This window comes from Trichocoleus sp. DQ-A1 (assembly GCF_039961955.1).
GTDB lineage: Bacteria > Cyanobacteriota > Cyanobacteriia > Cyanobacteriales > FACHB-T130 > FACHB-T130.
The window spans coordinates 115,344-230,686 of record NZ_JAMPKE010000002.1 but is presented as its reverse complement, the minus strand read 5'-3'; the positions used below and the strand labels follow the sequence as shown (position 1 = coordinate 230,686).

Sequence of the window (115,343 nt, the reverse complement as noted above, 5' to 3'; positions counted from 1 at the left end):
CGCCGCTAATCTTGACGTGCCCTTGCAAGGAAGCTCTACCCCAAATGTGCAAAACGGACTTGTCTTCTTCGGGCAGAGAGTAAGTATCGGTCAGGCTGAGAGGGGGGTTAATAGGTCTGTCCTCCAAATTTCACGGAATAGGGTGGCTTTTTTTTAAATTTGGTTTTGATTCTACAGGAAAGATTTTAAATGTCTAGATTAGCAATCCCGCTTCATTGTCAGTCGATGAAGCATTGTACCTTGTATCGGTTCACTTTTCCGGATAAAAGGTATTGACAAATTCTAGGGTTTGTTGCAAGATAGTAAATCGGTGGTATAAATCCAGACGTCAGCGGAACTGGCGGAATTGGCAGACGCGCTAGATTCAGGTTCTAGTGTTCGCAAGGACTTCCGGGTTCAAGTCCCGGGTTCCGCATTTTTAGGACTGAGGTATCAGGACTGAGGACTGAGTAGAAAAAAGTGGCGATCGAGATAGGGTAATCAGACGCTAATAAAGAATTTCGTCACTTAGTAACACTCAGAACTCAATCCTTTGCCAGATTGGGAAAAAGTTCTTTCTTGCCTTTTGACACTTTCTCAGTCCTACAGTCCTCAGTCCTCAGTCCTAATTCTTGTTGATGTTGACGAGTCTCCAGAATCCTCTGGTCAAGCAAATTCGTAAGTTACACCGCTCGAAAGAACGGCGGGAGCAGCAAATATTTTTGTTGGAAGGGACGCATTTGCTAGAGGAAGCTTGTGCGGCTGATTATCCGTTAGAAACCGTATGCTTTACGCCCCAATGGCAGGAGCGTCACCAGCAACTGTGGGAAGAAGCTTGTAATCGATGTCAAAGGGCTGAAGTGGTGAGCGAGGAAGTTCTGAAAGCGATCGCTACCACGATTCAACCCGATGGTGTCATCGCTACGGCACCCCGGATGAGCCGCCAGGTGTCCCCATTGCCAGTTACGGGTTTGGGGCTAATTTTGGAAACCGTGCAAGATCCGGGCAACCTCGGCACGATGATTCGTACTGCCGCCGCTGCGGGTGCGGATTGGTTGTGTGTCAGTGAAGATAGTGTGGATCTGGACAATCCAAAGGTGCTGCGAGCCTCTGCTGGACAATGGTTTCGGCTACCGATGCGGATCAGTTCTGATTTGATCGCAGATATCTCTCAGTGTCGGGAACGAGGAATGCAAGTCGTGGCAACTGTGCCTAGTGCGACTTTAACCTACTGGGAGGTAGACTTACGTCGTCCCACGCTGATTTTGATGGGCAATGAAGGTGCTGGATTGTCTTCAGAGTTAGTTTCACTGGCACAGGTGCAAGTGACCATCCCCCTGAGTCCAGGAGTCGAGTCGCTAAACGTGGCTGTAGCAGCTGCTTTGATGTTGTACGAAGTAAAGCGTCAGAATGGCAGAAGTTAGGAAGTAGCCGCTAATCAGTAGTTATGGGTCAACAATGGTTAGTGTTTTTTTCGCTTTTCCCAACCAATTACTCGCTATCCGTTCCCCGATGATTTAGTCTTTTTCTGCATATATTCCTCAATGTCAGCAGCGGCTTGTTCCAGCTCATCTGCTTCAGTCAATTCTTTTTGATGATTACCGCTGTCCGACTCTGACTGGGATCGAGCCGTCTGATTGTCCGGCAATTCCAATAAATCCTGCAATTGCTCAAGCGATTCGCTAAACGCTTTATCGGCGGCGCGACGATGGTCTTGGTCACTCTGATTCATTACGCTGGTTCCACAAACACTGCTTTTGATGGCAGGGCACCCTAGTAATTGACAGCGATCGCTCAATTCGAGCGATCGCTGGATTTCTTTTAGTTTCTAAGATATAACACGCCGCTGAAGGGATGACTCATTCGTAATTTTTTTAGAGAAAATTGTAAGGAGAACAACTTGCACTCTTTCACTCCACAACCGATTGGGGACTTGCGCTCACCGTTGGTCAAGCTGAAAATGAGGAGGGCATCGTCGTCTAGGGGAGAGTAACGTGACTCAAGGATTTGATTACGATTTAGTGATTATTGGAGCCGGTGTCGGCGGACATGGCGCTGCCCTACACGCCGTTTCCTGCGGTCTCAAAACCGCCATTGTGGAAGCAGCCGATATGGGCGGCACCTGCGTGAATCGGGGCTGCATTCCTTCTAAAGCTTTGTTGGCAGCATCCGGTCGAGTGCGAGAGTTACGCAATGCCCACCATCTGAAATCGCTGGGGATTCAAGTTGCAGGCGTTGAGTTTGACCGACAAGCAATCGCAGACCATGCGAACAACCTTGTCTCCAAGCTTCGCGGCGATTTGACAAACAGTTTGAAACGGCTGGACGTTGAAATTCTCCAAGGTCGGGGGAAAATTGCGGGACCGCAAAAAGTCACCATCAGCACGGGTTCGGGTGAAAAAACCGTTACGGCAAAAGACATTATCATTGCCTCTGGGTCAATTCCTTGGGTTCCACCAGGAATTGAAATTGATGGCAAAACTGTTTTTACCAGCGATGACGGCGTGAGATTGGAGTCGCTACCTTCCTGGATTGCGATTATTGGCAGCGGTTACATTGGTCTAGAATTTTCAGATGTTTACACCGCATTAGGCGCTGAAGTCACCATGATTGAAGCGTTACCCCAGCTGATGCCTGGGTTTGACCGGGACATTGCCACGATTGCCGAAAGAGTGCTGATTAAGCCGCGTGACATTGAAACGAAAGTAGGCACGTTGGCGAAGAGTGTTAAACCGGGTTCTCCCGTGGTCATTGAGCTAGCCGACGCCAAAACGAAAGAAGTTGTGGACGTGCTAGAAGTAGACGCTTGCTTGGTTGCTACAGGTCGCATTCCGGATACTAAGGACTTGGGGCTGGATGCTATCGGCGTTGAGACAAATAGAGGCTTTATCCCCGTCGATGACCGGATGGCAGTCTTGTCAAGTGGCGAACCCGTGCCCCACCTGTGGGCAATTGGAGATGCGACGGGCAAGATGCAGCTGGCTCATGCGGCGTCGGCTCAAGGCGTTGTGGCGGTAGAGAATATCTGCGGGCGTCACCGTTTGATCGATTATCACAGCATCCCCGCCGCCGCCTTTACTCACCCAGAAATTAGCTTTGTCGGCAAGACGGAACTGGCGGCGAAAGAAATGGGGAAAGAGGAGGGATTTGAAGTTGCAGTGGCGAAGAGTTATTTCAAAGGAAACTCGAAAGCGATCGCAGAAGGGGAAGCCGACGGGATGGCAAAAGTCATCTACCGCAAAGATACAGGCGAAGTGCTGGGCGTCCACATCATCGGAATGCATGCAGCGGATTTGATTCACGAAGCCGCAAACGCGATCGCTCAACGCAATTCTGTCCAGACTCTGGCATATTTTGTCCACGCACATCCTACCCTCTCAGAAGTATTGGATGAAGCTTACAAACGGGCTGTAGGTTCTCATTAGGGAGAAGAGTCATTCGTGATTTGTCATTCGTCGATTGCTGGTGACGAATGACGAATCACCGTTGACAAATGACCCCTACTAAGCCCCCATTCCCCATGAATAATTGTGCCAAACTAGGAAATATGCAAATTCGCCGCCGTCCCCCAAATCCATCGATTGCCATCAGCACTTTACGCTATCAGGTTGCCGTACCTGATGCCAAACCCCGCCACATTCTGGAGGAAATTGTCTGGCAAAAAGAAACGGAAGTTGACCAGATGCGAGAACGCCTGCCCTTAGTGGAGTTGCGGCGTCAAGTGCAGTCTGCACCTGCACCTCGTGATTTTATCGGTGCTTTGCGGCAAGGGAAGACAAAACCTGCCTTGATTGCAGAAGTCAAAAAGGCTTCTCCCAGTAAAGGTGTGATTCGGGAAGATTTTGACCCAGTGGCGATCGCGACTGCTTACCAGCAAGGAGGAGCCAGCTGTTTATCAGTCTTGACCGATCGAAAATTTTTTCAAGGGAGTTTTGAAAATCTGACGGCTGTTCGCGCTGCCGTAGACTTGCCCGTTTTATGTAAGGATTTCCTAATCTATCCTTACCAAATTTATCTCGCCCGACGCCACGGAGCCGATGCCGTTCTCTTGATTGCAGCAATTCTGAGCGATCAAGACCTCCAATACTTTGTCAAAATTACCAATGCTTTGGGGATGACACCGCTGATTGAAGTGCATACTCTAGCAGAATTAGACCGAGTATTCTCCTTAGAAGGCGTTAGGCTAGTTGGTATAAATAATCGCAATCTGGAAGATTTTTCCGTAGACTTACAAACAACCTGCCAGATTTTAGCGGCGCGAGGTAGCGAGTTGCGCGATCGGGCGATCGCTGTCGTTAGCGAATCGGGTCTGCACACGCCATCTGACCTTCGCTTGGTTGTGCAAGCGGGTGCTGATGCGGTCCTGATTGGTGAGTCCTTGGTGAAACAGTCCGACCCTGCTGTTGGCATCGCCAAGCTGTTTTCCTAGAATGAAAACCCTTTTGCAGGATAAAGGAGGGAGGAGGAAGGATGAAAGATTGAATAAAGAACTTTTTCATTCCCCCTTCCGCCTCATCCTTGCCCAATATCTTGACCCCTATAGGTAAATTAGGTTTCATGGAGCCAATTCCTCTTCCCTCTCGTATCCACTACGAATTACTCCTGCAAGTGTTGGAACGCCACACCTCGTTCGCCGTTAGTCAAAAACCGGCAGTGCGGGAGCAAGTTCACCAGCTGATTAGTACTCTTCGCAAAGCAATGGCTCAACAGAAGCAACTCGAACAAACTTGCGAACGAGCAAATTTACCAATTGATTACCGTTGGTCTCTGAATAACATTGCCTTCGATCAACCACCTTCGCCAGATATTGTCACCGGACACCGAGAACCCAAGGTATAAAAGGTATTGAGATTAGAAAGGGTGTGGGGCGAAGCCAGAGTTGTTAAATACCTGAATTCTGTGCCTAGATGCTGGCACTGATGCTTCGTCCTCAATACAGAAAAATCGCCGGAAAGCCCTAAAATTAGGGTCAATGCTTTCTACTTACTTAAGTGATAAACAGTGATAAACGCTCCGAGAACTGCTAACTGCTAACTCATCACTCGGAAATGCGAGATGGCTGTTGGATGCTCCAAGACCGTTATTGACTTCTGGGAGGTTCGGAGTGACTGAACCAGATTCAGCCGATCGTTTTTGGTTAAATTCAAAGGAAGCTTCAGCAGACGCAGAGGCAACGGATGCTCTTGCTACTCCACAGCCTCACCCCAGCGAATTACCCTCGTTAGAAGACTCACAAGGGCAATCCTGTGAACTGGAGCCTCCAGAACCGCTGGAATTGGCGCGATCGCCCTCGCAAGAACAGCAGCAGTTAGCTCGCATTCATCAGTTGGAGCAGGCGTTGGAGGAATCCCAGGCTTGTGTCAGTGAGTTGAGGCTCCAACTAAGCGAGCAACATCTTTTAGAAACTCAGCTAGCATCGACAGAGGAAGCCGCGAATCTTCAACAGCGGGCGCTCGATCAATTCAAGCAACAGCTTTTCGAGCAGCAGCAAGCGCTAGAGAATCATCAATCGCAAGCGGTTCTCAAAGACGAAACGGTTCAAGAATTGTTAGCGACGATTGAAACTTTAGCTGAGGCGCAGCAAGGGGAATTAGGACGTTTGCGAAGGCAGCTAGCTCAGAGCCGTCAGACTAGCCAAAACAGTCAAACGCTGCTGGAACAAGAGCTAGCGAACCGGCAAACAGCCTTAGAAGCCCAGCAACAACGAGTGCAGGAGCTAGAATTTCAAATTCTGGAAGCTCGAACTGTAATAAGGCGTTTGGAGGTGCAGGCGCTAGAGCAGGAGCAGCAAATGCAGGCGCTTTACCGTAGATGTAGCGATCGCGCTACAGTTATCAATCAGCTAGAAGATCAACTCCAAGAAGCCAACGAAACTTTGGAAGAACAGCAACAACTGTTGGCAAACCTTTCCGAGACTGAAGACTTGGTTGGTGAACAGGATGCAACCATTCAAGCTCTCCACGGACAGATTAAAGACCTAGAAAACCAGCTAGACAAGCAAGCTAAAATTCAGGCTCGATTACAACAAGCTTGCCACGACTTGGCAGAGTCGCGCGATCGCTATCAAGCCCAGACAACCGAATTAGAAACTCACACCGCGACCCTGCAAGAGCAAATTCTCATGCAAGCCCAGCAAGCAAATGAGTACGAAGCCGCCATCCAGTACTGGAAAGACCGTTGCAATGCTAGCCTTCGTAGCGCTCAAAAACTAAAGGATTTCTTGCAACGAGTGCTAGCAGATAGCCCTGAGGATCTGGAAGAACTGCTGATGGCAATAGAACCCCCAACTGTGGCTGAGATTCCTCAGCCAATCAACCGAACTCCTTTATCATCTCCTCAACCCAACAAACATTTACAGGTAGACCTTCCCGCTTTTTTAAGAAAAATCCCACCGGAGAAATTAGAGTAAAGATTTAGCTTTTTGTCAATCTTTCAGTAGTCATTAAGCCCTTACTTGTAAGTACTAGCTCGTAAATAGACTGTAAACCGATTACCCACTACTGACTATCGATTACTCAATTACTCCGAAAAGCTAAAAAGCTGATTGCTAATTGGTGAATGGATTGGAAAAGATATGCGATTCTGGAGTATGCGCTCTTCAAGTTTAAGGACAGATCGATGGACGATAAGTTAATGTTGATGATTCCCGGCCCGACACCCGTGCCGGAACAGGTATTACTCGCCTTAGCCAAGCATCCATTTGGGCACCGCAGCAGTGAATTTAGCAAACTGATGGCTGAGGTGACGCAAAACCTGAAATGGTTGCACCAAACCGAGAATGACGTGCTGATGTTAACTGCCAGTGGCACGGGGGCGATGGAAGCTGGCATCATTAACTTCCTGAGTCCAGGCGATCGCGTTTTGGTTGGCTGCAATGGCAAATTTGGCGATCGCTGGGCAGAACTTAGCCAAGCTTTTGGTCTGAATGTTGATACGGTAAAAGCTGAGTGGGGTCAAGCCCTCGACCCAGAACAATTCCGGGAAAAACTTGAAGCCGATATAGATAAACAAATCAAAGCGGTCATTGTCACCCATAGCGAGACATCCACTGGCGTTCTCAACGACCTGGAAACGATCAATCGTCACGTCAAAGGCCACGGTGAAGCTTTAATGATCGTTGACGCTGTTACCAGCTTGGGAGCGGTGAATCTGCCGATTGATGAATGGGGCATTGATGTGGTGGGGTCTGGCTCCCAAAAAGGTTACATGATTCCCCCAGGACTCGCGTTTGTCTCTGTCAGCCCGAAAGCTTGGGAAGCTTACAAAACGGCTAAGTTGCCCCGCTACTACTTGGATTTGGGCAAGTACCGCAAAGATGCCGCCAAAAACACGACTCCCTTTACCCCTCCGGTGAACTTATTTGTGGGGCTGCACGTTGCCCTGAAAATGATGAAAGCTGAGGGTTTGGAGTCGATTTTTGCCCGTCACCAACGGCTGATGACGGCGACCCGCGAGGCGATGAATGCGCTCTCGTTGCCGCTGTTTGCGCCTGAAGGTGCAGGCAGTCCGGCGATTACCGCTGTGGCACCGACTGGGGTGGATTCCGAGCAAATCCGTAGCGTGATGAAAAAGCGGTTCGACATTGTCCTGGCTGGCGGACAAGACCATCTCAAAGGAAAAATCTTCCGGATTGGTCACTTGGGTTTTGTGAGCGATCGCGATATTCTCGCTGCCGTTGCCGCTTTGGAAGCGACACTACGAGAAGTCGGATACGAAGGCTTTACTCCTGGTGCCGGTGTTGCTGCTGCCGCTAGGATATTTAGCACCCACTAGAGCTGTCTTTTGGGGGTTTGGGTTGCAGGCATTTTATATTGCAGTCTTATTTGAGTGGTGAGATGCCAGCGGTTTAGATCCCGGAATTCTTAGAGAAGTCCGGGATCTCGCCTTTAGTCCGATCTGATTTGTCAGTCAGCCCATCGCGATCGCGCTTTCTCTAACCCAAACGCTCGCATTCTGATTATTATTGGAGTCGGTGCGAATTCAGGGGATGGGGATTCGGTATCATTAGTAAAGATTGTTACCTTTTAACTTGGCGATCTCTCCATGCAAAAAACCAAGTTGATCAGTCAACTTCTTGTTGGCGGGCTGCTGTCCTTTGTCTTGCCGACTCTGGGCAATCAAGCTGTACAGGCACGGCGTACGGTCTCTCTACCAGAGACTAAATGCGTGAGTACTGGCCCTGGTCGTTGGCGTCCCTATAAGTCAGATGTCGCTGTGGGTAGAGCCGTCTACACCAGCCGTCTCAGTCTGGCTCCAGGCAATGCTTTTGTGTCGATGACCTGTAGAATCATGCCGGAGGGTTATGACACTTACTTCCAAACTCTGAATTTGGAATATGGAATGCGGGATAACGACAGCGGTAGTCCTCCCACCACGGTCAATATTTATTTAGATGGACAGCGTAAGCATTCTCGCACGATTGCTCCTGGGCAGAAAGATTCCATGTCATTTGATGTTACTAATGTCAATAATGTGGCGATAGAAACGATCTGTTCTAACAGGTCGCAATATTGCGGTCGCGTTTATTTCTTCCAAGCGGCGCTGGTGCCTTTCCCTCCACCTCCCGATGAGAGCAAGTAGGGAAATGTGCCCGATTTGAGCGGAAAGCGATCGCTTAGCACTTATCTGAGTGTCGTCACAAGGAAGGCTCAGTTGCCGGACTCTCCGTGGGGCTAGGGCTTTCACTCGGACTCTGAATCGGGCTAGGGCTTTCAGTGGGACTAGGACTCTCGGTGGGGCTTTCGCTGGGGCTGGGAGACGGTGTTTGTTCGTTCTGTTTTTGCTCGGCTTGTGCAGCTAATTGGCGTAACCGATCTTGCCAATACCGGATTTGGGGAAGTCCAGGGTCGTTTGCAGCGGCAATTACATCTTGCCACCGACCTTGCTCGAAAGCTCTTTGGGAATCCCGATATATCCCTTGTGCAACTGACCAGTTCAAAGACCACTCTTGCAGCGCTTCCCGCGCTTGTCCGTAAGCAGAACTGTTAGCGGGAATGGATCTAACGAGAGCGATCGCGCCGTCGAAATCTCCCGCTTGAAATTTTTCCGTCGCTTGGGCGATGATCTCCCGTCCCCGATCGACGGCAGGTTTCGGTTTTTCAGGAGAAGGTTTGGAAGTCGTTGTTGGAGTGGGCTGGGGAGCCGTCGAGGCAGATGAGCCACAATCGATATATTTTCTAAATACCCATCCCTTGAGCGGCGAACTAATCGGCACCCACCCATTTTGTGCAGTACCAGTAACAGATAAAATCGTGCCTTGTTTGACGCTGCCTACTACCCTAGCGTTAGGGCTAGAACGTACATTTAATGGCCCATCCGAAACCTTGCAAGTCTCTTGTACTTTGTCTACCACTTCATTCGGATTGCTCTTAGACTCGCCATCAGTCTTTTGTTGCCATTGGGGATAAATAGCGAAGAAGGCCCCTACGCCAAAAACCAGACCAGTCACAACGACCCCCATCGCTAGAGGAAATTTATTAGACGAGGGAGCAACGACAGGAGGATTGTACTCTTGACTAATTGGTTTTGGAGTAGGTTGGGGGCTGGGTTGGGGAGGAACGACTGGAAGAGTTTTCTGTTCAGACGGTGGGGTTGGCGGCGGTGGGGGAGCGGGTGTGTACCCGATGGGTGGATATCCAACCCCCACAGCTTGCTGTCCACCCCCATAGGCTAGCTGTTGCAATTCCTGTAGTGCTTCCGTCGCTGACTGATAGCGGTCTTTGAAGTGGTAGCGGGTCATTTTTGTTAAAAAACCTGCTAACCCTGGACTGACCGCCACTAGATGCTGCCAGAGAATCTCGCCTGTCTGGGGATCTTCGTGCAATTGTAGCGGCATCAATCCCGTCAGTGCCTGGATGCCAATCATACCCAAAGCATAAATATCGCTATTGGGGCGGGGTCTGCCTTGCGCTTGTTCGGTTGGCATATAGCCGGGAGTGCCAATAGCAACGGTGGCACTGGCTTGTGCTTGATTGATGAGTGTTTGAGTTCGCAGTAGCTTGACTGCGCCAAAGTCAACTAAAACTAGCTTGCTATCTGAGTTGCGTCGGATTAAGTTGTCTGGTTTGATGTCGCGGTGGATGACGCCGTTGTAGTGGACAAATTCCAAAACGCTCAAGACTTGTTGCAGCATCTGGATGACTTGACCTTCTTCCCAACGATAACTGGGTGAGAGTTCGGCGCTGAGGGGATGCCCATCGATGAACTCTTGTACCAAGTAAAATTCTTGGTTTTCTTCAAAGTTGGCTAATAATCTAGGAATTTGGTCGTGATTTCCCAGTTGTTCTAGAGTTTCGGCTTCGCTAGTGAATAACCGTCTAGCCGTTTCCAAAAAATGAGGGTCGCTACTAGCAGGCTTGAGGTGCTTGACAACACAAGTTGGGGCACCAGGACGGCGGGTGTCTTTGGCGATGTAGGTTTTTCCGAATCCACCGGCCCCCAAGGCTTGGACAACTTGGTAACGCTGGTCTAATAAACGCCCGATCATGGTGCGACCTGCCGAAAAAAGAATGTACGCTCAATATTAATACCACTCGGATAAACCCAACGAATCCGCAGAGTTTGTCAAAGATTTCACTAATTTTTTCAGATTGGGGTGTGAAGGGTTCAGGAAGCTTGCCTGTAAACACCGATAATTCACTGCTGATTTCCACCCAGAGAAGTAGCTAAATTTTGCGGAGGGATTGCGATCATTGTGAATATTGAGCCTCAAGCGGAGCTTTTATCAGGCTTCAGATAGAATTTTAGGGTATTATTTTCATTTGCTAAAAAATATTCATTGGAAGTGGTCGAAATATCGGCGATGGCGACGAAAGGCACAGCAGGAGTTAGGCGTGCAGCGAGAGGGGCTGTTGGAAGAATCTACGATGGATTTGAACTACATCGTGTTGATTATTGGTTCCTGCGCGATCGCTACTTTGGGATTGTTAACTAACAGTGCGGCTGTCATTATTGGTGCGATGATCGTTGCCCCGTTGATGTTCCCCATTCGCGGATTAGCCTTTGCCGCTTTAGAAGGCGACGTGATTCTGTTTCGCAAAGGGTTGGTTGCGGTCGTCGTGGGGACGTGTCTGGCGATTGTTTTAGCGATGCTTCTGGGTTCCTTTGTCGGACTCCCAGAATTTGGCAGCGAAGTGCTGTCTCGCTCTAGACCGACTCTACTCGATTTGGGAATTGCTGTGGTCGCTGGAGGCATTAGTGGCTTTGCGAAAGTGCAGCCCAAAATTTCTGGGACTTTGGCGGGGACTGCGATCGCTGTGGCACTGATGCCTCCCGTTTGTGTCATTGGTTTGGGGCTTGCCCAAGCGAATTGGTCGCTGAGTCTGGGTGCAGCGCTGCTGTACATGACGAACTTGCTGGGGATTACCCTTGCCTGTATGCTGACTTTTTTATTGTCCGGCTACACCCCTCTAGCGAAAGCGAGGAAAGCCCTAAGTTGGACGCTTGCCTTGACGGCGATTCTCTTGATTCCTTTAGGGATCAGTTTTGTAGAATTACTCCGGCAAGCCCGACTAGAAGCAAGTTTGAAGCAGGCGCTACTGAAGAATACGATTACTTTTCAGCGAGTAGAACTGGTTAAAACTGAGTCCAACTGGTTAACAAACCCCCCTAAAGTTTATCTTACTGTTCGCGCTGAGCAAGTTTTAACTCCTAAACAAGTGCGATTGTTGGAAGAATTTGTTGCCAAAAAGATGGGTCAACCTTTTACCTTGATTTTTCAAGTTAGTCAAGTCGAAACGGTACAGCGAGAAGCTCCAGCCTCGTCACCATCTTTACCTAAACCTTAAGTTTTTTCTATCACATTTTTTTCAATTTTATAAGATAAAAATGATGCCAAAGTTCACAAATATTACGAGTTGGGAGCAAGCTGAATTGCTCATGCAACCAGCTTTTATCCGAATCATCGACCAGATTCGCAAACAGCTAGACCAATCAAGCTGGAAGGGAACTTACCAAGATGTGTTGATTTGGCCTGAGGGGACGCCGGAGGAAACTAAAACCACTTTTACGTTATTAAGAGAACAGCTTGCATCTGCTTCTCCAGAGGAAGCTGCGGAGATAGAACAAGCATTGGTAGCAATGCCTAATCCCTATCCTGGTTATCTACTTTGTTTGAAGCATCAAGACCAGCAAGTTACTGTTGATTTGTGGGAACTTTGTTATCAAGTCTGTTTTCGCAATTACACGCAAGCGATCGCTCACCCAGAAAATCAGGAAATTGAGATTGATACTAGCTTAATTGAAGAGGACACTGGCGATGTAGATTGGAACCTCTTGGACGCTAAAGCGCGACAGCTAGTAGAGAAGGTGTTTGCGGACTTACCAGCTAGTTAAAAAGTCCGCAAGTTAAAAGATGAGGGGAGGGCGCGATCGCTTTTTCTTCAAGCGGCAGTTTCGTCGGGCAGATTATCTATACTAATTGCGATCGCGTCTCCGTATTCGCTCAAGTCAGCCCAAACAGGCGAAAAGTAGCGGTTATGGAGGTTGATAACCTTTTTAACATCGGTGATAACTTCTAACTCATCAAGACCTTTTTCAGCTTTCCGCCACGCAGTTTGGGTGAAGTTAGCGCTACCTTTGAAAGCAAGTAAGCCATCAATCACGACTAATTTTTGATGAGGTAATTCATCCCATCTGTGATTTGAAGCGCAAACAGTTTTTATTTCCAGATTTGGTGCTTCGTTTTTATACCATTCTAATTCAGGTAATAGCCAAGCTTGATCGGGAGGTAGAGAGACAATTCCTCGTATTTCAACCCGCTGTGCTGCCATTTTCAGAAAGCCCAGAAATTGATGGCTAATCCCCCAACTGGTGATATGGACAAAACACTGTGCTTTGTTTAATGCTTGTAACAAGCCTTTAAGCGGTGGATAGTCCGGACTGTACATTACATTACTTGCTATCGTTGCCAGATGCTTGCAGTGTTCAATGGGATCTTTCATCTCAATATAAAGACCTTGATTCCGGAAATACGATTGCAATTTCTCAATTTGGAAGTTGCTGCAAGTAACATACTGAACCTGGCAAACTGGGCAGTAAATCTGCCGCTTCTGGTTCCGCTGCATTCCGGGCAAGATAGCAAGGCATTTTTGGCAATGTGCCTGTGGTTTCTGAAATGTTAGAAGGCTTATGATATCAAAGCTGGAGGGAACGAAAACAATGTTTTTAATAGCTTCTGGGGTCATCTTGATTGTCATGTGTACTAAGTAATTGAGTCCAGTATGCAAATTCGACTAAGGCTAATCCAGCGAAGTCTAAGCAGTTAAACTATGAATTTAAAGTTTTCTGATACGCTGCTTTGGGAAAGGCAGTGATGGCAGGCTTTTTAATCTTCAAGAAGCTTCAATTGCTGAAATATGCTAAGTAGCTTAAGATCAGTGGGAATTCCTTATCTTCCCGAAAGTGACCCTAAACATCCGCATCGGGAAATTAAGCTACGTTAACTATTGCCTCTACAAATGCCAAAACGTAATCGTGGTTACATCCTCACTCCTAAAGGAGCGAAAAAGCTCAATGAGGCGAAGCGAGAGCGGGAAACTCAGCATGGTGAGCGGTGTACTCAGGAAAAAATGCGAGACCTGACCCGTACTTTTAAAGAGGATGGTTTAGACACTGGCACTATTAGGAAAATATTGAAAGGTGAAAAAGGAGTTGATAAGGAGTCTATTCGCTGTCTCTTTAGTGCTTTCAGCATGCAACTAGATGATGACGACTTGGAACAAGTAAAGCAAAATGATGTACCTAACTTAATCTCATCAAGCATGAAGGAGAATGAAACAGGGGAGGCTCTAATGTTGTTGGCTACCAGTATGCTAGAAAAACTGGGTTTCAATAAATTGTTTAAGATGACTGGTTCATTGCAAAACAGAGGCTATCGATTCCATGCTCCTTATGACGGAGATAAACGCCATCAACTAATTTTATTCCAACACGAAGATAGTTTAAGTCTTTGTATTCCTCATTACATATTAGAACCATATTTACTAATACTAAAATATTGGATAGATAGTAAAGTTTTAGAAGAAGCTGAGGAGGTTATAGCAGGAAAGTTTTTGGTCTTGCCTTCTAAAAAGGATGTTTTTTTAGAGTTATTACACCCTAACTATTGGAACCTTTTAGAAGTGGAAGGTCATACAATAGGTACTTTTTATCTGAATGAAGTCGAAACTTGGCTCTATGGTGATGACCATTACGATAAAGTTTTACCGAGCATTATTTTAGATGAGTTTTGCCCGGAAAACCTGAGTAATAGCGACACTTATCTAATACTTAATGAAAATAAACTTTTTCCCTACACATGGCAGATGTGTATTCGTTCAAGTGAAGTTTTACAAGAAGTTATAATTTATTTTGGTAAGCTTTTGATAAATGCTGCTTGGGATCAAATGCCTTTTTAGAAAAAAAGATACCCATTAAATCACGTTATAAAAAACCTTAACTATGAGTGGATTACAAACAAAAATATCGACAAATACTTGGGTTGTAGCCAGTTGGGATGAATATATCCATGCGATTGAAGACCCGCAACTAGAACAAGCGAAAGGCTATTACCACAATGGACAATTGAGGATAGAAATGTCACCTATCGGCTCTGACCACGCCAGCGATCACACTATTATTATCTTTGCTGCTAACCTGTTTGCTACCCTCAAAGGCATTCCTATAAATGGACGGGATAACTGTACATTCAGAAAAACAGGCGTTCAAGAAAGTCAACCAGATGTGTCTTATTATATTGGTGAAAATGCTGATGTAATCCCTTGGGGAACCTCAATCATTGACTTAGACCAATATCCAGCGCCAGATTTAGTAATTGAAATTGCTAATACTTCACTATCTGATGATATCGGGCAAAAACGGCTACTATACGAAGATTTAGGAGTGGCAGAATATTGGGTGGTAGATGTTGCGAATATCAGAATTATTGCTTTTACCATCACCTCTGCTGGGGGAAGTCAAAGAATTACTGAGTCTCAGGTGTTGCCAGGATTAGCAATTTCAGTGCTAGTGGAAGCTTTACAGCGCAGTCGTCAAGAAAATCAAAGCTTAGTTGGTGCTTGGTTATTATCCCAATTTCAGCAGTAACTATTGCCTGATGTCCTTACTCAGAGCAATTCGCACTGTATGTTAGCTTCAGATTGAGTACGAGATTGAAGCCGATTAGTCTTATTTGATAAGATTTTTAAGTCCGAGAATCTAGCAGAAATGCTAGGTAAAAATTGAAACGATTAGCAACAATCACCATGCCTACATCTGCAATTGACGGCAATTTTGACGACAAAAGTGCAGCAGCTATCCAAGCGGCGCGGGAGGGGGTTGCTGTATGCGATCGCTCTCATTGGGGACGGATTCAAGTTTCCGAAGGCGATCGCATCCGATTTTTGCACAACCAGAGTACAAACGACTTTCAGCGACTCAAGCCAGGACAAGGCTGCGATACGGTTTTTGTCACATCAACGGCGCGAACGATTGACTTAGCCACCGCTTATGTGATGGAAGATGCAGTGCTGCTGCTGGTTTCACCCAATCGGCGCGAGAAGCTGATGAAATGGCTAGACCAATACATTTTTTTCGCTGACAAGGTGCAATTAACCGATGTAACTGATAATACTGCTACCTTCAGCTTGATTGGGTCAGGGAGTGATGCCCTATTAGAACAGTTGGGTGCGGGTGTCATGATTGGGCAACCGGATGGTTCTCATCAGCAATTGACGGTGGGGGATATCGAGGTGCGGGTAGCTGTGGGCAGCGGTTTGGCAACGCCGGGATACACGCTGATTCTCTCTGCTGCTGATAAGGAAACGCTGTGGAATACTTTAGCGCAAGCTGGGGCAGTGCCGATGAGCGATCGCGTCTGGGACCATCTGCGAATCGAACAAGGACGCCCCGCACCTGACCTTGAACTCACTGAAGATTACAATCCTCTAGAGGCAGGGTTGTGGCAAACCATCTCCTTTGAAAAAGGCTGCTACATCGGACAGGAGACAATTGCCCGTTTAAACACTTATAAAGGGGTCAAACAACACCTTTGGGGCGTCCGACTCAACACACCCGCCCAACCAGGAAGTGTAATTAGCGTTGGAGAGGAAAAAGTCGGCAAACTTACCAGCTATACCGAAACCGACCAAGGTTCCTTTGGACTCGGCTACGTCCGCACCAAAGCCGGTGGTGAAGGGCTGAAAGTACAAGTAGGAGAAAGCGAGGGTGAACTCGTCGCGGTGCCATTCGTGACACACGACTACGTTTAGGGGCAATACGCTACGAACGCTGGTGAAATTTGCCATAAAGCATTGCTGCAACAGGTTTTCCGCCCCGCAAATGTCGTTCTATCACTGTTGGCACTTCATCGGGATGGACGTGGTTGTACCAAACCTCTTCTGGCATCACCAATACCATCGGACCGTTGCCACATTGTCCTAAACATTGGCTCCCTGTTACAGTGACGTCGGGAACTTCAGACGCCTGGAAAGCTGCCAAAACTTTAGCTGCACCCTGCTTGCGGCAGCTGCGGTTTTGGCAGATCAAAATACTTTTAGAGCAAGACAAGGTAAAGGTTAGAAAAATTTCCGCTCCTTTGGGTAAGAAGCCGAAGCCTACAATTCTAGGGTAGCTCAGGCAGATTCCCACCCAGGGCAAGGCAATTGCACGAGACAACGATGCTAGGTTAGCGGCAATTTCGGTAGAGTAAGCGATCGCGCTGTAGTTTGCTAAACAGACAATTTTAAAAAATCAACTTTTCTAATCATTACTGTTTTGCTAAATGCCAGAGAGTAGTCTTCGTAATGTAAACAGGATCTATCTGCTGTTCCCACTCATATACTTTCTTTATCTGGTAGCTTGGTTCTCGATCGAGAACAGCCTTCAAAGCCTTTTTAGAATCCACAAATACATCACTGAAATCATTAGCAATAGAATTTATAGGTAACTTGCTGTCAATCTCTTCACCTGGTTTAATAACAGGTTGATTAGAAACTGACTGAAGTTTAACTTTGGGATCGAACAGGTAAGTCAAGGAAAAAGGAGGTAAGTTGTACCAGATATAAAGTGGATAATTAGCCTGGTTAACAATCTGAGCGATTTCTTTATAGTGACAACTGTTATATTTATTCCACCATTCTTGTGCTTGAGAACTGACTGCGCTGGATAAAACTCCTCCCGAAATGATGACGACTGTAGCAATTTGCCATAGCCACCGCTGCCAGTTTTTAGCAGAAAATGAGGATATTTTAGCAGCAAGTAGGTAGGCAATTGCGATTTCTATTGCTAAGTAACAAGGGATAAGATAACGAGCAACAGCAGAGCGTCTTCCTCCAGAGATTAAATCTGGTAGTGTCAATGCGATCGCAGTAACTCCAAGCATCGTCAAGATAAACAACCAAACGTGCTTTTCAGTCCGGCGGCAAAGAAAGTAAATTGCATAAATTACTAAAATCAACGACAGAAAAATTGCAATATATAATCCAAAATTTCTATATTTAAAACTGTAATTAAAATCCACAAAAATACGACTAAGATTTAAAATCCACGTTCTTACTAAAGATTGTATCGGAAAAGTCGATCGCATCCACTCGGTTGCTTCATCGACTGTTGACAAATTAGCAAGAGCAATCAGAAGCCAAGGTATAAAAAGTAAGATAGCTGTTAAAGATGCTAGCAGATAGGAGATAAATGTTTTACTTGCTCGAAACTTTTCTAGCGAAAATACATAGACTCCATGACTAATGGCAGTCAACAGTAAAAATAAATGAGAATAAAGACCTAAAATTAAGGTTGCTGCATACATAGCCCAAGCGGATTTTGTTTTTACTCGCATCGCTCTTAGAAGCGATGCACTAGATATTAAAATTGCTACAGTCCACAGGCTATACTGACGAGCTTCCTGAGCATATAAGATATGAAATGGTGAAATAGCTACCAGCGCGGTTGCCATCCATCCCACCAGAGGCAATTCAAATAATTCTACACATAGCCAATAAATACAAGGAAACGCAAGCAGACTAATCAAAGCAGGTAGGCTTCTCATCACTGCCACCGAGTTTCCCCACAACTGTGCCCAAAACCGAGCTAACAAAAAATAGAGTGGTGGATGTTCAGCAGTTGCTGCTAAAGAATTAATCATATCAGTTAAATCTTTTTCAGTATTAGGGCGCTGATATTTCTGCAAATCCTTTACAGGGATTGCACCAGTGCTAGAAGCTTCCTGCTTAACTTCTTCTAAGGTATAACCTGAAATCCGACGTGAAGTGCTACTTTCATCGCCCCAATAAACTTTTTTTTCAAGGTTAGCAAATCGAAAGAAAAGACCTATGGTTAATAAAATTGCGATAAAAAATCGTACCTCTTTTGAATAAAACCTGTGGCTCGATTCCTGTATTTTCATCATGAGGTTAGTCCGTCCATTTCAGTCCCTAAATATTTAACCTACCCAAAAATAAGGTCTCTTTTACTGGAGAAGATGAACCTCAGCAACTTGAGTTTCTAAAACTGTACTATGAGCTTGTGTTAAATCTGGATTTCTATAAACATTAAAAACTGGAAAAAGGTTATCAGTACGTTGTACCATATAGGACTTTGGATAAATTAGGTAGTTCCCTGCTTGACAAAAAGTTTTAACAATATTGAAATTCTTTTTAGTGATATATTGATCGATATATTTATAGGGCTGGTACATTGACATCCAACCGACAGGTTTCGGATCAAATGTACAGATTGTTGAGTTTGCAGGTAATTGACTTAAAATCTGAGTAATGTCCGAAGTAGATACCAGTCTATTTTGGCTATATTTGCTGGTTAAATACTGATAGTCATAACTCGCATTAATCAAGATTGATAGAGCTATACCTGCAATTAAAAAAGCACTTAAAGATTTATCTGCTTTCTTAGATAAATCTAAGTAAGCTAAACTCAAGACAGCCAAAACTATTGGAGAGATTAAAATTAAAAGTTTGTAATGAATGTAATAAATTCCTTGATAATTTGAAGCAGCATATAGATAAATAGACCAAGTAAATGCTAAAAAAGCAAAAATAGTTTTGTTCCCTTTAAACTTGGCTATTGCTACCGTTAAAACCACTGTTAAGAAAATAATAGAAGTTAAAATATAAAACCAACCTTCTCCAGTAAAATAGGCTTGTTGTCCTAATTCAACATAATTAAATACCAGCCTACCAATCTTACTTAAGATATTAGAATTAGCTTCTTGATTAGAGCTAGTTAAAGTAGCGATAATTTGTTTGGTATTCAACCAACCGCGACTAAGTTCTCCTTTCCAATAAGGAAACAAAGCTACAAATGCTGCTAAAACGGACAAGATAGGCAGTAAAAACCTAATAGGAGTTCTGCGGTTTTTTGAGATGAATAAAATAGAGCTGGCAATAAAAACTACTGGCATTACAAAAAGAGTTGTGGAATGCAAGCTAATTAATATGGCTAAAACAATCCCATAAAGTATCCAGGAGAAGCATTGAGGAACTAGAGAAAATCTAGCTTCCAACTGGTATTTATAGAGTAAAGTAAAACAAAGCAGAAAAAATATAATAGGGCTGGGGTTCCACTGGAACGTACTTATAAAAATTTCTCCGAAGATTAGACTGTACCAAAAACCTGCTAAGCCTGCCAGAAGAAGGCGTTTTGAAAATTCAACATTTTCTAATAGTTCATAAACTAAATAAATTAAAAGCGGAATAGAGAAAAAAGAGAATAATGCATTAGGTACAGCTGTAAAAACTGGATCTGAGCCAAATATAGTAAAAGGAAAAACTAGATAATAATAAAGAGGCGGTAGATGATATCCTCCGACAGAGGCAGAAGGGCCTAATATAGGCCAATTTCCTTGCCACATCTTCATGTAGATTTCAGCATCTCTGGCCTGATCGTAATAAAAAAAAGTGGTATATCTGAGAACACTGAATAGGCGTATAAAAAATCCAAAAACTAAGGATAATACGATTAAAGTATATGCAGTAATGTTGGCTGGATTCTTCTTAAGATTGAACACTGGTTTAACCCTATTCCTTAAAAAAGTTATTCTTTCTTTTTGTCACTAAAATTAATTTAATCTGCCATTTTGCTAGTATCTTCCAGATTAAAAATGTTCCGAATAGATAAGTACATCATCAACAATAAAAAGGCAACTGAAGTCGCTACTAAATACCAAGGAACACCGATAAACACAAGAGAGTTAGGCCAGAGATTTACAGTATGACTACCGTAAGCTTCTATGCCTGAATTTAAATACCATAAATTTTGGTTTTGAATTCCTGGAGAATGAGTAGCAATTTTAAAGGAATTGAGAAGATTTCTCGCTGCACTCTTCAACATATCCAATGACTGGCTATTTGAGAACTTCCAGACATAGGCTACTTCATCTTTTCTAGCGAATTCTAGTCTCCAGTACCAATGTGAAAGAATTGATGAAAATGAGAGAATGAACCCAAAACCAGCTAGAAAAATTGCTGAGAGCTTCAACGAGGTTCTTTGTAAAACATATTCCATATTGGTTGCAAAGGGCAAAAAGAGAATGGGCAGGATGGTCACTAGATAACGGGGTCCCCATCCTCCGCCACCATACCAACTCCTTAATCTTGCATGCAGTAGAAACCAAGCTATCGTCAGTACCAATATATATAAAGCTTCTTTTTTATGCTCCTTAAAGAATTTTCTAAATAGAACAACAGATAGGATTAATAAAGGGGCATATATAAATATGCTTTTTCCAGGACTCAGCAAAAGACCTGTCAATCCTATAAAGATATTTCCATCCAACGCATTGTTACCCAAATATTTGGCGTCTGTTTGAACCGGGGAAAGGTAGAAAAATCCAGTTCTTAGATGGTTGTACCATGATTGCCATACTAAAAAAGGGAAGATTATCAGTAATGCAGTGGCAACATTCTTTGCTCGGCTGATCAAAGATAGTCTGCTAATAAGTACTACATAACCAAGTGAAGCTACTATAGCTAAAATCATGGAAATTCTAGTAATTAAAGAAAAACCCAAACAAATAAAAGCTAGTATTAAATACTGATTTTTTTTGTTGTTTCTAAAATTTAATAACAGCAGAAAAGATGTAGTCAATAATGTAGAACAGAGAACTCCATCAAAGGATTCTCTGGTATAAGTCCAAAAATAAGTGCTGACGGCTAGGCATAAGGTTGCGATAAAGCTGGGTAAGATAGCTTGACCAAACTGAAACCGCAAGATACCGAAAAAAGCAGTGACTGTGAGTGCAGAATAAAACCCAGGCTGAAATGAACGTATAAATTCCTTCGTTATAGATATAACTTTTACCGTAGTGAAAGGAGCTAAAATCCTTTCTAAAATTACATTAATAAAGGCGGTAGGTAGAAAAAATATTGTATTTCCAATTTCTTGGGAAGCATAGGTTCTCCCATTGGGTGCTATTGAAAAAATTCCCTCTTGTGGAGTATCAAAACCTAGTTTCCCAGTGGTAACAATATGTTCTGCAAGTTTATAGTGGAAGGAGCCTTCGGCATAATCAAATCCGCAATTACTCAAGATAAAGAGTATCCAGAAAAAAATAAATATACTTAAATAAGCTTTAACTTTTTGCTTATTCTTGCTATCAGGCTTCCAAAAGTTTAATTTAAGCATTTTAAATGTGTAAAAATAGCGCCAGATGTCAAGTTAGAACGAAAAAAGACAAAGCCAATGCGACTGAAAAAACGCAAACTTTAAATACTAAGTTTTATCCGGCCAATCGACTAGAGAAAGTTTGAATGATAAGTGTTTTAAACTTGTCACAGCAAACTTTTTCTTTGACGAGCCTCACTGATATTGTTCGGGATTCTGTGAGCAGGATTGCTGCCAAGCGGGCTTCTTCTCGACATTCTGAGGTTGACCGGGTGGCACGGTTCTCTCGTTCATAAAGTCAATTTCAAAGTTATCTAGTTGTTTTGAACCTTGGTGCCGAGCGTTCCAGTCGCGGCAGAGGTATTGTCCATAGTAGGGATAAAGCTTTTTGCCGATGGTGCGATTGAGGTTTATGAAATAGGTGCGCCATTGCATATTTTGATAGAGGGCGTTTCGACTCTTCCGACTCGGCTTTTCCCAACTTACAGGCTCCCCATCTCTCAAAACATTAACTTCAGTTCCATCTTTCAGCTTGCCAGGGATTACGTGCCAACCATCATCTCTGGGGGGAGCGGGGGCAAAAATACTCCAAGATTGATCTACCCTCAAAATCCGGCTAATCCAGTCAATCGAATTTAAGGCTTTTCGATTGAATTTTTCAGGAGAAAAACTTCTGAAGTTCCAGATAGTGACATAAGCTAGCAAGAGTAACGTCACTATATTCATCGGTCGCGAAGAACGTACTTCAAGGGGACGGAACTTGAAAGGTTTGGTAAAGTTACCAGCAGCCTTGCGGTTAGATGCAATTGTCTCGTAAAATTTCGTTCCTACAGACATTACGGGTCCCCATTTGAGAAGGGGAACCAGTGGCTTAAATATTGGGGATAAACTACAAACGTAAGCGATCGCTTCCCACTTAAAATGCCTGTTTCCTTGCCAATCCACCACTACCCAAGAATTTTTCGCTTGCATATCTGCAAAAATCGAGGGATCGTCCTGAGCTAAGAGCAGTGGCGTCTGTGCAGGCAATATCAGGAAAGTGCGAATCAGGTGGACAACCTTCTTGCAGAAGCCACAGTCGGCATCGTAGTAAATCTGGAGTCCAGCTCGTTCTGGAGTATACAGCCGCTTAGATACCGAGTCCCAAACTTCCGTCGGGATGAAAGCTAGCCAGCTAGCTGTACTGAGAAACGGGAAAATCCCCAGCACAAACGACAATCCGAAACCGATATGTAAGAGGATAAACGAGATAATTGCACAGCAGCGGAAAAAGCTGGTACGGACGGGAACGAAGAGTAACAGGGGACCAAGAGTTTCCAACCACAGGGCGCTAAAGGTGAGCAAGACTAAAAGTGCAGAAGGCAGACTAAGTAGGAATTGACCAAAGGGTGTTGCGTATTGGTCGAAACTCAAAGCATAGTAAACCGCACTGCCATCAGGCCACCAAAGTGGACTCTTCGCTTTAAAAGCCGCCGAAAAGATGTAGATAAAGCATTGCTGTAGCGTAAGTGCTAGGGTGGCACCGGAGAGGATGCGCTTGGGTAATTTTTGGGTAGATGTATTTAGGGCACTGTCAATCGAGTAATAAGCGCCCAAGGGCAAAAACATTGCCCAGAAAAGCAGCGCGCGAATTACATCATCCGCCGCGAAAATCAAAGCTGGGTTTCGGTTGTGGAGAGATACCATCAGCGCCCAAGTTGCGATCGCTGCTAACCGGGTTCGGTATCCCACCAATAGCGCTAAAGCCACAAATCCAGCTAGCAAAAATAGAATGGCTTGAAACCAGGTTTGACCGCCCAGCGCATGAACTGACCAATACCAAGGTTTTAAGATAGTAGTTAGTAGCGATCGCGGCATCACTCCAGCATCTGTATAATGTGCTGTCACATCCCCCGCCCGAATGATTAAATCGGCAAGAACAACCAGCGCCAAACCAATCCGAAACAGGGCTAGCGATCGCAGGTCTAACCCAAACAGTTGCTCAAGCTTGGAAGTAAAAATGGCTTTAGATTTTTGCTGAGTAGAAGCCATAAAACATTAGACCTTGATGGAAAATTTTTTCATGGTTAACGGCAGTAAGCAATTGCCGTTTGTTAAATTTAATACTTAGATCGCCGGGAGTAATTCGCCGCCAATCGCCGCTTTCCCAAACTATTGGACCCTAACCGCCGGATTGCTGCCAGCCACTTCCAGACTGTTAAAACAACCCGCCGAATCGCTTGATAAATCCAGTTTCTCACTACTCGGAGGCGGTGAGGCACGGTTGGCAGGCGCTGGAGGTAAACGACTTGTCTAGTAATCGATGCCAAGCGCCCTTCTAAATTCAGACCAAAGCTAGAAACCGCAGCCGCACCCTTTCCCAAAGTCACCATCTCTCCTAAGTGCAAATAGCGGAAGCGCCGTAAGCGTTTGCCCGCGATCGCTGCCCAAATGTTGCGAGCAGCACAATCTGCCTGTTGAAAAGCGGCTTGAGCGGTTGCTGGCACCCGTGCGCCACGGGGATTGTAAATTTCTGCCAAATCCCCCAAAGCAAACACTTCTGGATAGTCAACTAATTGTAAGGTAGGGCAAGAAATCAGTTGTCCCTGGTTATTATGCTGGCAATCAAGTTCGCGCACCCAATCGAGCTGCCGGGTTCCAGCCGTCCAAAATACCAAATCTACAGGCAAAGTGTCAATCTGACCATCCCGAACTAGGGTAATTTGGTCAGGTTCAATGCGGTGGATGCTCGTTTCTAGTTTTACCCGCACACCACGACTTGATAAAGCACGGTGAGCCGCAGCTTGAGTATGAGCGGAAAAGGTTTTTAGAATTTGATTGCCCCGGTCAATCAACAGTACCTGCCCTCGTTTCTGTAGCCGGTCGGCGATTTTGCAAGCGAGTTCTACGCCATTAGGACCAGCGCCCGCGATCGCAATCCGCATTTGTTCCTGCTCAGAAAGCTCAAACTCGTATAGCTGTTGTTTCAGAAGCTCTACATCGGCCAAACTGCGAAAGGTTTGGGCATAAGTGCCAGCTCCAGGAACGCCCTCTAAGCGCGTTTCTCCCCCGACTGCTAAAACTAGGTAGTCGTAAGCGAGAGCCTCACCGGATTCAAGCTTTACCTGGCGCGTTTGTAAATTAACCTCCTGAATCGTCTCTTGACAAAACCGAATATTAGTGTTTCTTAATAGCTTTTGATAAGAAGGAGCGATTTCCCACGCTTGCAGTTCGTCTGTCACCAGTTCGTATAGCAAGGGGGTAAAGAGAAAGCGATCTTTTTGCTCAACCAGGGTAATTTCGCATCGACTTGATTTGAGTAAGGGAAAACGGCGCAGGTACAAAGCAGTGTAAAGACCACCAAAGCCCCCACCGAGAATGCAAATCCGGGTGGGAGTAGCGCTCCCAGATTCAGAGGGAGTAGAACTGACCTTTCTTTGATGCTTTGTACCGTCTAGCTTGCCGTCCATATCATTGACAGGGTTTTGGTAAATAAGCTTGATATCAAACGCGAATAGCTAAAGCGATTCGCTATTGCGGCACTTTGGTCGTGGAGTTGGGCGCTGTCAGTTGCTGAGCGATCGCTGGTTTTAGCTGTTGAACCAGCTCCATTGCCCGGATTGTTCTGGCTTCCGGCTTCAGGTGATAGTGGGTATCAGCGAACAAGTTAGAGTCACTCTTCAGGTTCAACGAGTCTTTTTCGTAGATCAAAGGAGCGATTTTGCTCAGTTCCTCAGCCGTCTTTTTAACGTTACGAATCGTCTTCTCATCGCTGCTGTTCGCATAGACCCACGGCAATGACAGAACTAAAGTTGCTCCCTTTGCCTCGACTTCTTCACGGAATTTAGCGATCCGCTGAAGCGCGTGTTTGGATACGGGTTCTTGAAATGTCATCTGCCACCAGTTCCCAGCGCGTTCTTTCGTTACGGTAGGGTCGCCACGTTCGTCAACCGGATCGGAGTAGTAGCCAGTCATTTTTCCTTTTTCAATCACCTCCAAGCTCGACTTAGTAATTCCTCTAAGAGTCGGAACCCCTAGCATCATTGCGTCTAGAGCCAACTGTTTGGGAGGGATTCCTCCCAAACCCGGCTGTCCAATTGCCATCCCAAACGAACCAGAGCGATCGCCCAACCCATCCTCATCCAACAGCAGCAGGTACTCTGGAATCAGAAGCACAATGTCGCCCCGACGCACTTGACTCAAAACGCTCGGAAGGATGACATCTAAACCAATTGGGCCATCTAACCCCATGTTGAATACGGGAATGCCAAGTTCTTGCTCCATTAGCTTGGTATTCAACGTGTAGTGCGCTCCAGAACCACCCGTTATTAGAAGGCGGTGGGGTGCTTCAATTTGGCTTGCCAGCGCTACCTTGCGTTCGTACATAGCACGCAGCCAGCTCAGTTCTCCACCGTAGCGCACGTTGTAAAGGTACCCAACAGACCAGGCTAAGCCAGCAACCGCTATCCAACTAGCAAGCTTTAGAGGTTTCCACATTAGAACTCGAAGTAAATAAATTTAGAGGGGGTATTTGCAGCTAGCAAGATGGTCAAACCCAAAAGAACGCGAGTTAACCAGGGGGATAACAGTAAATCATATTCGCACGTCCGTTTTTGCCAAACTGCGAGGTGTTCCAAGAACAATTCCGCCGCTGTGAGAAAGAGGATCAAAACTAAGACCGCACCCTCATTCGCACTAAAGGAACTCATTGCCGCTCCCAAATTTGAGAACGAGTACGCCCAAGGCGTCACCAGTGTTTGCAGCTTCTGTCCCAGTCGAGTCATATCTGACTCCATGAAGAATAGACAGCCCAGCATCACCGAACCAAACGTTAGCGCCCACGATAAGAACTGAGGCATGAATAGACGTTCGCCAACAAAGCGGTAAAAAGGGCGACCCGCATATCGCAGAACTAGCAGCAACAAGCCATGATACGCACCCCAAATGATGAAATTCCAAGCGGCTCCGTGCCAAAACCCTGAGAGCGTAAACGTGACGAACAGATAAAATGCCGCCCACTGCTTCTTTGCGCCCATCAAAGGAAGGAAAACGTAGTCTCGAAACCAGGTACTCAGCGTCACGTGCCAGCGACGCCAAAATTCTTGGATGCTGGGTGAAGTGTAAGGGGCGATGAAATTGAGTGTTAGCTGAACGCCTACAAATTTAGCTAAACCTAGTGCGATGAAACTATATCCAGCAAAATCAAAGTAAATCCTCAGAGTGAACAAGTAGATAGATAGCCACACCAGCCAGACATTTCCTGTTTCTTGCAAGTTGATGTACGGCGACAAGTTATCCGCCAGTACCAACTTCATAAACAAGCCCAAAGACAGCCACTTGAGACCGTCCTCAAAGTTTTCTGCGGAGAACTTAAAGCGGAATGATTCAATTTGAGGAAACAAGTCAGCTCGGCGCTCAATCGGGCCAGCGACGACTTGCGGGAAGAAGGAAACAAAGTTGATGTAATCAACAACTCCAATTGGCTGCTTATTTTTGCTTCTGAATGAATCCACGACAAAAGCAACCATCTGGAAGGTGTAGAACGAAATTCCTGGAGGAATTGCACCTGCACCAGGAATGCCGCCTCTCTGCTGCCAACTCGCAGCAACTCCCCCCACAAATAGTCCTAGAACATCTTCCACAAAGAAGTTCACGTATTTGAAGTAGGCAAGGATGGCGATGTCGATCCCGATCACCGTGGCTGCGATCGCTTGCGACTCCCAACCTCGACGGCGCAACATCAGCCGCACCATCACATAGTTAAAGATAATCTCAAAGGCGAAGATGATAAAGCTGGAGCGCGATGCATTCACAAACAGCATCAGCGACAGTACCATCAACCCGATACTATCCAAGTAATCTCGCCAAATATTCAGGTACTTGCCTATATAGCGAACCGTGAAGAAGGGAACGCCGATCAGAAAAAGTACCCACCAGAAGGAGAAATCAGAGAAATTCAATTGACTGTTTCCTCCCTATTTTCTAGGGTTTAAAAGTTATTCTCTTATCCAGTATTTAGCGATTGGTAATTAGTCATCAAGAATGGGTTATCTTTCCTTGTCCGAAGTTGAAGATTTACAGTCACCACAACAGCGATAAAATCTTTAACCAATTCCCAATTCCCAATTACCAACCAGATATCTTGCTCTAGCTGCCGCTAATTCGGTTCCACAAACCGCCCCAGCCAGAAGACTTGGAAGATGCCTCTACTTTTTCAGTTTTATCGTCACTAGCATCCTTGACATTGCTAGACGCAACTGAAGAAACTGCCGCTGAGACATCAAACTCTTTAACCAAGTATTCAGCAGATTTCTCAATAGTCGGATAATCCCACAGCAGAGTAGAAGGTAGCTCGCATCCTAGCCAATCTTCTAAATCGCCCACTAAGGTAACAGCATCGATGGAATCCAGACCGTAGCGCGTCAAAGGTTCGCGGACATCAATGGTTTTTGCATTGAGCGAAAGTTGCTTAGAAAGCTTGGTAACTAGCCAAGATTGAATCGCTTCAGCAGGGGAGTTTTCAACAATCATATTTTCGTCTTGTAAATTGTTTTTGCTTAAATCTTCACTAGGCTTGGAGCTGGAGTTCTGAAGTTGCATGGGTTTTCTCCTCTGGTGATTGAGCTTGGGCTAGTTGGAGGGGGACAATCGAAAACATCTTATTTTCTCGGTCAAGCTTGAGAAGTTCTTGGGCAACATTCTCGATGTAAATGCTAGGAATGATACCTGATGAAGGACGAAAAGTCATCAGGAGTCTGTTCAGACAAATTGCCAACCATTCACCTTTGGCAAAAAAGTCACCCAAGACTTTTCGGTTGTAAATCCACATATGTACGCAAGCTGCGGCTGCATGCAATGTGCAGTACTTCTTAGCTAGTTCAAATAACTCAGGAGATTGATCGTGTCCGAATTCAAAACCTGAGCTTGCCAAGAATTCATCCTGTGCGTCGAGTTCTTCGAGGACGCCGCTTGTCAGTGTTATCAGCTTCTGCAACACTTCAGCATCGACGCTAGAATCTGTCTTTAAGTTATACAAGTGTTCTAGAGAGATTTCTAGACCTTGTAAAACGTCATCGCATCCCCGACTGAACAGCTCAAATTTTGCCCGTTCGCACGGTGGTAGCGGTGCTTCTAGAGAAAACCGGGTTTCCAGACGCGATCGCAATCCCTCATAAGTGGCAGCATTTCTTTTCGCCCGGTATTTCGCCATCTGACGAAGCTGTAAAATCAGCGCGTGCAAGTTAACAACCGTACTGCCATCAAACACGCTAATAATGGCATTATCTCGGACAACTTTTTGGAAAATTCCCTCATCGTGACCTTCGCGCAAATAGAAACGTGCCCCTAGAATTACGGAAAGGTTTTGAACTAACTTTTCAACCGTTACAGGCACAAAATATTTCACGAAGATAGACGAAACGCTAGATTGCTCCGGCGCGACATGAAAACTTCTTGCTCCCGCAATCGTGACACAATCGCAGACCAAAATATCTAAGAAAGCGTCTACTAAAGTAGTCCGGGGGTGAGGAATATCGAAAACTGTTTTGCCGTATAATTTCCGTCCTAGAGAAAACTTCAGCACCGTTCTCAGGGCTGTATCCGCCGATCCTAAAGAAAAGGCTGCACACAACGTCCGGGTTAGATGAAAGCCTTTCAGGCCCAATTCTAAACCCGCTCCTTCTTGCCCCAGACGCATTTCTTCAGGTACAAAGCAATTATCAAAACGGATTCCGCTCATATCAGAACCGCGAATTCCCAAAGTCTTGATCTTAGGAAGATTGGAATAACCCGCTGGATCAATTTCACTTTTATCAACAACAAACAGCGATAAGCTACGTGCCCCGCCACTGTCATCTGTTTTGGCAAGCACAACTGAAATTCCAGAAATTGTCGCTCGGTTAATTGGCCATTTTTCCCCATTCAGCAGATAACCACCGGGAACCTTAGTTGCCTGCACATCACTAGCAACTAGGTCGCTTCCGTGTGCCCTTTCTGAATAAGCAAGACACATGGCACCATGTTTATCTTTAATAAACTTTGCCAGCTTTTGTTTCTGTTCGTGGGTGCCTGCCATCCAAACTAAACCAGACCAGAAAAGCGTGCTAAAAGTTATCGATGTCGTTAGGTCACGTCTGGACAAAACTCTAACAAAAGCGACGAATTCTTCATAAGATTTCAGCTCTCCACCGTATTCCACGGGGATGTGGTAGTGATGAAGATTCCAGTTATAAAGCCATTCAACGTCTTTTTCTGGAAATTCTTCGCGCTCGTCCAGCTCCATGACGCTTTTGAAAGACATCACGCTTTCCGGCTGTGTTGGATCGCCTAAGTCCTTTTCGAGCGCTTCAGCGACCCAGTACTGTTTTAGTTGATGCATTGAATTCTCCGTGTAATGGGTAATGGCTTATCGGTGTGGGTAATCGCAAGCAATTCGCAATTCCCAATTCCCAATCGCTATTTAGGAGTTTGCACTTTCTGCAACAGGGATTCTACTTCTCCCTTGAGACTTTGAAACTTTGCCGTGGCTTGAGGATTTTCGCTCCAATCCGCGACGACATCTAGACTTCCTGCTAAGAAAGCTGCTCGACAACCCTGACGTTGAATCTTGCCGCTGGAAGTTTTCAGGATACTTCCCGGCTTCACCAATACCACAGCATAAACCTGTAGCTCGTGCTGTTCCGATACCACCTGACGGATGGCTCCCATGACCTCATTGGTGTCTAGATTCTGGGTATGACGCTCGACTTCCTGGACAATTACCAGTCGCTCCTCGCCATTCACCATCACTGAAAAGGCTGCGCCATGTTCGGGTCGAAGCGCTGCATGGCTTTCTTGCACCGTCCATTCAATATCTTGAGGATAGTGATTGGTGCCTCGGATGATAATTAAATCTTTGATGCGCCCCGTGATAAATAGCTCGCCATCTTTTAAGAATCCCAAATCGCCGGTACGTAGAAATGGCCCTTCATTTGTGTCTGCGATGCGTGCCCGGAAGGTGCGTTCCGATTCTTCGGGTCGCTGCCAGTAGCCGTGAGCCACGCTAGGATCGGACACCCAAATCTCGCCGACTTCATCAGCGGCACATCGAGTAAATTTCTCTGGATGCACGATCGCTATCTTGGTGTCGCAAACTTTAGTTCCGCATCCAACAACTGTCCGCACAATATCTTGATTTTTGGAGGCTGGAACGATGCGATTTTTTTCTAGTGCTGCCGGATCGAGATTGCACAAAACGGGCGTTGCGGTTTGTGCAGAGAAGGATACTAATAGAGTTGCCTCAGCCAATCCGTAGGCAGGACAAAAGGCATTCCATTGAAACCCGGACGGTGCAAAAGTTTCGTAGAAACTTTCCATGACTTGGGGGTTGATTGGCTCGGCAGCATTACCTGCTGCACGCCAACTACTCAAGTCCAGGGTGGCGCGTTGTTCTGGTGTAATCCTACGTACGCATTGATCGTAGGCAAAGTTAGGGCCTTGGCTATGAGTCACTTTGTAGCGCGAAATCGCTTGGAGCCAGTGGAATGGGCGTTTGATAAAGGCGAAGGGCGACATCACGTAGCAGGGGATACCGTTGTAGAGAGGTTGGATGAGTCCTTCAACCAGTCCGTAATCGTGGAAGTAAGGCATCCAGGCCACAGTTACGCTGTCCGGGGTGTAGCCACAGGCTTTTTGGAGGTTCGCTGAGTGGAACATTACGTTACTGTGGCTGAGCATCACACCTTTAGGAGTGGAAGTGGAGCCTGAGGTGTACTGGAGATAGGCCAGCATATCGCTGGTTACGGCTGGATCTTGCCAGGTTTCAGCCAGAGACAGGTCTACCTGCTCGGTGTCAATCCAGCTCATTGCCTGAAATTCCGGAATTTTCTCGTCGTACTCTTCAACGAGAGAAAGAATGCCAGAGGTGGTTAGCACCAATGAAGCTTGGGCATCTTTCGCGATCGCTTGCAGTCTGGGCAAGGTTCGCTTCAATCGCCCCGCTTCCGGTGGGGGTACGGGAATGGCAATTGTCCCGGCATATAAGCAACCGCAAAAAGCGGCAATAACCTCTAGACCTTGTGGATAAAGCAGTAGTGCCCGCTCTCCTCTGGCATTATGCTGTTGTAGCAAGGCAGCGATCGCTCTCGCTTGACGATCGAGCTGAGCATAAGTTAGCTGGGAACCTTCTTTCTTGCCATCAATCAGAAAAGTATAAGCTACCTTTTCCGGCTGCTGGAGTGCCCTCCACCGCAGCAGTTCGACCAGGGTAGAAAAATTTTGAGCTGTAGAAGAATCAATATCGCTTGGTGTAACGGTGTTCATAAGTACTAATGGAAACTTACTAGCTTTATTGAGAAGTGGTCGCGGCACCAGAAAGTTGACATATCAAGGTTAAGAACTACAATTCATCTTCTTTATTGTTTTTGTTCAGATTTTAAAAAAGCTTCTAGCTTGAACAATCCGGCAAGGTACAGACAGTGGTCTTGAGAAAAAAATCAACCTTTCGGTAGTTTTTCAATTTTGGTCTGATGTCTATCTTTAAGACTAGTAATTCTACGAATCTTTACTAAAAAAATATATTTTAAATTCCAGACTAAATACGGTAAATAACTTATCCTACATTGCTTTTCTTGATATGGCACCTAAAAAGTTTTATAAAGATTTTGTAAAGTTATTTCATTGTTAAGTCCGATTAATCTGTCATCTAAATTACAAATATGAAAACTTTTTGTATAAGCTGGTTTCCGAAAGACGCGACTACCAGCAAAGTTAAATTGCTTTGCTGGTAAGCATTACAGCTTGGAAGATGGCAAAAAGATTTGAAGTCCTTTCGTAGTAAGAAGCCGGAAGGCTATGCTGAAGTAATTTTCTGAAATCTATACTCAGCCAAATTTATTGACCATGTGTGGGATTAGCTATAAGCAGTTATATAAATTCTTGTATATGTGTGTCAAGGTTTGTAACTAATTTAGTATGAGTGTTGTTTTTTACAAAAAAGAGAGACAGCTATACTGAAGAAACGGCAATCTCGGAGTAACTAGTTTTCTCAAAGAATAAGGGATAGGCTACTTCCCGAAAAATCTACCAGTAGCGCCGTTAGCGTATGGCTTCTCTCCGCCCCACGAGCGAGGAGAAGTACCCGGTAAAGCCAAGCGATGCCAATCTAAGCGCTCAGGTGCGTTCTGATGGGTAGAAAATATAATGCAGAGGCAGATGGCACAGTAAGAGAGCCAGACTTCTTTAGCAGTGCAGATCGCGAATCGCGTCTCCTAACTCACGGGCAGGACAAATGCACAAGAAAGACATAAAGCAGAGTTAAGCGAACTGTATTAGATCGAGTCCGAGAAAATGCTTAAGAGTTTTTGTCGGCGTGTTCGGGTTCAGTGATGATGACACGCTAAAACAGAAGCCTTCCTTCAGTAATTCTCTGGACTCAAAATGGCGCGACGTTGGAGCTTAGATAACCACAGGCTCATATTGATGGCTCAGACTGATGACTGATATTGATTCTATGTGGCGTTCTCCCCCAACTGACTTAGCGCTATCGAGCAATGATGTCCATGTCTGGCGTGCTTCCCTCGACCAATCGGCATTTCACGTTCAGCATCTGCAACAAATCCTTTCTGAAGATGAGCAAATAAGAGCTGCACGTTTCCACTTTGAGCGGGACAGGAAGCGTTTCATCATTGGGCGAGGTCTGCTCAGGACAATTTTGGGTTGCTATTTAGAAATCAACCCGGTCGAGGTGCAATTTTGCTATGGCTCCCGTGGCAAGCCAGCATTAGCTGGAACGCACGCAGAAAGTAACCTTCAGTTTAATTTATCTCACTCTCAAGATATCTGCCTGTATGCAGTAACACGCGATCGCCAGATCGGTGTCGATGTTGAATACATTCGTTCCGTTGCCGAAGTTGAAACGATCGCTAAACGATTCTTTTCGGCGCGAGAAAATGCCGTTTTGTGTGCCTTGCCTGCACATCAGAAGCAGCAAGCATTTTTAAACGCCTGGACTCGCAAAGAAGCTTATCTAAAAGCAATTGGAGAAGGGCTGGCTCGACCTCTGGATCAAATTGAGGTAACGCTGGCTCCAGGAGAACCAGCGATGTTGCTGAGCATTGAAGGCGATCGCATTGAAAGCGATCGCTGGTCACTCCAAGAATTGAAACTGGAACTCGACTACGTAGCCGCTCTTGCTGTGGAAGGAACTGGCACTTGCACCCGCTGCTGGCAATGGGATGCTAGCAATGGTTAGATAAAAACGACTAAATGCTGAGGGTAGGGAGGCGGTGAGAATTTTCACCGCCTCCCCTTTGCTTCCTTTCTAATCGGGTGAAAGTCCCTTCGATTCTAGCCATTCCCGATTAAACAGCCGTGACTGATAACGAGCGCCGCTATCGCAGAGGATGGTCACAATCGTATGACCTGGCCCCATCTGCTTGGCGAGTTCTACGGCTGCTCCTACATTGATTCCTGTGGAGCCACCCAGAAACAGTCCTTCCTCTCTTAAGAGTCTGTAGACAACCCGTACCGCTTCGGTGTCATCAATTTGGATAGCATCGTCTATCGGTACACCTTCCATATTGGCGGTGACGCGGCTATTGCCAATCCCTTCTGTGATTGAGTTGCCCTCACTCTTCGTCTCACCCGTCTTGATATAACTGTAGAGGGCGCTGCCCATCGGGTCTGCTAAGACAGTTTTAACAGCAGGATTTTTTTCTTTCAGGTACATCGCTACACCCGCTAAGGTGCCGCCAGTTCCCGTGGCTGTAACCCAAGCATTAACTTTACCGTCCGTTTGTTCCCAGATTTCTTTTGCGGTAGTTTCGTAGTGCGCTTGTCGATTGGCTAAATTATCAAATTGATTCGCCCAAATCGCGTTTTCCATCTCAGACGCAATTTTGCCGGAGAGCCTGACATAGTTGTTGGGGTTGCTGTAAGGTACAGCTGGAACGGGACGAACTTCTGCGCCCAGCGTCCTCAAAGCATCCATCTTTTCCTGAGACTGGGTATCTGGGATGATAATCAGGCATTTGTAGCCCTTGGCGTTGCAAATATGAGCTAAACCGATGCCGGTGTTCCCGGCGGTTCCCTCAACGACTGTACCGCCAGGTTTGAGCAAACCTTTTTTTTCGGCGTCTTCAATGATATAAAGTGCTGCCCGGTCTTTCACAGAACCGCCTGGATTGAGAAATTCTGCTTTTCCCAGAATTTCACAACCTGTTTCATCGCTGAAGTTGTTTAAGCGGATGAGCGGTGTGTTGCCAACTGTCTCTACAAAACCCTTTTTGATATCCATTCTGAAATTACCTAAGTTCTTCCCTATAAAAATTTTGGCGTATCGCGGTAGTCCGACTCGACTTTTACCAAACTTTAGTCATGTTGAGGGAAAATCCAGGCAAAACGCGATCGCCACTTACCGTGTCGGGATTGTCTAGGCATTCCACTTCTTGACTGGGACGATAGATATAAACTTTGCGGTTTTTTCGGTCAATCAACCAGCCTAGCTGGAATCCTGCCTCGCTCATGTATTCGAGCATTTTTTCTTGCAAAGGCTTTAAGTTGTCCGAAGCTGACCTCAGTTCAATCGCAAAATCAGGGCAAATAGGGGCAAACTTTTGCTGTTGTTCTGGGGATAAAGCATTCCATCGTTCCAGTTTTATCCATGAAGCATCAGGCGACCTTTCTGCACCTGTTGATAGAATAAATCCCGTGCTAGAAGAAAAAGTTATCCCCGTGCCGTCTTGTTCTGACCATAACCAGAGCTGCCCGAATATATTACCTTCTCGGTTTCCTGTCTCTGAACCAGTTGGGGGCATGATGACGATTTCCCCAGTTTTATTCCGTTCAATGCGTAAGTTGCGGTTAATTTGACAGAACTCAAAAAACTGTTCGTCTGTCATTGGCATTGATGGCGGAATTCGCACAACTAGGGGAGAAGAAAGCATTCTGGATTTCCTCGATTCAGTTAGAGTGGGCAACGCCTACTCCAAAATTTTACTGTTGGCTCACTCAAACCAATGAAAATAGCCTGACGGACGATTAGCTTTCGACCCATCAGGCTATTGTTAATTATCTAGTGAGCAATCTAGCGAGCGATCGCTCACTTACCTACTCAAAACTATTTGTCCGGTTGGGGAGTCATCCGCAGGTAAGGCTTGATTTCCGTGTAACCTTTAGGGAATTTCTCTTTTAACACTTCCGGATCTTTTAGCGAAGGAACGATTACACAATCGTCTCCCTCTTTCCAGTTAACTGGAGTGGCTACGCTGTAGTGATCCGTCAGTTGCAGCGAATCGATTACCCGCAGCAATTCATCGAAGTTACGTCCGGTGCTGGGGGGGTAGGTGAAGGTGAGACGCAGTTTCTTCTGCGGATCGATGACGAAGACCGATCTAACCGTTACGGTGTTGGCGGCGTTGGGGTGGATCATGTCGTAAAGGTCAGAGACCTTCTTATCCGGATCTGCCAGAATTGGGTAGTTAAGACCAACACTCTGAGTTTCTTCGATATCACCAACCCAACCTTTGTGGGAGTCAACATCATCGACGCTAAGTGCGATCGCCTTCACGTTGCGCTTGTCAAATTCTGGCTTGAGACGAGCGACTTCGCCAAGTTCTGTGGTGCAAACGGGCGTAAAGTCTGCGGGGTGAGAAAATAGCACTACCCAGCTATCGCCAGCCCACTCATAAAAGTTGATTTGACCGTGTGTAGAATCCTGAGTGAAGTCGGGTACTTGGTCGCCTAATCTAAGAACCATATCGGATTTCCTGTGAACTACCTTGAGGAACGATCTTCTATATTGCCATAAAACCCCAGTTTCCCGGTCGGAGTTTAGCTCTTTATTAAGATTTGGGAAAACTAACCAACTTCCAATTGTTCCAGAGTTGAGGTGGAGTGGGTACCGAGAGGTAATAAGATGAGAGGATAGAAAACAAAAATTAAACTAATAGTTGAGGACATGGTACCCTCAATCATGCTGTGTCAGGAGGATTTAAGTTTATGAAACGATTGGTTCGTCTGCTGACAGTGTTGGCTATGTTGGTGAGCTGCTTAGGATGGATGGGGCTGCCCAAAAGCGCTATTGCAGCCGATTTGACGGGTGTAGCACTGCACTCTTCATCAGTGTTGGCAGCAGTCGAGGCACCCCTCCGGAATCGGGCGGACGATAAGCTAGCCACCGAGTTCGGGAAAAAGATTGACTTGAACAACACCAATGTGCGAGCGTTTCGGCAATATCCAGGGCTGTACCCCACTCTGGCTCGCAAAGTTGTCGATAATGCACCTTACAAGAAAGTAGAAGATGTCCTGCAAATTCCAGGGCTAAGTGACGGTCAAAAAGAACGGCTTCAAGCGAACCTGGATAATTTCACGGTGACAGAAATAGAATCAAGCTTCGTGGAAGGTGGCGATCGCTATAACAACGGCTACTACTAAAGCGCTGATAAAGTGCTGAGTACTATAGCTCTTTGAGCATAAACTTAGCGATTTGCTAACCGTGCTGAGTCGTGACTATCCGGGAAAAGATTCTGCAAGCTGGGTGAGATCAACTTAACCTTGCATTCAGAATCTAGACCCTCAAAAGAACATTCGCCCCTAACGACTCATTTTCACCACCCACTCCTCAATGGAGTGGGTTATTTATTATGAGTGGAAGTATTAAGGAACTTATCATTGAACCCTATAAGCTCAGAATCTTTACCCCAGCAGGAAATACCTATCCACTTTGATGTCTTAGTAGTAGGCGCTGGTGCAGCCGGACTTTATGCAGCGCTTTGCCTGCCAGACTCGTATCAAGTTGGTTTGATTACAAAGGATACTCTGCCCCTTTCTGCCAGCGACTGGGCGCAAGGCGGCATCGCGGCTGCAATTGACCCGACAGACTCATCTTTGCTGCACATTGAGGACACAATGCGGGCAGGGGCGGGTTTGTGTGACAAAGAAGCGGTACAGTTTCTTGTAGAGGAGGCTGCATCCTGCATTGATTCGCTAGTGGATATGGGCGTTGCCTTTGACCGCAAAGGAACCTATCTCGCTTTGACCTTAGAGGCGGCTCATTCTCGTCCCCGCGTGCTTCATGCTGCCGATACGACAGGTCGCGCAATGGTGAGTACCTTAACCGAACAAGTGCTGCGCCGCCAGAATATCCAGGTTATCTCTCAAGCATTTGCCCTAAGTCTGTGGCTCAATCCTGAAACTGGTGAGTGCCAGGGAATTTGCCTGGTTTACCAAAATCAGATTAGCTGGATAAGGGCGGGTGCGGTGGTGCTGGCGACAGGCGGCGGAGGTCAAGTATTTGCTCAAACGACAAATCCATCGGTCAGTACGGGAGATGGGGTAGCGATCGCGTGGCGTGCTGGGGCTATCCTGCGAGACTTAGAATTTGTCCAATTTCACCCTACAGCCCTCACCAAGCCGGGTGCGCCTCGTTTTTTGATTAGCGAAGCAGTCCGGGGGGAAGGCGCTCATCTGGTCGATTCCCAAGGACGACGATTTGCCTTTGATTACCATCCAGCGGGTGAACTCGCACCGAGAGATGTTGTCAGTCGAGCGATTTTCAGCCACTTGCAGCAAATCGCAGCCGACCCTGCGACAGGCCACGTTTTCTTGGATTTGCGCCCAATTCCCGAAGAAAAGATTCGCCACCGTTTCCCTAACATTATCCAGGTGTGTCAGCGGTGGGGGATTGATGTCTTTCAGGAGCCAATTCCGGTTGCGCCAGCAGCTCATTACTGGATGGGAGGCATCGCCAGCGATTTAATGAATCGTACCTCGATTCCCGGTTTATATGCGATTGGGGAAACAGCTAGTACTGGCGTTCACGGTGCCAATCGTCTCGCCAGTAATTCCCTCCTGGAATGTTTGGTGTTTGGTGCCCAACTGGCTCATTTAGAAAGCAGTCAGAAGCAAGAAGGAAAGACTCGAAAGGCTCAAACAGCAAGGATGCAGGATGAAACAACACAAGAAAAACCAGACAGTGGAAGCATGGGAGAACTTTCCCCTTTGACTCTCTCTCATCCCTCATCATTCATCTGCGATTCGACCGAACGAGACAAAATTGAAGCTTTACGGCAAGAGTTACCGCGCTTAGTGTGGCAAAGTGCTGGAATTTGTCGCTCGCAAGAGGTTTTAGAGAATGCGATCGCTCAAATCGAAGTTTGGCAACAAGAATTTGCTGCTCTGTCTCTGAGTCAGTACCTGATGAATTTAATCCCCGGTCAGCGGGCTAGTTTCGACTTACCCGATGCCGACCAACAACTGCGAACTTGGGGAGAAACCCACAACTTATTAGATGTAGCGTATCTAATTCTCAAAAGTGCTGCTTTTCGTACAGAGAGTCGAGGCGGACACTACCGAACTGACTTCTATCAAACCTCGCCAAGCTGGCAAGTTCACACCTTAGTTCAACATCAGCATTGGTGGAAATCTCCCCCTCTGCAAAACTAAACAGTTCTAAGAAAGAACAAACTTCTTTATCCTTGCCTTTTAACTTTTACTTGACCTTTACCTTTGCCTGGTTCAGCGCGTTCCTGCACCAGTACCATCGCCAGCAGGAGGGCCGTTATCTTTCGGTTGAAATGCTTTCCCTTCCCCGCCAGATTTTAGTAAATTCTGGGTCTCAGCAGCACTCCAGAAGCTGTTTGACGGGCTGTTGTTGGGAAGAGTGGGGTCGATTCTGGCAGACACCATCTGGGGGCTGAATAGTTGCAACCCAATCAGTAAAGTTGCTGTTCCTGTGAATCGAAAGTAATTACTCATAACACCCGTTACAGTTCCTAGACTTTTGGGAGTGCCACTTTTGGGAGTGCCAGTAATATCAGTATATCCACTGAAAACCTCAGTAGCCAGTACCTTTATCAAATCTTTTTCTTTACTTTCTCTTCATGAAAACTTGAGCTTCTACAAAGAATTTGTAAAGTTAGAATCTGTAGTAAGGTACGCTAAACAAAGCTGTGGAAGTTGTTCGAGTGATTTTCTGACAATAGCAGGCGTTTCTGTGTAGTGGTCAACTAAACGTTTATTTGTAAGTTTAGTATTCAGTATTTTCAACGATAGATCTGGCAATGAATCCGGAAAATTTTCATAAGCTTAATATTTCGTATTTTTATTTTCTCGAAAAAGTCGTTATCAAATCAAAAATGATTTAGGCTCTTCCTTTGGTATTAATTGCTAAAAGTTTGATTGAAGCTTTCAAGACAGGTGTTCTACCTTTCACTTTTGGAGACTATATATTAGATATCCCCAGTCTTGTTTTAAAGGGGGACAATAGATGTCTCCATTGCAGACATGAAGTAAAATCGTCAGGACTTACGCATCTGTCACAAGCAATGACGCGACTATGCGTGCCGAGCGCCAAACAACTAGAGAGAGGGCAAACATGGTTCTATCCTCAGCTCATGACGTATCCCAAAAAAGTAGGCGTATTCACACCGAACTCTATTAAGTGAATCATCAAGGCGAAAAGCACAAGGCAGCACTGGTAAAGACTGTGTTTAAGAAAGGGCAGTTTCAGCGCTGGGTGTAGAGGTTCCAGCGATCGCGCCTTTTCACGCTTAGGATGGCAGGGCAAACTGGGATATACCTACCAAAGCAAATAAACTCTTGAGAGTCGATGAGTTTATCCGAAGAACCTGTAAACGATAGCTGCTGTTCAAAATGGCAGCAGTTCATCAGATGTTTCAGTTAGAGGTTCAGTATCAGCGTTACCAAATCCAGCTCTAACAATCTAGATCGAGACTGGATTGGAGTTCGCTGTACAGGAAAGCGCAGCATAAATTATTGTCTTTTTACCTAAATTTGCTCTGATTTGGCACAGAAACCCGTCTAGTAATCGTTAAGACAAACATCAACACCAAAAGCTGGACTTGCCAAGGCAAAAAGAGCAAACATAGAATCAAACTGACAGATGCTGCTGATGCAGCAAGCATGGCAACTTCATCGTGAGAATTCTCAAAGATGACGAAGGCTGATGCTATCGAGATTGCTAAAGGGATTAAAAAAAGCAAGGACATATCCAAAACCTCTTGAAATCGAATATGCAGGCTACTTGTTGTCAAGTTGCCCTGTTTAGGGTCATTCCATCAAGCTATTACCATGTTTCCCTCCTCACCTCCTTTACACATCACCCTAATGGGTAAACTTTTCTTAGGAAAAATACAGGGGATCGTCTGAGGGATTAGTATAGATCGAATTTAAATTTTACGCCCTAAGTCGCCGTCAATTTATAAAAACAAATTTAAATAAGAACGATAACGGCTATCAAATATAGCATTGTTGCGACCAAAACTACTGATACTATTTTGGGCGAATTTCGTTTAAGTAGCAGCTACGCTGGAGAAATTCAACTAACTATAGCAATCCTATTTGAGTTGTGGAATGCCAGCCCTTCAGCTTCTCAACTTCTCTAAGAAGTCGGGGAGCAAGGCTTCATGAATCCTTGAGGACTGCTATAGGTAGCAGGGATAGGAAGGAGGGGAGTTTTTTCAGTCAATCAGGCGAGAAAGCTCAATCTGCACGCACTGCTTGAGAGATAAGCGATTTGGGTAGACAAAGTACAGATCAAGTAAATACAAAGCTAACAGAAGCGATCGCTTAGTGTGTCTCTCAAGTCTCTCTTGACGTCTAGGCTGTACGTAGGTTTCAAGGTATTGCTTTATCTGGATTGACTGCAAGCATCCTTCAACCCCCTTGATAAGGACTCTCGGCTAATCGCTCCCCCAAAATGTAAAGTTTTGTAACAACTTTTTTGACGGTGAGGGGTGTGACCCCTCAGTGGGGTATATTGAATTTAGTAGATGCACCCTGATGATCGACGCCCTCAAGTTTTTGTTGGGCGTTTTTTGTTTTTGGGGGAGTAGCGATCGCGCAGGCTATGGGCGGCTACTCGGTTCTTTGAAGCTGGTAGAAGCAGCTTCTGGTAGTAATGTCATTTTGTTGTGCAAATCGTCTGCAACAGTTCCTTAACCCCCGCAATGGGCGCGCCGCTACGCTACCTACCAAAGTGGGAAAAGAGGAATCACAGATGTAGCGCTCATAAAGTGAAGGGGGATAACGCGCGACAGCCAGAACGTTTGGCTCTTTGAGAAGCGATTGAGAAGTTTTATAACAATCTTTTATTAGGGGTGGGGGGTGTGACCCCTCAGTGAGGTATATTGAATTTAGTAGATGCACCCTGATGATCGACGCCCTCAAGTTTTTGTTGGGCGTTTTTTGTTTGACTTAATACTCGTAACCGCAAGTTAATTTCCCTCCCCGCTTGCGGGGAGGGGTTCCAGGAAGTTCAGCCCCAGAGTCTTCTCAAACGGCGAAAAGCAATAAGATACAGCTTGTAAAAATTTCTTTTGACTCTGTAAGCGCAAGGCAATGTGCGCTTACAGAGCTAGCTAGGAGAATAGGCGTTACCCACGCTCGCGATAATTAGCGGCGTCTGCCACCAGAACCAAACGATCCCCGACTACGACTGGGACGCGATCGCGATCCGCTGCCAAAACTGGGACTTCTATTCGCGCGGCTGGGAGTCGATCCGTTAGAGCGACGCAGCGTACTGGAACCATAACCCGATCCAGTAGAACGGTTTCCGCTTTGCGGGACTCGACGAATGCTGGTCGGTTGACTGGATGAAGGCGATCTTAAGCGCCCAGTTGTCCGCAAGGTTTGACGATTTCTAACAGCAGGTGGCGGTGCTTGGTAGCGGGTTTGATATTGCTGAACCGCTTGACTATAAGTGTTGCCGTATCCGCCGTAACCTCTCATAATTCCGCCCGGTTGATACACTGGCGGCATATAGTAACGCGGCGTAAACAACAAACTGCCTACGGCTTGACCTGCCAATGCTCCTGCAAAAGGTGCCCAGAAGCTTGACTGCTGACGCACGACCACGGTCTGGGGTTGACCTGTTTGAGGGTCGGGTCGCGTTTCAGTGACGTTGTGAACGTATTCAATTTTGAAGTCTTCTGGAATGTGCAGAGATGCCTGACCGTTAGCTGCTTTCACATAACCCTTCTGACCAGACTTAATTTCTTCGTCTGTCAGACGTGCCATTTGCAAATCTGTAGAGCGATAAACAGCGGGCGTGCCCGGAGGGGTATTGAGCAACATGAGGGTGTATTCCCCATCGGCATCATTGTAGGTTGCCTGCTGGACTGGATATTGTCCATCAGGCAAACGACTTTGAGTGGTCGTTGTCTTAAAGTCCCGATTCTGAGATGGGGCTTGGGTTGTGGTTGAGGGACTACCACAAGCTACCGTTGTGAAGCACAACGTCAGGGACATGAAAAGAATGGTCAATCTACGTAACATAAACGGATGAATAATTTTGATGAGGAAGCTATTAGCCATTAAAGAGGAATCTAAAGGGGAATCAGTTCTGGAAAATTCAGCAACAATTGATCGTTTGTGAGTTCATCACCCAACTGCGCTGGAGAAAAGTGAACTTGTATTGCTCGCAGCCTTTCCTGATAGTGCAGATTAACCAAGGCTTTTAGACCTTCTTTAAGCGCACTAAGATTGGCGAGATCGCCTTCGAGTACGGGAAGTTCCCCCTCATAAGCCACCGTAATCATCACAATCAAGTTGCGAGTGACTGGCAATGACAAGGGTTCATTTCCGTGAGAAGGTTGGCTGAAGTCTGGTTCGCTCAAATAGCGCTCAGCAGAGTCTGTGAACAATTCATTCACATAGTCCCCAGCTTCACCTTCATTCCAGAAAACGTCGCCTTCATTCGCCGCGGATTGCCAGTAAGTATCGTACTGTAAGAGGTTCTGACAAATTTCAACCAGTCCTTCGCCCAAAATTTGCAGATCCCCGTCAGCTTCGACGGCTTCTCTAGCAGCACGATTTAAAACTCCCAACAGAGGCGCAACCTCTGCACCTGCTAGATGGACAAACAAACGACAGACTACAAAGCGGCTTTTGCCACTGATTTGATTGAAGCGATCGCGCCAAGAAGTCATGACTTATCTTGCTACCAAATGCCAATCTTAGTCAATTGAGCTACTTTTTTACTTTACTCGGTGGGTGCGATCGCAGCCGTCTACCCTCAGAATGGTTTGACTGCTCTAGCTGGGCTGGAGACTTCCTGGTCTTACAGGGTTGTATAAAGGCAATGTCACAGTGCAAGTGGTTCCCACCCCGACTTCACTCTTTACTGTAATTGTGCCGCCGTGTAAGTCCACACACTTCTTAGTCACGGTTAGTCCTAATCCCGAACCAGCGACATTTCCAACATTCTCGCCTCGATAGAACGGCTCAAATAGATGAAGTTGGTCTTCTGGTGGAATACCAATGCCTTTATCCCTAATTTGCAGAGTTGCCTCTTGGCGATCGCAAACGAGGGAAAAATGAATATGACTGCCTTGGGGGGAGTATCTAATCGCATTGGAAAGTAAATTGGTAACAATCGAGCGCAGAAGTTTTTCATCGATTGCTGAGTTTGGGCTATCTCCTTGGCTGACAAATATTATTGAATTCTTACTACCTGCAATTAACCGCATTTCTTCAGTTAAGTAGTAGCAAAGCTTTTTGATATCAATAGACGCAGGATTAAATTCTAGTTTTCCAGCTTCTGCTCTATTGATTATTAGAATATCTTCTAATAGCTGAACCATGTGTTTGGCACTGGCTTGAATCCGAGCAATATTTTTCAATAATTTCTCTTTTGACCATCGCTCGAAGGAATGTTCTAAGGATTGCGAAGAGAGTAAAATCGTGCTGATTGGAGTGCGAAATTCATGGGAAACCATTGAAAAAAAGCGCATCTGAAGCTGACTGAGTTCTTTTTCTCTTTCTAGCGCCAGATGAATTTCTTCCGCTTTTTTAACATCGGTGATGTCTACTCCTGCACCTAGGATTTGTTCGGGTCTACCGTCAGCAGTTCTTGTAAAGACAACCTCACTGATATGAAACCAACGCCATTCACCCGTGGCGTTTTTCATCCGGTATTCTTTTTCGATTACTTGATCTTCTGTAGTAGTGGCAAACTCTTTGCTAAATTCCTCGATTTTAGCGAAATCTTCTGGGTGTAAAAAATCTGATAAAATCCGCGAGCCGATTGCTTGGATTTCTGCCTGAGTGCATTGAAAAAAATCTTCTGTTCGGCGATTGGCATAAACGTTACAATTTTGGATTATGTCATAAATGTAGAGCCAATTAGGCGTTGTATCGGCAATTTTCTGGATGAAACGTTGGCTTTCTCTCAGGGCTTCCTCACTAGCTTTACGCTCAGTAATGTCGAGGCAGGTGCCGATGTAACCCGCAAAATCTCCTTCTGGGGTAAACCGGGGAACTCCTTTATCTACAATCCAACCGTATTCGCCATCAGCCTTTCTCAATCGATATTCTATACAAAAGGACATTCGGGAATTGAAAGCGGATAAGTAGCTATCTAAACAATGCTGAATATCTTCAGAATGCACGCCTTCCAACCAACTATTCCCAATTTCGTGTTCTAGAGTCCGTCCGGTAAAGTTTAGCCAAGTCTGGTTGAAAAACGTACAAAGTGCGTCTGGATCGGACATCCAAATCATCACAGGGGCACTATCAGCCATCATGCGGAAACGAGCCTCGCTTTCCCGTAGCGCTGCCTCCGCTTGTTTACGCAGGGTGATGTCGCGTAACACTGATAGATTTCGCCCAGGAAGAAAATTAGCTCTAGCTGCATACTCAACTTCTCGCACGGTTCCATCTGGATGAAGGAGGCGCAATTCTCCGGTTGCAAGCCCTTGTTTTTGGAAGTGGTGCCACGCCTGTTCAAAATCGAAACTAGGCTCCAGAAAGTCTGCAATCCGCTTTCCCAAAAGTTCTGAAAGTTGCAGCCCCAGTAGTTGGCAGGCGGCTGGATTCGCCTCCACATAAGCGCCCTCGTCATCTGTAATTAATATCACTTCGAGTGCGCCCTCGAAGATTGCTCGCAGTTGTTCTTCCCTAGTACGGATGTCAGTAATATCCATCGCTGAGCCGGTAATGCCAACAACTTCCCCGCTTGGATTCCGCAACGGCTCTACGGTTAAATCGTAGTGGCGAACTTTCCCATTGAGTGCAATACACGTCTGTTTGCGCGTTCCAATTCCGCTTTCCAGCACTGGGCGCTTAATCGCTACCAGCTGTTGGGCATCTTCAGGCGAAAAGACCTCGGTTTCTAATTTTCCTAGTAAAACTTCGTCAACAACCCTTGAGGTGGGATGATGTACCCAGGTGTAGCGTAAATCGGTGTCTTGATTAAAGACAACGATGGGTGAATTTTTGAGCGCAATCCGAAAGCGTTCCTCACTAATTCTCAGTGCTTCTTCAGCAGCTTTGCGATCGCTAATATCGGTGGAAATACCACCAATTGCGTAGGGAATCCCTTCGGTGTTATGAATGAGAAACTTGAGCGATAAGTAAGTGCGGATACCGTCGGGGCAAGGAATGAGTTCTTCAAACTCAAAGGAACTTCCAGATTCAAGCACTCTTTTGTCGTTTGATACCAATCTATCTGCAATTTCCTTGGGAAATATATCGTAATCGTTTTTGCCAAGAACTTGCTCTCTAGTGAGGTGCAATAAATTTTCAAACTGGCGATTGACTAGAATGTGTCGGCAAGAAGTGTCTTTAAGGTAGATAATTGCTTGAGAGTTATCTAAAATTGCCTGTAGCCGTTGTTCGCTCTCTTTGAGAGCGAATTCTGCTTGTTGGCGTAGCGTAGCGTGCCGCAGGCGATCGCTGATATCGCGAGCAAAAAAACTAGCGTACTCCTTGCCCTTAAACTGCAAGTAATTGCCTGTCACCTCAATCGGGAATATCCTGCCATCTTTGCTACGATGATGCGACTCCAGGGAGAGAGAGCCGCGTTGCTTGATAGCTTGCCAAATATCTGGACAGACTGCTGGGGGAATGTCCGGATTTACGTCAGATAGGCTCATCGAGAGTAATTCTTCTCGTGAATAACCGATGGAATGACAAAGGGCATCGTTTACATAGACAAACTGCCCTTCCGGATTTATCCAAGCGATCGCATATACCGCCCGATCGACACAAAATTGGGTTAGATGTAACGCTTCTTCAGCTCGCTTGCGCTCGATAATTTCAGCCAGCAGCAATTCATTCGTACTAACGATTTCTGCGGTTCGTTCCTGAACTCTGATTTCTAGTTCCTCATTAACCTTTCTGAGTGCTTCCTCTGCGCGTTGACGCTTTGCATTTTCGCTATACAGAAGCAAGTAAACCCAGCATAAAAGCAAAAAAACCGAGCCTGTGCCCAGATAATGCATCAGGATTGTATTTTGAGCGCTGGTTGATACTGCTAGCGATCGCTGCTGTAAAAATGCTCGCTCATCATTCTGCATCTGCTGAATTAACTGGCGAATCTCACCCTGACGCTTTTGCTCCTCTTCAATCAGGGCAATCTGACCCGCCGCATCTTCATCATTGTTTTGCCGCAAGGAAACTAACTTTTCGACTACAGGGAGTTCCTTTGTCACTAAAGACTCAAGCACATTCAACTTTGTCTGTTGCAGGGAGTTATCGCCCGTCAACTTTCGGAGCTTTTGAATTTTCGAGCCAATTTCCGGACTAGCCGCGGGAGCGGTGTTTAGCCAAGTTTCGTCGCCCCTTAGGATATCGTTGCGTTCCTTTGCTTGAATATCTTTTAGCGTAGAAAGCATCTCATCAAGGTTCTGCACAACTTCTTCAGTGTGCTGTATCCATTCATGGCATTCGATCGGTTGAGTCATGCTCCAATACGAAGCTGTACTTGTTGCACCGAGTAGCAACAATGCCAATCCTAAACCGCTGATAATCATTGTTTTTTTAATAGGCCACTTCATCGCATTGTTTTCTTGCTAAGGTTACTGTTTATCCTGCGTTAATCGTCCGAATGATAGATGATATTCTATGAATAGGGCAGTTTAGCCAGTTAGAGACTTTATCAATCATCTTTATTTCCCGTTTTTTATCAACTAAAAGCAATTTATGCAATGAGAATCCTTCTAATAGAAGATGATTTGCGTCTTGCAGAAGCTTTAGTAGAAGCTCTTACGGATCAAACTTATGTGGTTGATGTGGTGACAGATGGGGAAGCTGCTTGGGATCAAGTCCAAACCGTTACGTATGACTTAATTTTGCTAGATGTAATGCTGCCTAAGCTAGATGGCATAAGCCTTTGCCGTCGATTGCGCTCTCATGACTACAACCAGCCAATCCTCATGATCACTGCCCGTGACACTAGCGCAGATAAAGTCACCGGCTTAGATGCTGGAGCGGATGATTATATTGTTAAACCGATCGATCTGCCAGAGTTATTAGCCCGGATACGCGCTTTGTTGCGTCGAGGGAGTTCCTCAGCGTCTCCAGTGCTAGAGTGGGGCAGCTTGAGCTTTAACCCTAGTACCTATGAAGTTAGCTATGCTGAGCAATCTTTGCACTTAACCCGCAAGGAATATTCTTTATTGGAGCTATTCCTTCGCAATGGTCGGCGGGTACTCAGCCGCAGTAGCATCATTGAACACGTATGGTCTCTTGAGGAACCCCCAGAGGAGGAGACTGTTAAAGCCCATATTAAAAGCCTACGGCAGAAACTCAGAGCAGTAGGCGCACCGCCCGATTTGATTGAGACAATTCACGGTATTGGGTATCGCCTTAAACAGCTATCTTAATTTGATGCTTTGTAAACAGCAGCAAAATATTATTTGCAAAAGTTTACTGTTTTTTTCATTTCTTCTCGATTTCTTCCCGATTTCTCCTCTATTTTTTTACATTTGAGACGTAATCTTAGATTCAAAACAGGCTAGAGTCTGTTTCCCAATCTGACGACCTCCTTTTAATGCAGGCTGGGTTAGTCGGCATACGCTAGAAGCGATTAATCCAGTATGCTCTCTTTGCGCTACTAGATAGAACTGATATTAATCCAATAGAAGCTGAGTTTCCTGTTAATATTCATGCCTTGAGTTTGCAAAGCAGCCAATGTTAACAAAAACCTCTAAGCAAGATACCCGTAAACTTTATGGTTGGGGGAAATTATTACCTATTAGTCAGCCTATAAGTACTATTTTTGTCTCTTCATTTGCAAAGAAAGTAATTAAATTTCATCTGTGTTTTTATGTGAAAGCTTCATAAATGAAATAAGAGAGGATCTCCAATTCTAAAATTTGCCTTGAGCAAGACCTTGATGTTTTTAAAAGTAATAATAGATATAAATTAGAAAATCAACCAGACAAAATCAGAATGTTATTCGATAAAAAGTGAGGTTAAAATGGCTAATCGAACCATCAATTTAACAATGTTATGGGTTGCCGATGAAATTGCTCAAATCTTAGACAATGAACAAGAGTATTTTGAATACGGAGCTTTTTTAAATTCTAGATTATATAAAGAATTAATGACCTATACCCTGAGTCGAGTTCCTAACGTATACGCTGCGATCGAGGATGGTCAAAAACTTTCAGAGAAATGTAATCGCCGTTACTGCTCTGGAGAAAGAAAGCTGCACATAGAAACAGTAATTCGCCAAGGAATTTTTGAGATTCTCCAAAGGAAGAGAGATTGGATTAAACATCAACTTCCTAGCTCCTCTGAGCAGAGTTTTTCCCCATCTAATTGGTTTACCTAATTTGCAAAGCTTCAAGCCAAATTTATTTAGGATTAGATGGACAAGGTTATTGAGCCGTAATGTCTATAACACTTCTAAAAGTGAGATTCCCGATTTCTCTAAGAAGCCGGGAATCTCAACTGGTGGCTCACACCTGAGATAGAATTGCTATAGATATTTATTGCCAAGACTTGAGACACCATCCATTTTAATCAATACGGTTTTTAGCAACACGAAGTCTTAAAAAATATTTTGACATTTAATAGGGTTTATTTACAGTTAAATAGTGAGTTATAGGTAGATGCGATCGCACTTTTTTATTAGTGCTAGATGGGTAAGTGATCGCGTACCATCCAATTAGAGAAATTTGCCTTGACTGCACCAGAAACTGTGTTATCCCATACAGGAGAAGTAATTCAGCGGATTGATTTAGGTATTTCAACTGATGGATGAATGTAGAACCGCCTGGTAGTTTGAGGTGATCCCAGCAAATCAAACTTATCAGGTGGATTCATGTCTGATAAAGCCTCAAACGGAAGCTTGATTCCTTTTAGTGTCTCGCCTCAAGACAAGTGCGAAGCAAGTACAGATGTATTGGGATTATCCGACATCTCTCCAAAAGGCAACGCTTGGGAAAAGCACCGAGCCAATGCAGAGATAATTTCCAAGCACTACGCTGGCGCTAGAAATGGTGGCTTCAATCGCTATGCTTATCGGGTTAGTACCTGTTCCGAGTGGCTGGAGTTTCGATTAGTGCCAGCATCCGAAGGTTCTCTCAAGTTTAAGCTATCAAATACGCGATTTTGTCGCGTTCGTCATTGTCCGGTTTGTCAGTGGCGGCGAAGTCTCATGTGGAAGGCGAAAGCTTATAAAATTCTCCCGAAAGTTGTCGCTGATTACCCCAAATACCGCTGGCTTTTTATTACTCTGACTGTAAAAAACTGTCAGATTGAGGATTTGCGGACAAACTGGGATGGGATGAACAAGGCTTTTAAGCGATTGACTGAATTGAAAGCATGGCCTGCAAAAGGTTGGATAAAGTCTGTAGAGGTTACTATGGGTCGGGATAGGGTATCTGCTCACCCACATCTACATATTTTGACGCTGGTGCAGCCTTCATACTTCAGTCATAGCTATTTGTCGCAGGCTAAGTGGGTAGAACTTTGGCAGCAGTGCTTGCGGATAGATTATAAGCCAGTTATCGATGTCAGAGCGATCGCTAAGCATCACGACCCTACGCTGCTAATCCCTGAAATCCTCAAGTATCAGGTGAAAGAGTCAGACTTGGTAGCAAATCGGGAATGGTTTCTAGAGTTGACCCGCCAGTTGTATAAAACAAGAGCTGTTGCTCCTGGGGGTTTACTCAAGCAGTATATGCGGGATTTGGAGTCGGCACACCAAGACCTCATTCGGGAGGATGAAGAGAGTAATGAGGTTGAGAAAGGGAGTTTGTATTTCAGGTGGGAAAGAGAGTTGGAGAAGTACAAGATAGAGGGGTATTAGAGATCAGTCAAGATAGCTGCTATCGGGAAGATGCGGTGGTTTAAGCCGGCTGAAGAACGTAGAAGCCGATTTTAGAAGGTAAAGAGTATAAGCAGCATAGCAATGGTGGGGATATAGGTATGCAAGTCGCAGGTACTCAGAAACAGGAGCAATAAACCAAATGACTTTTCCGGAAGCATAAAAGGTTTCATCAACAAGGTGGATGGAGTTATACCAATGAAGGAATTGAGAGGTAGTGGTGAAAGAATGAGGAACAAAAAGGCGACCAAGAGGAATGCCGGGAACCTTGTGGAAATTGATGAGAAATTCAGGCATTTGCAGTGTCATTTTCATATGAGTAAGACCAAAGAGGGACATCACAAAGACAAGAGATAGCCTGCCGAAAACCACGAAAGATGATCGGCAAAAAAGAAAGCATCCTAGTGGAAACTAGAATGCTACGAAGAGTTCATACCTCTCCGGCGGGTGCCGAGTTCAAAGAATTGGGATCAATGAGTTACAGAACAAAACTTCACCCATTTATCCACGCGAAGCGCACACTCACCATGTTTAAGCGAAGCGAGAGATATCTAACTTACGCCGATAAAACCTAAGCGAAGCGAGAGATGCTTAACTCACAACTCTCCGGCTCGCGCCGGTTGTCTATCAGCGAAGCGAGAGATACCTAACTTACGCCGATGAAACCTAAGCGAAGCGAGAGATGCTTAACTCACAACTCTCCGGCTCGCGCCGGTTGTCTATCAGCGAAGCGAGAGATGGTTAACTCACAACTCTCCGGCTCGCGCCAGGGAAGCTAGAGGTGGAATTGGCAAGGGAATAACTTCACTTGAAACTGAGAAATAACGGCGATGATGAAGTTATAAAAGAAAAGTAAATAAATAAAGAAAGAAAGAAAGAAAGAAAACCATAAGAGCGATCGCACTTTCTTGCCATCGATATAGAGGCGCGATCGCATTCTTATTCCTGCCTACTCTTTGCTCAAGGAGCGCTCACCACGCCAATAGTTTGTGGAATTGTTCTTGGAGATGTAATATAATTTACACCCTGAGCAAGCAACTGTGAAGAGCCTCCACCATCGAGCATAACTACTTGATCTGCACCAAACTTTTTTAGTGTCTGTACTGCATGAAACTGAGTTGAATCACTCGAATTAAAAATTAAAACTGTTTCGGAGATTCCATTAGAGTCTCTATCTAGGACTCCCATAAAAGTTCTACCTAAATTTTTGTTCATAAATTTATTCGCCTTTTCGCTTAAGCCAACAATGATATTGGGAGCTGAAGAAGAGTAAAGAGAGTTTTTCCCATTAAAAACGCTAATTTCTGCGCGACTATTCCAAACCGCAAGCATCAGCTTTTGACTAGCAAATTCATTTTCGCCTGCATAGCCGTCACTCATAATGATTCCATTGGCTTTAACTGGAAAAGCTAAGTTAGTGATGATGGCGGATTTAGTATCGTTTCTGAAAAACTGACCATTCGTTATCGAAAAAGCCTTTTTATTAAAAGAAGAGAAATTTTTCCAGGCTTGTGTCAGCGTTTGGCGTCTCAACTTAGGATCGTTTCCTCCATAAGCGCCTTGTCTCTTACCGGGATTGGTAATCTCGCCATAAAGGAATTTGACAGACGCGCCTTGGCTCAAATCAACAACTTGCACATAATCAGATTTTTGGTTATAAAGCGTAACTCCTGGCGCACTTCTAATAGCTTTAAAACCAAGAGGAAAGAATTTTTGATTACGATCGCTTTTAACAAATGGTGTTTGTGAGGAGATACCGTTTTTAGCATCCAACCCTAGAGAATGTTTCCGGTGAATAGAATTCGCGGCTACATAAGCAACAGGTAAAACGGCAAAACCCCTCCGTGCGGTTTTTAAATACCTTAAGTCTGCGAAGGCGGAGTTCGTTGGTACTGTTGAGGCTGCTATTCGCTCGAACTTGGCTCGATCGTTCTCAGATTTAGATGCAGGAAGTTTGGCAGCGCTCAAGTGGATGCTTTGAGCGATCGCGCTAAAAATCAAATATGCAAACATGAACAATCTCTTCTCGAATTAATCTGGCTGACGATACCTGATTCGCTAGCGAAAGCTACATAGCGTTCGCGGCTGTCCTCCGAGCCGCTAATTCAGCCCCAAGTTGAATCGCTGCTTTCATACTGGTAGCATCGGCAATTCCCTGACTAGCGATATCAAAAGCAGTCCCGTGATCGGGAGAGGTGCGGATGAAGGGAAGACCGATAGAAGTATTCACCGCTCGGTCAAATGCCATCAGTTTAACAGGGATTAAGCCTTGGTCATGATAGAGCGCCAAGTAAGCATCGTGAGCCGATGAGATGCCATTTGAACCGAACCAGGCTTGACCGGGCTTTACCCACATCGTATCTGGGGGAATCGGACCATCTAGTTGCAGATCGGGTCGCTGTTGTTGCTCTAGCCAAGGGATTAACCAATCGATTTCTTCTCGTCCTAGTTGACCTTGTTCGCCGCTGTGGGGATTTAATCCAGCGATCGCTATCTTTGCCTTTTCTATCCCAAAATCTGCTTTTAAGCATTCCACCAGCAAATCAAGCTTATTCGTCAGCAGTTGCGGTGTCAGCACCTCAGCGACTTGACGGAGGGGAATATGGGTAGTCGCAAGTAAAGTGCGGAGTGTCCAACCAGTATGCGGCGATCGCGCCACAAATAACATCCCAAATCGCTGGACGCCGGAACGATTGGCTAACAATTCTGTTTGACCAGGATAATCATATCCTGCGGCTTTCCAAGCAGATTTCGCAATCGGGCCAGTAACAATGCCTTGGAACTCACCCGAAAGCGTGTGCGCGATCGCTGTTTCCATATAAGCAAAGCTTGCCGCGCCACTCGCAGCATTCCCAGTTCCAATCTTGATTTGCCGCTCTATTTCCCCGTCCAGTGGGACATCAAGAATTGATAACTGTGCCGGGTCTGCTAGCGGTGCTGACACCAACTCAGATGCCTCCCCACCCGCTTCTAAAGTCTGTGTAGGCAGGCTTTGTTCCTGTTGCTGGGAGCGGCACGGCACCGTGCCCTTACGTTGTCGGGTCAATCGATGATAAGTTTCTTGCAACAGTCCCCGACTGCCAACGACAGTAATCGCGCAATTTTCGGTAATCGGATCTGCCAACGCCTTCAGCACCACCTCTGGCCCAATCCCCGCCGGATCTCCCAGTGTTACCGCTAACCGAGGACGTTCTTGCCGTTGTGTGAGATTGGTAGGTGTTTGTGTAAAGAAAGTTTTCACAGCTTTCAGTTTAAAATACTCTAAACTTTTTAATTGATTCCGAAGGAGCCTACAACCGATGAGCGGTGAGATTTTTAATGCAGCTATATTGTCCTCTACCCTGATTTTAGTGGGTCTGGGTCTAGGCTTTTTGTTACTCAAAATCCAAGGCGGCGAAAACGAGTCCCTCTAAGGGCAACCCCTGAAAGCAAGGGCAAGCCACGCCGGGGCGTGTTCCATCAACGCGCCTAGCAGCTTGTCCGTTGCCATAAAAACGAATCGTTGATTTGTTCCTCGCCCGTTGCTTTGTCATCTGGCGAGAGTTTACTATTGGGCATTTTTATAGGATTAGCGAATGGCAATTGAGGTGCGCGATCGCGCTGATTACTAGTTTTGTAAACTTTCTTTGCGTTAATTCTGAGATTTCTGATAACATCTTATAGAAAGTTTAAGATTCCTTACTAATTACTAGATGACTTTATTAATTGTCGGTGCCACCGGCACCCTGGGCAGACAGGTGGCTCGTCGGGCAATAGAAGAGGGCTATCAAGTTCGCTGTCTGGTACGAAGTGCGAAGAAGGCGGCATTTTTAAAAGAATGGGGCGCTGAGTTAGTCGGCGGCGATCTCACCAATCCTGAAAGCCTGAAAGCAGCCTTTGAAGGTGTCACAGCCGTGATTGATGCGGCAACTTCACGACCGACAGACGCCACTAGTATCAAACAGGTAGACTGGGATGGCAAAGTAGCGCTGATTCAAGCCGCCAGCGCTGCCAAAGTTGATCGTTTTATCTTCTTTTCCATCTTGGATGCTGAAAAGTATCCCAATGTCCCGTTGATGGAAATCAAGCGGTGTACGGAGCTTTTCTTAGCAGAATCCGGGTTAAATTACACCATTTTGCGACCTTGTGGCTTTATGCAAGGGCTGATTGGTCAGTATGCAGTGCCGATCTTAGATGGACAAGCTGTATGGGTGACAGGGGACACCTCTCCGGTGGCTTACATGGACACTCAGGATATTGCTAAGTTTGCAATCAAAGCCCTGAAGGTTCCGGAAACTGAAAAGAAAACCTTCCCGATTGTCGGTTCTCGCGCTTGGGGTGCTTATGAAATCATCCGCCTGTGCGAACGTCTTTCTGGGCGAGAATCCAAGGTCACGCGAATGCCTTTGGGCTTACTGCGGACAGTGCGACGGATCGCTCGCTTTTTTGAATGGGGCTGGAACCTAGCAGATCGGTTGGCTTTTGCCGAAGTGGTAGCGACCGGCAAACCCCTGAATGCGTCGATGGATGAGGTTTATCAAGTTTTCGGGATAGACCAAGGTCAAATCACGACTTTGGAGGCATACCTGCAAGACTACTTCAGTCGCATCTTGAAAAAACTTAAGGAAATTGATTACGAAAAATCAAAAAATAAAAAGCAGAGTAAAAAGAAAATGCCCTATACATCTTGAACTGATTACAGCCTCAAAGCAAAGTGAGTTGTTAGTTGTTGGTTTTTAATAGGTTACATACCTAAAAACCAATCCTCGATCGCTAACAATTAAGAATGAACTACTACCGGACTCGAAGCGTGCCCAAAGCAGGGATTATATACAATGACACCAAACCTGTAGCTTGTCGCGCTGCAACAGAGTTAAAAGACAAGCTGACAGCCGCTGGTTGGGAAGTTTGCATGACAACAGGTTCCGGTGGGATTTTGGGATATTCTCGCCCCGATCGTCCGGTATGTCATACCCCAATCGATTCCCTGGCTCCCCCCGGCTTTGATGAAGAGATGAAATTTGCCGTGGTGTTAGGGGGAGATGGCACGGTTCTGGCGGCATTTCGCCAAGTGGCACCTTGCGGGATTCCCTTGCTGGCGGTGAATACTGGGCACATGGGTTTTCTCACTGAAGCTTATGTGAACCAGATCCCGCAAGCGCTGGAAATGCTCATGTCTGGGGAGTATGAAGTCGAAGAGCGGGCGATGCTCGCGGTGCAACTATTTCGCGATAATGTCCGGCTGTGGGAAGCGCTGTGCCTGAATGAAATGGTGATTCATCGGGAACCGCTCACCAGTATGTGCCATTTTGAGGTGCTGATTGGGCGTCACGCGCTGATGGATATTGCCGCAGACGGGGTGATTATCTCGACCCCGACTGGCTCGACGGCTTACTCGTTGAGTGCTGGGGGGCCGGTGGTGACGCCTGGGGTGCCGACATTACAGCTAGTACCGATTTGTCCTCATTCACTGGCGTCTAGGGCATTGGTGTTTGCAGATAGCGAACCTGTGACGATTTTCCCCGCAAATCCTAACCGACTGGTGATGGTGGTGGATGGGAATGCTGGGTGCTATGTATTGCCAGAAGATCGGGTGTATCTGGAGCGATCGCCTTTTTCAGCTCGATTCATCCGCTTGCAATCCCCTGAGTTTTTCCGAATTTTACGAGAAAAACTCGGTTGGGGTCTGCCTCACATTGCTAAACCGACATCGGTTGAATTGCCTTAAAAAAAGCCAGGAGTCATGAGTTATTCGTAATTTCCCAACGAATGACCCATGACCCATCAGCCGGATGAATTACAAAAGTTAACATAAACCAAGCCGTTAATCTCCAGCTTTGGGTATCCCCCCTCTGATAGACTTCTAACTGGAATCGCCAGATGAAACGACGCTAAATCAAGCAGTTGAGAGGATAATTTTTGTGGAAAACACGCTGGGATTAGAAATTATAGAGGTAGTTGAGCAAGCTGCGATCGCATCCTCCCGGTGGATGGGAAAAGGCGAAAAAAACATCGCTGACCAAGTCGCGGTGGAAGCCATGCGGGAGCGGATGAACAAAATTTATATGCGGGGTCGGATCGTCATCGGTGAAGGCGAACGGGATGATGCCCCCATGTTGTATATCGGAGAAGAAGTTGGTATCTGTACCCGCGAAGATGCCAAAACTTATTGCAACCCAGATGAATTAATTGAGATTGACATTGCCGTTGACCCCTGCGAAGGCACCAACCTCGTTGCCTACGGTCAAAATGGTTCAATGGCAGTTCTGGCAATTGCTGAAAAAGGCGGTTTGTTTGCCGCTCCTGACTTTTACATGAAAAAGCTGGCAGCGCCCCCAGTGGCACGCGGTCATGTTGATATTAACAAGTCCGCCACCCAAAACCTAAAGATTCTCGCAGAGTGCCTGGGTCGCTCGATTGAGGAACTGGTGGTCGTAGTGATGGATCGCCCTCGTCACAAAGAACTAATTCAAGAAATCCGGCAAGCGGGAGCCAGAGTGCGACTGATCAGCGATGGTGACGTTTCTGCTGCCATCTCCTGCGCCTTTGCCGGTACCAATATTCACGCTTTGATGGGAATTGGTGCTGCACCCGAAGGCGTCATCTCAGCAGCCGCTCTGCGCTGTCTGGGTGGACACTTCCAAGGTCAGCTGATCTACGATCCAGATGTGGTGAAAACTGGATTGATCGGAGAGAGCAGAGAGAGCAATATCGCACGGCTTAATAGCATGGGCATCACAGACCCAGACAAAGTTTACAGTGCTGAGGAACTCGCCTCTGGCAAGACAGTTCTGTTCGCAGCTTGTGGTATCACTCCTGGTACGCTCATGGAAGGCGTGCGGTTCTTCAAGGGTGGGGCACGGACTCAAAGCTTGGTCATTTCCAGCCAGTCGCAGACCGCCCGCTTTGTTGATACAATCCACATGTTTGAAGAGCCGAAGCAACTGCAATTGAGGTAGTCTGCGGATAATCGGAAATCGGGTTGCAGGTTGTAGGTTGCAGGTTGAAGGTCGTGCAGGTTAACTTTCAACCTTCAATCTTCACCCTTCAATCTTCAATCTTCTAATCTTTTAACCATCAACCCAATAAGCAATTAGTAATTAGCAATTAGCAAATGAATATTGCAGTCGTAGGTCTTAGCCATAAAACAGCGCCGGTTGAGATTCGGGAAAAATTAAGTATTCCAGAGCCAGCGTGTGAAGGTGCAACTCTTGCCCTCATGAGCTACCCCCACATTGCAGAAGTCGCGATTCTTAGCACCTGCAACCGCCTGGAAATTTACATCGTTGCTCATGAAACCGAACAGGGCGTTCGGGAAGTCACCCAATTTCTTTCCGAACACAGCAAATTTCCCCTCCATCAACTGCGGCAACACTTGTTTGTTTTGTTGCATGAAGATGCAGTCATGCACTTGATGCGAGTGTCAGCAGGTTTAGATAGTTTGGTGCTGGGGGAAGGGCAAATCCTGGCGCAAGTGAAACATACTCACAAACTGGGACAGCAATACAAGGGCATTGGTAGCATCCTGAATCGGTTGTTCAAGCAAGCACTGACTGCTGGGAAGCGAGTTCGGACGGAAACCAGTATCGGTACGGGTGCTGTCTCCATCAGTTCAGCAGCGGTAGAGTTAGCCCAGATCAAAGCCCAGAACTTGGCAGCTTGTCGAGTGATGATTCTAGGTGCGGGGAAAATGTCCCGGCTGTTAGTGCAACATTTACTGGCAAAAGGAGCGGTTCACATCTCGGTGTTGAACCGTTCTATGCAACGGGCACAGGAATTGGCGAATCAGTTCCCAGAGGCACAGTTGCAACTGTATCCACTGTCAGAAATGATGTCAGCGATCGCTTCCTCGGATTTAGTTTTTACCAGTACCTCTTCTACAGAACCCCTGTTAAATCGATCGAAACTGGAAATTCACCTGGAAGCGCACCGAGGTTTGATGATCTTTGATATTTCCGTGCCGCGTAATGTGGATGGGGATGTTAACGATCTGGACAACGTGCAGGCGTTTAATGTCGATGACTTAAAGGCAGTGGTGGCTCAGAATCACGAAAGCCGCCGCAAGATGGCAATGGAAGCCCAGGAATTGCTAGAAGAAGAGGTGGAAGCCTTTGATCTCTGGTGGCGATCGCTGGAAACCGTTCCTACCATCAGCTGCCTGCGCGATAAAATGGAAACGATTCGCACCCAAGAGTTAGAAAAAGCTTTGTCTCGCTTGGGTACGGAATTTGCCGAAAGACATCAAGAAGTTATCGAGGCACTAACGCGCGGAATTGTCAATAAAATTCTGCACGATCCGATGGTACAACTGCGATCGCAGCAGGATATCGAAGCCAGACGCAAAGCGATGCAGGCACTCCAAACTCTGTTTAACCTGGATATAGGCGAACAATTTAGCTAATCGTTCGGGGTTCATCGTTCAGGGTTCATGGCAAACTTCTATGAACAATGAACAACGAACAACGAACAATGAATAATGAATCGAATTTTTCCAGGACTTTTACTGCTACTAGGACTGTGGCTAGCCTTCGATCTAGTCGCTTACCTAGTAGCAGATGTTTTTTGGTTCCAGGAAGTCGGATATCTACCGGCGTTTCTTCTCAGGGTAAGCACTCAGGCGGGGTTGGGGGCGATCGCATTTATCGTCACCGCTGGCTTTTTACTAGGTAATCTATATCTTGCCCATCGTCTTAAGTATTCTAAAGAGATCCCCCCAACAGGGTTTAAAAAGGGGGAGGTTGATTCTCACTTTTTTCTAGAGAAGCAGCGCGTTGGTGCGGGAGTTAGGGGAGATAAAGTCTTAAGTGAAGAGTACCAAAGAGAATCTTTTTCTTCGATCCGTCCTCAGTCCTCAGCACTGAAATTGCGATCGCTTTTGCCTTTGCTAGGAGTACTTAGTTTAGCGATCGGGTTGATGCTGCTGCACTACAGTCAAATAGCCACGAGTTATTGGCATTCTAAGGTCGGGTTGCCAAGTGTATCTCCTCTGTTGCCAGTTTGGTTTCAGCCTGACTTGATCTGGCAGATGGGTAGAAAGATGCTCTCTAGCATCTGGCAGGTTGTCGTGGTGTTGGTATCGGCGGCGCTGGTGTTGATTTATCCGCAGTTTTTGTTAACTGCGATCGCGCTTGTCCTCAGTTTATTTTTTGGACTGGTGCTATCAAGCCACTGGGCGAGAATTTTACAGTATTTTCATCCCACCAGTTTTAACAGTGTTGACCCCTTATTTGGACGAGATATCAGCTTTTATGTATTTCAGTTGCCTGTTTGGGAGTTACTAGAATTTTGGTTTTTTGGACTATTTTTGTATGGTTTTGCAGCAGTCACTCTAATATATTTGCTATCTGGAGATAGTTTTAGTGAGGGAAGATTTCTAGGGTTTTCCAAATCCCAGATGCGCCATTTGTACGGACTCAGCGGTTGCCTATGTGCTGCTCTCTCTCTCGGTTATTGGTTATTGCGGTATCAATTGTTGTATTCCACCACCAGCGTTACTTATGGTGCCAGTTACACCGATGTCACCGTGCGATTGCCACTGTATACCGGATTGAGCGTATTTTTACTAGCGATCGCGTTGCTTTTGTTTTGGCAGACAATTCAATTAAAAATTAAAACTTTTAAATTAAAAATTGGTTTGTTGGGATTTTCAACTTTCAATTTTTTATTTTTAATTGGCTTACCTGTCGCAGTGCAACGCCTCATTGTTCAACCCAATGAGTTGGTGCGAGAAAGAACCTATATTGAACACAGTATTGCCTATACGAGGGAAGCATTTAATTTAGAGAATATTGACGTTCAAACCTTCGACCCTCAAGCAAATCTTACTGCCGTAGACCTCCAGCAAAATGAACTGACGATTCGCAATATTCGCCTTTGGGATACACGTCCCCTGTTACAAACAAATCGCCAACTGCAACAAATTCGGCTTTACTACAAATTTCCTGACGCCGATATCGATCGGTATACTTTGAAGCTAGAAGCATCTGCACAAAGCGATGGGACAGAAAAGCGACAGGTGATTCTGGCAGCAAGAGAATTAGATTACAATGCCGTTCCCCAAGAAGCTCAAACTTGGGTTAATAAACATTTAGTTTACACTCACGGTTATGGCTTTACCCTCAGCCCTGTGAATACAGTTGGCGCAGGTGGGTTGCCAGATTACTTTGTTAAAGATATTGGAACGAGTGCGGATTCTGGTGATAACAATGCCTTAAATGTATCCAGCGAACGCATTCGAGTCAGCATTCCGATTGGGATACCCCGGATTTACTACGGCGAACTCACGAATACTTATGTGATGACGCCAACGACAGTCGAAGAGTTAGATTATCCCAGTGGCAACGAGAATGTTTATAACACTTACGATGGTACTGGCGGCGTCTCCATCGGTTCGTGGTGGCGGCGTCTTTTATTTGCCGAGTATTTGAAAGACTGGCAGATGATGTTTACGCGGAATTTCACACCGCAAACCAAGCTGTTGTTTCGTCGCAATATTGCACAGCGAGTTCAGAAGATCGCGCCTTTCTTGCGGTTTGACAGCGACCCCTACTTAGTGGTTGCCAAGACCGATGCATCCAAGGAGCAAAATTACCTTTACTGGATTATTGACGCTTATACAACAAGCGATCGCTATCCTTACTCCGATCCTGGCGAAAACCAATTTAATTACATCCGCAACTCTGTCAAAGTCGTTATCGATGCCTATAACGGTTCGGTTAATTTTTACGTTGCCGACCCCCAAGACCCGATTATTAACTCCTGGACTGCTATCTTTCCCGACCTGGTAAAACCATTAAATGCAATGCCCACTTCCCTGCGGAGCCATCTCCGCTATCCAGTGGACTTTTTCAACATTCAGTCGGAACGGTTGCGGACTTATCACATGACCGACCCCCAGGTGTTCTACAACCGGGAAGACCAGTGGCAGGTTCCGACTGAGATTTATGGCAGCGAACCGCGACCCGTAGAACCCTACTACTTGATCACAAGACTGCCAACTGCCCAGGAGGAAGAATTTATTCTGCTGCTTCCTTTTACACCCACCCAACGTAACAATTTAATTGCCTGGTTAGCAGCGCGTTCCGATGGGGAGAATTACGGCAAGCTGTTGCTTTATCGGTTTCCCAAACAGGAGTTGGTCTATGGCCCAGAGCAAATCGAAGCTTTAATCAACCAAGATCCGGTTATTTCTCAGCAGATTTCTCTATGGAATCGGCAGGGTTCCAGGGCAATACAAGGTAATTTGTTAGTAATTCCGATTGAGCGATCGCTTCTCTACGTCGAACCTCTTTATCTAGAAGCAGAACAAAATAGTCTACCAACATTAGTGAGAGTGATTGTCGCTTACGAAAACCGTATCGTTATGGCAGAAACTCTAGAAGAAGCACTTCAGGCAATCTTTCAACCCGAAGAATCTGCTACCCCAGCAATTATTCGTCCAGTCGAACCGTCGGGCGCTCCTTAAATCGCCTATTCCAAGGATTTAACACTTTGTAAAAGTCTTTTTTGGAAAGCATGTCTACAACGTGTGAATTCTCAAAAAAAACGTAGTTATCAAATCAAACGAATACTACTTTCTCTGGTGATGCTACATAGCAGAACCCTGACCAATACTCAATTAGGGTTGCAGTTGGAGATATAAAGCGAAAGGATATGAATCACCTAATCATCAAACTTTCTATTTGAATCAAATTCAAAGATTTGATTCAAATAGAAAGTTTTTAGTTTGGGGTTCATCACGACTATCCCAATAACAATCAACTATGAAATCAACGATGAATAGATAGGCAAGTATCTCTAGAGAAGATAAATTAAGATAACCGATGAAATTACCGAAGCCGAAAACAGGTCTAGGATGCAATACTGGCGAGAACAGCGTTGTGTTGAAAACCTGCGAAGATTTGCAGAGCGCACAATTTACGATGACATCATGCCAGGACTCAAATAGGAATAGTTCGACATATAAATTAAAAAAAGTATCTTACTGCAATTAATGTCCTGGAAATCTAAATAGCGCGATCGCTCTCATTGTCAAGCTTTAAAAATAAATTGAGACAAAAATCCGAATAAACCTGATGACCTCAACACCATTGCCGACAATCATAGACTCTGCGCCTCCGAATCAGTACTCAGCCCCGCGCTTACCCCGCAGTCTTAGCTCTCTGGAAACGTGGGGCTTTGGTGTAACGGCTCATATCTCTTGGCCTGCCATAGCCCCCGTACTGCACATTGCTCTCGGTACGGGGGCTATTTTTGTCTGGTTGCCAGGAACGATCCTTGGCATCTTGCTAAACCTGCAAGTAAAACGCTTAGGCAGGCATTTTCCTGACGTAGCCGGAGGAACGCCCAACTATACCACCCGATTGCTAAAGCACTATCCGGGGTTAGCCCGTTACGCAGCAGTTGGTTACTTCTTCAGCTGGGTTTCGACGCTGGCGATTAACGTGGTTGTCCTTACAGAACTCATTAAGGTAAACCTGGAGCCTTTAGGAATTACTTGTCCCGATACTCTTGTGAAAATTGGCTTGACGCTGATCGCGTTTATTTTGGCGTTTAGCGGCACCCGCGCTTTAAGTATCCTGCACTTATTTTTTGTTATCCCGGCAATTGGACTTTTACTCGCTTTTTGTCTATTTGGCATCGGCTGGTTAGCCATTTCCCCAGCAAGTCCTGGCTTTTTCCCATCCAGTTGGTCGCCTCCCTCTTTTGTAGATTGGGCGAAGTGGTTATTCTTCGTCACCTACACGACCTACGCTTGTGAATCTGCGTCTGCATTTGTTGCGGATAGCCGACGCCCTGATGAAACGTTGCGGTTTCTAAGTATCTCCTGTTGGATCATGCCGCCCATCTTTCTGGGGGGTTCCTGGGTACTGATGCGCTTAGCCACTGACCCAGGTTTGGGCAGTGACACTTTCTTAAATTTGTTAGCCGTTTCTACGCCGTTCTGGGGACAGTCGGCAGCGATCATCGTTACCTTTTTTCTGGCTGCTGGGTCGCTTCTGAGTTGCGCGACGGTGCTTTCCAACTGTCCCCGAATGCTGTACCAACTTGCTACAGACGGACATTTATCTCCCGTGTTCGCTGTGGTGTCCCGACGGGGTGTATTCGGTCCCGCTTTGGTGCTGACGTTGTTGTTCACTTTCATTTGTCTAGCTTGGGGGGATGTCGCCCGGATTGCGGTGGTGAGTAACACCGGCTGGTTTGTGTCTATCATGTCGGTCCATTTAGCACTGTGGCTGCGCCGAAAGAGACCGGAGGTATTTCTGCCTTGGTGGTCGGGGGTCTTCTTTTTGCTGGAAGTCGTTGTCTTAGCGGTTGGGGGTTTGGCTTGGGGTTGGAAAGACTTCTTGATTGGGTTGCTATTTCCCCTAGGGATTTTGGCAGCAGATCAAGTGATACGCCGCATCCGGTGGGCACCCTTTCATGCTGCTTGGTGGATTCAGCATTACCGAGGGCGATCGCAAACTAAAATATCCGATTTTGTAGGGTTTCAGGTAGTCATCCTGATCTTACTGATCTGTAGCGCTGCCACGATTAGCTGGATGTTTAGAGCCAGAATTGGGGCGGTAGACCTGGGTCAGAATGGCAACAATCTCTATGTGGTGATGCTGCTGATCGCTGCCTTTGTTGGGGTAGCGATCGCTTGCTGGACAAGTTTGCCCCAAGTCATGGCAATCGTCGAAGCCAGAGAACAGTCTGAGCATTTGTTTAATATTGCCATTGACGGGATTCTCGTCGTCGATGAAAAGGGCGTTATTCGGCAAGCCAACCCAGCCGCCGAGCAACTATTAAAAGCGATCGCTCCCAATCTCCTAGGATGTCGTCTCAACCACATATTTCCCGCCTTGGCAGGTCAGCCAGATAATTGGTCGAGTCGGAGCGAACATACCCTAAAAATGCCCCAACATCCCACCATCGTTGAGGCAGCCGTCTCTAACCGTTTCAATCAGGACTTTCAAGAATATGTGGTACTGGTGCGCGATATTACCGAACGCCAGCAAGCTGAGGAGGCGGTGCGGAATTACAGCCACACTTTGGAACAAAAAGTTGACGAACGCACCAGCGAACTCGCTCACGCCAACGCCGAGATTCTTGCCCTCAACGAACGTCTTCAAGCCGACAATATCCGCATGAGCGCTGAGTTAGCCGTAACGCGCCGACTGCAACAGATGCTATTGCCCAAACAGCAAGAACTTGAATCGCTTCCTGGGCTGGAGATTGCCAGCTTTATGGAACCCGCCGAAGAGGTAGGCGGCGACTACTACGATGTACTCAATTATGAGGATAAAGTCAAAATCGGGATCGGCGATGTCACCGGACACGGACTCGAAAGCGGCGTCTTAACGATCATGGTGCAGACAGCAGTCCGGACGCTACTGGAAAACAACGAAACCGACCCCAAGAGATTCTTAGACGTACTCAACCGAACCATTTATCACAATGTGCAGCGGATGAGTTCCGATAAAAATCTCAGCCTTTCCTTACTGGACTACCAAGCGGGAACGCTGCGCCTGACGGGGCAACACGAAGAAATGATTGTTGTGCGTTCCGGCGGTCAGGTGGAACGGATGGACACGGTTGATTTAGGCTTCCCGATTGGGCTAGAAGCAGACATTACCAATTTCGTTGCCCAGATTCAGTTGCAATTGCACTCAGGGGACGTCGTGGTGCTGTACACCGATGGCATTACTGAAGCCGAAAATAGATTCAAGGTGCAATACGGGTTAGATCGGCTGTGCGACATAGTCAGCCGCAACTGCCAACAGACCGTTGAGGAAATTAAACAAGCTGTGATTGAGGATCTGCGACGGCATATCGGTGAGCAAAAAATTTACGATGACATCACTTTGCTGATTCTTAAACAGAAATAAGCCGAGTTTGAGTTCTTATCTGTTGTAGATGCAAAACAGCTTGCATTGCCTTCACACCAAAGGCTGTAGTCTGCGCTGTTTGTATAGAACTTGCACTTTATCTTTCGTGAGTTTGCTGCCGCTCTCAAACTCAAATTGCTGAAGCGAGAAGTTTTAACCAGTTTGTAAGTAAATGTTCTGTAAAGTTTGTTACAAAAGCCCCTAAGAAAGGGAATATTTAAATAGTGATACAAAACTCTAAAAATATCCCTTGCTAGGATAATTCATTTTTTGGCAAAGATAAAAATTTATGGCAATTGAGGAAGAAAAATCATTAACAGAACAGCTCTTTTTAAAGATAGAAAGCTTGTCCCAAGAATTGGAAGACTTGAAAAGAGAAAAAGTTGACTTGGAAATCTTGCTGGAGAATACTACCGAACACTCGGATACGGTTGCAGCGCAGTTGTATGACAAGGCAGTGGAGGCGGGAAAACAAAGCGATCGCAGGCTGGCACAATTTCTGGAAGCCCTGCCAGTGGGCGTCTTCGTGGTTGATGCTAGCGGTAAATCTTACTACGCCAATCAGACGGCACAGCAAATCCTAGGCAAAGGCATTATGTCAGAAGCCACTGTCGAGGAATTGCCAGAGACTTATCAACTTTATCTCGCAGGCACAGAGCAATTGTACCCCAGCGATCGCCTGCCAATTATACGAGCGTTGAGAGGCGAAAAAGTAACCGTTGACGATACGGAGATTTATCAAACAGACAAAATAATTCCCATAGAGGTGTGGGCGTCCCCCATTTTTGATGACCGGGGCGATATTGCTTATGCGATTGCTGCCTTTCAAGACACCACCGAGCGCAAGCGATCCGCGGAAGCGCTGCAACAAGCGGAAACGAGGTATCGCAGTATCTTTGAAAATGCCATTGAGGGGATTTTCCAGATTACATTAGACGGGCACTACATTTGTGTCAATCCGGCACTGGCAAAAATTTACGGCTATGAGTCTCCTGAGGAGATGATGAGTAGCATTCCAGAAATCAAAGATCAAGTTTATGTTGACCCGAAATGCCGCAAGAACCTCTTAGCTTTATTAACCAAACAGGGTGAAGTTAAAGGATTCGAGTATCAAATTTATCGCCAAGATGGCAGCATCATCTGGGTTTCCGAGAATACTCGCGGGATTTGTGATGCCAACGGCACCTTACTCTACTACGAGGGAACCATTATTGATATCACTGAGCGCAAGCAGATTGAGCAATCTCTAAGGGCAAGCGAAGCGCGAGAACGAGAAAAAGCTCAACAGTTAGCGCGATCGCTGCGCGATTTGCAGCAAGCTCAAGTTCAATTAATACAAAGTGAAAAAATGTCTTCTCTTGGTCAATTAGTCGCAGGAATTGCCCACGAAATCAATAATCCAGTTAATTTTTTATCTGGCAATCTCACTTATGTCTACGACTACACCTGCGATTTGCTTAGGTTGTTAAAACTTTACCAACAGCATTATTCAAATCCAGTACCAGAAATCCAATCAGAGGCACAAGCTATTGATGTTGATTTCCTAGCAGAAGACCTACCTAAAATACTTTCTTCTCTGAAAATAGGAATAGATCGTATCCATCAAATTAGCGTGTCTCTGCGAACCTTCTCTCGTGCAGATACATCCAGAAAGACACTTTTTAATATTCATGATGGCATTGATAGCACTCTACTAATTTTGAAGCATCGCTTAAATTCAAACGGAAATCGTCCAGGAATTACATTAATTAAAGAATATGAAAATATCCCGCTTGTTGAGTGTTATGCCGGACAACTTAATCAAGTGTTCATGAATCTCATTGCCAATGCCATTGATGCGCTAGAAGAAGCAATAGCTTCTGGAATTTTCAGTAAAAATCAAAACCTTGTGCCTACTATTCGGATTAGCACGGAAATAAAGCAGGATAATCTAAGGATAAAAACTGAAAATGAATTAGTTGCTTCTTCATTCTTTGGGCTTAATTTCTCTCATATTTTGATTCGGATTACAGATAATGGAGTTGGTATTTCAGAAGAGGCAAAGCAACATTTGTTTAAACCTTTGTTTACAACCAAGCAAGTTGGCAAAGGTACCGGATTGGGTCTATCTATCAGTCATCAAATTGTCGTAGAAAAACATGGGGGACAGCTTAAATGTATCTCTGAGCCAGGACAAGGGACAGAATTCTACATTGAGATTCCGATTAGCTCTACACAGGCAAATCAATGAGCCAATGTACAAGCAAATCATCTTCGCGTTGTTCAAGCAAAAATGCGTAATTGGTAATGAATGTTGAGTTAAAAGAAATTATTTATAGTAATTCTCTTTTGGATGCAGTACAGTTTAATCCCACCTCTGCCGCTGCCCGAAAAGTAGGGAGGAGTTTAATATTCCCTTTCTTCGCTTTTCGGAAAGGCACTTAAGAAGCAAGGAGCAGAATGTATTGTACGCGAGAGTACTAAGCACTTTAGTTCAAAACTTAAAACTCAAAAAAATTACCAATTACCAATTACCAACTACCAAATGGATATGATTCAAATATTCGGAGACTTTAGGGACGAGCTACCAAGCAGTCAGGAAGGCTTAACAATTGTATTTTCGCCTACCTCCATTCCCCTAAAGCAACGCTGGCGCAATAATGGTTTGTCGGCTGATTTTATGGCTGACTATTTTGCAACTTTCTTTCCTGGTAATAAAAATACGACCGAAACCGATCCAAAAGCAGAGATCAAAAGTGCTGTTAGTTTTATCGCCAATGAGTTGCTAGAGAATGCGATGAAATTTAACGATGATATATCAGTGCAACCTATTAGTATTCGGCTGCAAATGCATAACGATCGCCTGGTATTCCTCGGTACGAACAATATCAATCCAAGCGCGATCGCTAAGTTTCAGGCATTTATCACAGAGTTAACCACCTGCGACCCGAGCGAGTTGTATCTTCGCCAGCTAGAAAAAAATGCAGAAGACGAGAGCGAGAGCGAATCTGGGCTAGGCTTTTTGACAATGATGAACGATTATCAGGCTAAGCTAGGTTGGAAGTTTGAGACTATCCAAAAAGAGTCGGAGCCGGAAGCGATCGCCGTGACCACAATGGTGCAGTTGGCAGTATAGCTTATCGAGTTGTTCAGAATATGCAAGGAGTTGATGCGTAATGGAAATTAAGACCGAAGATTACAGCATTTGGTACGACTCGGTTACTGAAACAGCGATCTTTCAGGGTTCGCTTCGACTTAGCGGAATGGAAGAATATGCACCAATCGTAAAGTTACTTAACGATCTAGTAGATTCAGAGCCACCAAAAATTACCTTGAACTTGCGCGAACTAGAATTTTTAAATAGTTCGGGAATTAATGTTCTGTCGAAATTTGTCATCAATGTGCGTCAAAAAGAAAGTATGCAGATGATTGTACAAGGCTCTAAGAATATCCCCTGGCAAAGTAAGTCGTTGAAAAATTTGCAGCGGCTAATGCCTTCTTTACAGCTGGAATTGGCATAAAAACTCCTACAAGGCTAAGATACTGGCACTGAAAACTAGATAAGTTCATTTTCGTCGAAGTGCAAATCGTAAGGCGATGCAAGAAGAACAACCCTCAAGGGAACAGCTGTTTTTAGAAATCGCAAATCTGCGACGGGAATTGGAAGACTTAAAAAACAAAAAAGCTGACTTAGAAATCTTGCTGGAGACGACAACAGAACACTCCGATATAGTTGAAGCTCAGCTGCATCAGTCCAATCAACAGCTACAAGCCGAAATTGCCGAACGCCAGCGTACCGAAGAAGCACTACAAGCGAGTCAAGCCGCGCTCCAGTCTCTTTTGACAATCGTTACTAGAGATAAGATCGATTTGGAAATTTTGCTGGAGACGACTACGGAACATTCCGATAGGGTGGAAGCTGAGTTGCATCACAAAGCAGAGGAGGTAGTACGTGCCAGCGAGAGAAGGTTGGCTCAATTTCTAGAAGCCGTGCCGGTAGGTGTTTTCGTGATTGATGCGAGGGGCAAACCCTACTACGCCAATCATACGGCACAGCGGCTTCTCGGCAAGGGCATCGTCCCGGAAGACACCACCGCTCAACTGCCAGAACTTTATCAAGCTTATGTGGCAGGGACAGATCGGTTGTACCCGAATGCCCAACAGCCCCTAGCGCTGGCGTTGAGTGGCTCCTGCTCGACTGTTGATGATATGGAGGTTCGCCAAGCAGACAAGATTATCCCGATAGAGGTGTGGGCAACGCCAATTTTTGATGAGAAGGGCGAAATTGTCTACGCGATCGCTGCCTTTCAAGATATCACGCGACGCAAGAAGGCAGAAGCAGAGCGAATTCAGTTAATCGATCAACTTTATCAACTTAACACTGCTTACGAGCGGTTTGTACCCCGTGAATTTCTTCAGTTTTTGAAGAAAAAAAGCATTATTGATGTCACATTAGGCGACCAAGTGCAGCAGGAAATGTCGGTATTATTTGCCGACATTCGAGACTTTACTGCACTATCAGAAAAAATGACGCCGTCAGACAATTTTCAATTTATTAATGCCTTTTTAAGCCGCATGGAGCCTGCTATTACCGAGAATAATGGCTTCATTGATAAATATATCGGTGATGGGATTATGGCGCTGTTTAGCGGCAGTGCAGATGATGCGATTAAAGCAGCCATTACCATGCTACATAATCTTGCCGAGTATAATCAGCATCGCGCCCAAGCTGGTTATCATCCAATTCAAATCGGAATTGGCATCAATACGGGTTCTTTGATGCTGGGTACGGTGGGAGGAAATAACCGGATGCAGGGCACTGTCGTTAGCGATGCTGTCAACTTAGCCTCCCGTATTGAAGGATTGACGAAAGAGTATGGAGTGTCATTATTAATCAGTCATCAGACTTTCTTACAGTTACAAAATTCATCTGATTACTTCATCCGCATTATCGATCGGGTGAAAATAAAAGGTAAATCCGAAGAAGTAACAGTTTATGAAGTATTCGATGGGGATTTAGCGGAATTAAAAGATGGTAAATTAAGCGCAAAAACAATATTTGAAAAAGCTTTGTTATTTTACAAAAATCAAAAATTTCATGAAGCTGCACAACTCTTTCAAGATTGCTTATGGTATAATCCGATGGATAAAGTTGCTAAGATATATTTAGAGCGCTGTCAATTTGTATCTACTAATTTCAGGATAAATGAAGAGTAATCGAAGCAGAAGTATTTAGTTAAAAATATATTTTCAAGACTAGTATTTGTAATTTAAGTTACTTATCCATATAAAAATACAGAAGTTTTTCAATCAACTTTGGGTAAATAAGGGGGTAAGAGACGAAGAGACAGTAGAAACGACAGCAAAACTACGGCAGAAACTACAACAATTGCTTAAAAACTAACTGGTTTATTACTCAAATGAGCGAATGAGGCTGCCTAAATTTCTGAGGAGCGTGGTAGATTAGCCGAAGTGTCTACAGAAAGAATGCAGCCTCTAACGATTATCTCTTACAAGATTTTATCCAAGAATTGCTTAGCGCGATCGCAGTCAGGATTTGTAAAAAACTTACTAGGCGGTGAATCTTCAGCCAGCTTTCCACCATCAAGAAACAAAATGCGATCGGCAACTTCTCGCGCAAACCCCATTTCATGGGTGACAATTGCCATTGTGATACCAGTTTTGGTGAGGTCTTTCATCACCTCTAGCACCTCTTTCACCATTTCCGGGTCGAGTGCGGAGGTCGGTTCGTCAAACAACATGATATCTGGCTTCATTGCCAAGGAACGCGCGATCGCAACTCGCTGTTTCTGTCCCCCTGACAACTTAGAAGGATAAACATCAGCCTTTTCTGATAAACCTACTTTATTCAGCAGTTCCATTCCTTCTCGCCGCGCCTCCTCTGAAGAAAGGCCCTTTACCTTTTTAGGCGCATACGTCACATTAGAAAGGGCAGTTTTGTGAGGGAATAAATGGAAATGTTGAAACACCATGCCAACATTTTGACGAACCTTCATAATGTCGGTTTTCCGCGAGGTGATGTCTGCTCCTTGTATATAAATCTTACCCGAAGTTGGCACTTCCAGTAAATTCATGCACCTCAAGAAAGTGGACTTACCAGAACCCGAAGGGCCAATCACCGCCACAACTTCCCCATGTCCAATCTCAGTCGAAATCCCTTGCAAAACATTCAGGTTTCCAAAAGATTTATGCAAATCTTCAACCTTAACTGCTGCGTTGTAATCTTCGTTCGAGTACATAACCCCCCCATGTTAAACTCATGACCATTAAATAGTAAATCGCACCTGCAAATAGCAAAGGTTCAAAATAAATATATTGTTCTGCACCCACAATTTGGGCGCGGCGTAACAAGTCAGTTACCCCAATTGTAGAGACTAATGCTGAGTCTTTCAGTAGTGCAATACTCTCATTTACTAATGCTGGCAAAATATTTTTTATCGCCTGTGGCAAGATAATATCCAGCATCATCGGTCTGTAGGGAACTCCTAAAGACAAAGCAGCTTCCTGTTGCCCTTTATCAACGGCAAGAATACCGCCGCGAATTGTTTCAGAAATGTAAGCGCCTGAGTTGAGAGTAAAAGTAATGACACCGGCTAATAATGCCGGAATATTGTACCCAATCAATTGAGGCGTTGCGTAATAAACTAAAGCGATTTGCAATAGTAGCGGCGTCCCTCGAAAGATAGAGGTGTAGGCTGTTGCAAACCAAACCAGTGGCTTAAAGGTAGAAATCTTAAATAAAGAGAGGATTGTCCCCCAAATGAAGCCCAAAATTGCTGAGATAGCAGTGAATTGGAGAGTTACTAATATTCCTTTTAGAATAAAAGGAATCCGAGGCGTTATCTTAGCAAAAGCTAAGCTGGAACTGCTGGCGGGAGTTTCAGTCTTTCCATTATTTTCAAACCACTTTGTCACTAAACTTTCTATTTTCCCGTTCTGTTTCATTTCTCCCAGAACGCGGTTGAAGTCATTGACTAGAGGCGAACCTTTGGCGAAAGCGATCGCACTCCCTGCTTCCCCAGTATTCGGAACCGTATTAAATTCTAAATCTGGGTTATTGGCAATAAAACCTTTAGCGATGGTATCTTCGATAATTGCAGCGTCGATACGATTTGATTTAACTTCTTGGATAATTTCACCAGTCTTATTAAGGGCTACCAGATTCGCGCCCTTTATTTCTTTAGCAGCTTTTTCTTGAGTAGAACCCAATTGAACGCCGACTTTTTTTCCAGCTAAACTTTCAGGTGTCGTTAGGTTACTACCTTTTCTAGCAACAATTGTATTTTTAGCTTCATAGTAAATATCGGAAAAATCAACATTTTTTCTCCGTTCTGCTGTTGGTGTCATCCCAGCCATCGCAAAGTCAGCCCGACCGGATTGCACAGCCGGAATTATGCCGCTAAAATCTGTATCTTTAATCTCAAGTTGAAACCCTAGCTCTTTAGCAATATAGTTGGCAATGTCTACGTCGAAACCTACAATATCAGCGCTACCGCTAGCCGTATCTCGAAATTCATAAGGTGGATAGTCCGCTGACGTGACCATCACAAATTTTTTACCTTGATATTGTGGCGATTGTGCAAAGACGCGATCGCTTCTCCAACCCCCAAAAAGTAAACTTATCGATAATGTAATAGAAAATAGGATGGCAAAAAGCCATTTCCTTTTTGGCATGGCTAGTAAATCCTTAATGTCTTAATGTATAAATATTTAACACTCAAACCACAAGACCATTTCTACTATCTTAAGGATGATATTTTGCTTGCATAAAGTTACATTTTCAAAATTTTTATGATAAATAAGCTCATAAAAAAACATAGGTTTGTTAACCTTACTCCAAACCCTCTTCACCTCCCTCTACCCCTCTCCTAAGAGGAGAAAGTCAGCAGGTTAGGTTTGTTTGATTCTAAAAGACGAAACTCGTTCTCACCACACCAATCACAGCATCGGGATTTCGCTCATCATGGTTAGGTGCTGTTAGCCAAAAGAAACCAGGAGTAATCGAAATATTTTCGGTTAATTGATATTTGTAGAAAGCTTCGATGTGATATCCGGTATCGCGATCGCTTCTTTGTCCGGGAGGTAAACCAATCGCCTCTGCTAAAGCACGATTGCTAGTCCCTGTTAACTTTGGTTGCATCCCTAACACAATGCCACCTAAATTTCCCTTTTTGCCCAAATCAGGGAAAGCCAGCGTTACCGCATAATTCCAGACATCTGCATCCCCCTTGATATTACCAAGAGCGCGGGCGGCTGTGTAACCCACCCAGCCACCGAGTTCAAAGCGGGGACTAAATCGGTAATTAACTTGTGCGCCATAACCATTACCGACCACAGGATTTCCATCAGGATCGGTGAGATCGATGACTTTGGCGGCATTGCTACCTGCGAGAGTATCGACACCAAAAGCTTGAGAAAAAGAGTTCAGGTAAAGCAAGCCAAGTTTCAAGCGATCGCCACTATAAACCAACTGGGCAAAAGCACTGTAACCACCATTAAATATACCTGAATCTCTACCAGGGTTACTAGGACCATTAGGAGCGTCTTCACCAAAGTAACCAACGTCTAAACTGAGGGCTTCGCTAAGGGCATAATTTGCTGCAATCCCTGCTCGATTTCCCAAAGGAAAATACACAGGATTGACTTGACCAAAATTAGAAATAGAACCCGTAGAGGTATCGATAAAAGGAGCAACTGTATCTGTTACATACGACGGATCGATTGAACCCGCTTCAATATAAATTTTGAGTTTGTCTCCGACTGGAAAGCGATACTCTAACTGGCTAATTCTGGCTTCGTTATTTTGAGATACGCTACTGGGAGTAAATCGAGTTTCACCTGTTAAGCCTGGATCTGGCCCGCCACCAAATGTTGCCCCAGTGTCAAACTGCCTCAAATTAGTGATTTGAAAACGAGTCCTTAAGCGGTCTTTTCCAGTGAAGCTAGTGTTAAAATCAATGCGAGTCCGATGACCGAGAGTAGCGTTATTTACATCGCTAGCATTCTCACCAAAAGCATCGCCTGCATAGGTGATAATTTCACCGCCTAATTTAGTGGTTGTAGAAAATTGGTGAGCTTCCAGTTGGGTTGTTCGAGCTTCCAAAGTATCCACTCGACCCCGCAGCGCCGTCAGTTCCGTTCCAAATTCATCAATCAGCCGTTGTAAGGTTCCTAAATCGTCTTTGGTGACAAAATCTGCTGAACTAGCAGCAATCAATTTCTCAATTTGCTGCAAGCAGGTATTTATCCCAGCCGCAAATTCATAACGACTCAGCGCCCGATTGCCACGAAAGGTGCCATCCGGATATCCTGCAATACAGCCATAACGTTCAACAAGCGATCGCAGTGCTTCATACGCCCAATCCGTCGGTTCTACATCTCGCAACTGCGACACGTTGCTGACTCGATCCATCGCATCAGTCTCTTCAGTTCCCTGAGAAACGGTATCTGCCCCAACTAGAGCGTCAGTATCCTGGAGAAAGGGATCAACGGTTTCCTCTGACACAGTTGGAAATTCTGCTGCTTGGGCAATGCTAGCGATCGCTAAAGCGTTAACTAGCACCGCGAGGCAAAATTTTAGAGGGGCACGAAACAGTTTCAAGACGGTCTCTCCTCACACTTTTTGGCATTCCTAATGAATTTTGTCACGTAAATGCCGATCGTGCTCGCTGAATTTACGCTGGATGTTGTTTAAATACTACATTTTTGCATAGCAAGTAATTGTATATTCTCCTACCAAGAAGAAGTTCAACCTATACTCTTGTTGATTATGCGAAAAAAAACCCGATTTCTTCAAGAAATCGGGGTTCTAAAAATTGAGGATTTAGTTATTTAATGTCCAACAATTCCACGTCGAAAATTAGAGTCGCGTTGGGAGGAATGACTCCACCCGCACCACGAGGGCCATATCCCAATTCAGGAGGGATAATTAACTGGCGACGTCCGCCAACTTTCATGGTGCTGAGTCCTTCGTCCCAGCCTTTGATGACTTGTCCAACGCCGAGTTTGAACTGGAAGGGTTGATTGCGATCGCGCGAACTATCAAACTTCGTGCCATCCTTTAGAGTGCCGGTGTAATGCACTACCACCGTTTGACCTGTTTTAGGAGTTGCTCCGTCGCCTTCCTTTAACTCAGTGTACTTAAGACCAGAAGGCGTTGTCTTCACTTCGCCACTGGCAGTTTCATCACTTCCTGGGTTGGTATTCATCGTTATAAGCCTTGTAATATCAGCAGTAGGATCGTTACTGGGAGTTTTTGCAACAACTGTGGTTTCAGTTTTGGTTAGTTCAGCTGCTTTTGCATCCCCTTGATTGCTGCTGGTAACTTGAGCAAAAATCAGGAGTACCACACAGGTAAACATTACCCCAACGCTGATTAGAATTTCTCTCATTCATCCGTTCTCCGTACCTCTAAGACTTCAAAACTTTAGATTTTAGATTGAGAGAATTTTCGATTTAATCCAAAATTCCCCATCCAAAATCCAAAATTGATTGTCCCACTAGATTTTCAATCCTATCAGCTTTACTTACCGCCAGAGCTTATTTTCCATGTCACGCACCTGACGTTCCAGGCGGTCGATGCGTCCCCGCAGTTCATCCATTTCCGACTGGCGAGGAACCCCCAGATCCTGCAACATATTCCGCATTTGCCGTTGCATCTGGATTTCCAAGTTCCCCTGATCTGACTTGAGCTGCTGCATCAAATCATCCACCATTCCTTTAGCTTGATCGGGGTTGATTTTGCCTTCCTTGACCCATTCATCGCTCACTTCGCGGATTTTGTCGGCTACCAAAGACGTAGTCCCCACACCCATCATTAGTAGCTGCTTAAGCCAGTTGTTATTATCCATTTTCCCTTCCTGTCACTCCGCCGCGACTTTGAGCGGCTAAACACGTATCATAAAGCGGTGCTAAAATCTTACCGATTTTTCGCCTACAGTTCTATTTTGTGACATTCTCTCAACAACTGCCGCCTATCTTCCAGACTTTGCTCGTGGCAAAATCAATCTGTCTGATGGATGATTGAAGAGTCTATTTACAGCTTCAAAGCAGCTTATACTCCAGCTCATGGTAATTGAGTGGCTTCAGGTAAGAGTCGCCCCCGAACTGCGGGAAAAATACATTCAGAAGGATGGCGAAATCTGGACAGCTTTCCTTACTACCTGTCCGGGTTTTTTGGGTAAAGAAGTCTGGCTCAACCCGAACGAGCCAACAGAGGTCATTTTAGTCATTCGCTGGGCGACGCGGGAACAGTGGAAGTCTGTTCCATCAGAACGCCTGGAAGAAATCGAGCAGCAGTTTGTCCAAGCGATGGGAGAGGCTTTTCCCATCGTTCAGTTAGCAGAATATCAAATCCGAAAGTTTCCCCAAGCTTAAACTGGATCTAGAGGTCTTTTTAGATTGCGACTTGCTGACTGGATAGAAACCTAGAATTACCGTGCTGCTATCCATGCCGAACTGTCCAAAGTGCCATCAACCCGTCAATGCCCAGGTAACAACCTGTCCTTATTGCCGAACCGAGCTAAAAGCCTACGGTCATCCTGGCATTCCCCTACATCGAGCAACGGGGGAGAAATTTCTGTGCGATACCTGTACTTACCACGAAGATGATACCTGTACGTTTTCCAAGCGTCCTTACGCCAAAGAATGTACGATGTATAGCGATCGCTCTCAAGCATCTCACCCGATGACTGCCACTCGCTACAGTCTCGGCTGGCGTCACTCGCTTCAGCTTTGGTGCCAGCGAAACCAGCCTTTGTTGCTGCTATTCGGTCTCATTGTAGTAAGTTTAGCGATCGCTTTCTATGCAAGCAAATAATCTAGACAACCTTCGCCGTAACCGAACTGGTTCCTGAAGCTTCTTTTGCTTCTTTTAGAGGCAACTCCTCAACGGGTGCTGCTTCTTGAAAAACCGTCAAGTCAAACCAGAAAGTCGTACCCACGCCGACCTCGCTAACCAAGTGAACCCTGGTGTGATGCTTCTCAATGATATTTCTAACAATTGACAAACCCAAACCCGTCCCTTCAAGGGTGTGAACTCGGTTTTCTACTCGGAAAAAACGATCGAAGATTGCCTCTTGGTCTTCTGTATCGATGCCAATTCCCGTATCAGAAATTTCAATCCGCACTAATTTGGGATTGTTCGTTGCAGGAATTTTCCCGCGTTCCTCTGCTCCGGAAGGGAAGACTCCGCCTTGACTCCGCTCATCCCTCGACTCCAGCAAATAGGCGCGAATTGCCACCCGTCCGCCTGTCTCAGTAAACTTCAGTCCATTACCGACCAGATTAGCAAACACCTGGAGCAACAAATCATAGTTGCCCCAGACTGCTGGCAAATTCGGTTCAATCTCTTGGATGAGTTCAATTCCTTTATCGCGGGCGTTTAGCTGGTAAGTCCGCAGCGTTTGCTCCACAGGTTGGGCAATATCTACAGGCTCAAAGTGATAGCGCTTGTGCGACTCAAGCCTAGATAAATCCAAAACGTCATTTACCAGGCGAGTCAGGCGGTCTGTTTCTCGATTCGCAGTGTCTAAAAATTCCCGACGTTCCTCTTCTGTCAAATCTTCGCCGTATTCGTGGAGCGTTTCAATAAACGACTTGATGTTGAAAAGCGGCGTTCTCAATTCGTGGGAAACATTGCTAATAAAGTGGCTTTTCGCCTCGTTCAGCTCTACCTCACGAGTAATGTCCTGTACCGTCATCGCAATTCCCTTGATGGTTTCCCGGTACTGGTCAAGAACGGTCGTTAGGAGAATGCGGACGGTGCGATTCGCCGGTTGGAATAGCGTTACCCGAAACTCTGCCCCTTCACATTCTCCAGCAACAATTTGATGCAGGGGTCGCGCTAGCTCCAAGTTGACTGGAGAAGGCAAGCAATGAAGAGCGTTAGATCCCACTACATCAACGCCATCCCACCCAAAAATTCGTCGCGCTGTCGGATTGACCAATATCACCTGAAAGTTGGTGTCTATCAGCACCGCTCCATCAGCAATCGTAGAAACCAACGTCTCTAGCTTGGCTTTCTCTGCTGTCAGTTCCTCGATATTTTGCTCTTCATAACTCTCCAGCCGTTCTGCCATCTCGTTAAAACTGGAAATCAGTTCGCCCAGTTCTCCTCCGAGTGGCAGGTCAACTCGTTGCTTAAAGTTGCCAGCGGCAATATTTTTGACCCCGACGAGAAGTTCTTTAATTGGCTGAGTAATGGTTAAGGCATTAAAAACAGCGCCCAAAATCACCATCACCCAAATGGAAATAAATACCGCAATCGTGACATCTCGTGTCAGATGGGACGACGCCACCACGGTCGGATTGGCGTTAATGCCAATTGCCAAAACCCCTAAATTTTTGCCATCGTGCGACAGGGGAACAAAGACATCCGTAACTTCCCCATCCGGACTTAGGTGCTGCCGCACCATTGGTAAGTCGGAATTATCAGCGTAATCCTCTGGCAATTGAATCCGACGCTGAATTGTCAGCGAGTTTTGTACCTCGGACTCAGAGAAAGGAATTCCAAAATAGATTTTGCCAGTTTCGTCGGCGTAGAGCATATAGCGCACGCTGGAGGTGCTGCTGTAGAAGCGGTGAGAAAAACGTGCCACCTCCGTCAGATTCTTTTCAGCAATCTGAGGCGCGACATTCGCCGCCAACAACAAACCCAGGTCGCGCCCGAAGCGAGTATCATTCAGCCGAGCATCCTGCTGAATTGTATTCACTGCCCAGAAGGTCAGACCGCTCATCACCAAGGAGACGACTAAGGTAGCAGCCGCCATCAGGCGCGTCTGGAGAGTAAACTCCGACCACCAATGGGCAATAACTTCTCGAAGGGTTTTTAGTAGAGCCAGCAAGGTAAATTTGCCACTAAAAATGGTAAAAATTAGAGATTTATCAAAAATTGTAGAGGATTCTTCCCAGGGATAGGTGGATTTTTGAACGTTTCTCAATTATATTTATCCACTTCTATTTTCTCAAGTTCCCCCTGGAACTCTCATGTATCTTTGGATGCAGCTTGACTAAGATTTTGAAGAAATTTAAAGATTTACGTGATGTGCAACTTTCCAAAACTCTCTAGCTTAGGCTACAGAGCTTTGGAAACGAGGAGCGATTGGATTGCAGTTGCACATGACGTTAAACGCTAAAGTTTCCCTGCCGTGCGGACGCGATAACCAATATCCCGTCGGTAGTACATCCCCTCAAACTCAATGCAATTAATCGCCGCGTATGCTTGAGCGATCGCTGCATCAAAATCCTCTCCAATGGCGGTGACTCCCAACACCCGACCGCCTTCGGTCACCACTTGTTGCTGCTTCTTCTGAGTGCCTGCATGGAACACATTTGCTCCTGCTGCCTCGGCTTGCTCAATGCCGGTAATGACGTGACCTTTTTTATAGCTTTCGGGATAACCCCCCGCCGCTACAACGACACAGGCGGAAGCGCCTAATTTCCACGCAATCGGAGGCTGTTGAGCGAGTTTTTGTCCGACGCAGGCAACCAGTAAGTCTTCTAGAGGGGTTTCGAGTAAAGGCAAGATCGCCTGTGTTTCCGGATCGCCAAAGCGACAGTTAAATTCCAAAACTTTCGGATCGCCTTGGGGGGTAATCATTAATCCAGCATAAAGGACACCCCGGTAGTCGATGCCCCTCGCTTTTAAAGCGGCAACAGTCGGCTCCAGAATTTCTTTCTGAACCCGCGCACTCAGGGCAGGTGTCAGGATGGGAGCAGGACAATAGGCTCCCATTCCGCCCGTATTTGCCCCTGTATCGCCCTCACCGATGCGTTTGTGATCTTGAGCCGGTAACAACTGGCGAACGGTCAAGCCATCCGACAGCGCCAAAACCGAGACTTCCTGACCCGCTAAGTATTCTTCAATTACTACAGTCTTGACTCGACTGGAGAATAAATCTGCGATCGCAGAGTATGCCTCTTCCACCGTTGCCGCTACCGTAACACCCTTACCCCCTGCCAAACCATCGGCTTTAACAACAATCGGTGCCCCTTGCGCTGCTACATAAGCTTTTGCAGCTTCTGGCTCTGTAAACACCTCTGAGTTGGCGGTTGGGATACCCGCTTCCCGCATCAAATCCTTTGCCCAAGACTTACTCGCCTCAATTTGCGCTCCCGCTTTGGTGGGACCAAACACCTTGAGATTTTGGCGTTGCAAGTAATCTGCGATCCCCAAAGCCAGGGGGGCTTCAGGCCCGACGACCACCAGCGAGATGTTATTCACTTGAGCAAATCGTGCTATTCCCTCAAAATCATCAACACTTAAGGGGAGATTCTGACAACGATCCAGAGAAGCTGTGCCGCCGTTTCCAGGAACACAGACTATCTGCCGAATGCGTTGAGATTGCAGCAGTTTCCATACCAGGGCGTGTTCGCGTGCCCCATTGCCAACAACCAAAACCTTCACGTTCGCCTCGCGCTCCTGTTTTTGTTTTCTTGAATCTTGCTAAATTGCAGGCTTTACGCCCACCCTGACTAAGGGCAGCGCCTCAATCCAGCAGCTTATCCTCAGGGACGATTTCACATCTGAAACCAAGTAAATTTACAGGGCAAATCGTATAAGGCAAGCAAATACTTCATTATGCCACGCAATTACCAAATGTCTAAGTTAGCCAAGAGATACCTGATGGATGGAAGCAAAGCAGGGCTAAATTTAATCATTTTGGGATTGAACCAGTGGAAATTATTGCCATTGTTCCAATTCCGACAACCAGTGCCGAACCAAAGCGATAAAGCGATCGCGCCGAGTTTCAAAATTAGCGGCAATCGAGATAAAACTGATACCCACTATCAACCCGATCACCCACTTGAAAAAGGAGTAACGGAAAACAAAAATCACCAACTGATAAAAAGCAGTCAGTAAAAAAGTGGCGGTACCAACGTAGAGAAATGCCCGGACTCGGAAAGCCAATCCAGCAAAAATGAATAAAATACTCAAAATTCCCGGTATCAATCCAGTTTCTTGGTGTAGCAAAAATGCCGCTCCACAAATTACCCCAGCGCCTACGCAACGAAATAGGTGGCGAGTCTGTTTGCGATTTGGTAGCGTCAGCCCAGAATCGACTTGGGCAATATACAGCCAGGATAAGCCAATCGGCATAACGTACCACAAGTAATCGAAAAATTGTAATTCCAAAAACCACCGAAAAAGTGCCCAATTAATCAGTGCTAGGCTGATATAAGTAAAGCGAATTTGATTGGATAATTTGGCAATAAAAATATAAAATGCCGCTGTTATCAGCAAGCTAATCGGGTGAATTTCTACTCTGGTTTCCCAAATCATCACCAGTGGCAGAATATATGCCGCGTGCTGCCAAGGTCTTTTAGGCCATCTCCACTTTTCCCAAGGCAAAATATACAGAAAATAAGCCCAAACACAAGAAATGGGGGCTTTCCAAGGAACTAACGGGCCAGCCCAGAACAGCCCAATGGCTGTATAAAGCCAAAATATTCTGATGACACCTACTTCTAATAAACCTAGGTAAACCCAGACTTCTGCAATGGTAATCCTCCAGTTTTCACTGAAGAAGGAAGATGCTGAATTTTCCTCTGTCTTTAAAGGGACTTGGGAACTTTCCCTGTTTTTTGGGAGGGAAGAAAGGGGAAATCTGCGACCTTGAAAAATCGCGTATCGGATTAAAAACAAGCCAGTTCCTAATCCGAGAACTCGGCTAGCTGCAATGGGATTACCAATCGCCGCGATGAGTAAGCAACTGCTCCAAGCCCAATGAAGATGGACAATTACTTTCAGTTCTTCAGCAGTAAGGTGTAAGTAATTTAGAAGCCAGGGGAATAGCAGGCGATAGGCATACATGATGCTGGTGCCGAGGGCGGACATGACAATGAATCCATCGCCCAAAGCTCCACCTGATGCTTGTAAAAGTTGATAGAACAAAAGTTCGTAGGCAGAAATGGATACTCCCAGAAGTCCCAAATAGAGAATCGGTTTAAGTTCCTGCCGTCGTCTGCCAACTCCAATCGCAATGAACGCGATCGCAAGCGTACACAATCCCGTCCAACTGGTAAAAGTATCCCACCGCAGAAGTGCCCCCAACACGCCGTATAGTAGCGGCAGGATATGCCACCTGTTCGGAACACTTTCGATTTGCGATCGCCGCCGCCATGCTTCTCCCAAAAGCTGCGTGCTTAAACCTAAGACGATATTTGCGATCGCTAAATTCATCACCGAGTGTTCAAAGAAGCCCAGCGTCTCGGCTGTCAACAGTTCTAAACCCCAACCCAGTCCATAAAATGCCCAATGATTCGGCTGTTGCCAACTCCGATAAGCGATCGCCCCAATTGTCAACGTAACCGCCATTAAATATTCCCCACCGGGAGAAGCAACCCCTTGGTAGACAAAAAGTGAATGCAGCGTTAGCATCAACAGCTCAAAACTACACAACGCGATCGCCCAACCCTCAACCGCTTGTGCATAAAGTGCTGCTAACGTCCCATGACCACGCATCAGCCAGGTTCTGGCAAGCCATAAACCCACCACCGCGATCGCTCCCGCTAAAAACCAACCCGGTACCGAAAGGGGCGGCACTCCAGGCACACCATCCCCCAGCAGCACACCGAGAAAACTCAGGCTAAACCCGACGGTAATGACGGCTGCCGCCAGATGCCGTAAATAGCGCGTATTCACCAACATCAGCCCAGTTGCCATTCCTAAGCTAATGAATCTGCCTCCAGGTAGCACGAATGTGAGAATTTGTGCCATTCCCAAACTGACGACACTCAACCAACTCGCCAATGTGCGTTGCTTTCTAACAGTTTGGCTGGCAACTCCCGTCAAAGCCAAAGGTGTAATCAGCCAGAAAATGCCCCACTGCTGACGGCTAAAGGCATCGTTCCCGAATAAGGAAACATTTGCTAACAATAATTGATAACTGAGTCCCGCCAGTCCTAAACCGATGTGCCAAGCACTTTGCTTCCACAGAAGTGCGGAGGAGGGTAATAGGACGTGAAGCGTCCATTCGGCAACCATCACCGCCAACAAAATGCTTGCCCAAACTTCTGGGTGCAGATTGGGAAAAAAGCGGTCAATAGTAGAGAACAGCGTCAGCAACCCCACCAAGTGAGTGGAATACACCAGACTGACCCTGGTCGGAAGTCGGCGCTGTGTCACAATTGCCAGTGTCACAGTCGAAAACAACAGATTGAGCGATCGCAATGTGGGATTTAGTAAACTAATTAGACTCAGCACCGCCCCACAAGTGAGAGCCAGTTGTTCGCCAAAAGTGGCTAAATCGGTCTTAGCAGCTCGATGCAGCCAATCGCTTGCTCCGACGATAAAAACAACGTAGGGAAATAAAACCAGGCTCAGCAACGCCAAAGGAACCGTTTGCGAACCCGTCAGTTGAGTGCCATTTGAGATCGCCCATTCTTGCACGGAACCTGGAACTAACCGCCAAACCAGCCAAATCGTCTGTAAGGCAATCCCTAAAAAGGCTGCCAGATCAACCTGTAGCCAAAAACGCTGCAATCGGCTGAAAAAAAACCACAAACCCAATCCGCTAACTGCTGTTGCTTGCCAGGGAACCGTTGTTCCTACCGAAACCAGCCAACCGAGGCACAACAAACTACCGCCAACTTTCTCCCACGGCAATGGGAGTGATTCGGTGGATGTTTCGGGTTGCTGTTGCGATAACCACACCACCAGCCAGCCGCAGATACCAAGGGCTAACCCCAACTGCGTTACAGGTACTTGGACAATAAAAATTGCTCGTACCAGCAGCACCACCAAGGCATAAATCACTACCCCGGCTGGCAACTCGATCCCGATTCCCTTTTTTTCGATAGTCCCCGCAGGCTGTCGGTGACGAACTTGATAGAACGTGAGTAGGGACGTTCCCACCATTCCCAGATAAATGGCGATGACGGGAAAGCCTGACAAATTCCAGCCCCAATGCAGGTAACTGAGTCCCAAAATATTTAATGCTGGCAACGCTTCCAGGAGCTTCAGCCGTCTAGAAGCCGCCAATCGCCAATTTTTCAATAATTGGAAAGTAATCGCTGTCAGAAGAATGGATGCGATCGCAACTACTATCAGATTGACGGGATTCTGCCACAACCCAAAGCTATCCATTGCCCAAAAATTCACGGGCATTAACAGTAGGGTGACAATTTGCAACGTCTGCGCCGTCAATTGCAAACTGGGTTGGCGATTCGCCCAAGCGCTTACCCGCCAAAAAATCAAGGTATACGCGAATAAAACCCCATACTGCCCAGCAGCAGGAAATCTTTCCCATTGAGTGGCGGCTAGCACCCCGGAGGACACCACCACCATGAACACTCCCAAAAACAGCAGCCACCGGACGCTGAGTTCTGCCATCAGCGACTGCCATACCCCTGGGATCGCTTTGGGATGTTGGCGAGAAGCATTCCTACCAGCAGCAGCTGGTAGTAACTGCGAATCAGAAGATATCGTAATTTGAGGCGTTACTTCAGGCGTTGGTTTGGGCGTTACCGCAGCGGGTGGCAACGCACAAACCAAGTATTTTTGACTTAAATCGTTAACCTGAGCCTCAGAAATCAAACCCAAGCGCAGCCAAACATCCAGTCCTTCCAATAACTGAGGCTGCGAATTGCTAATCGTTACTTTAATGTTGATGGAGCGGTCATGTGAAGATGACATCAGCAGCCACCCTAAAGATGAATACTCAAATCATCTTCTTGATTGAAGGATTGGCTGTGGTTATTGTGACACTTTAGGGTATTGAAAGCACGCTTGTCCGGCGGGCACTGTCCACCAGACGCTTACTCTTTATCTTTATCCCCTAGTGCTTCTTTTTGCTGCTGATAGCGCTGTTTAAACAGACGCTGCTGTAGCTGGTGTTCCACAATCGGGGCGGGATAATTACAGCGATCGCGTTCATTCGCCGGTATCTTCCCACTGACGAGATATTCTGTATTTACAGACCTGAGTTCTGGCACCCATTTCCGGATATATTCCCCGTCTGGATCGAATTTCTGCGATTGAGAAGCTGGGTTAAAAATTCGGACTGGCTTGGGGTCCATCCCGCTAGAAGCACTCCACTGCCAGCCGCCATTGTTCGCAGAAAGATCCCAGTCATAAAGCTTTTGCATGAAGTATTTTTCCCCCAAGCGCGGATCGATCAGCAAGTCTTTAGTGAGAAAACTGGCAACAATCATCCGACAGCGGTTGTGCATCCAGGCTGTTTGATTCATCTGGCGCATTGCTGCATCGACAATCGGGTAGCCGGTTCTCCCCTCGCACCAAGCTTGGAAATGTTCTGGATGGTTGTCATAAGGGAAATTTTTGAGCGTTTCCCGGAAGGCACCCTCGGCTAATTCTGGGAACCAATACATCGCGTGTTGATAGAATTCTCGCCATGCTAGTTCTTGTTGCCATGTGCGGATATGGGTGTCTTCTTCATCGCTGCGGCTGTGTTCTAACACCTTTAGCGTGGCATCCCAAACGGTGCGAATGCCGATTACGCCAAATTTCAAAGCGGCGCTGAGTTGAGAGGTGCCGCTAACTGCTGGAAAATTCCGTTGTTCTTTATATTCTGCGATCGCTTGATCGCAAAAGGCTGCCAGCTTTTCTTGCGCCGCCTTTTCCCCTGGCGCACTCACCAGTTCGTTTTCCCAAAAAAATCCTAAATCCTGAGCTGTAGGCAGTTCACCCGCACCCGCTTGTTGTGCTTTCTGCTGTTCTTCTGGGGTAAGTCCCTCGGCATTTTGGAGTTCTGGTGCGGGTTTAGCCTTGGGTTTACTACTCCAATTTCTCCAGAACGGAGTATAAACCGTGTACGGCTGATTAGAACCTGAGCGAATCTCCTCTGGTGCGTGTAATAGCTGATCCCAGTGATTTTGGACAAAAATACCCTTTTCTTTCAGGACTTCGCTAATAGTGCGATCGCGTTCTTTTGAATAAGGCTCGACATCCCAATTCCAGAATACAGCCTTCGCATTCAGCGCCGCCGCCAAAGCTGGGATTGCTTGAGTCGGATTGTCATGAAGGATCAACAATTGACTACCAGCCTTTGCGTAGCGTTCTTGCAGTGACTGCAAACTGCCAATCATATAAGTCACTCTTGCCGGTGCCACATCATCCCTGTTCAAAATATTCGGATCTAAGCAGAAAACCCCTACTACCTTTGGGCTTTGCTGCCGTGCAGCAGCCAATCCTAGATTGTCCGAAATGCGTAAATCGCGGCGGTGCCAAAACAAAATCAGGTCAGACATTCAATCCTTGCTTTTCAAATAACTCGCTTATGTTTGACAGTTTAAAAGGTGACAACACCGTGTGTATCACTCCTGCGAGTGACTGCAAACTAAACGGCTATAGCAATCCTCAATGATTCGTGAAGGCAAGATCCGCGACTTCTTTAAAGTCGCGGATCTGAACCGCTGGTATCTTACAAATCAAACAAGATTCCTATATAGCGTTTCTCAGGTGGGTGGAATATATTGCAGTTCTAATGCTCAATAGAGACATAGCAATGCCATGTCCCTACTGATGTATCGCACCTAATTGAGAATTGAAATAATCTTATATCTGGCTATTAAAATATAAAAAATTAGCCAGCTTAAACTGGCTAATTTTGTGTAGTCGCAGACTTTAACCTAACGAACTATTGTAAAAAAGGACGAGCTAAGAAAAAACTAGAAATCGATTTAGCATCTACTGGTTCACCCGCCAGAATTACTTGCTCTAATTCCTGGGGAGTCATCAAAATCGTTTCAATATCTTCGTCAACATCTTGACTGGGAGGTATCTCCAAACGTTCTAAATCTTGCGCTAAAAAAGCGTAGATAAATTCATCTGAATAACCGGGAGCAAGGGAAAACTTACCTAAATTTTGCCATTTGTGAGCGCGATATCCGGTTTCTTCTTCAATTTCGCGCTTAATAGTCTCCTCTGGAGCTTCATTCGGTTCTATCGTTCCAGCCGGGAACTCCAAAAGACGCCCCTGTACAGCAAAACGATACTGCCTCAATAGGATTAACTTCCCTTCTGAGGTTACAGGAACAGCAAGCGCACCACCAGGATGCCGAATGCATTCCCAGTCTCCCTCTACTTGGTTCGGGAGGCGCAGACGGCTGACTTCAAAATTAAATTTACGCCCCTGGTAGAACAAGCGTTGTTTGAGGACTTCAGGGGGTTCTTGACCCAGTGCCATAGGAAACTACAAACGACGGACTTCTGAACAGTCTACAGCCTGAACGAGTTGCGCGATCGCACATCCGGAAACTGGATCGATCCAATCTGGCGCAATTTCCGCTAAAGGCACCAGCACGAACGCTCTTTCTCTCATCCGAGGGTGAGGCAACTGGAGAGGCGGAATCTCCCCACCCTGAGTGTCCAAAATCACATCATCAAAGAGCAATAAATCAAGGTCAAGTGTTCTCGCCCCCCAGCGCCCTTGACGGACGCGACCAAAGCGATCTTCAATTGCCAACAGCGTCTCTAACAATTGCTGAGGCTTCATCTGAACGTGCAGCAGGGCACAACCATTCAAATAATCTGGTTGAGGTGGCCCTACAGCCTTCGTTTGATACCAACTAGACTGGGCTTGCAGAGTAATTCCAGGAGTTCGGTTCAGCGTTTCTAGAGCAGCCTCTAGAGTGGCGCGGGAGTCGCCGAGGTTGCTACCAAGAGCAACTGCGCTTCGCCCACCCTTTGCTAACGCAGTTTTTGCGTATGTCATGATTCCAGCCTGACCCCTTCAGGTGCGGCTATAAAGAAACTTAGCCTGCCTACACAGGCTAAACAAATTCAGTCGAATCGAAGATTAGGACGCTTAGGTGTTTGAAGCTCCTCTGCCCAAAACTTGCTGTTTTAAGGTCTGGAAGTCTTGAGATAGTTCTTTGCGGCTTTCAGCAGTAAGTAAGTAACGATAAACGAACCAAGCCGTATATCCGATGCCAATCAGCTGTAGGGTTGGCGCTATCAACGGCAAGCTATGAATCGCTGTTAGCAAAGCCACTGTTATCCTTAATGTGACTAACACTGCTAAGAGTAGTCCAAGGGTAATGAGCGATCGCTGGTAGGAGGAAAAAAAGTTGCCCGCATAACTTGGCATCTTTTCTAAAAACCTAGCGATTTGTGCCCACACCTGCTGTACTTGCCCAGTATAGGCTTGAGTAGACGACACTTGTAACTCCGAAGGTGTTCCTTCTACGTTTTGTACATTGACTTCTACTGAAGGATTTTCAGATTCAAGCCTACTTTCAGAAGAGGGAGTTTCAGGATTCATATCAATTTTTGGGAATGACAACAACTTGATGTCTTGGTTGGTTATGGGAGTGTTTCTTCTAGTTCTGCTTTTTCTAATCAAAAAGTGAAGAACAGACTCTGCTACCAAGTTATTATCTATTGGGGTGATAAAAATCAAGCATCCTGAGGTACAAGTAGCAAAACTACCAAGCTGGAACACCGAACGCTCGATTTTCTCCTTTAAAAATTGACAAGCTTTCCCGCAACCGGCTGTAGCATTGGTTCAGCACTTTATAGAAAGCTCTGTGAAACTCACTCAGTCCACTATCGATCTCACTCAAGCAGCAGCTAGTGAAATAAAGCGTTTGCAATCCAAGCGTCAAAACGCCAACGCTCTATTATTTCGTCTAGCAGTTCAATCAGGTGGTTGTTCTGGCATTTCCTATACTTTCAGCTTTGATGAAGCTGTGAAGCCGGACGATAGACTGTATGAATGCAATGGCATTAGAGTATTGGTTGATGCTCAAAGCCTAGCCTACCTCAATGGCCTCACCTTAGATTACTCAGAGGATCTCATGGGTGGCGGGTTTCGCTTCCACAACCCAAACGCTAAAGAAAGTTGTGGTTGCGGTAATTCTTTCTCTATTAATGAGCCGCTTGCCGACTCTGCCACCCCAGAAGCTTAATTTCCAGCTCCTTTAAATTGACAGAACCCCTGACAGATGATAAACTCAGAATTTGTCTGCATTTGGAACTAGCAAGGATTCAGTAACCCCAGTAACTCATGCCCACAATCCAGCAGCTCATTCGTAACGAGCGCCTAAGTACACAGAAGAAAACTAAGTCACCAGCCCTAAAAAGCTGCCCGCAACGTCGTGGTGTCTGCACCAGAGTATATACAACGACGCCTAAAAAGCCAAACTCAGCCCTGCGGAAAGTGGCAAGAGTCCGTTTGACTTCAGGTTTTGAAGTAACGGCATATATTCCTGGTATCGGTCACAATTTGCAAGAACACTCGGTTGTGATGATTCGGGGGGGACGGGTTAAGGACTTGCCCGGAGTCCGTTACCATATTATTCGCGGAACCTTAGATACCGCTGGGGTTAAGGATCGCCGTCAGGGTCGTTCTAAGTACGGTACGAAACGTCCCAAGGCAAAGTAAGCGGAGTGTCTATCTGCATTGGTACAGTCACAATTGATGGCTTCCGTTTTGCAGAAAAGACAAAACGCTCATACGGCTCGAAAGCTCCCGAATCTCGTGCCAATTGCACAAAAAATGTGTGAAAATATCCGCTTCCGAGCGGATGCCGATGAAGCCCCGGTATAGGTGGTAGAGTTGGATTGAGGATGTTTTTACTGGATTCCGTGCGGGAAGACGCATCAGAGATGTTGTAAACACGTAGATAAGCACCCGTTAAAGCGAGTGTATGCGAATCCAGTAGGATGTATCTAAATCCGTAGAAGGTTGCTTCAGTTCCTCAAACCAAAAAATTGGGAAATTAATGCGCCAGGGAGACAACCGTTGCTGGCATTTAGGGAAAACCTCAATGTCCTCAATGTAGGTAGGGAAGAGTTTCACACTCGGGCGAAATCTCTACCTTAGTAGAAGGCGGCTCTCAAGAACCCGCAAAGACTTGTTGAAAAAAATCCCATCTCAGGCACGAACATTGGGAGGGATCGTAAAAATTCTGTATTTTATTCATTGAAGGCTTAGTATGTCTCGTCGTACCGTTGTTAAAAAGCGTCCTGTTCCCCCTGATTCGATGTATAACAGCCGTCTTGTCAGTATGATGGTGCGGCGGATTATGCATAGTGGCAAGAAATCTATTGCGACTGGGATTATCTATGATGCGCTAAAAACCATCGAAGAACGGATTGGAGCAGATCCCCTAGAGACTTTTGAGAAAGCAGTTCGGAATGCGACCCCTTTGGTGGAAGTCAAGGCTCGTCGAGTGGGTGGTGCCACCTACCAGGTGCCAATGGAAGTCCGCCCTGACCGTGGAACTGCGCTAGCGCTGCGTTGGCTAATTCAGTTTGCTCGTTCTCGCCCAGGCCGCACAATGGCTGGGAAGCTCGCAAATGAGCTGCTTGATGCCGCTAATGAGACAGGGAATGCGATTCGCAAACGCGAAGAAACTCACCGAATGGCTGAAGCGAATAAGGCGTTCGCCCACTATCGATACTAAGCACTACTACAGACGCGAGATCGGTTATTGCGACTGTTTTGCTCGCGTCTGTACGAGCTGAAAATCTTAAATAAAGTATACAATTTTAAACGAGATAGAACGCATAGCACATTACTAGCTATGCGGCACAGAGGAAGGAGGTAGCTGTGGCACGTACCGTCCCGCTAGAGAGAACACGCAACATCGGAATTGCTGCCCATATTGATGCGGGCAAGACAACAACAACAGAAAGGATTCTGTTCTATTCCGGTATCGTTCATAAAATTGGCGAAGTCCACGAAGGCACAGCAACGACTGACTGGATGGAGCAAGAGCGGGAAAGAGGTATTACCATTACCGCCGCTGCGATTAGCACGAGCTGGCGGAATCACCAAATCAACATCATTGATACCCCTGGTCACGTAGACTTCACGATTGAAGTAGAACGTTCAATGCGGGTGTTGGATGGCGTGATTGCTGTGTTCTGCTCGGTGGGAGGCGTGCAGCCTCAATCTGAGACTGTATGGCGACAGGCAGATCGGTATAAGGTGCCTCGGATCGCTTTTATCAACAAAATGGATCGGACTGGAGCGAACTTTTACAAAGTTTATAACCAGATACGCGATCGTATGCGGGCAAATGCTGTCCCCATTCAAATTCCTATTGGTGCTGAAAGCAACTTTGAGGGAATTGTAGACCTAGTTCGGATGCAAGCCTACCTCTACAAAGACGATCAGGGCAAAGAAATTGAGGAAATAGACATTCCTGCAAACCTTCAAGAGGTAGCCCAAGAGTACCGCACTAAGCTCATCGAATCTGTAGCAGAAACCGATGATGCCCTGACGGAAAAATATTTGGAAGGCGAAGAACTAACCGAACTAGAGATTCAAAAGGCGTTGCGTAAAGGCACGATTGCTGGAACAATCGTCCCGCTGTTGTGTGGTTCTGCCTTTAAAAATAAGGGTGTCCAGCTGCTATTGGATGCAGTGGTAGATTATCTACCCGCTCCCATTGACGTTCCCCCAATTCAAGGACTATTGCCAGATGGCACTGAGGTAGTAAGGCACGCTAGCGATGACGAACCAGCGGCTGCTTTAGCTTTCAAGATTATGGCAGACCCCTATGGACGCTTGACATTCATTCGGGTATATTCTGGCGTAATCAAAAAGGGCAGTTACATCCTCAACTCAACCAAAGATAAAAAGGAACGTATCTCCCGCTTGATCGTTCTCAAAGCTGACGAACGAATCGAAGTAGATGAAATGCGGGCTGGTGACTTAGGTGCAGCTTTAGGTCTGAAAGAAACCTATACGGGCGATACCATCTGTGACGAAAACTCACCAGTGATTCTGGAGTCTCTGTTTATACCAGAACCTGTAATCTCCGTAGCAGTGGAACCCAAAACTAAGCAGGATATGGAGAAGCTCTCCAAGGCTCTGCAATCGCTCTCAGAAGAAGACCCGACGTTCCGAGTTCACATTGACCCAGAAACTAACCAGACAGTAATTGCGGGGATGGGCGAACTGCACCTAGAGATTCTCGTAGATCGGATGATGCGAGAATTCAAAGTAGAAGCCAACGTTGGTGCGCCGCAAGTTGCCTACCGCGAAACCATTCGCAAAGCTGTCAAAGCTGAAGGGAAATTTATCCGTCAGAGCGGTGGTAAAGGTCAGTACGGTCACGTTGTGATTCAAGTCGAGCCAGGAGAGCCGGGGACTGGTTTCGAGTTTGTCTCCAAAATTGTTGGGGGTATAGTACCTAAAGAGTACATAAACCCAGCAGAGCAAGGGATGAAAGAAGCCTGCGAATCGGGTATTGTAGCTGGATATCCGGTGATTGACCTCAAGGCGACGATGGTGGATGGCTCTTACCACGAGGTAGATTCCTCAGAAATGGCTTTCAAAATCGCAGGCTCAATGGCGATTAAAGAAGCTGTAATGAAGGCTTCACCAGTGCTATTGGAGCCTATGATGAAAGTTGAGGTGGAAGCTCCAGAAAACTTCCTTGGGGATGTGATGGGAAACCTCAACTCCCGTCGCGGTCAGATTGAAGGCATGAACTCGGAACAAGGCATTACAAGAGTAACAGCCAAAGTTCCGCTTGCAGAGATGTTTGGCTATGCGACGGATATCCGGTCGATGACTCAAGGGCGGGGTATCTTCTCAATGGAGTTTAGCCATTACGAAGAAGTTCCTCGCAACGTGGCTGAAACCATCATCGCCAAGAGCAAAGGGAACACATAAATCGGTCTGTAGTCTTTGGTCAGTTGTCAGTAGAAAAGCCAACTGACAACTGACAACGGACAACTGGCAAAGGAAAAAGGAAAAAGGAACAGGTAATAATGGCACGCGCAAAGTTTGAACGCACTAAACCCCACGTCAATATCGGCACGATTGGTCACGTTGACCACGGTAAAACGACCTTAACCGCTGCCATTACGATGACTCTGGCAGCAATGGGTCGGGCGAAAGCAAAGGGTTATGCCGACATTGATGCAGCGCCGGAGGAAAAGGCTCGCGGTATTACCATCAATACCGCCCACGTTGAGTATGAAACCGAATCTCGCCACTATGCCCACGTGGACTGCCCAGGTCACGCGGACTATGTGAAGAACATGATCACGGGTGCAGCTCAAATGGATGGTGCCATTCTGGTGGTGTCGGCGGCAGATGGCCCCATGCCTCAGACGCGGGAACACATCCTCCTGGCTAAGCAAGTTGGCGTTCCCCGGCTAGTTGTCTTTTTGAACAAGCAAGACATGGTGGACGATGAAGAATTGTTGGAACTGGTAGAACTGGAAGTCCGGGAACTGCTAAGTTCTTATGAATTCGACGGTGACAATATTCCCATCGTCGCCGGCTCGGCGCTACAAGCGTTGGAAGCGATGGCTGCCAATCCCAAGACCCCACGGGGTGAGAATGAGTGGGTAGATAAAATCTACAAGTTGATGGATGAGGTCGATGCTTACATTCCTACTCCAGAGCGGGATATTGATAAGCCCTTCCTGATGGCTGTGGAAGACGTATTCTCCATCTCAGGGCGTGGTACCGTTGCGACTGGCCGGATTGAGCGGGGCAAAGTCAAAGTTGGGGAAACTGTTGAGCTGGTGGGAATTCGAGACACTCGCAGCACAACAGTAACTGGCGTGGAAATGTTCCAGAAGACCTTGGATGAAGGGATGGCTGGCGATAACGTCGGCGTTCTACTTCGGGGTTTGAAGAAGGAAGATATTGAGCGGGGTATGGTGCTAGCCAAGCCTGGTACAATTACTCCTCACACTCAGTTTGAGTCTGAAGTGTACATCCTTCAGGAAAAAGAAGGCGGTCGGAAAACACCGTTTTTTGCTGGCTATCGTCCTCAGTTCTACGTGCGGACAACCGACGTAACTGGAACCATCAAAGCTTTCACCTCGGATGATGGCTCTAACGCCGAGATGGTGATGCCAGGAGACCGGATCAAAATGACCGTTGAGTTGATCAACGCGATCGCAATTGAGCAAGGGATGCGCTTCGCGATTCGTGAAGGCGGTCGCACCATTGGTGCTGGCGTCGTCTCCAAGATCCTAAAGTAGGATTTTGACCAACAAATAAGGAGCAGAAAAGCATATGCTTTTCTGCTCCTTATCTATGTCCTTGAAATCAGATGCTAAACTCCAAGAGCTGTACGTGTACGGCAAAAAACCGCCGTTCTAGTAACAACTAAAACCTAACAAATAACCACTAATTAGAACCTGGACAACTGAAAATGGCAACTATCCAGCAGCAAAAAATTCGCATTCGCTTGAAGGCTTTTGACCGGCGTTTGCTTGACACCTCTTGCGAAAAGATTGTCGATACGGCAAACCGGACACAGGCAACAGCTATTGGCCCCATTCCCTTACCAACCCGGAAGAAAATTTACTGTCTTTTGCGCTCTCCTCACGTTGATAAGGATTCGCGGGAACACTTTGAAACTCGGACTCACCGCCGCATCATTGACATTTATCAGCCCACCTCCAAGACAATTGACGCTTTGATGAAACTGGATTTGCCAGCAGGCGTTGATATTGAAGTCAAACTTTAAATACACGCTCTTGTGAGTCTGCATTCGACGAAGCCCTTTAGAGATACCTCTAAAGGGCTTCGTCGTTGGGATTCTAGGAAAGAGATCGGTTAAAGTAAGTAAAGAATCGCACGTACAGCAAGTATAGGGACAATGGCATCCTCTTCCTCAATCGCAGTTCGAGAACTCCCCCTGTTTCCACTGCCCGAAGTGGTGCTATTTCCAGGGAGACCTTTACCGCTACATATTTTTGAATTTCGCTACCGAATCATGATGAACACGATTCTGGAGAGCGATCGCCGTTTTGGGGTTTTGATGTGGGACCCAGTTCAAAGTAAACCAGCTGCCGTGGGATGCTGCGCTGAAATTATCCACTTCCAGCGTCTTCCCGATGACCGAATGAAAATCTTGACCTTGGGACAGCAGCGGTTTAGGGTCTTAGAGTACGTCCGCGAAAAGCCTTATCGCGTCGGTTTGGTGGAATGGATTGAAGACCATCCACCAGAAAAAGACCTCAGAACCTTAGCCTCTGAGGTTGAACAACTGCTCAGAGATGTGGTACGTCTCTCATCCAAGTTGACCGACCAAGACATGGAGCTACCAGAAGACTTGCCCACCCTCCCCAGAGAATTATCCTACTGGGTTGCCAGCAATCTTTACGGGGTGGCATCTGAACAGCAAGCCCTTCTGGAAATGCAAGATACGACAACCCGCCTAGAGCGAGAAGCCGAAATTCTCACTTCTACTCGCAATCATCTCGCGGCTCGTACCGTCCTCAAAGATGCGCTCCAGTAAGTTTCATTAGTTGTTAGTCATTAGTCTTCAATGATTAGTTCAGTGCAAAAACCTTAACTAATCACTGATTCAGAACTAATGACTAAGGACTAAACACGAGCATCTGCTCGCAAGTCATACCAGCCATACCAGTGACGAACTGCAAGCCATACAGCGCCCAAGAGAGCGGCTACGCTGAGAGTGAGTCCCGTGTAAGGAACGACTAGTCCTAAGACTGGCACAACCGCACCAGCAATCGTGCAAATGACGGCGGCAAGAGACGCACGGCGGTTTGACCCCAATCCCCACGCTAAGGCTAGCAAGACGATAGAGATGAGAGTCCAAGCCAGCTTGACATCAATCAGGCGGCTAAGATAAGTCAAAGTTAGCAGACAAGCGAAGAAAATACCGCCAGCGATCGCTACATTTCTGAGGCTCATGGGTAGCGACATATAAAGCAATAATATCCACCACAAGAATACGGCTGGTGCGAGTAACAGCAACCGGGGAAGGATGCCAGTGTTGCGAATTGGGCCAGTCGAAGTAAAGACACCAAATGGATTTTGGACGGAAACGTTGTCGTCAAATACCCAAGTAAATCGGGTGCCTTGTCCCTCAACCTTACTTTCTGTGGGGATAATCCCACTAGCAAAATCCGCTCCAGGGAAGTTAGCCAGCGCGGTGAGGCGGAAATTGGAGAGTAATTGCCCGGTGGCACTATAAACCCAGCGCGGCCCTCCTTGAGCTTTATAGGTGACTTTAAAACTAGCTGTTTGTCCGGGTTCGAGACGGAATGGAAAACCATAGTCACCGGGATTCGCTTGCTGAAGCCGAGTCCCGTCCCGCTCTACCTTATAGCTTTGCAGCAGTGAGTAACCGGCAGGCGGCGGGACTTCAAAGAAAAAATTGCTAACATCGGTCAGCGGGTTGGTAACTTTATAATCGGCACTGTAGTCAACGCGATAAATTGCGCGACGATCTTGGGCATCTGTGCTTTGGTCAATTTTTACCTGAACTTGCGATTCGCTCAGAGTTAGCAAACGGCTAACTTCTCGCGTATCGTTGACTTTGACGATTTTACCCTCAACTTGAGTGGTATAAGTGTAAGGCTCTTTGAGGACATAGCGCACTTGGGGTGCAGGTTGCTCTAGCCTGTCACCGGCAACACTGGCAGCTATCTGAGCGACCCGTGCTTGTTCCCAGTGGTGGTAGCGATTGCCTAAAGTTGAGCTAAGAAAAAATCCTCCCACCATTAGAATTAAAACCAAGGCAGCGTGGGGTAAACTTCGCAATAATCGAGAGTAGCGAACCACCCATTCACCCATGAAAAGCGCTTGTTCTGGTTGATCTCGACGGAGAGAGAAATTTAGCAGCGCGATCGCAATTCCCAACGCACCAACTAGAAACACAATGATGAGGAAGGTACTCAGTACCTGTCCCCCAAATTTCATTAGCTCAGCCGGATGCGTTAAATCGGGCAATCCGGGAATGCCTTGAGCAGATTGAAACATAAAAGTTTGGGATTTTGTAGAGACGCTCGATATAGCGTCTGGTTTGAGTTTTAGAGACTACAGTCCCAAGGCTAGAGTTTCCCTACCGGCAGAATTGAATAGCTACCAAAGATTTTGAGCGTTTCGGTATAAGTGGATAATTCTTCTAAGGCAGATTGAACTGATGCCTCTGTAGTGTTCGCTTCCAAGTCAATAAAGAACAGATAGTCGCCAAGACTCCGCTTCGTCGGACGAGATTCAATTCGACTCAAGTTAATGTCACGACTGGCAAACACTTGAAGCAGTTTGGCGAGTGCCCCAGGTACATTGGCAGGAACGCTGAACGCCAGAGAAGTACAATTGCCTCCGGTAGCGGGTTGTAAACTCAGCACCCAGAACCGCGTGTAGTTGTCAACATAATCATTAATCGGGCAAACCAGAATCGGTAGATTGTAGAGTTGAGCGGCTCTAGAGGAAGCGATCGCTCCCGCTGTTTTGTCCTCATCCAGATACTGTAGCGCCTCTGTCGTCGCATTTGTTGGCACCAGCTGCACCTGCGGCAGAAACCGCTCCAGCCACCCCTGGCACTGAGCCAAAGCCTGTGGGTGAGAATAAACCGTCTGAATTGCCTCTAAATTCGCAGCTCGTGACATCAGAGCATGAGAAATTGGCAGTACCAAAGCTTGTTGAATTTGCAGGGTATCCAGCTGCCATAGGGTATCCAAGGTTGTCGTAACACTACCCTCAACCGAATTTTCTACCGGCACGACTGCCAGATCCGCTTGTCCCTGTGCGGCTGCTCGGAGTGTTTGAGTAATGCTGGGATAAGGACATAACAAGGCTTCCTTTCCCATTTGGGTTAGCCAGCTAACATAAGCCAAAGCAGCGGCTTCTGCGTAAGTACCAGGAGGCCCTAAGTGTGCAACGGATACGACCATTAAAGCTAGCCCTTTATTTTTCCGTGATAGTCATTCTGACACCTTTTTAACCTTTCTCAGAAAGCTAGTGTCAACTGTTCTCTCCCTCGCAAGGGATAGGCTTGTAGAGCTACTTTCTGTCCAACCCCAGTCTCTATTTCTTAATGCCTCCGAAAGAGGAGACCTACTTAATGAATTTTTATAATTACAGAATCCTTTAGTCGATGCATTGTTTACTAGGACGGGTTTTAGCTCCAGAAACAAATTCCGCCTGCTTTTTTAAGAACTGTAAAGTAAAATTAATTTAATCAAGCGTACAGAATTACATTCTGTTACCATCCTCTCATGCAAACTCAATTTGTTGCCTCCCAATCCGTTCAAATTGCTGTTCCGGAACAACCAGTTCCCATTCAGCATTATTTGCGCCAGCCCCAACGTCTTGTACAGGCTCTAGTCGATCCGACACGGATTGAACAACTCAGTGAAGAGCTTTTTCGCTTGAAAATGCGCCCCTTAAGTTTTATGACACTGAGCATTCAACCGATTGTAGATTTAAGAGTATGGGCAGAGTCGGATGGAACGGTTCATTTAACATCTACCAAGTGCGAACTTCGCGGTGTTGAATATATTAATCAACGCTTTGCGCTCAATTTAATTGGTAAGCTTTCTCCGTGCCAGTTTAATGGAACAACTCATCTCAAAGGAAAAGCAGATTTAGAGGTCAAAGTTGAGTTACCACCGCCTTTTTTGTTTACGCCTAAACCGTTTTTAGAAGCGACTGGAAATGCTCTGCTCAAAAGTGTGCTGCTCACTATCAAACAACGATTGATGCATCAGCTGCTTTTAGACTATCGTCGGTGGGCAAGCGCTACTAATCATCAGCCCTCTGCAATTAACAATCAGGCTTCCGAAAGTTTTGAGTTTTGAATTTTCAGAGCGGGTTTGCTCGTCTTATCTGTTTTCTCAGCAATAGGTTTGATAAACCCGCTTGTACTAAATTGGCAATGAGTAGGGCATCAGTAAATTGTTTTTATTGATTACCCATCCGACAGGGACTAAAAGACATTCGATGCAAGCGGGAAGGGCCGTATTGTTGTAGCGCCAGTAGATGCTGAGCAGTACCGTAACCTTTATTCGCTGCTAAATGATAAGCAGGATACTTGGTGGCGAAACGCATGACTAGGTCGTCACGCCACACTTTAGCAACAATGCTAGCAGCAGCAATTACCAGCGATCGCTCATCACCCTTCACAAGATTCTGTTGCGGTACCACCAAGTCTGGCAGCGACCACTTCCCATCAACCAGACACATCTGCGGCTGTACCTTTAGCTTAGTGACAGCCCGCTTCATTGCCAATAACGACGCCTGCAAGATGTTGATCTGGTCAATTTCCTGATTGTTGGCATAGCCGATTTTCCAGTCAAGCGCGATCGCTTGAATGTGTTCTGCCAGTTTGCTGCGCCGATAGCTAGACAGCTGTTTGCTGTCTCTAACCCCAGCGGCTGCAAGTTCCTCAAAAGCAGACTTTGGTAAAATTACAGCCGCTGCCACCACTGGCCCAAATAAAGCCCCGCGCCCCACTTCATCCACTCCGGCAACCAGTTCCCAATCGCCAGCTAACTCTGGCAGATCGGCTGGGTTGAAATTTGGTTTACGGATTCGCTTTACGACGGCGGGGGCATTTTGCACTTGCGGCGACACGATCGTTGACTCCTTGAGAATTTAGCTTCTGACGAATGAAGGATGAATCATAACAGTATGGAAAGACTGAATTTTTAGGTAAATACCTACAGTCTTTCTCGTTTCATCCTTCATCCGGCGCGTTAGCGCCGCTTCGCTAACATCCTTCAGCCTTCAGAAGCCTCCGTTGCAGAAGACCGACGACGACGCCGCCGGTTTATCACGGGGCTACTTTCGGCTTCATTAGAGGATGCAGAAGAAGCACTCTCCACAGTGTCTTCTTCCCTAGGAGCTTCGGGTTCGGGCATTACCACAGGCATCACCAACTGAGTTGGTGGTTCCTCGTCCGTTGTCTCATCTCCCCCATCTCTCATCTCATCTTCCTCGTAGGCGGAGGATATATAAGAGAATTTCTCGTCAAGCGCGGACTCTACGCCAGGAATATCCCTATCTATGATGTTATCTATGACGCTGACAGCTTCTCTGTTTGGTTCTACAGACGGTGCAGGTGCAGTTTGGGCAGACTCTCCGGGTAAGGTGACAGAAACAATCGCTGATTTAGGATTTTTGACCTGCCGATTCAGGAGTACCAACGGAGAAATTCCCATTAAAGCATAGATATCTTGTTGCTCTGGGGTCATTTCAATCGAAACAATCTCCGGCGGTTCAACTTCCTGCCTGGAAGGCTTAGGACGCTCCGGTCTTGACGCCCGACGACCTTCTTCCACAGCGGGTAAAACGGGCAATGGCGCTGCTGTAAATACCTCGGTATCTCTGGATACTTCTGGTTCTGCCACCGGACTCTGTCTGAAATGATTCACCAGTGGCGGAGAAGTCGAGACTCGAACGGGATTTTTAGTGATTTCCTCTCTTGCAGGAGGTTCGCCAATACGGCGGCGACGACGACGGCGATTATTGTTATTGACTCCTCCCCGTTCCTGATAACTGGGATGATGCATCAAATCCATTGCGTCATCATCATCATCATCATCAACAGCTAAATCTAAGGCTTCGCTGCGACTTTCACGGATGTCTGGGAGGGGCATTTCCCGGACGCCAAGTTCGTTTCGTTCGTTTCGTTCGTTTCGATAAGGTGCCGTCCGGACTTCCCTTACAGGCACTGGCATAGAATGCTCGGCAATTTCCCCGCCATTTCGGGCAGGCTCACCCGGAAGGCGAACTTGATGCCCCAAGCCGCCGCAGGTCGGGCACGCCTGACTAAACAATTCGTAAATATTTTGACCTTGACGCTTCCGGGTCAGTTCTACTAAGCCGAGTTCTGAGAGTTGAGCAATCTGCGGTCTTGCTTTATCTACTTTCAGTGCTTTGTTAAAATGTTCCAGCACTTGCAGCTGGTCTCGCCGCTGATCCATGTCAATAAAGTCAACAATAATCACACCGGCGATATTCCGAAGCCGCAGTTGGCGGGCAATTTCCGTTGCTGCCTCGCTGTTAGTCCAGAGGACGGTTTCGCGGGCTGTTGCGGAGCGGGTAAAGGAACCGGAGTTGACATCTATGACCGTCAATGCTTCCGTCGGCTGAATGATAATGTAGCCACCGGAAGGAAGATCAACTCTAGGCTTGAGGGCTTCTCGAATGGCAGCATTGACGCGGAAGTATTCTAAAATCGGGAGACGCTCGCGGTGATGGTCGATCAAAACCCCTTCAGGCGATCGCCCTCCGCTCCAGCTAAGTAAGTATTGCTTGACTCGTTTGACTCCCGTGTGGGAATCTACCACAATGCGATTGACTTCCGCACTGTACATATCTCGCAGGACGCGCTGAATGAAATCATCGTCCCGATTCAACAGCGCTGGTGCCCTGGTGGAGTTTACCTCTTGCTGAATTGCCTCCCACTGTTTTTGCAGAGACTCTAAATCTTCAATGATGGCTTCTTCCGAGCGTCCTTCTGCTTCTGTCCGCACGATCAGCCCCATACCTGCGGGTTTAATCAGAACCGCTAACGCTCTTAGGCGGTTGCGTTCGCTCTCACTCTTGATTTGCCGAGACAGACTTACACCCCGTCCGAAGGGCATCAACACTACATAGCGTCCGGGTAAGCTGACGTTTCCGGTAAGCCGGGGGCCTTTGTTGCCCGTCGGCTCTTTCATCACTTGTACCAAGACTTTCTGCTGGGGTGTCAGCAGTTCTGTAATCGCACCCGCAGAGCGTTTTAGCCGCAACGGCCCCAAGTCAGTAACATGAATAAAGCCATTGCGCTCTGTATCTCCAATGTTTACAAAGGCGGCATCTATCCCAGGTAAGACATTTTCAACAACGCCCAGATAAATGTCTCCAACTTGATGGTTGCCAGTCGCAACGACGAGTTCTTGAATTTGATCTTCCCAAAATACGGCAGCGATTCGATGCTGCTCTGCGATGATAATTTGCTTTGGCATTCAATTTCCTCAAAATTTGCAGCAAGCTGATAGCACAACAGACAGGCGGAAGTTGCTCACTGGCAGAAGGCGGAATGGAATGTATTCATTTATCCTTCCGTACCCTTCGAGGTACAACGAAGAGCGGCTCTTCGAGAAGACCTTCGGTCTACGCCCCACATCCTTCATCCTTTCGAGGTGACTCTCACTTTTGCTCAAAAAAAATAACAGTGTCAGCCTGAAACAACTCTGTACGGGCCGGTTTTGTTTTACCTTCTGGTTCAATGACAGCAGGGATAGATTCTAAACCCGCCCCTACCTAGAGAGAATAAAGGTGCGATCGCCCATAGTCACTGGAATCAGTAACCGACAAGCTGGGTCAACTCTTCCCCGATGAATTTAAGTTGCCAGTGCCATCCTTTTTCAAAAAGGTTGAACGCTGGACTTTGCCAAGAATGAACAGAAAGTCTCAAAGAAAAGCTAGCTGCGCGAGCGCCACCATGACAGGTTCACACGAGGGGCAACCCGATGGAGCCTCGATCCGCAATTGCTTCTATTGTGATGTATTATATCGCGCTGTTACGCCGATCGGACGTAACTTAGATTGGCAGTGGCGTTAGCCAGAACTTTCTCAACCTAAGTTTGCAGATTTGGTTGCTTAACCGACAATCGAAGCTTGTCTACGCAGACTGGAAATCGTAGCGATCGCGTGCTGTGCGACTCGATCGATCTCCTCCGCAGTATTCTGCCGTCCAATCCCAAACCGTACCGACGCATAAGCCAACAGTTCCGAGCGTCCTAGCGCCGTCAGGACGTGAGAGGGAGACACTTTGACAGAGGTACAAGCCGATCCAGAAGACACTGCCACCACTGGTTGCAATCCCAGTAATAGCGCTGCTCCATCTACACCCTCGACACTAATATTAAGGTTTCCGGGTAGTCGCTGGGTGGGATGTCCATTTAAATGAATCCCTGTCAAACCGCTTAGTTGCTGCCATAGGCGTTCCCGCAACTGGACGAGGCGTTGCGTCTGCGATTCCATTTCCGTGAGTCCCAGTTCTACTGCCTTGGCAAACCCAACAATTTGCGGTGTATAAAGAGTACCAGAGCGCATCCCCCGCTCATGACCGCCTCCATGCATTTGGGGTGCCATTTGGACTCTAGGGTTGCGGCGTCGGACGTAAAGAGCGCCGATTCCTTTAGGGCCATAGACTTTATGGGCAGTCATTGACATCAAATCAATGTTCATCGCCGCTACATCTAGGGGAATTTTGGCAATTGCTTGGGCAGCATCAGTATGGAAAAGAACCTGATGCTGGCGACAAATTGCCCCAATCTCTGCTAACGGCTGTATAACTCCAATTTCGTTATTCGCCGCCATCACCGAAACTAAAATCGTGTCCGGACGAATCGCTTTCTCTAACTGGGTTAAATCAATAAGTCCATCGCTTTGCACGGGGAGGAAAGTCACCTCAAAACCAAGCGATCGCAAATAATCACAAGGATCGAGAACCGCATTATGTTCCGTCTCTACAGTAATAATGTGGCGTCCTTTTTGAAAATAAGCTTCCGCGACGCCCTTAATTGCTAAATTATTTGCCTCCGTCGCACCGCTGGTAAAGACAATTTCTTCCGGTGTGGCGTTAATCGCGTCTGCCAAAATTGCTCTCGCTTGTTTGACAGCAGCTTCCGCTTCCCAGCCATAGACATGGGTAATACTGGCAGGGTTGCCAAAATGCTCGGTAAAGTAAGGCAGCATTGCCGCTAACACCCGCTCATCAAGAGGTGTCGTTGCATGGCAATCGAGATAAATAGGGCGCTGAGTCAATTGTTTCGTTGAATGGTTCACAATCCCATTTTGGCAAATTGTAGGTTTAGCAATTGAGGATACGATAGCTATAGCCTCAGCTCGGTGCAGAAGGAGGTTCCCATGAGTCTGACTATCCAGGATTTAGAAAAGCTGCAAGAAAAGCGATGAATGTTTTAGGGCGATCGCTTTCTAGGCTTTCTAGAAAAGTTATCTCAAGATCCTCAATCTTTTAGGGCGACGATTGCCAAACCTCGATTTTCCCCTCCTCACCATTGCTGACCAGGGTTTTCCCATCAGGACTAAAAGTAACAGAATTAACAGCGCCTGAATGGTTAGAAATCGGGCTTTTTAGCTCTCCTGTTTGTGGATTCCACAGCTTGATTGTCTTGTCCCGACTTCCACTCGCGAGAGTCTGCCCATCGGGACTGAAAGCAACCGAATTAACATAGTCTTTATGGGCAAAGATAGTCCGTGTAGGGCTACATGGCTGTGCGCCTTTACAACCCTTCAAAAGCTCTTGCAGATTCCATAGATAAATTTTGTCAGAAATGTTGCTAGTGGCGAGAATTCGACCATCTGGGCTAATGGCGACAGCAGGAACACCATTGTCTGAAGGCTCGGAGACGGTGCTAATCAGGGTACCTGTGGACAGATTCCACACTTTGATTGTTTTGTCATCGCTGCCACTGACAAGGGTTTGTCCATTTTGAGCGATCGCAACCGATAAAATAAAGCCTGAATGCCCCTTGAGAGTATTTTTCAGTTGCCCCGTGCCCAGATTCCACAGCTTGATTGTCTTGTCCTTACTCCCACTGGCGAGAGTTTGTCCATCTGGGCTAATCGCAATCGAAAAAACCCGGTCTTCAGGCCCTGATGTGAGGGTTTGCAGTAGTTGTCCAGAGTGCAAATTCCACACTTTAATGGTTCCGTCACCACTACTACTTGCTATCTTCTGCCCATCAGGGCTGAAGGCAAGGGAATAAACCCAGTCTGAATGACCTTTGAGGGTTTGCAGTTGTTGTCTCGTCCCTAAATTCCACAGCTTGATAGTGTTGTCATCACCACCGCTTGCGAGGGTTTGACCATCCGGGCTAATCGCAACCGAATAAACATTTTTTGAATTTCCAATAAAAGTATTGGCTAAAGCAATATTTTCTACCCGATCCCAAGAATTATTGAGTTTTTGCAACGACTGTGATGGACTATTTGAAATTTGTAATAAGGGTGATGAATTATTTTGTTTCGGAAAGTAGTAAATCCCCGCTGTTAGCGCGAAAGTAGTGGCAAGACCGACTCCAATTCCGATCAGCCAATGAGGTTTATTTTGAGGAGTCGCAACACCAGCATTGCTCATGGGTGTATCGACCGAGGATGTTGATAACTCAGCAACAGCATCCTGGATTGTTTGTGGCTGAGATGGGTCGGTTTGAGGTAATAGTGTAGAAGTGACAATTGGTTGAGTCGTGGCTGGTGGAGGCGTTAGGGTTTGTGTGGGTGGCACATGATAAGCCCCCGTTGACATTTGGGAATTAACCCATTGAAGTGCTTGCAAAGCTTCTGTTGCTGTTTGGTAGCGTTGACGGTGGTCATAGCGCACCATTTTGTCTAAAACATCGGCGAACGGCTGGCTGACTTGTACCTTATCCCGCCAAATCATCTCGCTGGTTGTCGGATCTTCTGGTAACTGGCTGGGTGGTATTCCTGTAATTGCTTGGATACCAATCATTCCCACTGCATAGATATCGCTGCAAAATCGCGGTTTGCCACCGAGTTGTTCGTTCGCCATGTAACCGGGCGAACCAATCGCAACCGTTAAAGTAGTATTCCTTTCAGAGTTAGTTTTTTGAGCGCTAACTTGTTTAACTGCCCCAAAGTCAATTAAAACGATCTTTCCATCTTGTTTGCGCCTAATTAAATTTGAAGGTTTGATATCGCGATGAATGACCTCTTGCTGATGAACAAATTCTAATATTTTTAAAATGTCTCCACAGAGGGTCATTACCTGATTTTCACTCAGATGCTTACCAACAGGTAACTCTTGCTTGAGTTCATGCCCTTCGATAAATTCTTGTACTAAATAGAACTCTTGCTCTTGTTCAAAATGAGCCAAAAGTTGGGGAATTTGATCGTGTTTTCCCAGCTTGTAGAGGACTTGGGCTTCTCGATCGAATAAACGCTGTGATACTTGTAAAGTTAAGGGGTCGGTAGCTTGGGGTTTAAGTTGCTTAACAACACACAGTGGATTTCCGGGTAGCTGCCGATCTTCAGCCAGGTAAGTTTGACCAAAACCCCCGCCTCCCAAGTGTTTGACGATGTAATAGCGACCACTGAGCGTTTTTCCCAGCATGACATTTGTACAGTGTAGTTGTCTGATAGTTTAGCCTTGGGAATCGGGAAATCCACAGAGTACGCGAACTGACAAGTCAGCGCTAGGCTAACCCCTCGCTTCGCATGAGCGCGATCGCTTTTCGCCCTCTTGTTTCCTCAGCCTTGATTCTCTACCCTTATTTCCCCAAGCTTCTAGCTTTAAGGCACGCTCCAAACCTTAATGGTTCCATCCAGGCTACTACTATAAATCGTCTGCCCATCCGGACTAATCGCAATTGCGAAAATCGTGTTGGAATGTCCCGTCAAGGTGCGAATCAATTCTCCAGTCCGCCGATTCCACAATTTTAGGCTGTTTTCTTTAGTCCCACTGCCACTAAAGAGCGTCTGACCATCTGGACTGAGGGCAACCGCATACACTCCCCCAGAAAAAGAGCCATTCGACAATCGAGATCCATGAGGAAACGTATTCAGCAGTTCGCCTGTTTGTAAATTCCACAATTTTGTAGTTCCATCTGGACTGCCACTGGCTAGGGTTTCACCATTCGAGCTAATCGCGATCGCCCTCACTGCCTCGATATGTCCCCCAAAGGTGCGGCGCAGTTCGCCCGTTTCCAAATTCCACACATTGATGTCATAAACGTTACTACTGAGCAGCGTTTGTCCATCTGGACTAATGGCAACATTCCGAACGCCCTCATCTAGCCCTTCTTTGATCCCGATCAGCGATCGCACCAATTCACCTGTTTGCAGGTTCCACACCTTGATGGTTTTGTCCTGACTACCGCTAACAAGGGTTCGCCCATCTCGGCTAATCGCAACGGAATACACATCCCCTAAATGCCCCCTCAGGGTGCGAAGCAGTTCCCCTGTTTGCAGGTTCCACACCTTAATTGTTTTATCGGCACTCCCGCTCACGAGGGTCTGACCATCCGAACTGATGGCAACAGAATAAACATATCCTGAATGCCCGGTCAGCGTGTGAATGATTTCTTTGCTGCGGACGTTTCTAATCTTAATCGTCTGGTCGAGACTGCTACTGACAAGGAACTGACCATCCGGGCTAATTGCAATCGATGTAACGCCGCCTGCATGGCCGGGGAGAGTGTTGACTAAAGCAATTTCTTGTGGTTTTTCTCCAATGGTATGAGGTCTTTGAAAATAGAAAATTCCGACTGTCAGAACTAAAGCCGTAGCAATACCCGCGCCAATTCTGATTAGTACAGGAGCCTTGTTTTGGATAGTAGAAATCCCTTCTTCATCAGACTTTGGTGGTGCTTTCTGAATGACCGATATCGCCACAGAAGAATTCTGGTTTGTCGGTTGCCTTGCTGATGAGATTTGAATCGACAGCGTCTGCGTGACGGGTAGCAAAGAAGCAGTAGGTGATGACCTGACATTATAAGGAGGGGGTGTCATCGGCTGCGTTACTAAGTCAGTATTGAGCTGCTGAAGCGCCTGCAAAGCTTCTATTGCTGTTTGGTAGCGTTGGCGGTAGTCATAGCGCACCATCTTGTCTAAAACATCTAGTAGGGGCACAGAATACCGCGTCCCGACTGGCAGGCGATCGCGCCATAAAATTTCACTGTTTCTGGAGTCTTCTGGCAGTTGAGATGGCGGTAATCCGGTAAGGGCTTGAATTCCCAGCATCCCTACAGCATAAATATCGCTACTGAATCGGGGTTTACCGCTGAGTTGTTCGTTTGCCATATAACCGGGGGAACCAATTACCACCGTTAAAGTTGTCTCTCCTGAAGAACTGACTGTCTCAGTGCCAACTTCTTTAACGGCTCCAAAATCAATCAAGACTAATTTGCCATCCTGCTTGCGCCTAATTAAGTTTGACGGTTTAATATCCCGGTGGATGACATCTTGCTGATGGACAAACGCTAAGACTTCTAAGAGGTCTTGTAAAAGAACAATGACGAAGTCCTCTCTCAGTTGCTTCCCAACAGGTAATTCTTGCTTGAGTTCGTGCCCTTCGATGAATTCTTGTACTAAATAAAACTCTTGCTCCTCCTCAAAATGAGCTAAAAGTTGAGGAATTTGATTGTGATTACCTAAGCGATAGAGGACTTGAACTTCCCGATCGAATAAACGTCTAGCTACCTCCAACGTTAATGAATCGTTAGCCTTGGGTTTGAGTTGCTTAACGACACATTGTGGATTGCCCGGTAGCTGCTGATCTTCGGCAAGGTAAGTTTGACCAAACCCCCCGCCTCCCAAGTGTTTGATAATTTGGTAGCGACCACTGAGCGTTTTTCCCAGCATGAGGTAGATGCAGTGTTCTGGCAGTTATTCTAGATTAGTCCCCAAGGCTCTGGTTTTGCTTGCCAGCCTTAGATGTTTTAACGCCCAACCCCTACCCCTGCAAGAGAAATCAGGAAACTTGTCCAGTTTCACAGGTCTAACTGAGTAGACACACTCCACTCGCTTTAGATGACTCCTGGCTCGTCCGGGAATGACAAGAGCCGTGGGAATGCAATAGATGAATGAAAGATAGAATTAGGACTTCGGCGCGATCGCATACCCTTTGGAAACAATTTAGGGCGACTCCCACCTGATTATGGAAGCACGCCCTAGAAAATTTGATTTCAAAAAAATACTGAAATCGGGTAGTCGCTCGTCGAGCTACCCAACTTTGAACCCTAGCCTACTTTTTTTGCTGACTGCGGGAGTAGTCATCTTGAAAACGAACAATGTCATCTTCTCCTAAATATTCCCCATTCTGAACCTCGATTAATACCAGAGGAATGACACCAGGATTCTCTAGGCGATGAGTATGGCATTGAGGAACATAGGTCGATTGATTACTGCTAAGAGTCAGTTCTTGCTCGCCACAAACAACCTTCGCTGTGCCTGAAACCACGATCCAGTGTTCGCTACGGTGGTAGTGCATTTGCAGGCTGAGCCGGTGACCAGGCTTTACTTCAATGCGCTTGATTTTGTAGCCTCGCCCTTCTTCCAGAATCGTGAAAGAACCCCAAGGGCGCAATTCCGTTGCAGCAATTCCGTTGGTGGCTATCGAACTGGGTAAAGGGAAGGCAGAAGTTTGAGAAATTTCTTGCGCCTGAGCCATTGATGTTTCTCCTTAAAACCGTTGCTTTGTCAGCATGGTGAATACATTTTGAGAATGGACAATTGTAGTGAGCGATCGCTGACACATTGAGGGAATCTTTGCCAAACATAGCAAATCAAACCAGGCTGTTGTAACCGTAAACTACTGAATCCTCGCAATCTACATCAAGTCTTCATAGAAGTTTTAACGGTTGACAAATTGGCTAAATCGTAAAAAAATCCTAAATCAGCGACTACCGGGTGGGCTGGAAGAAGATACCAAGACCGTTGTGAACGCGGGCGGCACTGGAGGGAGGGCGATCTAGGAGCTGCCCCCCTAAGTAGAGGCTGGTAGAGCTGCCACCGTCGAGGTTGAGGGCGTCAATGATACCCATTTTTTGCATCAGGGCAGCCATTTCTCTCAAAGTAGGCCCAGTTCCACCAACGCGATTGTGAACGGCAACAATCATTAGGTTGCCGTCTGCGGTCGTTCCAATTGCACTGCGAATTGCGGCTTGCTTATCGAAAGCGTCGCTAAATTGCTCGCCTTTGGCATTCAGCACAATTTGCCGATTTTGCAACAAAAGGGGACCAGCACCAACAATGTGCGGGTAGCGGTTAAAGTCAGCAGGGACAGTAGCTCCCTCTACCCATACTTTCGTACCAAGCGGGAGAGAACTGGCTGGCCCTCGGTTGGCGCGGAGGGTGAGTAAGAAACCATTGCGGGGAATGGGAAATGCAGTTTTCCCTGCAATCCCTCCGGGTAGAAGGCTCGTGACTTGGTTGTTCTGAACAACGGCAATGATTTCATCATCAATGAGAGGCGTGTAGGTTGCTCCCCACTCCGGGGTATAGCGGGAAATGCCTGCCTTGACGTAGCCACTGTTGAGGAAAAGAATTGGCAACCGCGCACCCGTTGCGGTCATTAAAGTTTCTTGGAGCGCCAGACGCCCAATTTTTACTGCTCCCGTATCATTCCAGGCGATCGCGCCTCGATTCAGAATCGGCCCGGATAACCAACGCCCATCCCGCCGAATTGCGCCTAAAGGTAGCTGGTTCTTGCGATTAAAAAAGCCCCCGTTGACTGCCGCCGAGGCGTGCCACATCTGGGCTGTCTCGCTCAGGGGAGCGACTCCCACCATCTTGGAAGGATGGCTCCAGATCGGTTTCATTTTAAAAAAGGGCAAGTTGACATCCCCCTGAAGACTGGGATTCAATATCAGTCCGACCACCGGAAATCGGGAAGAACCCAAACTCACATACTGCTGTTTCCAGCGGATTCCTTTCGCCCAAAGAATATCTCGCTCTACCATCGCCTCTGGTAGAAAATCGATAACCAATCGATTCGGGTTGGGTAGGGAGGAAAAGCGAGGAGACAGACCGGCTGGAATGTTGATACGGATTTGAGTTTGGTTCTGAATTGATTCCACCACTGGAGTCGGTAATTTCGAGCGATGGGGAAGTGGAACCATCAAGGGAATCTCTCCTTCTGTTTCCCTGTCCTTCTCTGCGACCTTCCCTTGCTTCGGAGCCTGTAGCAGTGGTACTGGAGCGGAAGAAAAACGCTGGAGGAGAGCGGGAGTAGCCACTGCATCCATTGTGACGACTAATTCTTCACCCTCTTTTCTCACTTGCCACGGCGTCGGACGATCGATCTCGATCGTCATGCGCGAACCCCTCGGTTGCAGTGCTGGTTGAATATCTGCCACTTGCGCTGGCTTAGAGGAAATCAAGAGCTTGGTGCCCTTTACCTCCATCTGCCAACCGGCTCTCTGGGCGAAATCGGTAATATCTAGATAGCGATACGACCCCACTGCCTGCGTCGCTAACATTAGCGGCTCCGTTGCCGGTTGGGAAAACCACTGTACCGGCTGTCTGGTGACATCTCCAGTATTTAAAAGCTCTACCCCCAATGTTTGACTCATTCCGGCGTCGCTAATTCCGGTACGGACAGACTCTCCCACCCGCCACTGACTCCAAGTGGCTGGCAAGGTGCGACCGTTGATAGAAACTTGATAACCCAACCGAGAAATCTGAGGCGATGCTGAAGGCACCAACGCCTGTGTGGTTAGGGGCAATTCCGGTGCCGGTAATTTTTGAAGCTTCCCAGTGGGAGCTGCAACAGGCAACGCTTGACTGGGCAACTTGTTGGGCCTGCTGAGAGCGGCATAAAACTGTAATCCTTTGGGGGGGAGCTTGTGGGGGGCTACAGGTATCTGCTTGGCAGTCGGTGGTGCTATCTGGCTCTTTTCTTCGCTCTCCCGTGCCTTTAACACTGGCTCTTTAGTGCTTCCGACCGGGGAAGAAGTCGCCATGTAAACTGAGAGGGCAATAATGGACGGGAGCGAGAAAGCGATTAGGCGACCGGGGGCAATTATGCCCGCTACACCATCGAACGTCTCACTCTGTGACGTCGTTCTCCTGATCATTCGACAACATCAATAAAAATAGGGCGGCTCTTCTGTAGGGGCGTATTTGCCATACACCTGGATAGCGCTGGATGCGTGTCTACAGAGTCACGACTTCTAAAATAACTCAGCGCGTCAGCAGCACAACTATCAAAAAACAATGACTTTATCTTCTCAAGCCTGCTTTTTTAGCTTCATAATAAAAAGCATAACCGCAGGGTTCGGCAAGACGCTTTATTCAACAACTCAATAGGGCGAAGCATTCGCTCTCAAAGTAGCGGCTAAAAACATAGCCCAGTCTAGACTTGGTGTTGACGATAGCCCCTACAATTTGTTTGTCCTGGCTCTATGTCTTGGGGTCGCTTACCAGTCCCTTGACCAGCGTCGGGGATTTATATTAGGCGTCATTAAAAAATGATAAGATGTCTAATCCGTCACTCTTGCAGGCTGCTGGGATAGGAATCGGGTTAGAACGAGGTTCTTAACAGCACCTTGCGGGAAGCGATCGCTCTGACAACCAGTTTTGTCACCCTTGGCTCTAGCACAAAAAAAGCAGAAAAAATAGTAATGTCATTCAGTTGCAGCCTTCATGGTCAAATGGCATCTATATCTAGATAAGTCAGGCTTTGGAGGCATCACCTAGTCTCGGCGAGAGAAGACTGAAATGAGTGTTTAAATACATTGACGACGAGTTTTGTCATCGTTTGACAATTTTTAATCCTGTTGTTTAGTAAAGTCTTGCCACAGGGTTAACAACCTGAGAACGGGAAATTTGTATCAGTAAGTAAAGGAAAAACGTGGATCAGCTCATGGAGAACAGGAGTGTGAATGATAATCATCAATTACAGGGAACGCTAAAGGGGGCAGAAACCTCTCCTGGCCCGCGATGGTTGGTAGAGGAGCGCGATGCCTGCGGCGTCGGGTTCATCGCCAATCCGCAGGGAACGCCAGAGCATGAATTAGTCGAGAAGTCTTTATCTGCCCTGGCTTGTCTGGAACACCGGGGCGGTTGTAGTGCTGACCAGGATTCTGGGGATGGAGCCGGTTTGATGACCGCCATTCCGTGGGAACTGTTGGGTGAATGGTTGGCAACTCAAAGCATAGAAATGCCCCCGACTCAGCAGACAGGGGTGGCAATGGTATTTTTACCCCAAGATACCGAAGCTGCCAGCAGAGCCAAGGACATTGTTCGGAAAACTCTCGAACAGGAAGAATTAACTGTCTTGGGATGGCGAGAGGTGCCGGTACAGCCCCAGGTGCTTGGGATACAGGCAAAAGAGAACCAGCCACGAATCGAGCAGCTGATCTGTACCTCGACCCATTTACAGGGCGATGAACTGGAACGAAAGTTGTATTTGGCTCGCTGCCGTATCGGCAAGGCACTCAAAGCCAATAGCGACCTCGATTTAGAATGGTCGGAAGATTTTTACGTCTGTTCGTTCTCTAGCCGCACCATCGTTTATAAGGGCATGGTGCGCTCCGCCGTGCTGGGAGAATTTTATACAGATTTAAAAAATCCAGTTTATAAGAGCGCCTTTGCGGTCTATCACCGACGCTTCAGCACCAACACGCTGCCCAAATGGCCTCTAGCCCAGCCAATGCGGCTTTTGGGGCATAACGGCGAAATTAATACGCTGTTGGGAAATATTAACTGGATGATGGCACGAGAGGCAGAGCTGAAGCATCCGCTTTGGGGAGAACGCATCAACGACCTCAAGCCACTCGTTCATCTCGATAATAGCGACTCGGCAACTCTTGATAACGTACTAGAGTTACTGGTACGCACGGGTCGGAGTCCTCTGGAAGCCTTGACGATTATGGTGCCAGAGGCGTACCAAAATCAGCCGGAATTGTTGGAGCGTCCAGAAATTGTTAATTTTTATGAATATTACAACGGGCTTCAGGAACCTTGGGATGGCCCAGCACTGCTAGTATTCAGCGACGGGAAAAAAGTAGGGGCGACCCTCGACCGCAACGGTCTGCGACCGGCTCGATACAGCATCACGCGGGATGGCTACGTCGTCGTCGCTTCCGAAGCCGGTGTAGTCGATTTGCCCGAAGCAGAGATTCTGGAAAAAGGTCGCTTGGGGCCAGGTCAAATGATCGCCGTTGACCTGGAAACCCACGAAGTTCAAAAAAATTGGGAGATTAAGGAACGGATTGCCGCTACCCATCCTTATGGAGAGTGGCTAGCGTCTCACCGACAAAATCTAGCAGCGGAGGCTTTTGCACCAGAACCAAAGCTGGATAATCAAACCTTGCTGCGCCAGCAAATTGCCTTTGGCTACACCACTGAAGATGTGGAAATGGTCATTGAGGAAATGGCGTCTTCTGGAAAAGAACCGACATTCTGCATGGGAGATGACATTCCCCTCGCAGTGCTGTCAGAAAAGCCGCATTTGCTTTATGACTATTTCAAGCAGCGCTTCGCCCAGGTGACAAATCCGCCAATTGACCCCCTGCGCGAAGGCATGGTGATGTCGCTATCGGTTTCTCTGGGTAAGCGGGGAAATCTCTTGGAAGTGAAACCAGAGTATGCCCGGTTGCTGAAGTTAGAGTCTCCGGTTCTGAATGAAGCACAACTAGAGCAAATCTGCGCTTCTTCTTTCGAGACAGAGCAGTTCTCAACGCTGTTTGAAATTGAGAAAGGGCCAGAAGGGCTAGAGGCAGCGGTTAAAAGCTTATGCGAAGCAGCGGCTCAAGCCGTCCGTGCTGGGAAAGAAATAATCATTCTAAGCGATCGCATAGCGAATGGTATTAGTGCCGAATCTAGCTATATTCCACCGCTCTTAGCTGTAGGGGCAGTACACCACCACTTGATTGGGCAGGGTCTGCGGACGAGGGCATCTCTAATTGTCGATACCGCTCAGTGCTGGAGTACCCACCACTTTGCTTGTCTAATTGGCTACGGTGCTTCTGCGGTTTGTCCTTATCTATCTCTGGAAACCGTGCGTCATTGGTGGAGCGATAGCAAAACCCAAAATATGATGCAGCGGGGCAGAATTAAGAGTATTAGCTTAGAGCAGGCTCAAAAAAATTACTGCAAAGCGGTAGAAGCTGGATTGTTGAAAATTCTCTCAAAAATGGGGATTTCTCTACTGTCTAGCTATCAAGGGGCACAAATTTTTGAGGCAATTGGTATTGGAGGAGATTTGCTGAAGCTCGGCTTCGCGGGGACGGCGTCGCGCCTCGGTGGCTTGAGCGTAGCAGAACTTGCCCAAGAAGTGATGTCCTTCCATTCGGCGGCGTTCCCAGAAGTGCCGCGCAAAAAGCTGGAAAACTGTGGCTTTGTGCAGTACCGTCCGGGGGGCGAGTACCACATGAACAGCCCGGAAGTTGCCAAGTCGCTGCATCAGGCGGTGAAGAATCCGCAGTACGACCACTACGAAGTTTATCAAAAGCACTTGCAAGGGCGGCCCGTAACGGCGCTCAGAGATTTGCTGGATCTAGAAAGCGATCGCGCCCCCATTCCACTGGCAGAAGTAGAGCCAGTCGAGGAAATTTTCAAGCGTTTCGCTACAGGTGGGATGTCTCTAGGGGCATTGTCGCGGGAAGCGCACGAAACCCTCGCGATCGCCATGAACCGCATCGGCGGTAAATCCAACTCTGGAGAAGGCGGCGAAGACCCAGTTCGTTACAAAGTTCTCGATGATGTCGA

Annotated in this window: 89 protein-coding genes and 1 tRNA gene (2 of these 90 cut by a window edge); 42 read left to right on the top strand and 48 right to left on the bottom strand. The window is 46.5% G+C overall.

What is annotated here, in order from left to right; all coding sequences use genetic code 11:
* A protein-coding gene (gene murA, locus NDI33_RS03540; RefSeq protein WP_190674296.1) for a UDP-N-acetylglucosamine 1-carboxyvinyltransferase crosses the window boundary here: on the bottom strand, positions 1-127 show its beginning. Its footprint begins 1,283 nt before the window's first position; only the first 127 of its 1,410 coding nucleotides appear in the window; the start codon lies at positions 125-127; its stop codon lies beyond the left edge, outside the window.
* Between the two features lie 204 nt (positions 128-331).
* Here murA and NDI33_RS03535 point away from each other — a divergent pair.
* Together NDI33_RS03535 and NDI33_RS03530 are read left to right on the top strand one after the other, a co-directional pair.
* Positions 332-415: transfer RNA gene (locus tag NDI33_RS03535), tRNA-Leu, on the top strand.
* Between the two features lie 202 nt (positions 416-617).
* Entirely contained in the window at positions 618-1,403 is a 786-nt protein-coding gene (locus tag NDI33_RS03530) for an RNA methyltransferase (RefSeq protein WP_190674294.1), read from the top strand.
* Between the two features lie 74 nt (positions 1,404-1,477).
* On the opposite strand, the gene NDI33_RS03525 is transcribed toward NDI33_RS03530, so the two are convergent.
* Positions 1,478-1,711, bottom strand: coding sequence for a hypothetical protein (locus NDI33_RS03525; RefSeq protein ID WP_190525746.1), 234 nt, complete (start codon positions 1,709-1,711; stop codon positions 1,478-1,480).
* Positions 1,712-1,973: 262 nt separating this feature from the next.
* On the opposite strand from NDI33_RS03525, the gene lpdA reads away from it, so the two are divergent.
* From lpdA to NDI33_RS03495, 6 genes are all read left to right on the top strand, one after another.
* Positions 1,974-3,404 (top strand): dihydrolipoyl dehydrogenase, encoded by a 1,431-nt coding sequence (gene lpdA, locus NDI33_RS03520; protein WP_190415525.1) that lies wholly within the window; start codon positions 1,974-1,976, stop codon positions 3,402-3,404.
* Between the two features lie 122 nt (positions 3,405-3,526).
* A complete protein-coding gene (gene trpC / locus NDI33_RS03515) occupies positions 3,527-4,408 on the top strand; it encodes an indole-3-glycerol phosphate synthase TrpC (RefSeq protein ID WP_190674678.1) in 882 nt (293 codons plus the stop codon).
* Between the two features lie 128 nt (positions 4,409-4,536).
* Positions 4,537-4,818, top strand: coding sequence for a DUF5340 domain-containing protein (locus NDI33_RS03510; protein ID WP_190425738.1), 282 nt, complete (start codon positions 4,537-4,539; stop codon positions 4,816-4,818).
* Between the two features lie 265 nt (positions 4,819-5,083).
* On the top strand, positions 5,084-6,388 hold the full coding sequence (locus tag NDI33_RS03505) for a hypothetical protein (protein WP_190674291.1): 1,305 nt from the start codon (positions 5,084-5,086) through the stop codon (positions 6,386-6,388).
* Between the two features lie 209 nt (positions 6,389-6,597).
* Positions 6,598-7,752 (top strand): alanine--glyoxylate aminotransferase family protein, encoded by a 1,155-nt coding sequence (locus NDI33_RS03500; RefSeq protein ID WP_190674288.1) that lies wholly within the window; start codon positions 6,598-6,600, stop codon positions 7,750-7,752.
* Between the two features lie 270 nt (positions 7,753-8,022).
* Positions 8,023-8,559: a hypothetical protein gene (locus NDI33_RS03495; RefSeq protein ID WP_190674285.1), complete on the top strand. Its 537-nt coding sequence runs from the start codon at positions 8,023-8,025 to the stop codon at positions 8,557-8,559.
* Positions 8,560-8,614: 55 nt separating this feature from the next.
* On the opposite strand, the gene NDI33_RS03490 is transcribed toward NDI33_RS03495, so the two are convergent.
* Positions 8,615-10,465 (bottom strand): protein kinase, encoded by a 1,851-nt coding sequence (locus NDI33_RS03490; protein ID WP_190674282.1) that lies wholly within the window; start codon positions 10,463-10,465, stop codon positions 8,615-8,617.
* Between the two features lie 274 nt (positions 10,466-10,739).
* Between NDI33_RS03490 and NDI33_RS03485 the strand changes: the two genes are divergently transcribed.
* On the top strand, positions 10,740-11,765 hold the full coding sequence (locus tag NDI33_RS03485; protein WP_242033065.1) for a DUF389 domain-containing protein: 1,026 nt from the start codon (positions 10,740-10,742) through the stop codon (positions 11,763-11,765).
* Between the two features lie 40 nt (positions 11,766-11,805).
* Positions 11,806-12,312, top strand: a complete 507-nt coding sequence (locus NDI33_RS03480; protein ID WP_190674279.1) for a hypothetical protein — start codon at positions 11,806-11,808, stop codon at positions 12,310-12,312.
* Positions 12,313-12,359: 47 nt separating this feature from the next.
* Here the strand turns inward: NDI33_RS03480 and NDI33_RS03475 are convergent, their stop codons facing one another.
* Positions 12,360-13,163 carry a phospholipase D-like domain-containing protein gene (locus NDI33_RS03475; RefSeq protein WP_190674276.1) on the bottom strand — a complete coding sequence of 268 codons (804 nt, stop codon included), beginning with the start codon at positions 13,161-13,163 and terminating at the stop codon, positions 12,360-12,362.
* Between the two features lie 273 nt (positions 13,164-13,436).
* On the opposite strand from NDI33_RS03475, the gene NDI33_RS03470 reads away from it, so the two are divergent.
* From NDI33_RS03470 to NDI33_RS03460, 3 genes are all read left to right on the top strand, one after another.
* Positions 13,437-14,375: a hypothetical protein gene (locus NDI33_RS03470; RefSeq protein WP_190674274.1), complete on the top strand. Its 939-nt coding sequence runs from the start codon at positions 13,437-13,439 to the stop codon at positions 14,373-14,375.
* A 43-nt stretch (positions 14,376-14,418) separates the two neighbouring features.
* Entirely contained in the window at positions 14,419-15,063 is a 645-nt protein-coding gene (locus NDI33_RS03465) for a Uma2 family endonuclease (RefSeq protein WP_190674271.1), read from the top strand.
* A 158-nt stretch (positions 15,064-15,221) separates the two neighbouring features.
* Complete coding sequence (locus tag NDI33_RS03460; RefSeq protein ID WP_190674268.1) at positions 15,222-16,226, top strand: folate-binding protein YgfZ; 1,005 nt, start codon at positions 15,222-15,224, stop codon at positions 16,224-16,226.
* A 10-nt stretch (positions 16,227-16,236) separates the two neighbouring features.
* On the opposite strand, the gene NDI33_RS03455 is transcribed toward NDI33_RS03460, so the two are convergent.
* The 11 genes from NDI33_RS03455 to NDI33_RS03405 all read right to left on the bottom strand — a co-directional run bounded on the left by NDI33_RS03455 (position 16,237) and on the right by NDI33_RS03405 (position 31,848).
* The gene (locus NDI33_RS03455; protein WP_190674673.1) at positions 16,237-16,524 is read right to left on the bottom strand and encodes a (2Fe-2S) ferredoxin domain-containing protein; all 288 of its coding nucleotides are present in this window, start codon (positions 16,522-16,524) and stop codon (positions 16,237-16,239) included.
* Between the two features lie 199 nt (positions 16,525-16,723).
* Positions 16,724-18,361 (bottom strand): glycosyltransferase family 39 protein, encoded by a 1,638-nt coding sequence (locus NDI33_RS03450; protein WP_190674265.1) that lies wholly within the window; start codon positions 18,359-18,361, stop codon positions 16,724-16,726.
* Between the two features lie 60 nt (positions 18,362-18,421).
* The gene (locus tag NDI33_RS03445; RefSeq protein WP_348245615.1) at positions 18,422-19,825 is read right to left on the bottom strand and encodes a hypothetical protein; all 1,404 of its coding nucleotides are present in this window, start codon (positions 19,823-19,825) and stop codon (positions 18,422-18,424) included.
* 206 nt (positions 19,826-20,031) lie between these two features.
* The gene (locus tag NDI33_RS03440; RefSeq protein WP_190674259.1) at positions 20,032-21,591 is read right to left on the bottom strand and encodes a glycosyltransferase family 39 protein; all 1,560 of its coding nucleotides are present in this window, start codon (positions 21,589-21,591) and stop codon (positions 20,032-20,034) included.
* Between the two features lie 174 nt (positions 21,592-21,765).
* Positions 21,766-23,601 carry a DCC1-like thiol-disulfide oxidoreductase family protein gene (locus tag NDI33_RS03435; protein ID WP_190674257.1) on the bottom strand — a complete coding sequence of 612 codons (1,836 nt, stop codon included), beginning with the start codon at positions 23,599-23,601 and terminating at the stop codon, positions 21,766-21,768.
* Between the two features lie 68 nt (positions 23,602-23,669).
* Positions 23,670-25,019, bottom strand: a complete 1,350-nt coding sequence (locus NDI33_RS03430; protein WP_190429097.1) for an NAD(P)/FAD-dependent oxidoreductase — start codon at positions 25,017-25,019, stop codon at positions 23,670-23,672.
* Positions 25,020-25,080: 61 nt separating this feature from the next.
* The gene (locus NDI33_RS03425) at positions 25,081-26,046 is read right to left on the bottom strand and encodes a hypothetical protein (protein WP_190429098.1); all 966 of its coding nucleotides are present in this window, start codon (positions 26,044-26,046) and stop codon (positions 25,081-25,083) included.
* Positions 26,046-27,509, bottom strand: a complete 1,464-nt coding sequence (locus tag NDI33_RS03420; RefSeq protein WP_190674254.1) for an MBOAT family protein — start codon at positions 27,507-27,509, stop codon at positions 26,046-26,048. Before NDI33_RS03420 ends, NDI33_RS03425 begins: the two co-directional genes overlap by 1 nt.
* Positions 27,510-27,696: 187 nt before the next feature.
* A complete protein-coding gene (locus tag NDI33_RS03415) occupies positions 27,697-28,149 on the bottom strand; it encodes an acyl carrier protein (RefSeq protein WP_190415492.1) in 453 nt (150 codons plus the stop codon).
* Positions 28,118-29,926 carry an acyl-CoA dehydrogenase family protein gene (locus tag NDI33_RS03410; RefSeq protein ID WP_190674250.1) on the bottom strand — a complete coding sequence of 603 codons (1,809 nt, stop codon included), beginning with the start codon at positions 29,924-29,926 and terminating at the stop codon, positions 28,118-28,120. The genes NDI33_RS03415 and NDI33_RS03410 overlap by 32 nt, the downstream gene beginning before the upstream one ends.
* 77 nt (positions 29,927-30,003) lie before the next feature.
* Positions 30,004-31,848: a fatty acyl-AMP ligase gene (locus tag NDI33_RS03405; RefSeq protein ID WP_190429102.1), complete on the bottom strand. Its 1,845-nt coding sequence runs from the start codon at positions 31,846-31,848 to the stop codon at positions 30,004-30,006.
* 1,171 nt (positions 31,849-33,019) lie between these two features.
* On the opposite strand from NDI33_RS03405, the gene NDI33_RS03400 reads away from it, so the two are divergent.
* Entirely contained in the window at positions 33,020-33,778 is a 759-nt protein-coding gene (locus NDI33_RS03400; protein WP_190674247.1) for a 4'-phosphopantetheinyl transferase superfamily protein, read from the top strand.
* Positions 33,779-33,847: 69 nt separating this feature from the next.
* On the opposite strand, the gene NDI33_RS03395 is transcribed toward NDI33_RS03400, so the two are convergent.
* The 3 genes from NDI33_RS03395 to NDI33_RS03385 form a co-directional block, all read right to left on the bottom strand.
* Positions 33,848-34,822 carry a cysteine synthase A gene (locus NDI33_RS03395; protein ID WP_190440959.1) on the bottom strand — a complete coding sequence of 325 codons (975 nt, stop codon included), beginning with the start codon at positions 34,820-34,822 and terminating at the stop codon, positions 33,848-33,850.
* 64 nt (positions 34,823-34,886) lie between these two features.
* Positions 34,887-35,471 carry a Uma2 family endonuclease gene (locus tag NDI33_RS03390; protein ID WP_190674244.1) on the bottom strand — a complete coding sequence of 195 codons (585 nt, stop codon included), beginning with the start codon at positions 35,469-35,471 and terminating at the stop codon, positions 34,887-34,889.
* A gap of 173 nt (positions 35,472-35,644) precedes the next feature.
* Positions 35,645-36,283 carry a peroxiredoxin gene (locus NDI33_RS03385; RefSeq protein WP_190415478.1) on the bottom strand — a complete coding sequence of 213 codons (639 nt, stop codon included), beginning with the start codon at positions 36,281-36,283 and terminating at the stop codon, positions 35,645-35,647.
* Positions 36,284-36,525: 242 nt separating this feature from the next.
* Here NDI33_RS03385 and psbU point away from each other — a divergent pair, with 242 nt between their 5' ends.
* Entirely contained in the window at positions 36,526-36,960 is a 435-nt protein-coding gene (gene psbU, locus NDI33_RS03380; RefSeq protein WP_190415476.1) for a photosystem II complex extrinsic protein PsbU, read from the top strand.
* Between the two features lie 237 nt (positions 36,961-37,197).
* Positions 37,198-38,970, top strand: a complete 1,773-nt coding sequence (nadB, locus tag NDI33_RS03375) for an L-aspartate oxidase (RefSeq protein ID WP_190674241.1) — start codon at positions 37,198-37,200, stop codon at positions 38,968-38,970.
* Between the two features lie 72 nt (positions 38,971-39,042).
* On the opposite strand, the gene NDI33_RS03370 is transcribed toward nadB, so the two are convergent.
* From NDI33_RS03370 to NDI33_RS03360, 3 genes are all read right to left on the bottom strand, one after another.
* Positions 39,043-39,384 carry a hypothetical protein gene (locus NDI33_RS03370; protein WP_190440968.1) on the bottom strand — a complete coding sequence of 114 codons (342 nt, stop codon included), beginning with the start codon at positions 39,382-39,384 and terminating at the stop codon, positions 39,043-39,045.
* A 648-nt stretch (positions 39,385-40,032) separates the two neighbouring features.
* On the bottom strand, positions 40,033-40,194 hold the full coding sequence (locus NDI33_RS03365; RefSeq protein ID WP_190428556.1) for a hypothetical protein: 162 nt from the start codon (positions 40,192-40,194) through the stop codon (positions 40,033-40,035).
* Between the two features lie 116 nt (positions 40,195-40,310).
* Positions 40,311-40,535: a hypothetical protein gene (locus NDI33_RS03360; RefSeq protein ID WP_190415469.1), complete on the bottom strand. Its 225-nt coding sequence runs from the start codon at positions 40,533-40,535 to the stop codon at positions 40,311-40,313.
* Between the two features lie 793 nt (positions 40,536-41,328).
* On the opposite strand from NDI33_RS03360, the gene NDI33_RS03355 reads away from it, so the two are divergent.
* The gene (locus tag NDI33_RS03355) at positions 41,329-41,487 is read left to right on the top strand and encodes a hypothetical protein (protein ID WP_190415467.1); all 159 of its coding nucleotides are present in this window, start codon (positions 41,329-41,331) and stop codon (positions 41,485-41,487) included.
* A gap of 453 nt (positions 41,488-41,940) precedes the next feature.
* On the opposite strand, the gene NDI33_RS03350 is transcribed toward NDI33_RS03355, so the two are convergent.
* The 3 genes from NDI33_RS03350 to NDI33_RS03340 all read right to left on the bottom strand — a co-directional run bounded on the left by NDI33_RS03350 (position 41,941) and on the right by NDI33_RS03340 (position 47,324).
* The gene (locus tag NDI33_RS03350) at positions 41,941-42,822 is read right to left on the bottom strand and encodes a hypothetical protein (protein WP_190415465.1); all 882 of its coding nucleotides are present in this window, start codon (positions 42,820-42,822) and stop codon (positions 41,941-41,943) included.
* Positions 42,823-42,872: 50 nt separating this feature from the next.
* Positions 42,873-43,475 carry a DUF1517 domain-containing protein gene (locus NDI33_RS03345; protein ID WP_190525704.1) on the bottom strand — a complete coding sequence of 201 codons (603 nt, stop codon included), beginning with the start codon at positions 43,473-43,475 and terminating at the stop codon, positions 42,873-42,875.
* Between the two features lie 105 nt (positions 43,476-43,580).
* Positions 43,581-47,324 (bottom strand): PAS domain S-box protein, encoded by a 3,744-nt coding sequence (locus NDI33_RS03340; protein ID WP_190674238.1) that lies wholly within the window; start codon positions 47,322-47,324, stop codon positions 43,581-43,583.
* 150 nt (positions 47,325-47,474) lie between these two features.
* Here NDI33_RS03340 and NDI33_RS03335 point away from each other — a divergent pair, with 150 nt between their 5' ends.
* The 3 genes from NDI33_RS03335 to NDI33_RS03325 all read left to right on the top strand — a co-directional run bounded on the left by NDI33_RS03335 (position 47,475) and on the right by NDI33_RS03325 (position 50,587).
* The gene (locus NDI33_RS03335; RefSeq protein ID WP_190415460.1) at positions 47,475-48,152 is read left to right on the top strand and encodes a response regulator transcription factor; all 678 of its coding nucleotides are present in this window, start codon (positions 47,475-47,477) and stop codon (positions 48,150-48,152) included.
* A 596-nt stretch (positions 48,153-48,748) separates the two neighbouring features.
* Positions 48,749-49,105: a hypothetical protein gene (locus NDI33_RS03330; protein ID WP_190674235.1), complete on the top strand. Its 357-nt coding sequence runs from the start codon at positions 48,749-48,751 to the stop codon at positions 49,103-49,105.
* Positions 49,106-49,597: 492 nt separating this feature from the next.
* Positions 49,598-50,587, top strand: coding sequence for a protein rep (locus NDI33_RS03325; RefSeq protein WP_190674232.1), 990 nt, complete (start codon positions 49,598-49,600; stop codon positions 50,585-50,587).
* Between the two features lie 978 nt (positions 50,588-51,565).
* Here the strand turns inward: NDI33_RS03325 and NDI33_RS03320 are convergent.
* Together NDI33_RS03320 and pdxA are read right to left on the bottom strand one after the other, a co-directional pair.
* Positions 51,566-52,618, bottom strand: a complete 1,053-nt coding sequence (locus NDI33_RS03320) for a phosphodiester glycosidase family protein (protein WP_190674229.1) — start codon at positions 52,616-52,618, stop codon at positions 51,566-51,568.
* Between the two features lie 55 nt (positions 52,619-52,673).
* A complete protein-coding gene (pdxA, locus tag NDI33_RS03315; RefSeq protein WP_347275866.1) occupies positions 52,674-53,846 on the bottom strand; it encodes a 4-hydroxythreonine-4-phosphate dehydrogenase PdxA in 1,173 nt (390 codons plus the stop codon).
* 58 nt (positions 53,847-53,904) lie between these two features.
* On the opposite strand from pdxA, the gene NDI33_RS03310 reads away from it, so the two are divergent.
* Complete coding sequence (locus tag NDI33_RS03310) at positions 53,905-54,018, top strand: PetM family cytochrome b6-f complex subunit 7 (protein WP_190415454.1); 114 nt, start codon at positions 53,905-53,907, stop codon at positions 54,016-54,018.
* Here the strand turns inward: NDI33_RS03310 and NDI33_RS03305 are convergent.
* Positions 53,980-54,138 (bottom strand): hypothetical protein, encoded by a 159-nt coding sequence (locus tag NDI33_RS03305; protein ID WP_190429786.1) that lies wholly within the window; start codon positions 54,136-54,138, stop codon positions 53,980-53,982. The two genes, NDI33_RS03310 and NDI33_RS03305, sit on opposite strands and share 39 nt — an antisense overlap.
* A 159-nt stretch (positions 54,139-54,297) precedes the next feature.
* On the opposite strand from NDI33_RS03305, the gene NDI33_RS03300 reads away from it, so the two are divergent.
* The 10 genes from NDI33_RS03300 to NDI33_RS03255 all read left to right on the top strand — a co-directional run bounded on the left by NDI33_RS03300 (position 54,298) and on the right by NDI33_RS03255 (position 70,650).
* The gene (locus NDI33_RS03300; RefSeq protein WP_190674226.1) at positions 54,298-55,275 is read left to right on the top strand and encodes an SDR family oxidoreductase; all 978 of its coding nucleotides are present in this window, start codon (positions 54,298-54,300) and stop codon (positions 55,273-55,275) included.
* A gap of 119 nt (positions 55,276-55,394) precedes the next feature.
* Positions 55,395-56,312 carry an NAD(+) kinase gene (locus tag NDI33_RS03295; RefSeq protein WP_190674665.1) on the top strand — a complete coding sequence of 306 codons (918 nt, stop codon included), beginning with the start codon at positions 55,395-55,397 and terminating at the stop codon, positions 56,310-56,312.
* A 193-nt stretch (positions 56,313-56,505) separates the two neighbouring features.
* The gene (gene glpX, locus NDI33_RS03290) at positions 56,506-57,543 is read left to right on the top strand and encodes a class II fructose-bisphosphatase (RefSeq protein WP_190415450.1); all 1,038 of its coding nucleotides are present in this window, start codon (positions 56,506-56,508) and stop codon (positions 57,541-57,543) included.
* Positions 57,544-57,698: 155 nt separating this feature from the next.
* Entirely contained in the window at positions 57,699-58,985 is a 1,287-nt protein-coding gene (locus NDI33_RS03285) for a glutamyl-tRNA reductase (protein ID WP_190429782.1), read from the top strand.
* Positions 58,986-59,060: 75 nt separating this feature from the next.
* Positions 59,061-62,048 carry a UPF0182 family protein gene (locus NDI33_RS03280; RefSeq protein WP_190674223.1) on the top strand — a complete coding sequence of 996 codons (2,988 nt, stop codon included), beginning with the start codon at positions 59,061-59,063 and terminating at the stop codon, positions 62,046-62,048.
* 610 nt (positions 62,049-62,658) lie between these two features.
* A complete protein-coding gene (locus NDI33_RS03275) occupies positions 62,659-65,454 on the top strand; it encodes a SpoIIE family protein phosphatase (RefSeq protein ID WP_190674220.1) in 2,796 nt (931 codons plus the stop codon).
* A 289-nt stretch (positions 65,455-65,743) separates the two neighbouring features.
* Positions 65,744-67,684, top strand: coding sequence for a PAS domain S-box protein (locus tag NDI33_RS03270; protein WP_190674218.1), 1,941 nt, complete (start codon positions 65,744-65,746; stop codon positions 67,682-67,684).
* A 300-nt stretch (positions 67,685-67,984) separates the two neighbouring features.
* Positions 67,985-68,569 (top strand): DUF6272 family protein, encoded by a 585-nt coding sequence (locus NDI33_RS03265; RefSeq protein ID WP_190415728.1) that lies wholly within the window; start codon positions 67,985-67,987, stop codon positions 68,567-68,569.
* 40 nt (positions 68,570-68,609) lie between these two features.
* Positions 68,610-68,954 (top strand): hypothetical protein, encoded by a 345-nt coding sequence (locus NDI33_RS03260; RefSeq protein WP_190674216.1) that lies wholly within the window; start codon positions 68,610-68,612, stop codon positions 68,952-68,954.
* A 76-nt stretch (positions 68,955-69,030) separates the two neighbouring features.
* On the top strand, positions 69,031-70,650 hold the full coding sequence (locus NDI33_RS03255) for an adenylate/guanylate cyclase domain-containing protein (protein WP_190674215.1): 1,620 nt from the start codon (positions 69,031-69,033) through the stop codon (positions 70,648-70,650).
* Positions 70,651-70,943: 293 nt separating this feature from the next.
* On the opposite strand, the gene NDI33_RS03250 is transcribed toward NDI33_RS03255, so the two are convergent.
* From NDI33_RS03250 to NDI33_RS03230, 5 genes are all read right to left on the bottom strand, one after another.
* Complete coding sequence (locus NDI33_RS03250) at positions 70,944-71,693, bottom strand: amino acid ABC transporter ATP-binding protein (RefSeq protein ID WP_190674212.1); 750 nt, start codon at positions 71,691-71,693, stop codon at positions 70,944-70,946.
* A complete protein-coding gene (locus tag NDI33_RS03245) occupies positions 71,659-73,128 on the bottom strand; it encodes an ABC transporter substrate-binding protein/permease (RefSeq protein WP_190674210.1) in 1,470 nt (489 codons plus the stop codon). The genes NDI33_RS03250 and NDI33_RS03245 overlap by 35 nt, the downstream gene beginning before the upstream one ends.
* 232 nt (positions 73,129-73,360) lie before the next feature.
* The gene (locus tag NDI33_RS03240) at positions 73,361-75,055 is read right to left on the bottom strand and encodes an iron uptake porin (RefSeq protein WP_199302352.1); all 1,695 of its coding nucleotides are present in this window, start codon (positions 75,053-75,055) and stop codon (positions 73,361-73,363) included.
* Between the two features lie 226 nt (positions 75,056-75,281).
* On the bottom strand, positions 75,282-75,845 hold the full coding sequence (locus tag NDI33_RS03235; RefSeq protein WP_190674206.1) for an FKBP-type peptidyl-prolyl cis-trans isomerase: 564 nt from the start codon (positions 75,843-75,845) through the stop codon (positions 75,282-75,284).
* A gap of 135 nt (positions 75,846-75,980) precedes the next feature.
* On the bottom strand, positions 75,981-76,304 hold the full coding sequence (locus NDI33_RS03230) for a phasin family protein (RefSeq protein WP_190674204.1): 324 nt from the start codon (positions 76,302-76,304) through the stop codon (positions 75,981-75,983).
* Between the two features lie 217 nt (positions 76,305-76,521).
* On the opposite strand from NDI33_RS03230, the gene NDI33_RS03225 reads away from it, so the two are divergent.
* Positions 76,522-76,830: a TIGR03792 family protein gene (locus tag NDI33_RS03225; protein WP_190415429.1), complete on the top strand. Its 309-nt coding sequence runs from the start codon at positions 76,522-76,524 to the stop codon at positions 76,828-76,830.
* Positions 76,831-76,903: 73 nt separating this feature from the next.
* Positions 76,904-77,272 carry a zinc ribbon domain-containing protein gene (locus NDI33_RS03220; protein ID WP_190674201.1) on the top strand — a complete coding sequence of 123 codons (369 nt, stop codon included), beginning with the start codon at positions 76,904-76,906 and terminating at the stop codon, positions 77,270-77,272.
* A 1-nt stretch (position 77,273) separates the two neighbouring features.
* Here the strand turns inward: NDI33_RS03220 and nblS are convergent, their stop codons facing one another.
* The 7 genes from nblS to NDI33_RS03185 form a co-directional block, all read right to left on the bottom strand.
* Complete coding sequence (gene nblS, locus NDI33_RS03215) at positions 77,274-79,298, bottom strand: two-component system sensor histidine kinase NblS (protein WP_190674659.1); 2,025 nt, start codon at positions 79,296-79,298, stop codon at positions 77,274-77,276.
* A gap of 287 nt (positions 79,299-79,585) precedes the next feature.
* Positions 79,586-80,860 carry a phosphoribosylamine--glycine ligase gene (purD, locus tag NDI33_RS03210; protein WP_190674199.1) on the bottom strand — a complete coding sequence of 425 codons (1,275 nt, stop codon included), beginning with the start codon at positions 80,858-80,860 and terminating at the stop codon, positions 79,586-79,588.
* A gap of 276 nt (positions 80,861-81,136) precedes the next feature.
* Complete coding sequence (locus NDI33_RS03205; protein WP_190674197.1) at positions 81,137-85,090, bottom strand: DUF2157 domain-containing protein; 3,954 nt, start codon at positions 85,088-85,090, stop codon at positions 81,137-81,139.
* A 122-nt stretch (positions 85,091-85,212) separates the two neighbouring features.
* A complete protein-coding gene (locus tag NDI33_RS03200; RefSeq protein WP_190429493.1) occupies positions 85,213-86,664 on the bottom strand; it encodes a deoxyribodipyrimidine photo-lyase in 1,452 nt (483 codons plus the stop codon).
* Positions 86,665-87,053: 389 nt separating this feature from the next.
* Entirely contained in the window at positions 87,054-87,602 is a 549-nt protein-coding gene (locus tag NDI33_RS03195; RefSeq protein ID WP_190429492.1) for an NUDIX hydrolase, read from the bottom strand.
* Positions 87,603-87,608: 6 nt separating this feature from the next.
* The gene (folK, locus tag NDI33_RS03190; protein ID WP_190536986.1) at positions 87,609-88,130 is read right to left on the bottom strand and encodes a 2-amino-4-hydroxy-6-hydroxymethyldihydropteridine diphosphokinase; all 522 of its coding nucleotides are present in this window, start codon (positions 88,128-88,130) and stop codon (positions 87,609-87,611) included.
* A 93-nt stretch (positions 88,131-88,223) separates the two neighbouring features.
* Positions 88,224-88,679, bottom strand: a complete 456-nt coding sequence (locus NDI33_RS03185) for a CAAD domain-containing protein (RefSeq protein WP_190536987.1) — start codon at positions 88,677-88,679, stop codon at positions 88,224-88,226.
* Positions 88,680-88,944: 265 nt separating this feature from the next.
* Here NDI33_RS03185 and NDI33_RS03180 point away from each other — a divergent pair, with 265 nt between their 5' ends.
* The 7 genes from NDI33_RS03180 to NDI33_RS03150 all read left to right on the top strand — a co-directional run bounded on the left by NDI33_RS03180 (position 88,945) and on the right by NDI33_RS03150 (position 95,640).
* Positions 88,945-89,325, top strand: a complete 381-nt coding sequence (locus NDI33_RS03180) for an iron-sulfur cluster assembly accessory protein (protein WP_347275865.1) — start codon at positions 88,945-88,947, stop codon at positions 89,323-89,325.
* A gap of 98 nt (positions 89,326-89,423) precedes the next feature.
* Complete coding sequence (gene rpsL, locus NDI33_RS03175) at positions 89,424-89,801, top strand: 30S ribosomal protein S12 (RefSeq protein WP_190415413.1); 378 nt, start codon at positions 89,424-89,426, stop codon at positions 89,799-89,801.
* A 553-nt stretch (positions 89,802-90,354) separates the two neighbouring features.
* Positions 90,355-90,825 (top strand): 30S ribosomal protein S7, encoded by a 471-nt coding sequence (gene rpsG, locus NDI33_RS03170; RefSeq protein ID WP_190415409.1) that lies wholly within the window; start codon positions 90,355-90,357, stop codon positions 90,823-90,825.
* 146 nt (positions 90,826-90,971) lie between these two features.
* A complete protein-coding gene (gene fusA / locus NDI33_RS03165; protein ID WP_190674196.1) occupies positions 90,972-93,047 on the top strand; it encodes an elongation factor G in 2,076 nt (691 codons plus the stop codon).
* A 98-nt stretch (positions 93,048-93,145) separates the two neighbouring features.
* Positions 93,146-94,375 (top strand): elongation factor Tu, encoded by a 1,230-nt coding sequence (tuf, locus tag NDI33_RS03160; RefSeq protein ID WP_190415405.1) that lies wholly within the window; start codon positions 93,146-93,148, stop codon positions 94,373-94,375.
* A 173-nt stretch (positions 94,376-94,548) separates the two neighbouring features.
* On the top strand, positions 94,549-94,866 hold the full coding sequence (gene rpsJ / locus NDI33_RS03155; RefSeq protein ID WP_190415403.1) for a 30S ribosomal protein S10: 318 nt from the start codon (positions 94,549-94,551) through the stop codon (positions 94,864-94,866).
* A 132-nt stretch (positions 94,867-94,998) separates the two neighbouring features.
* Positions 94,999-95,640 carry an LON peptidase substrate-binding domain-containing protein gene (locus tag NDI33_RS03150; RefSeq protein ID WP_190415401.1) on the top strand — a complete coding sequence of 214 codons (642 nt, stop codon included), beginning with the start codon at positions 94,999-95,001 and terminating at the stop codon, positions 95,638-95,640.
* An 89-nt stretch (positions 95,641-95,729) separates the two neighbouring features.
* Here NDI33_RS03150 and NDI33_RS03145 read toward each other — a convergent pair whose 3' ends face one another.
* Both NDI33_RS03145 and pheA read right to left on the bottom strand, forming a co-directional pair.
* Entirely contained in the window at positions 95,730-97,130 is a 1,401-nt protein-coding gene (locus NDI33_RS03145) for a hypothetical protein (RefSeq protein WP_190674193.1), read from the bottom strand.
* 71 nt (positions 97,131-97,201) lie between these two features.
* Positions 97,202-98,047 carry a prephenate dehydratase gene (gene pheA, locus NDI33_RS03140; RefSeq protein WP_190674190.1) on the bottom strand — a complete coding sequence of 282 codons (846 nt, stop codon included), beginning with the start codon at positions 98,045-98,047 and terminating at the stop codon, positions 97,202-97,204.
* A gap of 324 nt (positions 98,048-98,371) precedes the next feature.
* Here pheA and NDI33_RS03135 point away from each other — a divergent pair, with 324 nt between their 5' ends.
* Entirely contained in the window at positions 98,372-98,953 is a 582-nt protein-coding gene (locus NDI33_RS03135) for a DUF1997 domain-containing protein (protein ID WP_190674187.1), read from the top strand.
* Positions 98,954-99,056: 103 nt separating this feature from the next.
* On the opposite strand, the gene NDI33_RS03130 is transcribed toward NDI33_RS03135, so the two are convergent.
* The 7 genes from NDI33_RS03130 to NDI33_RS03100 form a co-directional block, all read right to left on the bottom strand.
* A complete protein-coding gene (locus NDI33_RS03130; RefSeq protein ID WP_347275870.1) occupies positions 99,057-99,686 on the bottom strand; it encodes a ribonuclease HII in 630 nt (209 codons plus the stop codon).
* Between the two features lie 188 nt (positions 99,687-99,874).
* The gene (locus tag NDI33_RS03125) at positions 99,875-102,106 is read right to left on the bottom strand and encodes an Rne/Rng family ribonuclease (RefSeq protein ID WP_190674184.1); all 2,232 of its coding nucleotides are present in this window, start codon (positions 102,104-102,106) and stop codon (positions 99,875-99,877) included.
* A gap of 637 nt (positions 102,107-102,743) precedes the next feature.
* Positions 102,744-103,913 carry an IscS subfamily cysteine desulfurase gene (locus tag NDI33_RS03120; protein ID WP_190674181.1) on the bottom strand — a complete coding sequence of 390 codons (1,170 nt, stop codon included), beginning with the start codon at positions 103,911-103,913 and terminating at the stop codon, positions 102,744-102,746.
* A 211-nt stretch (positions 103,914-104,124) separates the two neighbouring features.
* Positions 104,125-106,242, bottom strand: a complete 2,118-nt coding sequence (locus tag NDI33_RS03115; protein WP_190674178.1) for a serine/threonine-protein kinase — start codon at positions 106,240-106,242, stop codon at positions 104,125-104,127.
* Positions 106,243-106,421: 179 nt separating this feature from the next.
* The gene (locus NDI33_RS03110; RefSeq protein WP_190674175.1) at positions 106,422-108,491 is read right to left on the bottom strand and encodes a serine/threonine-protein kinase; all 2,070 of its coding nucleotides are present in this window, start codon (positions 108,489-108,491) and stop codon (positions 106,422-106,424) included.
* A 382-nt stretch (positions 108,492-108,873) separates the two neighbouring features.
* Positions 108,874-109,299 (bottom strand): phosphomannose isomerase type II C-terminal cupin domain, encoded by a 426-nt coding sequence (locus tag NDI33_RS03105; protein WP_190415385.1) that lies wholly within the window; start codon positions 109,297-109,299, stop codon positions 108,874-108,876.
* A gap of 232 nt (positions 109,300-109,531) precedes the next feature.
* Entirely contained in the window at positions 109,532-111,706 is a 2,175-nt protein-coding gene (locus tag NDI33_RS03100; protein WP_242033064.1) for a phosphodiester glycosidase family protein, read from the bottom strand.
* A 788-nt stretch (positions 111,707-112,494) separates the two neighbouring features.
* On the opposite strand from NDI33_RS03100, the gene NDI33_RS03095 reads away from it, so the two are divergent.
* Positions 112,495-115,343: the 5' portion of a glutamate synthase-related protein gene (locus tag NDI33_RS03095; RefSeq protein WP_190674172.1), read on the top strand. Its footprint extends 1,804 nt past the window's final position; only the first 2,849 of its 4,653 coding nucleotides appear in the window; its start codon is at positions 112,495-112,497; its stop codon lies off the right edge, out of view.

Coding starts and splice junctions, on each gene's coding strand:
- NDI33_RS03530 (WP_190674294.1), top strand. CDS start 618: ATGTTGACGAGTCTCCAGAATCCTCTGGTCAAGCAAATTCGTAAGTTA.
- NDI33_RS03525 (WP_190525746.1), bottom strand. CDS start 1,711: ATGAATCAGAGTGACCAAGACCATCGTCGCGCCGCCGATAAAGCGTTT.
- trpC (WP_190674678.1), top strand. CDS start 3,527: ATGCAAATTCGCCGCCGTCCCCCAAATCCATCGATTGCCATCAGCACT.
- NDI33_RS03510 (WP_190425738.1), top strand. CDS start 4,537: ATGGAGCCAATTCCTCTTCCCTCTCGTATCCACTACGAATTACTCCTG.
- NDI33_RS03500 (WP_190674288.1), top strand. CDS start 6,598: ATGGACGATAAGTTAATGTTGATGATTCCCGGCCCGACACCCGTGCCG.
- NDI33_RS03495 (WP_190674285.1), top strand. CDS start 8,023: ATGCAAAAAACCAAGTTGATCAGTCAACTTCTTGTTGGCGGGCTGCTG.
- NDI33_RS03490 (WP_190674282.1), bottom strand. CDS start 10,465: ATGATCGGGCGTTTATTAGACCAGCGTTACCAAGTTGTCCAAGCCTTG.
- NDI33_RS03480 (WP_190674279.1), top strand. CDS start 11,806: ATGATGCCAAAGTTCACAAATATTACGAGTTGGGAGCAAGCTGAATTG.
- NDI33_RS03475 (WP_190674276.1), bottom strand. CDS start 13,163: ATGACCCCAGAAGCTATTAAAAACATTGTTTTCGTTCCCTCCAGCTTT.
- NDI33_RS03470 (WP_190674274.1), top strand. CDS start 13,437: ATGCCAAAACGTAATCGTGGTTACATCCTCACTCCTAAAGGAGCGAAA.
- NDI33_RS03465 (WP_190674271.1), top strand. CDS start 14,419: ATGAGTGGATTACAAACAAAAATATCGACAAATACTTGGGTTGTAGCC.
- NDI33_RS03460 (WP_190674268.1), top strand. CDS start 15,222: ATGCCTACATCTGCAATTGACGGCAATTTTGACGACAAAAGTGCAGCA.
- NDI33_RS03450 (WP_190674265.1), bottom strand. CDS start 18,361: ATGATGAAAATACAGGAATCGAGCCACAGGTTTTATTCAAAAGAGGTA.
- NDI33_RS03445 (WP_348245615.1), bottom strand. CDS start 19,825: ATGAAGATGTGGCAAGGAAATTGGCCTATATTAGGCCCTTCTGCCTCT.
- NDI33_RS03440 (WP_190674259.1), bottom strand. CDS start 21,591: ATGCTTAAATTAAACTTTTGGAAGCCTGATAGCAAGAATAAGCAAAAA.
- NDI33_RS03435 (WP_190674257.1), bottom strand. CDS start 23,601: ATGGCTTCTACTCAGCAAAAATCTAAAGCCATTTTTACTTCCAAGCTT.
- NDI33_RS03430 (WP_190429097.1), bottom strand. CDS start 25,019: ATGGACGGCAAGCTAGACGGTACAAAGCATCAAAGAAAGGTCAGTTCT.
- NDI33_RS03425 (WP_190429098.1), bottom strand. CDS start 26,046: ATGTGGAAACCTCTAAAGCTTGCTAGTTGGATAGCGGTTGCTGGCTTA.
- NDI33_RS03415 (WP_190415492.1), bottom strand. CDS start 28,149: ATGCAACTTCAGAACTCCAGCTCCAAGCCTAGTGAAGATTTAAGCAAA.
- NDI33_RS03410 (WP_190674250.1), bottom strand. CDS start 29,926: ATGCATCAACTAAAACAGTACTGGGTCGCTGAAGCGCTCGAAAAGGAC.
- NDI33_RS03405 (WP_190429102.1), bottom strand. CDS start 31,848: ATGAACACCGTTACACCAAGCGATATTGATTCTTCTACAGCTCAAAAT.
- NDI33_RS03400 (WP_190674247.1), top strand. CDS start 33,020: ATGACTGATATTGATTCTATGTGGCGTTCTCCCCCAACTGACTTAGCG.
- NDI33_RS03395 (WP_190440959.1), bottom strand. CDS start 34,822: ATGGATATCAAAAAGGGTTTTGTAGAGACAGTTGGCAACACACCGCTC.
- NDI33_RS03390 (WP_190674244.1), bottom strand. CDS start 35,471: ATGCTTTCTTCTCCCCTAGTTGTGCGAATTCCGCCATCAATGCCAATG.
- NDI33_RS03385 (WP_190415478.1), bottom strand. CDS start 36,283: ATGGTTCTTAGATTAGGCGACCAAGTACCCGACTTCACTCAGGATTCT.
- psbU (WP_190415476.1), top strand. CDS start 36,526: ATGAAACGATTGGTTCGTCTGCTGACAGTGTTGGCTATGTTGGTGAGC.
- NDI33_RS03365 (WP_190428556.1), bottom strand. CDS start 40,194: ATGAACTGCTGCCATTTTGAACAGCAGCTATCGTTTACAGGTTCTTCG.
- NDI33_RS03360 (WP_190415469.1), bottom strand. CDS start 40,535: ATGTCCTTGCTTTTTTTAATCCCTTTAGCAATCTCGATAGCATCAGCC.
- NDI33_RS03355 (WP_190415467.1), top strand. CDS start 41,329: ATGATCGACGCCCTCAAGTTTTTGTTGGGCGTTTTTTGTTTTTGGGGG.
- NDI33_RS03350 (WP_190415465.1), bottom strand. CDS start 42,822: ATGTTACGTAGATTGACCATTCTTTTCATGTCCCTGACGTTGTGCTTC.
- NDI33_RS03345 (WP_190525704.1), bottom strand. CDS start 43,475: ATGACTTCTTGGCGCGATCGCTTCAATCAAATCAGTGGCAAAAGCCGC.
- NDI33_RS03340 (WP_190674238.1), bottom strand. CDS start 47,324: ATGAAGTGGCCTATTAAAAAAACAATGATTATCAGCGGTTTAGGATTG.
- NDI33_RS03335 (WP_190415460.1), top strand. CDS start 47,475: ATGAGAATCCTTCTAATAGAAGATGATTTGCGTCTTGCAGAAGCTTTA.
- NDI33_RS03330 (WP_190674235.1), top strand. CDS start 48,749: ATGGCTAATCGAACCATCAATTTAACAATGTTATGGGTTGCCGATGAA.
- NDI33_RS03325 (WP_190674232.1), top strand. CDS start 49,598: ATGTCTGATAAAGCCTCAAACGGAAGCTTGATTCCTTTTAGTGTCTCG.
- NDI33_RS03320 (WP_190674229.1), bottom strand. CDS start 52,618: ATGTTTGCATATTTGATTTTTAGCGCGATCGCTCAAAGCATCCACTTG.
- NDI33_RS03310 (WP_190415454.1), top strand. CDS start 53,905: ATGAGCGGTGAGATTTTTAATGCAGCTATATTGTCCTCTACCCTGATT.
- NDI33_RS03305 (WP_190429786.1), bottom strand. CDS start 54,138: ATGACAAAGCAACGGGCGAGGAACAAATCAACGATTCGTTTTTATGGC.
- NDI33_RS03300 (WP_190674226.1), top strand. CDS start 54,298: ATGACTTTATTAATTGTCGGTGCCACCGGCACCCTGGGCAGACAGGTG.
- NDI33_RS03285 (WP_190429782.1), top strand. CDS start 57,699: ATGAATATTGCAGTCGTAGGTCTTAGCCATAAAACAGCGCCGGTTGAG.
- NDI33_RS03280 (WP_190674223.1), top strand. CDS start 59,061: ATGAATCGAATTTTTCCAGGACTTTTACTGCTACTAGGACTGTGGCTA.
- NDI33_RS03275 (WP_190674220.1), top strand. CDS start 62,659: ATGACCTCAACACCATTGCCGACAATCATAGACTCTGCGCCTCCGAAT.
- NDI33_RS03270 (WP_190674218.1), top strand. CDS start 65,744: ATGGCAATTGAGGAAGAAAAATCATTAACAGAACAGCTCTTTTTAAAG.
- NDI33_RS03265 (WP_190415728.1), top strand. CDS start 67,985: ATGATTCAAATATTCGGAGACTTTAGGGACGAGCTACCAAGCAGTCAG.
- NDI33_RS03260 (WP_190674216.1), top strand. CDS start 68,610: ATGGAAATTAAGACCGAAGATTACAGCATTTGGTACGACTCGGTTACT.
- NDI33_RS03255 (WP_190674215.1), top strand. CDS start 69,031: ATGCAAGAAGAACAACCCTCAAGGGAACAGCTGTTTTTAGAAATCGCA.
- NDI33_RS03250 (WP_190674212.1), bottom strand. CDS start 71,693: ATGTACTCGAACGAAGATTACAACGCAGCAGTTAAGGTTGAAGATTTG.
- NDI33_RS03245 (WP_190674210.1), bottom strand. CDS start 73,128: ATGCCAAAAAGGAAATGGCTTTTTGCCATCCTATTTTCTATTACATTA.
- NDI33_RS03235 (WP_190674206.1), bottom strand. CDS start 75,845: ATGAGAGAAATTCTAATCAGCGTTGGGGTAATGTTTACCTGTGTGGTA.
- NDI33_RS03230 (WP_190674204.1), bottom strand. CDS start 76,304: ATGGATAATAACAACTGGCTTAAGCAGCTACTAATGATGGGTGTGGGG.
- NDI33_RS03225 (WP_190415429.1), top strand. CDS start 76,522: ATGGTAATTGAGTGGCTTCAGGTAAGAGTCGCCCCCGAACTGCGGGAA.
- NDI33_RS03220 (WP_190674201.1), top strand. CDS start 76,904: ATGCCGAACTGTCCAAAGTGCCATCAACCCGTCAATGCCCAGGTAACA.
- NDI33_RS03205 (WP_190674197.1), bottom strand. CDS start 85,090: ATGTCATCTTCACATGACCGCTCCATCAACATTAAAGTAACGATTAGC.
- NDI33_RS03200 (WP_190429493.1), bottom strand. CDS start 86,664: ATGTCTGACCTGATTTTGTTTTGGCACCGCCGCGATTTACGCATTTCG.
- NDI33_RS03195 (WP_190429492.1), bottom strand. CDS start 87,602: ATGGCACTGGGTCAAGAACCCCCTGAAGTCCTCAAACAACGCTTGTTC.
- folK (WP_190536986.1), bottom strand. CDS start 88,130: ATGACATACGCAAAAACTGCGTTAGCAAAGGGTGGGCGAAGCGCAGTT.
- NDI33_RS03185 (WP_190536987.1), bottom strand. CDS start 88,679: ATGAATCCTGAAACTCCCTCTTCTGAAAGTAGGCTTGAATCTGAAAAT.
- rpsL (WP_190415413.1), top strand. CDS start 89,424: ATGCCCACAATCCAGCAGCTCATTCGTAACGAGCGCCTAAGTACACAG.
- rpsG (WP_190415409.1), top strand. CDS start 90,355: ATGTCTCGTCGTACCGTTGTTAAAAAGCGTCCTGTTCCCCCTGATTCG.
- tuf (WP_190415405.1), top strand. CDS start 93,146: ATGGCACGCGCAAAGTTTGAACGCACTAAACCCCACGTCAATATCGGC.
- rpsJ (WP_190415403.1), top strand. CDS start 94,549: ATGGCAACTATCCAGCAGCAAAAAATTCGCATTCGCTTGAAGGCTTTT.
- NDI33_RS03150 (WP_190415401.1), top strand. CDS start 94,999: ATGGCATCCTCTTCCTCAATCGCAGTTCGAGAACTCCCCCTGTTTCCA.
- NDI33_RS03145 (WP_190674193.1), bottom strand. CDS start 97,130: ATGTTTCAATCTGCTCAAGGCATTCCCGGATTGCCCGATTTAACGCAT.
- pheA (WP_190674190.1), bottom strand. CDS start 98,047: ATGGTCGTATCCGTTGCACACTTAGGGCCTCCTGGTACTTACGCAGAA.
- NDI33_RS03135 (WP_190674187.1), top strand. CDS start 98,372: ATGCAAACTCAATTTGTTGCCTCCCAATCCGTTCAAATTGCTGTTCCG.
- NDI33_RS03125 (WP_190674184.1), bottom strand. CDS start 102,106: ATGCCAAAGCAAATTATCATCGCAGAGCAGCATCGAATCGCTGCCGTA.
- NDI33_RS03115 (WP_190674178.1), bottom strand. CDS start 106,242: ATGCTGGGAAAAACGCTCAGTGGTCGCTATTACATCGTCAAACACTTG.
- NDI33_RS03110 (WP_190674175.1), bottom strand. CDS start 108,491: ATGCTGGGAAAAACGCTCAGTGGTCGCTACCAAATTATCAAACACTTG.
- NDI33_RS03105 (WP_190415385.1), bottom strand. CDS start 109,299: ATGGCTCAGGCGCAAGAAATTTCTCAAACTTCTGCCTTCCCTTTACCC.
- NDI33_RS03100 (WP_242033064.1), bottom strand. CDS start 111,706: ATGATCAGGAGAACGACGTCACAGAGTGAGACGTTCGATGGTGTAGCG.